Genomic DNA, 111726 nt, shown 5'->3' on the forward strand with positions numbered 1-111726 from the left:
CCAAGGCTTGGTCAGGACTTGGGTTCGACCTGCCGCTTCGCATCAATCAGTGCCTGTGCGGCCTGCATCACCTGAACCTGAGATGTTCCCGAGCCTGCATCCTCCAGCGCGGCCTGCACCTGCGCGCAAAACCACGTGTCATAAGAATTCGCTTCAGCGGCCATGGAAATGCTCCTCGAGAGCTTCATCCAGAAGCTTGCCATGGCCATGGGGCATGTCTGCAACGTGCACCGCGACTGGCAAACGGCCCCGCTTCATCTGGGACGCGCATCGCTCATCGAGACCAAGAAGTGGCCCTTCCTTTCCCGTTTCGTCCATTGCGTTCTCTCCAACCTTGTTAAGGCGTGAGGTTACATCACCTTGCGTGATACCGTAAACGGCGGTGCAGTTAGGGTCGCAGAAAATCATCCTAGGCCACTTACCGATCGGGCACCGCTTCAAGGGAAGTTTCGAACCGCTTGCCCGCCGCTGCAGCTTCTTTCAAGAGCGCGTCGAAATTGTCGGGTGGATTGCCATCTTCCAACATCCCTTTGAACGTCGCATAGGCATCCGTCTTGCTGCCGTAGGCGCGCAGGGTCTTGTCGTCGTTCACCCAGGCCACCACGATGACCTTCGCATCGCTGTTGAACCGGTAGAACAGCCGATACTGCTGGAAGAATTTCGCCCGGAACCAGTGCTTGCGGTGATCGCCGAGTGTGCCGCCTTGCCGGAAGGCGGCGGCACCCGGATCTGCAGGTATGGCCTCGGTGACCAGCTTGAAGATGGCGGCCAGCCGTTTCGTCGGGTTTTTCTTGTGCCAGGTCTTGGGATCGCGAGCCTTACGCGCCTCTACCTCCTCGACCAGCCCTTCGAGCTGGTCCAGAAAGAGTGGGTGCGCATAAATCGACCATCCATTCACGACAAGGGGCGCTTGGGCGGGCACGCTATCGCCGCTCATTCATCCTCGAGCGATAGCGGCGCATCGAGATCGACATCAACGTCTCCGACCAGTGCTGCAAGACGGTCATGCAAAGCCCCATCGAAAGCCCGAATGCGGTCCGGATGCGCCTTGATATCGGCCTCGACAAAATCGAGAAAGGCTCCGAGCACGGGATCTTCCTCGTCGCTGCGCACGGGCTCGATATAGACCCTGCCACTCGGCTCGGTGCAGTAACGAATCTGGTCGCCCTTGCCCAGCTTGAGCTGTTTGCGCACACCCGCCGGCACGGTCGTCTGATACCGATCCGTGAGTTTCGAGACATCTTGTGCGAGGGCTGTCATGGCAGTCTCCTGAAGAAAAGGGGCTTTGCTGCCCGCGATAGGTAATGCATTTGCATTGCCTTGTCAAGACAAGCCGCAGCATCTGCTGTCGCCGGGCAGGTCGATGAACCGTCCGGCGCAGGACCTAATTTCGCCCCGCCAGGAACTCCGCCAGCACCGGGCTAGCCGCACCTTTCGTGGAGCTGAGCAGCTCCGAGCCCGCAAGCGAGGCCTTCGACAGGCGTACGAGCCCACCAGTTTCCTCGATGCGGTAGCAGCGGCGCTTTTGCCGCCCACGCCTGTAGTGGGTCGCGGTGACAATCTGGCAGGTACTGCCATCGGTGAGCGTCACAGGGGTGGCGAGCTTGATCTTGTCGCCTTCCTCGTAGTCCGGGATCGCAGCCCAGTCCTGGCAGCGCTGGCGCCAGGCATGAGCATAGCTGTCTGGGTCTTTCAGCTCGGACAGCAGGGCCAATAGGCTCAGTGGCGCGCGGGATTCGACCGGTCCCGCGCTTTCCTCCATGTCCTTGTAGCCCCAGCAGCCGTCATCATATCGGGTAAGGAATACGGCGGCGAAAGTGATGGAGCCATCCGCATCGGTGACATAGGTCGTGTCTTCGACAGGGGTGCCGTCGATATTTGTGACCTTTGCCGCCGCGTACCAAGTCGAACCCACCTTGCAGGCTTTGACCAGTTCCGTCTTGCGCCTTTCGCCCTCGAAGGTGCACAGCCGAGCAATCTCCGCTTTCTCATCCGCGTAGGTCTGGACGCGGCCGTCGGTGTAGAAGAGCCAACCCATCACGCCGCCCTCCGGTCATCGATTTCCATCAGCGCATCGAGCGGCACGCGGTAGGGCTGCATGGCGTCAAAATCCTCGCAATTGCCACAGTTCTGCACGATCGCAAAGGTGTCGCAGGCATCCTTGAGGATGACCCTGAAGGTGCCACCGAGGCCCGAGGGCACTTCGTAGGTCCCGCCGATGAGATAGTCCGAGGCCCGGCGCACGAAGACGCGGATGCTGTGGCCATCGGTGGCGAGCCGGATGGCCCCTCGCCCCCGGTCGATGAGCACCTGCACGTCATCCAGGATGTCGGTGTAAAACTGGCCGGTCAGATCGCGAAACGCCATGCGGCGCTGCGCCATCCAGTCGGTGTCCCGAAACGGGTTCATGCCGTCGGCGAAGGCGAAGGAGGGATCGGCCTGCTCGGTGGTAACGATACGGGTGGTCGTGCCATCGATGCCGTTTGAGCGCAGATGCACACCATTGCCGACGATGAGGATCAGGGCCGGCCTGTCCACGGGCCCGTTCCAGTTGGGCAGGAAGGTCTTGCAGGCACGCGCATGTGCGATTTGCGCCGCAACAGCGGAGGCAGAGAACTTGAGAATAGCCATGGGGATGTCTTTCTGTTCGGTTTGGAAGGGTCGACCCGCGCGGGCGGCATGGTCCACGCGCGGGTCGCGTGAGGACTCAGGCCGCTTGCGCGATGTCGCCGTCAGGCTCCGGGGTTTCCGCCGCGGGCTCCGCCTCATCACAGGCGACACCGGCTGTCTGCATCATGGGCGGGCACCAGGCGGCCACGGCAGCGCGCTGCGCGTCCGTGAGCGTGGCGAAGGGCTCGGCGAAGAGCTTGTCACAAAAGGCGACGATCTCCTTCTTGCTCGACGAGGCCAGCGTCACCGCCTCCTGGGCGAGACCCAGATCCTCGCCGAGGATCTTCAGGAGCCAAGCCTTCTTGAAGCGGTTGAAGAGCGCCGCATTCGGCGTCCAGTGGGCGCGGATGTCGGGCATGATCTCGATCTCGAACGCATGCATCAGGCTGTCGCGCTGGCGGTCCCGCGCGAAGCAGGACTGCGTCGTGCTGGCGGTCGCATAGGCCACGAGCTTGGCCTTTTCGCCTGCCTCCAGCGCGCGAAACGCCGCGAACTGATCGGCGGGCGCGCGGGTGTCATCGAGCCAGGAGAGGTCCAGCGCCTCATGCGCCGCCGCCACCTGCTCGAGCGAGGTTGCGTCGATCTCGTCCATCTTGGCATGGCTGCGGTATTCCTTGCGGGCATCGATCTTGATCGCCTGCGTGACACTCATGCCGCTGGCCAGAACGTCGCTCACCAGCTTGAAGAGCGTCAGATCGAGCGTAGCTTCCGGATGCAGCGCCATCGCGGCCCCAAGCGCCATGGCTCGCTCGGTCTTGAGGTCCTCAGCCAGTGAGGCCGGATAGGTGATTTCGCCGGCGTCTGGGGCCTCCTCCCCGGTCGGGCTAGCCGAGGAGCCGCGCGCGCCCTCCTTTTTGACGGTGTCTTCCGGGCGGACGAGGCCAACATGGAGGGTCACCTGCCCGCCCGACCAGGACGCGATTACCCCAGACCGCGCGAGGTCCTCGGCGCTGTAGGCCTCCTGCAGGTCGCGGGCTTCCTCTTCCAAGGCGTCCACGCGCTCGTAAAGCGCGTTGTAGGCACCGTCCTCGAGCCCCTCATCCTCCATCTCGAGCTGCAGTTTCTCAAGCTCGGCGGTGATCTCATCGATGCGCTTTTGCGCAGCCTCATCAGGCTCGATCGGGCCGGGATAAACGCGGCCGTAGTCGGCCATGGTCGCGTAATCATAGCGGACCATGGCATCGGCCCAGGCAAAGCCCAGCTTTATGCGGGCCTCTTCGGCGGCGGCACCGAGCTTCTCGAGCAGGATGGTCTCGACCAGCGCGGCGTCTTCGAGCACGGAATGCTCTTCCAGAAGGTCAGCGGCGACAGCGCCGCCCCGCGCCTCGTAGTCCGCGCGCACGAAGGCCCCGATATCGTCACTGACCTGCACGCCGCGGGATTTGAGCGCCTGGCGGACCGTATAGGCCTGCAGGTAGCTATCTTCCTTGGTGAGCGCCTCGAAGACTTCGCGCTGCACCTCCTGGCTCGGATGCTCCGCAAAGGCCTTCATCGTGTCGAGCGTGATCGTCTTGGCCCGGGCCGCGGCGCGGATGTCGGGGTGGATCAGGCCATAGCGCAACCGGCCTTTCACGGCCGCCACCGTGGTGCCGAAGGTCTTTGCGATCGTCTCGGGCGTCTGGTCGTCGACCTCCATCATCCGCGCGAAAGCCTCGAACTCGTCGATGGCATTCATCGGCGCCTGGGTGATGTTCTCAGCGAGCGACAGGGCCGTGGTGACATCGCAATCCTCTGGCACAAGACGGCAGTCGATCTTGGCCTTCGCCGTGAAGCCTTTCGCGGCCCTGTCCGCGACCAGCTCCTTCAGCGCGGCATGCCGACGGCCACCGGCGAGGACAGCATATTTGCCGTCGAGCTTCTGGACCATGAGCGGCTGCAGGAGACCCAGAACGGCGATGCTTGCCTTCAGATGGGCGATGTTCTCAGGATCATAGGTTTCCGGCGAGTTGCTGCGCACATTGGCGGGATGTGAGACCAGATCGCCGATGGCGACGGAGACGGGTTTGAAGCTTGTGGTCATGGCGTTTCCTTTTCGGTGGGTTTGGAGCGGCCCGCGCATTCAGATGCGCGGCCAATCCCCGTCTTCAGGGATCACCACAACAAAAGGCCCACTCTCCCTTTGAGGGGTCAGCGGGCCTTCATCGCCTGGGCTGTCAGGAGGGGTGTCCCCTCCCCTACCAGTCGCGCGCCAGCATGATGGTCAGCACGCGCATGGTGGTGGCGGGATTGTCCGGGGCCTCGGCGCCATAGCGGAAGTCGGAATCCGCTTCGTACAAATCCAGTTTCCAGAACACGGTCTCGCCGCGGACCTCGACCGCCCCGAAATCATGCCATCCTTCGGGATCGTTCTCGGGCTCGAAGGTCTCGAACATGCCCGTGGCCTTCACCGCCTCGGCCATGAAGCCGTCACCGGCATTCATAATTGAGCGGGTGACATGCATGCGGCCCTGGATAGACTGGGCGGTTGGCACACCGAGGCACGCGAGCTTGCGAAACGCGTCGTTCTGCGCTGCGATCACACTCGGATCAGGGCGGTCTGTCTGGGGTTGTCCTGTCATGGACATGGGGTGCTCCTTTGAGAAGTTGAAACACCCTTCCAAAAGCCAGCTTTTTCTTTTTCCCCCTGGCGGCAGGACAGAAGCAGAAGGGGCCCTACCCGAACAATCGCTTGGGTCTGTAACTCGGGTTGGGGATGGTTTCGATCCAGCCGCCTTGGTGCTTGATGGTCTCAAGTGCCGCCGAGAGCGGATAAGCGCCCTCGGACGGGCTCCACCAATAGGCGCCGTGCTTGAAGGTGATGATCTTGCGGCGGCCGTCGTTGAAGCAGGCCACCCGCAGCGTCTTGGGTTCCTTACGTGACATGGGCGTCTCCGTTCTCCCTGTGGTCAGGCGGCCTTGGCTCGGCCCCCTGCCCTGCCCGCCTCCGATCTGGCGATCAGGTAATCACAGGCGCGCTGCGCATCCGCGGCGTGCTTGAAGATCGCACCCTTGTCCGACCGAAGAACGCGCAACCAGTTATGGAGGTAGGCAGCATTCATCTCGAGCGTATGCGCCGTAAAGCCGAGCGTCTGACCCAGGAACACCGAGGTCAATTCCGCGACGATCTCCTCGCGCGCGTAAGAGGTGTTGCCAAACTTCGAGAACCCGAAATCACGGTTCAGTCGATGCCGGGCCTTCGTGGCATGGGCCAGCTCATGCGCCCAGACCCCGTAGAAATTGCGCGGGTCCTGGAACCGCGTGATGGATGGCATGTAGACCTTGTCCACGGGGGGCAAATAGTACGCCTCCGTGCCCGTGAAGACGGTCGTGATGTAGATGGCATCGAAAAACGCCTGCATGTGCGGGATGGGCTCGGACGGCGGATGCTCGGGCGCGGGCTCCGGGTCTGGGAAGAAGCTGTCGGGCAGGCCATCGATCTGGCAGGCATTGAACACGCGGTAGGATTTCTGGAAGCGGAAGATGCGGGCTTCCTCGGAGCGATCATCGCCATCGCTGCGGTCGTCCTCGCCGCCCGCGTCTTTCCGGCTTTGGCCGTAATAGACGACGACAGAGGATTTCTCGCCCTTGCGGACCTTTGCGTCCAACGCATTGGCCTGAGGCAGAGTCATCCAGAAGGGAGAGCTGTGGCCCGCCATCACGGTCCGCATCGTCAGCAGGAAGTTGTTCACCCCCTGGTAGGGTTCGCCGCCCACGCGCAGGGGGCGTGAGCTGCCGCCTGCGGTCCAGGGCTTGCGCCACGGCAGGACGCCGCGCTCGATGATGCGGATGATTTCGTTTGTGATGACCTCGGAGGCATCGAATTTGGTCGTGCGGGATCGGGCCATGGCTGGCCTCCTTTCGAGTTTTGGTGAGAGGGAATGGTGATCAGATTGACTGAAGGGGCCTCGGATCGTTGGCGATCCTGGCACCGAGGGCTTCGACCATGTCGATGTAGGCGGTCAGCGAGACGGATCTGCCAGAACCGCAAGGATCAGGGTCGACCGATCCGTCCCGCGCCACCCGCGGCAGTCTCGCGAAGGCAATGACATCGGTGACGGGTCGGATATCGATGAAGGGCGTCCCTCGTGCGACCGCAAGAGTGGCCAAGGGAAAGCGCTCGATCGGCGCGAAGGTCGAAACGGTGGTCCAACCGAGATGGAGGAATGTCCCACCCTCGCCGCAGATCACGTGCGCGTTTGGCAATGACGCCGCCTGCTTCAGATAGCCGAGATCACGCAGGACGGTCTCACGCTCGAGCTGCAGTGCCTGGCCCGTCTGGCCGGTTCGGCGTAGTTCCTTGTGCCGCCACCACGAGGCGGCGGTCGCGCGTAACACGCACAAGACACCTGTTTGCATCGGAATGCCCTTCATCAATAACAGCAGACCGGAATCCGGCCCGGACCCATCTGAGGGACCCCAAAGGCCCTCATCCGTCAGTCACAAAACCCGAAGGACACTTTCTCTTTTTCCGGCCCCTTTGGGCACACAACAAAACCGAAAAGCCCGGCCCTTCTGCCGAAGCCATTGATTTCATGCAGCAATTCCAGATCGGCAGGCAAGATCGGCAACGCATATCGGCAAAACCTTGCTTGAAAGTACGAAATGTGTTTATTTTTCAATTACTTTGCAAACATGGAAGATCGGCAAAAATGCTGGAAACACCCGCCAGGATCGAACCCTGCTTCTTCGAGGAGCATATTCCCACAGAACTGGCAGACCTTTCGGTCGACATCCAGAGGGAAGCCACCGGGCTGGGACAAGGGTTGCATCCTGACAGCGCAGCCGAGCTTGCCGATCTCGTCCGCGTGATGAACTGCTACTACTCCAACCTGATCGAAGGACACAACACGCGCCCCCGCGACATCGAAAGGGCGCTGGCGGGCGCCGAGCTTGAGGAAGAAACCCGTCCCCTCGCCCTTGAGGCCCGAGCGCACGTCATCGTTCAACGGGCCATCGACGAGATGCATCGCAAGGGCACCCTGCCCCGCCCCACATCCGTCGAATTCCTGACTTGGGTCCATAAGAGCTTCTACGAAGAGATGCCGGATGAGTTTCGGGTCATCGAACATCCCGACGGCACACAAGAGCCCATCGTTCCGGGACGCATGCGCCAGGATGATGATCGGGAAGTTGCGGTCGGGCGCCACCTACCTCCTTCATCGTCGCGCGTCGCGGCATTCATGGACCATTTCGACAAACGATTTCAGATTGCGGCGCGGTCTTCGAGCGGACGGATCATCGCGATCGCCTCTGCACATCACCGGCTCAACTACATCCACCCTTTCCCGGATGGGAACGGTCGTGTCAGCAGACTGATGTCTCATGCCATGGCCCTCACAGCGGGGATTGGTGGCCAAGGGCTCTGGTCCGTATCACGTGGGCTGGCCCGCGGGCTAACCGATCGGGGCGAGTACAAACGGATGATGGATCTGGCCGACAGTCCACGCCGCGGAGACCGCGACGGACGGGGGAACCTGTCAGAAGCGGCACTGAAGACGTTTAGTGAATGGTTCCTAAAGGTGACGCTCGACCAGATCACCTTCTCAGCAAGATTGTTCGATCTCGGCGGACTGGACCAACGGTATCGTCGTCTTGTTGCAGATACCATCGATGACAAGCGAGCGCCGGAACTAATCTCGGCGGTTCTTCGGCATGGGGCACTGGAACGGGGCGATGCGCAGATTGTGCTCAAGACGTCCGAGCGTACGGCACGCAATACGCTGAGCAAACTCACCGCCGCCGGATACCTGACTTCCGCCTCGCCGAAGACGCCAGTTCGGTTGGCGTTTCCGTTGGATTATCGAGAGCGGCTCTTTCCGAACCTGTTTGGAGATGGCGACCTCCCACAATAACTCTAGGGATTTAGGGTGTAATGCCTGACCGCCGATTTCTTTCATGGGTGGCGAGATTTCCATCAAGGGTCGCTCGTGTGGCACCTGTCCACCGCGGTGGACATCTGCTGGTCTGAGGTAAACTGAACAACCACCACGCGCCGCTAGGAGCGTTTGGACAGTTGTGGCTGCCATAAGCGCCGCTTCCCGTTTGAAGTCCACCGCGGTGGACATTAGACAGTTCGCTCATTGGTTTCGGACAGTCGCTTGATCAAAGCTAGTGGATCAAATTGGTTTTGCCTTTGACCCAGGGTGATACTGTGAAAATACGCCCCGAAATCCCTGATGCGTTTTCCAAGCTGTAGCATGATGAAGATCGCGCATGACGCTTTCTGAACTCCTATAGCACTCTTGGCTTTCTCGAATGTTTCTGGATGAATGCCCATCATGGGTGCAAGTGTTCGAGCATGCTTTTCAATGTCCAACCAGTTTCTAAGTCTCACTGTGGAGAAGGATGTTGCCTGATCGCAGACTGAGGTCAGCAAGTGTGGCTTCAGTTCTTCATCGGCTACGTCGTTATCTAAATCTTTTTTTTCTTTTTTAGACTTAGATTGGTGCCGGACAGTTTGTCCGTCATTGGCGGGCAATTCCATAGTTTCTGGTGGGTCATCTGGGGTAGATAAACTCTGGCATTCTGCATCTGTACTGGCGAGCAGAGCGTGGTATTCGGGGAGGCTTAGCTTCCTGCGTAGAGCTCTCCGTGCGTAGTTGATGAATGCGTTGCTGGGATCGTACTCTTCCAAATGGGCGAGCTTTGTAAGGATCTGTTTGCGGACAAATATCCGATCACGCCGGTTATTCTCCATCTCTTGCGCGATGGCGATAAGCTCGCTTGCACGTTGGAGCAGGGGGGCGAGCGACAATCCATAACTGATGCACTCCCCGCCGGACGAGCGAACGCGGTAGCGCTTTCGGTTCGAGCTGTCATTGCGCTTGATGAATCCGAGTTCAACGAAACGGTTGATGTGCCTGCGGAGTGTCCGTTCGTCAATTCCACCAACGCGCCGGCAGATTGAATTGTTCGACGCAAAAACCGTTTCGCCATGGCCAGGCTTCAGGAAACTGAGCATGGCTTGAAGTGTCTGTATGTGGCCAGGACGTAGACCAAACACGCTGCGGGCATCTCTCAGAGCCCTGAAGATGGTCCAGACGTCGGTTTCGGATGGGGGAAATGAGCCGCGGGTTGCATCAGCACCTGCGGCATCGATCGACAGTTTTGTAAATGCCATGGTTTGTTCACGATGACCGTTCGGCCCACAGCTTCCCTGTCTCCTCCCAAGATTTTATCTGGGAAAAGGCAATAAAAATCGGTTCACCGAATCGGTGACTCTTGACCGGTTTGCTGGAGGTTGCTACATCATGAGTGCAAATCGAATGATGAGGGCTCTCCAGGGGAAACTTTGGGGGGCTCTTTTCTTTCTGGTCTTCGCTTTTCTCCTTTGCTCGGGTTCCTCTATGTGGCCTGGGTTAGGACCCAGAGCCGCTCTCATTCCGCCACTCATCGAAGAGTTGCAAAAGCGTAGCTTCCGCACGCTCCTCGAGCCACTGGCCGAATTCCGGGTTGTCCTTTTTGGCTATCTTGATGGCGACCGCTTTCTGATCGACTGTCAGCGTTCCGACAGTGTCGCCGCTCTCATTCTTGACGAGGGACGTCACGCCGCGACTGGTCGGTTTCTTGTCTGCACGAGCCTTGTGCGAGCAAGCAGAATAGACCGCCTGAAACCTCTCGGGGCTTGGAGTGTCGTCGGGCAGGGCGGCGATCACCTCTTTGGCCGAATTCACCAAGTCTACCTTTTCCGATAGGGCCACTAAATCACCCCACTGCCGTCTTCCGATGCCATGTGCCGGCCCGATAAGCTGAACAAGCCCATCAGGCAGTTGATCGATAACGACCCGGTGGTTGGACACGCCTTGCCGGGTTAATCCCAAAGCATCCTGAATGACGCCGGGTTTATATCCAATTTCCTGCATCTCTTTGATAAACAAAGATTTTTCTATGAAAGACGGATCAAGTCGAAGGTTGTTCTCTTGACCCTGTGCGATAAGCGAGGCGTCGTCGTCCAATGTGCGAACGATTGCCTTGACCGTTCCTCCGATCTTGCGGATCGCCGCCAGTCTACGGCGACCGTAGATGATGCGGTATCTGTCGGGTTGGCCCGATGGGCGGACCATGATCGGCACTTGTTGGCCATGCTTGCGAATGCTCTCGGCAAGCTCGTCGATACTCGTATCTTCCAGCACCAACCGATCGCGAAGGCCATCCATGTCAATCTGATCGGGTTCGATGTCCCGGATCGAATTGGCCGTGATTTCGCGCAAGGAGTCCCGCAATCCGCCAACAGAGCCGGGCAGCTTTGCAGCCTTTTGCAGGGTAGGGGAGGGAGCCGCGCTCTCTTTTTCGTCCTTCGGAGGTTGGTTGAAAATGTTTCTGGCCATCAGCGACGCCCCCATGCCATTTGGATCGTCTGCTCCAGTTCATCGGCAACGCCGTTCACGCTGGTCAGAGCACGATCAATCGTTTTCCTGATGAACTGGCCGGGATCAACTTCGTAGACGGTTTGCTGGGTCATTCCGGCGTCAGAGATTGCGGTAGACTTCAGCATGGGTTCAGTCATGACCTGGCCGGCGAGAATTGATCTCAGGTAGCCAGCCATTTGGGTCTGTGGCCCGTCTGATGGCTCATACCTTGTGATCAGGAATTTGACGAAATCCCATGTCACACGCCGTCCAATCGCTTCTTCCACGGCCTTTACCGTTTCTGACGCAAGTTTCAGGAATTGGCTCATGGAAGCGATGTCGAGCATGCCTGGCACGACGGTTACCAGGAGCCCCGTAGACGCCGCCAATGCCGTGAGAGTCAGAAAGCCGAGTTGAGGAGGGCAGTCGATCAATACGATGTCGTAATCTGCCTCTATCTCCTCGAGCGTTAAGGCGAGCCGCTCCGCAAAAATGGGCTGCATCCGACGGGCGAGCGCGTTTGCTGTCTCGGTTTCGTACTCCGAGAGCATCAAGCCCGCCGGAACCATGTCGAGTTTGTGAAAGTAGGTCTTTTGGATCACGTCAGAGAGCGGAACCTGATCCTCATATCTCAAAGCATCATAGATTGTTCCGCCCTCGGCGAACTCGAGCTCAGGCCGAAAGCCGAAAAATGTGGTCAAACTTGCTTGCGGATCGAGATCCAGGACCAAAACACGGTAGCCGCGCAAGGCATAACGCTGTGCAAGATGTATAGTCGCTGTTGTTTTCGACGAACCACCTTTGAAATTGACGACCGATAGCACCTGAAGTCGGTCGCCAACGCGTCGACCTGGCCGATACGATTCGGCGTTCTTTCCTGTGCGCTCCAAGATGTTACGCAATTCGTCCACTTCTTGGGCTGTGTAGAATCGGTGCCCGCGGTTATCAGTATGCACTTCCGGGAAGCTACCGTCCTTGTGCCGGTTGCGCAGGTTAGACGTGCTTACGCGCAGGAGACCGGCAACTTCGGTCGAGCTGAAACGGCGCAAGGCTTTACGCTCTTCGGGTTCGAAGGCGATCTTCATCTGCCGATCCAATGACTCGGCCAGATTGTCGGCAAACGTGCCGATGTCAGAAGAGCCTATGCCTTGCGCATATCCAACGTTTCGATCATCCATATCCTGCCGCCCGCTCTTGGCCCCTGTTAAGGCTCTTGATCATTTTGACGACGCACAACGTGTCTGACGCAATTTGCCGTCAGAATGGGAATGCCACGATCCAGCGAGTCCGGCAAGAAGAATCTAGATGTAGTGCAAAAGTTATCCACAGCACCTATAGGTGTTGCCGCGTAAAGAACTCAGCAAGTCATTGATATAGATATATTAAATGTAGATCTAACCGAATCGAGCCGCTACTCTGTTGAGTTGGCACAATAGCAGCTAACCCCAAACAACTAATGGCACTTTCTGCCTCCTGCGGAGTTTTCTCCCGGTGAAATTTTTTGGATTCGGGTCAGAAGCTACACCTGATCTTGGCTCGATTCGTACGGCATGAGGCCAAGTCGTTCCGCCCGCTCCAGCAGCATCTTCACCGACGAAGGCTGCCAGCTTGTCCGCCCGCGCGGCGTGCGTTCGCGCATCGCCTGCAGCCGATCACAAATTGCCTGAAGCGTGATGTCGGGATCTGCGCCTTTGATGCCAGCAACAATGGCGGGCAGGCGGTCGTCGGTTTCGCGGTGCCCGGCGCGGGTCAGCACCTCGGTAGGCAGGAAGCCGTCGCGGACATAGGCCTTCACAGCGCGTAGCAGGCGGCTTTGGGTCCAGCGACGCGCCTCGGGCAAGGGGCCGTTGATGATGCGCACCACGTCTTCCCAAGCCAAGTCGGGGCGCAGACGGCGCACATGGGGCACCCAGTCTTGTGCCGTTTCGTTCAGGCGCTCCATGTAGCCATCCTGTCGCGCCAGTCGAACTTTGCGAAGAGCAACAGGGTCTTTGGCCCGCAGTCCGGGGTTGCCGCCCACGCGGCCCTTTGTACGCGCGCTCGCAAGCCCGGCCTTGGTGCGCTCGCGGATCAGGGCGCGCTCGAACTCGGCCGCGGCCCCCAGAACCTGCAGCGTGAACTTACCTTGCGGCGATGCAGTGTCGATCGGGTCCTGGATCGAGCGAAAGAACGCACCCTTGGCCTCCAACTGCTCGATCACCTCGAGAAGGTGCGACAAAGACCGTGCAAGGCGGTCGATGCGCACGACCACCAGCGTATCGCCCTTGCCGATGCGCTCCAGCACGCGCGCCAGCACCGGCCGCGCGCGGTCGCCGCCCGAGGCGTGTTCCTCGAAGATTTCGACGCATCCCGCGGTTTGCAGGGCCTCAGACTGGGGCAGGGGGGTCTGATCGTCTGTGGAGACGCGGGCATAGCCTATGAGGGGCATAAAAACGGGCCGTTTGCAGTTTAGGATACCGCTACTAAACGACCGTTTGTAAGCGAATGCAAGTGCCGGCTCTGTGGGGCTGTTCAGTCCAAAGCCCTTGGTTCCCTTACGCTGAGCGCGATCAGCGAGCTCTCGCAGACCATTGCGCGCACGTGCTATATAAAGTGTGCAGGCGCACCCTGACAAAACCCTTGGGTAAAATGCAAAAATGCCATATTTTGCACATATGGAGCCTCAGGCATGTATAAAGTATAATATTTTTGATGATCCTCTTGAGGATGCGGAGGAGCTTGAAGAGACTTCTGAGGACGACCTGTGGTTCCTGCCCGGTCCGATGGAAGAGGAGCCGCATTATCTGCCGCCCGGACCTAGGGCCGAAGTGCGTGAGACCGCTGTTCTTGACGATTGGCGACGTGCCGAGGCGGGCCATGCTGCCCGCCTTGCCCGTGTGGCCGGCCGGATCGGGGCGCTAGACGACCGTCTGAAGCGTGGCCCGGAAGGCTGGCGGCACAGGCTTGCGTTGATCGAGGCGGCAGACCTCAGCTGGTTTGCAGGCGACCGAATTGGCCCGGATCGGCTGGCGCTCTGGATATCCATGCGCTTGTCCGGCGTGCAGGACGACACCGCAGCGCTTGCGCGTGTCGGATGGGCGGTGCGGCGTCTTACAGGCGGTCCCGGCCCAGACGTGGACCTGTCCGCCTTCCTCGATCGCCGTGACCCCGAGAACATGGTGGATGAAGCCGAGCCCTTCGCGGATCGCGCGGGCGGGTGGCTTGACCTGATGGCGCAAGCCGCCGACCTGCACCCGATCACGCGTGCCTGCATGGGGTTTCACCTCTGGAGCCTCGCGGGCCTCGGACAGCAGAGCAACCGAATGGAAGCGGCGGTCACGGCGTCGCGCATTGCCGCGCATGAGGGCGAGGGGGCAATATTCGCACCCCTGGCCATGGGTGGGGCGGGGGCGCTGCGCGCCGGCGGCCCCCCGGCTGAACGTTTGGCGCGCGGGCTCGAGAAAATGGAAACGGCCTGCCTGACCGCGATGCGGCACCTCGACGATATCGAGACATGGTCGGCGCTGGCGGAAGCCGAGATGACCCCACTCTCGGGCAAGACGCCGCCAGCCCTGCGCGGAGTGCTGACCGAATGGCCCCTGGTCTCTGCCCCTATGGCCGAGGCCCTGACCGGAGCCAGCCGCGCCGCTGTCCAGCGCAACCTCGCCTGGATGGAAGCGCGGGATCTGGTCCGCGAGCTAACAGGGCAAGGACGGTTCCGAATGTGGCGCGCCACAAACTGATTGTCGAAGCGATCTGTGCGCGCCGATGTTGCGTCTATCCGCAGCACGGCTGAAACGGTGAGGAGCACCGTTTTGCAGATGCTCGAGGTCAAAGAGTTCGGCTGATCGGCTGAGACAATTCGGCTATCGCCACGTCCCCAACTACCATGAAAGCATTGTCGACTGGGTCGTGACCGGTCTGCGGGTATAAACCGGACAGACCATACAACGCTCCAAGCGACGAACGAGCCGTTGTCGCAATGGCATGTCGAGTGATGTCTTCTTGAAAATCGCCTTCGGAAAGAGCAGGGGCAGGACATGAAGCTGCAAAATCTCGAACGCCATCAAGCCTGGATCTACCTCGCTGCCATCCTTTCCGGTCTGGTCTTGGGCTCGCTCGCCCCCGGTATCTCGGGGGTGTTCGAGGCGCTGCTTTCGCCGGTGTTGGGGCTTATGCTTTTCACTACCTTCGCTCAGATGCCGCTAGCGCACCTGCCGCGCGCGACGCGCGACCGGCGTTTCATCGGCACCATGTTGATCGGCAATTTCGTCCTGGTGCCGCTGCTGGTCTGGGGGCTGATCGCGTTCCTGCCTGACGATCCTGCGCTTCGGCTCGGGGTGCTTGTCGTGCTGCTGGTGCCCTGCACCGACTGGTTCATCACATTCACCCATCTCGGTCGCGGCGATGCGGTGCGTGCCGCGTCCGCGACACCGATCCTCCTCGCGGTTCAGTTCGCCAGTCTGCCGCTCTTCCTTTGGCTTTTTCTCGGCGAGGCATTCTTTGAGCTTCTCGCCGCCGACCGCATTGCCGCCGTCTTTGCGGCGCTTGTCCTGCTGCCGCTCACAGCGGCTTTCCTGCTGGAGCGTTGGGCAGAGGCGCGCCCGGAGCGGGCCGCGATCGTAAATCGCCTCGCCTGGCTGCCGGTTCCGCTTCTGGCTGTCGTGGTGTTCCTGATCGCGGCCTCGCAAGTCGACGCGGTACGGGATGCGCTGCCGGTTTTGGCGCAGGTGGCGGGCGCCTACGTCGCCTACCTCGTCGCCGCAGCACTTCTCGGTGCGGCGACCGGGCGGGCGGCCGGATTGTCCACTAGCGGGTGACGAACGGTCATCTTCTCGCTCTGAACCCGCAACTCCTTCGTCGTACTTCCGCTGGTGCTGGTGCTTGGACCGGAGTGGAACGTGGCGGCCGTGGTCATCGTCTTCCAGTCGCTCGTCGAGCTCTTCGGCATGGTCGCCTATCTGTGGATCGTGCCGCGCTATCTGGTCCCCGAACATGCGGCGACCACGCAGGACTCCGCGGGGAACGAATGATCGCAAACAACGGCGCTGGCACCATTGTCCGCTTGGCTGACATGCATGGGCGTCCTCAACTATGGCCCTTCAGGTCACCTCCGTCAGCGCGTCGATCACAGGGCATTCAGGGACATCGTCACCGGTGCATTGCGCCACGGTGGAAGACAGCACGCGTTCGATGCGTTTGAGATCGTCGATCTTGGCGCGGACCGAGGCGAGATGCGAATTTGCCAGACCCTGCACCTCGCCGCAGGTCTGGGCACCGCCATCGACCAAGGCGAGCAGATCGCGGACTTCGTCGAGCGTGAACCCAAGCTCGCGCGCGCGCATGATGAAGCACAAGCGCGCGACATGCCGATCATCGTAGACGCGATAGTTTTTGCTGGAGCGCGGCGGCTCGGGCATAACGCCGATGTTCTCGTAGTAGCGAATGGTCTCGAGATTGCAGCCGGTCAGCCTGGCCAGATCTCCGCGCCTGAGGACCTTCACCGATCTGTGACGATTTTTCACGTTTGACCCTCTTGAGCCTGTACCTGCTACAGACCCTAGATTGAGATCATCACTGAGGCAAGGATGATTCGAACCATGACTGAAACCACATCCGCCGACCGGCAGACGGCAATGGACGAAACAGGGGCTGCCGACAAAAAGGCATGGACGACAACCTGGCTCGGCGCGCTTGGCGCGCTGGCGATGACCTCATGCTGCATCCTGCCGCTGGTGCTGGTCAGCTTCGGCGTTACCGGCGTTTTCATTGCGCAGCTGGGCGTTCTCTACCAGTACAAATGGATCACCTTCGCGCTGAGTGCCGCCTGCATCGGCTATGGATTCTACAAGGCCTACCGTCCGATCCCGACTGAGGCCTGCGCGGATGGCACCTGCGCGCGCCCCATGAACCGGAAACTCATGCGATCCATTCTTTGGATTGCCACCGCCATCGTCACCGTCGCGATGATCTTTCCCTATCTCACCCCATACCTTCTGTCCTACTGAAAGGCCGAACCCATGAAGTCACTCCATCTTGCCCTTGCGGTCGTTGGCACTCTCGCAGCTTCCCCCGCCAGCGCCGCCGAACAGCGCATCAATATCGGGGTAGGCGAACTGACATGCCCGACCTGCTCCTACACGGTGGCGGCGGCCATGCGGGGCGTTCCCTCGGTCGAGATCATCGACTTCATGGAAGGAGAGGAATTCGGCACCGGCACCTACATCGTCGCCTTTGATGACGAGGCCGCCGATCAGGACATGATCGTCGAAGCAATCCGCGCCACCGGCTATTCGGCGGACATCGTCGAGTCCGGCGATTTCTGATCGCATTCACCGACCCGCACTCGGAGCTGGAGACAGCATGACAGACATGAACAATAACAATGAACCCACGACCCTTTTGCGGCGCGGCCTCATCGGCAGCGTATTTGCGGCGATCTGTTGCTTCACGCCGTTCCTGGTGCTGATCGTCGCCGGGGTCGGACTTTCTGCCGTTGTTGGTTGGCTCGACTACGCGCTTTTCCCGATGCTCTTCGCCTCGCTGAGTGCGGTTGCATATGCCCTGTGGCAGCAAGCCGGCAGACCAGGGCACAGTCCGAAAGCCCTTCTCATCGGCTTGGCGGTTGTTCTTTCGGCTCTGCTGTTCTGGCTGGAGTTCCGCTTTGCTCTGCGGATCTCGGTTGCCGCCGCTTTGGCGGTGGCGGGATATGCGCTCTGGCTCAGAAAATCAGGCAGTTCAGCAGTGAGCCGGATCAAGAGAAACTGGCACAAGGAAAGGAACAGGTATGACCAAGACCTATGACCTCATCGTGATCGGCGGCGGCACCGCTGGAAATGGCGTCGCCCGGATGGCCGCGGATGCAGGCTGGAGCGTCGCCAGCATCGACAGCGAACCCCATGGCGGCACCTGCGCCCTGCGCGGCTGCGACCCCAAGAAAATGCTGGTCGCGGTCACCGAGGGTGTCGAATGGGCCGAAAACATGGAAGGCAAGGGGCTGGAGGCGCAACCTTCGGTCAACTGGCCCGACATGATCGCCTTCAAGCGCAGCTTCACCGAAGCTATGCCACCGCGCATCGAAGCCGGGTTGGAAAAAGCGGGGATCGACGTCTTGCATGGGCTGGCACGGTTCACCGGCCCCAATACGATCGAGTTGAACGGCGAGACCCTGACCGCGAAGCATTTTCATATCGCCACCGGCGCGCGGCCGATGACGCTGAACATCCCGGGCGAAGAGCATCTGACCACCAGCACCGAATTCCTGGAACTGCCTGAGCGACCGAACCGCATCGCCTTTGTCGGCGGCGGCTTCATCGCCATGGAATTCGCCCATATTGTCAAGCGGGCGGGCGCGCGCGAAGTGACAGTGCTGGAGATGATGGACCGCCCCTTGGGTCCTTTCGATCCCGACTTGGTCGCAATGCTGGTTGAGGCAACCGAAGAGCTCGGCGTCGATCTCCGCACCAAGGCGAAGGTGGCGAAGATCGAAAAGCAGGGCGACGAATTCACCGTCACGGTGGAAACTCCCGACGGCACCGAAACGATCACTTGCGATCTGGTGGTGCATGGCACGGGCCGGGTGCCCAATATCGATCGCCTTAACCTTGAGGCCGCCGGCGTCGAATACTCACGCCGTGGCATCAAGGTGAGCGACGCGATGCGCACCACCAATCCGGCGATCTTCGCCGCGGGCGACTGCGCTGCCAGTGGGCCCAAGCTGACCCCGGTGTCCGCCTTCGAAGGGCGTGTGGCAGGCAAGAACCTGCTGGCTGGAGAAGACGAGCGTACCGTGGATTATCCGCCGATCCCGTCGGTAGTCTTCACCCTCCCGATGGTGGCCACCGTGGGCTTGTCGGAAGCGGTGGCCAGGGAACAGGGGCTGAAGTTCGACACCCATTTCGAAAAGACAGGGGACTGGTATTCGTCGCTGCGCGTCGGCGCGAAACATACCGGATTCAAGGTTCTTGTCGAAGAGGGCAGCGGACAGATCCTCGGCGCGCATCTGATCGGGCCGGGCTCCGAGGAGCAGATCAATCTTTTCGCCATGGCCATGGGTGCCGGGCAGACCGCCAACCAGATCAAGGCCATGATTTTCGCCTATCCGAGCTATGCCTCCGACATCGGTTCGATGGTGTGATTCAAAATTATTGATCGGGGCCGTGTCGCGATACCGATCGCAAGCTAAGGAAGAACCAATGGACCAAACTGTAACGAAAGACGATTGCTGCACTGCCAGTGAAACCCGCGATGACAACTACGATCTCATTGTCGTTGGTGCCGGCTCGGCCGGGTTTTCTGCCTCGATCACGGCAGCCGATGCCGGAAAGCGCGTGGCGCTTATCGGGCACGGCACCACCGGCGGCACCTGTGTGAATGTCGGCTGCGTGCCGTCCAAGGCGATGATCCGCGCCGCAGAGGCGGTGCATGGCGGCGCGTCGGCCGCCCGGTTCCCGGGCGTCGAGCCCTGTGATCATGCGGTGGATTGGGGTGCCGTAGTGCAAGGCACCACCGATCTGGTCGAGGAGATGCGGCACAAGAAATATATAGACCTGCTGCCCGCCTATAAAAGCGTTACCTATATCGAGGATGGCCCGGCGCGATTGGTCGAGGGTGGCGTCGCTGTTGGAGGACGGGTGATATCCGCCCCGCGCGTCCTGATCGCCACCGGCTCGCGCCCCCACCTGCCAGCGATCGAGGGGATCGACACAGTGGAGCCCCTCGATTCCACCGATCTATTGACTTTGCCTGACCGGCCCGAAAGCATCTTGGTGCTGGGCGGCGGCTATATCGGCTGCGAGCTGGCGCAAATGGCTTCAAGGCTGGGGGTGAAGGTCACGCTAGTGACCCGCTCGCGCCTCCTGCCGGGCGCCGAACCGGAGGTGGCCCAGGCGCTGACGCAAGCGCTGAAGGCCGAAGACATCGCGGTCGAGACCGGTCTTGCTTACGTCTCGGTCGCGAAAGCTGCGGGCGGCGTCAATCTGATTGTCGAACGGGGTGGTAAGACCGAGGATCTGACCGCCGAACGGCTGGTTGTGACCACCGGCCGGATCGCCAATTCCGAGAACCTTGGATTGGAAGAGCTTGGCATCGAGACCGACGCACGCGGCTCTATCAAGGTCGGTCAGGACATGGCGACCACGCGTGCCGGCGTCTGGGCCGCGGGCGATGTCACTGACCGTGACCAGTTCGTCTACATGGCGGCCTATGGTGCCAAGGTGGCGATCAACAATGCCCTTGGATTGGAGCAGATGCGCTATGACAACGCGGCGATGCCGTGGGTCGTGTTTACCGACCCGCAAGTGGCCGGCGTCGGCCTTTCGGAGGTTGAGGCCAAGGCGGCGGGGCACAAGGTCAAAACCAGTGTGATCACGCTCGACAACGTGCCCCGCGCCGTCGCTGCACGCGATACCCGCGGCGTGATTAAGCTGGTGGCCGACGCGAAGACCGACCGCCTGCTGGGCGGTCAGATCGCAGCACCGGAGGGGTCGGACACGATTCAGACACTGGCAATGGCGCTGATATTCGGCATGACCGCACGGGCGCTCGGAGAGACGATCTTTCCTTATTTGACCACGGTCGAAGGGCTGAAACTCGCCGCACAAACCTTCGACAAGGATGTAGCCAAACTCAGCTGCTGCGCGGGGTGAAAAGACGAGAAATTCCGGCGACACCGACTCATAAGCAGCGCTCATTGTGAACCAGCGCGTACAAAGCCACAAAGTGCTTGTGGCGGTCAGCATTCTCTCGGCATGGAGGCTGACGGCGGTAACGGATAATCACATATTAGAGCCAGCAGTGCACATCCCACGTTCTGTCATTAGGTTGGTTATTGTGGCGGGGTTCATAAACAGACCGATCTCATCAAGATGGAAAGTGATCGGGAGTTGCCGAGAACGTCGCTGGGTCAACAATTGGTCATTACATTAGCCCTGTCTATTTGATCGCCCGCAATACAAAGAAAGAATCGCCATGAATACAGTTGATACTGATTCTCGCACAACAGGTTCACTACCCGCATTCAACGCCCGAACTTTAGGGTTAATGTTCGTCGCAGGTTTCTTTGCGACCGTCGCGTTCGATCTGTTGGGTCAGATCATCAGCCCGGGCTTGGGCTTTTCGCGGTTGTCACCGCACGGGCTAGCGAGGAGCTTACTCGGCAGCCTTGGTCTGCCGAACGGTGATTTCGCAGGATATTTCGTACATTTTTATCTTGTTGGCCTGATTGGCTATCCCGTCGGTTGGTTGTTCGTCTTTAGACCAATTTGGCACCGTATCGCGGGGCAGACGAACTGGTTTTTGCCCTCGGCGATTTATGGGTTCGGCCTGTGGGTGTTGGCCATCGGGGGCACTACTTCTGTCGCAGATCTTCCCTTCTTTCTGAATTTCACCGGCATTGCCTGGGTAGCGCTGGTGGGTCATATGCTCGGGACCGGGATCATGAAAAAGCGTGGCACGCTACAATTTCCGGGCCAGAGACCAGTCACTATGGATGAGAAATCACCGTCATTTGCCGGTAGCTCTATTGCAGGAAATGCAATTCTTGTTGACGGTGATCGTTGGACCCACTCCTGATGTGAGCCAAGCGAAAGAACCATCAGCTTTCGTCCGGAAACCTTCAATAGGAAGCGAAAACCGTGCGTATAGTCGAACTCGGTTCCGGATCATCCGAGTTGCTGGGCTGTGTCCACGACAGGTAAACCCCTTCATTCGTTCGCGCCGTGCGCGGGAAGTTGACCGAACCTGCGCCGTTGTTTCGCGCAATCAGTTGCAGGTCCTTACACTGCTGACCGGTTGTGATCTGGCAAGCAAGGATCACCTCGCTCTCATTTGCCCATTCGACCCACGTCACGAACGCAGTCTGAGGGTCCAGCATGAGAATATCGACCCGACCGGCGGGAATCCCGAGGCTGACTTTCGCCGGATCGCCAAAATTTCTGCCACCATCGGAAGAGAACGCAACCTTGACTTCCGGCTTGTCATTTGCAGCCGTGAACCAGGCCACGGCGGCTGTTTGACCGGCGGTCGCGATGGCGGGGCCATTGACCGGGCAGCCGGAGATTTCCCAGCCGTCATTGTGGACGTTTGTTGGTTCTGACCACATGCCGCCTTGGTGTCTTACGACAGATATATTCCTGATTTCCGCATCTGTTCTGTCGCGGTATGCGACAAGGACGGTGCCATCGTCCAGCGATGCGGCGGACGTCTGGCAGCATGAACAGGTCTGCGCATCGACAAGAACATCATCGGTTCGCGTACCTTCGGGCGTGATCCGGGTTGCGCGCAACTGCATTGCATCCGGGTAGTTGCTGGCTGCGCTGGTGAAAAGCGGCTTGTCATATGCGCGTCCGTCAAGCCAGACAGACATCAAGGAACCGTCTTCGAGCGGCTGGAGCGTGACAAAACCGTGTTGGCTAACCGACCGATCATCATGTGGCGTTATCGGTGCGCTCCATGTCAGGCCCTCATCCGGCGAAAGAGAGATCTTGACGTCATAGGCATAGTCGTTTTTGGAATTTTCCCACAGCCAGTGAGCCGCAAAGGTACCGTCATCAAGCGCAACAACGGACGGAAAATCGGCCCAGTTCACGAAGAGTTCGTCGGACACGGTAACAGTGCGGGCCGCGCTCCGTTCTGCGTCTTCAAGGACCGACAATTTTACCGCAAACCCGGCAGGGTGTGGTTCGGTCCAACCCAGCAGGACCCGATCATCCTGCAGTGCGAACAGGGTGGGTTCCTGCGCATTGTTCCCGACCGGTGGGTCTAGGTCGGCGAACTCCAATGGCTCGGCAAGGACCATGCCCGCCGTCATGCCCATGAACAGATGGGCCACAATCACGCCAGAATGGATTTTTGATGGCATTGCGCACCTTTCCGATTATCAGACCAGCGTCATTCACAACCTGAGCATAGGCAAATTTTGGCGAGTGCCATGTAAACTTTTGTATGACGGGCCTGTGCTTGTTGTTAAGAGCGATATCCCGTTGTGGCACAGCTTCGCGTCAACGGTTGGCGCAACCACCGCTCCGACCTCAGCTGACTTGCATCCAGGTCGCCATGCCATCAGCCTGATGGCTCAGCATATGGCAGTGCAGCATCCACGCGCCGGGATTGTCGAGTACGCACACAATCGTCATCGTCTCGCCCGGCGCTACGAGGGTCGTGTCGCGAAGGTGGGTTCGCGCACCATTCTGATCGGTTTCCCAGAAATGGTGGCCATGCAGGTGGATACCGTGCGGAAAAGCAGTGTCGTTCACCATCCGCACCTGCACTGCTTCATCACGTCTTGCCGAAATCAGCGGTTTGTTCGGCAGACCGCTCACGTCGTTGAAGGCCCAGCCCCCGAACCCGCCGTGCGCGCCGTCCCCGGCACCGCCTTGCATGAAGAGATCTGCCGTTTGCGTGATCTCTCCGGGCGCGGGCACGAGGTTCGCGGGGAGGGGAGCTATCGGCGCAGACCGGATTTGTCGCTGACCGTTCAACATAATGCCCCCCAGTTCCTCGCCACCCGAAGGCACGGTTTCTCTTAGGATCACATCACCCGTCACATCTGCGATGATGTCGATGCGCTGCGCCGGTGCGAGTTTTAGATTGCCCAGCGAAACCAGCTCGGGCAGCGGCATCCCGTCATAGGCCACACAAAAGCCCGTCAGCCCGTCGATACGTATCTCGAAAATGCGATCCGGTGTCGGATTGATCAGACGCAACCGGATGTGATCCCCCAGCCGCGCCTGCTCAGACGACAGGAAGGTGGTCATCAAGTTCCCCAGCCTACCTGCTGTTATGAAATCAGCGCGGTCGAATTCCATGTCGAACTGGCCGGTGTCATCAAGCCGAATGTCGAAGAGGATGGCCGTGATGTCCTGATCCACGTCTGGCGGGGCAGGTTCTTCGACGATCAGGGGCCGAACAGTCCGCGGGCGACCTGTTCGTAGGAAAGGTAGTGGGAGTGATACCAGTAGGTTCCGGCATCGGGAACCGGAAACCGGAAACCGGTACTCGTAACCCTCATTCGGGATGATGACATCCTGTGTCAGCACGTTTACGCCGTCCATCGCGTTGGGCAACCGAATGCCATGCCAGTGTACGAGGGTCCCGTCCTCCAGCCCGTTTTCCACCCGCGCCCGCAGAATATCGTTCTGGCGCTGTCTGATTTCGGGGCCGGGACAGGTGCCATTGAATCCAAGCATTGCAATGTCCCGCGACCCGATCCGGGTGAAGGCCGGGCGTCAGGGTGACAGGCACCGAAGCCGCACTCAGGGGCAGGGGGAGCGTGGCTGCGCCAAGCGCAACCATCATCTGAAGACGCTTAAGCATGGGTTTCCGTGTATTCCGTTTCTGGGGCCTGCAACCCACATCCCCCACCGTTGCGGAAGGGCGTCCCGGCGAGATATATTGATACATTGCAGATCGGCGCCCAGGTTTGGCGGAATACCGGAGAGCACCTAACGTATCTGCAGGTCCTGAATGGCCGCAAGGATCTTTCCGTCGGTATCATCGCTGTCGGCTGTCACCGCAAGACCGACCAGAACCTTTGGCATGTCCCCGAACGCACGCACGAAATCGCGATCCAGGTTCACATTCTCGGTGAAGTTGCCGGTTTGCGCCGTTTGCAGAATTTTCGATTTGAGACCCGTCGAGTAGGGGCTGTTCAGCAATGCGCCTTTCGCATGATTGCCACCCCAGACATAAACCAGCGCCCGCGTATTGGGATCACGCAGCAATTTGCGCGCCGTTGTTCGGCCAAGCGTGCTTGCGGTCTGCGGATCGACGAATATGAAGTACAAAGCAAGATTGCGATCATCGCCGCCGCGCCGTGTGAGGTCGGTTCCCTTAACACCCTGCGTGACGGACCATTCCCACATTGCTGCCTTTGCGGTGCCAAGGGCTGCGCTGACCGGACGCCAGAGAACCGAAACCGTGCCATCGGAAATCACGTCCAGCCGCCGACCTTGCAGGCCGTACTCGTTCGAAAAGAGCCGCAAGAGGCCCTGTTCTTTCCAGCTTCCATCGAATGGAATTGTCTTTCCTTGCGCATAGAGGGGCGGGGCGTTTGCAGCTAATGCAACAAAAGCGATGAAAAGTGTCGCTGCGAGGGACCGTATAAACATCTGAACTCCTTTTGCGATGCCGCTGGTCCTGCTTTGATCCCGGTTATCACCATTATGTGCCGTCATGATCCGTTGAATTGTGCCGGGCGCGCGCAACTTCAATGAACATATCCGTGATCATAGATGTGGTTGCGCAATGGTCGTTGCAGGACGCGGGAGCGAATTCAGATCATGGAGCGCGACCTTGATCGGCTGATTTCCCGCGACGGACGGATCCAGTAGGCGGCGGAGCTTCCAACCGTTACAAACAAGTACAAAACTCATGGGATACAAGCGCCTGAACACATGGACGCGGGTGCCGATGTGCGTCATCTCTGGTTCAACGGAACCGACTCCCGCACGCAAGGATGGCACATTCACCACAGCGCTTTGGGCTGGGGACAACAGGGTTGAACGCGCCAACGTCCGTTGCGGGAAACAAAATGTGGCCTTGTGTGAAACAGGCAAAGGTAACAAAGAATGCTGACTTCGATTATCCAATTTCCTGACATCGGAACAGAGATTTTTGCCGTTGATATCGGATCGTTCCGCTTTGCCCTGCGTTGGTATGCGCTGGCCTATATTGTTGGCCTCCTTATCGGCTGGCGCATCTGTGTCGCATTGGTCCGCTCTTCGTCAGTCTGGGGGGCCGGGGCGCCGCCGCTGCAACCCAAGCAACTGGAAGACCTGCTGACATGGATCATTCTGGGCGTGATCGTGGGGGGCAGGCTGGGGTTCGTGCTTTTCTATCAACCTCAGTACTATTTTCAGAACCCCGTCGAAATCTTCATGGTCTGGCAGGGTGGTATGTCATTTCATGGCGGCTTTTTCGGCGTGGTCGTGGCCACCTTGCTTTTTTGCTATCGCAACGGCGCACCCGTTCTATCAACGGCGGATCTGCTCGCTGTTGCAACACCACCGGGTCTTTTCCTCGGTCGGCTGGCCAACTTCACCAATAACGAGCTTTGGGGCCGTCCGACCGATGTGCCCTGGGCGGTGGCATTCCCCGGCGAGGCGGCCCAGTCCTGTGCGGGCGTCGTGGGCCTGTGTGGCCGCCATCCGTCCCAGCTTTATGAGGCTCTTCTGGAGGGTATCCTGCTTGGCTCGGTCCTGATCTTTCTGGCCTGGAAACGCGGTTGGCTGCGCTTTCCCGGAAGCCTTACTGGCCTGTTCCTGGCGGGATACGGAAGCGCAAGGTTCCTTGTCGAGTTCTTCCGGCAGCCTGATATGCAGTTCGTCACGCAGGACAACCCGATTGGACATGCGGTTCATTGGGCGGGCTATGGGCTGACAATGGGCCAACTGCTGTCGTTGCCGATGATTATCCTTGGCGCGGCCCTGATCGTATGGTCCCGCAGGCGTGTGACGGTTAATTCTGCGGATCTGGTGTCGACATCAGATTCTTTGTGAATATCCGAGCGTAGTGTTGGCGAAGTGACCATTGCGGCCTGGGTCCGCATATGAGCCTTGGGCGCGTGCTCAATGATGCGGCTTGCGTCCTTTCGCAATCATCAGATGGTGCTCTTGATGATGTACACCGATTGTCATCAGACCAAAGAAACCAAGGCCCTGTATTTGTTCACCATCGCCACCCACGATCAGTGCGACACCATCCTCCATTTCTTCTGACGCAACACTCCAGCCTGTTTCACCGGCAAGGAACGGTGCATGGGCGGGAACCATTGTGTTGATGGCCGACAGGACACGCGGGCTGCCACGCACTTCGAACCGTGCCCCGTCGGGCCGCAGAATGCGGGTGACCTCTGCCTTTCGTGTCAAAAGGTCCATATCGACCAGATGGTCCCTCAGTTTGTCGATATTGACGGCGCCCCAATCGGTTTCGGGATCGGCCTGGAGCAGCACAACTATTTCGGCCAATGCGGCGAAGGCGGACTGGCCGGTTTCCTGGGGCGTCGGACGCGTGACCCATGGATGAATGCATTTGTTGCGGCGTAACGGGTGTCGCAAGCAAGACAGCGAAGAGAACGGGTATCAGTCGCATGGACCAGCCTTTCCTGAGTGTATTCGGATTCAGCCTAGTACCTGATCGGACCCTGAAATATGATTTGGATCATATGATGCCTGAACCCTATAATCTCATACCGCCCTCCGCCTTGCGTCCGCTGACGAGGGCCGCAGGGGATACGGTCTTTCGTCAGGGCGCGCGGACCTGCGGCCTTTATGTTGTTAAGTGCGGGCGCGTTCATCTTGAGCGTGTCGGCCCGGATGGCGAACGATTTATCATCTACCGTGCCGAGCCCGGGATGAGCCTTGCCGAAGCATCGGTGTTTTCGGATAGATACCACTGCGATGCGGTCGTGGCGGAGGCTGGGGCGTTTGTACAGATCGACAAAGCGGCGGTCTTGTCTGCCTTTGCAGATCCGGATTTTGCACGCGCCTATGCGCGGCAAGCGGCACAGCAGATACAAGCGCAACGTCAGGCGCTTGAGATCGTAGGCATCCGCCGCGCAGAAGAACGGGTCTATGCCGGTATGGTGGCGGGCCTGCTTGAAAGCTCCGTTGTCGATTTTGCCAGCGCGCTGCACCTTTCGCACGAGGCCACCTATCGGGCCTTGCGAAAGCTTGTGAATGATGGCCGGATCGCAAATCCGACCCGGGGAACGTATCATTTGCGCCCCTGAATGGATCAGCCGGACCATGCCCGGTTCGAGATAACAAAAGGTGCGGTAGCAAAGCTTGGCGGGTATTTCGCTTGCCCGATAACAATGAGAATTGCTGCCCGCGACGATGACCTGTTTTCAAAGATCGCCGTTATGCCCTGTCTTACTGCTCGCCGCTGAAAGGTCGATTGCCTCAGCGCCGCTTTCGTCGAAGCACCGTGTTTCGATCTGCAGGGTTGCGAAAAAGAACCCGAAGTCCTTACGCAGCATGTCGTAGGCGGTTTGCAGGACCTCTTCTTGATCTGTGACACGCAGATGCGCGGAGAAGACATGCTTGCCACTTGTCAGCGCCCAGGCATGAATATGGTGAACATCGGAAACCTCGTGCAGTTCTTCAAGGGTACGTTTGATTTCAGGCAGACTCACTTCGGGAGGCGTGCCTTCCATCAAAAGATGCGCCGCTTCTTTCAGCAATCCCCAGCTCGCCCATAGCAGGACAAACCCGAACGCCATGCCAAGCAGCGGGTCGATCAGCAGAAACCCGGTGAATTCGATTGCGAGGGCGGTCACGATGATCAACAGACTGCCAACAAAGGTCTGGATGATATGCCAGAACGCTCCCTTCGTGTTCAGATCTTCCTTGCTTTGCTTCCAGATCAGCGCAAGCGAAATGAACTCCGTAAAGAGCCCCCCGGCAGCCGCAATCAGCATCGGACCCGTTGGAAGATCAATTGGCGCAGACATGCGCATGGCAGCCATCGCGATGACAACAACCGCCATGGCCAGCAAGAAGCCGCCATTCACAAGGGCGCCGATGATTTCGGCGCGCGCCCAGCCAAAGCTCCGCTCTTCATCCGCCGGACGCAACGCCATACGCGCCGCGACAATGGCGACCAGCACACCGCCCACGGCCGAAAAGGTATGGAACGCGTCGGAGATGACCGCGATTGACCCTGTCCATAGGCCAATCGCCAGTTCAATCACAAAATAGATGCCGGTCAACTAGGCTGATATCGCCAGCCCCTTGCCGCCGGACGGCATATGCCCCTGATGTCCGCCTGCCATCATCTATCTCCTTAGTTTGCGACTAAAGCCGTACCCGTCGCAGCCGCAGTGCATTGCTAATGACGGAGACCGAAGACAGGCTCATCGCGGCGGCGGCGATCATCGGCGACAGAAGAAGGCCGAAAAACGGGTAGAGAATACCAGCCGCGATGGGCACACCTGCGGTATTGTAGGCGAAGGCAAAAAACAGGTTCTGCTTGATGTTTCGCACCGTTGCCTTTGCCAATCGGCGCGCACGCACGATGCCGACAAGATCACCACCCAGAAGGGTGATGCCTGCGCTTTCCACGGCAACGTCGGCACCGGTGCCCATCGCAATGCCCACATCAGCCGCCGCCAGGGCAGGGGCATCGTTCACGCCGTCTCCTGCCATGGCGATCCGGGCCCCTTCTTGTCTGAGGGAGTCCACCAATGCCTTCTTGTCTTCGGGCAAGACGCCTGCGTGGACTTCATCAATACCCAGCTTTGCGGCGACGGCTTCGGCGGTTTTCTGATTGTCACCGGTTGCCATTATGACCCTGAGACCGAGGCGATGAAGGTCATCGATGGCGTCTGCCGTGGACTCCTTGATGGGATCGGCAACAGCGACAATGCCGGCAAAAGTGCCATCTATCGCCACAAGCATTGCTGTCTTTCCAGATTCACGAAGGTCGTCCGCAGCAAATTCCGCAATCGAAGCGTCAACGTTGATCTCTGCCATCATGGCGGGATTCCCAAGTGCCACGACCTGGCCATCGACCATGCCTTTCACGCCCTTGCCAGTCACGGCTTCGAATTCCGTTGCGTTCGGAAGCGTCAGCCCCCGTGCCAGCGCACCCTCGACTATTGCTTCGGCCAGCGGATGTTCGGAGCCCCGTTCGAGGGCCGCAGCCATTGTCAGCAGGTCATTTTCAGCCTTGTCCCCCGTGGGCACCACGTCTGTCAGCTTGGGGCGCCCTTCGGTGAGTGTTCCGGTCTTGTCAACGATGACGGTATCGACACGCGCCATGCGTTCCAGTGCTTCGGCGTCTTTGATCAGAACGCCAGCCTGTGCCCCGCGGCCCGCCGCCGTTGTGATCGAAATGGGCGTCGCAAGGCCCAAGGCACAGGGGCAAGCAATGATAAGAACGGATACGGCTGCAGTAACAGCGAAGGCGAGCGCGGGATCGGGCCCTAAGAACAGCCAGACAACGAAGGATATGATCGCAATGACGACAACCGTCGGAACAAAGACGGACGATACCCGGTCCGCCAGACCCTGAATCGGCGCGCGCGACCGCTTTGCACCTGCCACCATGTCCACGATCTGGGACAGGACCGTGTCCGCACCGACCTGTGTGGCCCGGATCGCCAATGTGCCGTTCTTGTTGATCGTGCCGCCTGTGACCCGGTCGCCTTGTGTTTTCTCGACCGGCAACGGCTCTCCGGTGATCATACTTTCGTCGATAGATGAATGCCCTTCGAGGACCTCGGCATCGACGGGTATGCTGTCGCCGGGGCGTACCCGCAACCTGTCACCCTCAACAATGTGTTCGAGAGGTGCGTCATATTCCGTCCCGTCCGGCAGGATCCGCCGCGCCGTTTTTGGTGCGAGATCGAGCAATGCACGGATGGCATCACCCGTCCGTTCGCGGGCGCGCAACTCGAGCACCTGACCGACAAAGATCAGCGCAACGATCACAACCGCAGCTTCGTAATATGTCCCGACGCTTTGGCCGTTTCGATACGCTTCGGGGAAAATGCCGGGCAGGAATGTTGCGGCAAGCGAATAGATATAGGCAGCCCCGACGCCAAGCGCGATCAGGGTCCACATGTTCGGCGATATATTCCTGATCGATTCCCACCCCCTTTTGAAGAAGGGAAGAGCCGCCCAGAGAATGATCGGGGTTGCGAGGACGAATTCGATGTAGACAGCCGTCTGATGTCCGATCCATTCCCGCACAGGTAGGCCGACCAGTTCACCCATCGTCAGGATAACCAGCGGAACGGCGGCTGCCGCGCTGATCCACATGCGTGTTGTGAAATCGGACAACTCTTCTGACGGCTCGTCCGATGGAAGCATCGGTTCAAGCGCCATGCCGCAGATCGGACAGGACCCGGGCTCATCCTTCAGGATTTGCGGATGCATCGGGCAGGTCCATTGCGTACCGGCCTCGCCATGTGCTGGTGTCTTTTGGGCGTTTCCCGACGCATAGTAAAATGGGTCTTTGCCAAACTTGGTTTCGCAGTTTTCCGAGCAGAAATGAAAGACCTCTCCATCATACTCGGCACTGCGCGTGTCTTCGTCTATCTTGACGGTCATGCCGCACACCGGGTCGGTCGCTGTATCTGGGTCTGATGCGGTCGAGGTGCGCGTCATGTCGTGATGATGTTCTTGGTCCGTGGCCATCTTCTAATTCCCGTTTTCAAGACAATTGAACACATAACCCTTCCAGTTACTGGAGGGTCAAGACTCTTCCGACAACGCTGCGTATGAATTTTATGGGCCTTCGCGATGCGCGAAGCTCCTGTCAGCCCAGGGTCAGTATCATGTCTTCCGAAACGGACATCGTGGGAATATGCAGGTTCTCCGGTGCCGGACCCTTTCGAATGCGTCCTGCTGTATCATAATGGGAGCCATGACAGGGACAGAACCAACCACCAAAATCGCCGGCTCCGTCACCAAGTGGTACACATCCCAGATGCGTGCAAACGCCTATCATGACCAAGAAATTCTCATTTCCCGCCACTGCCCTGTTTGCATCGGTGGCCAGGTCATCTCCGGATATGTTGGGATTTCTGGCGACGGTATCAGGAAGGGAAAGCACATCTTCCGAACGGGCCTGCGCGATTTCCGCGTCGGTCCTGTGCCGGATGAACACCGGCTTGCCGAGAAAACTGACAGTCAATTGCGTTCCGGGTTCCACACCGGAGATATCGACGCGGATCTGGGACAGCGCGCGGACATCGGCGGATGGGTTCATCTGATTGAGCAATGGCCAGACCGCAGCCCCTACGGCAACCGCGCCCGTTCCGGCGGTGGCGTAGTACAGGAAATCCCGGCGGAGTTGTGGTGTTTGTGTATCCATAGCGATTCACGGTCGCAGCTTCCTGTGGGGGAAGGTCAATGGTAAAGTAGGCAATCACGGTTTTCATTTTTGCTGACATACTCAGACTTAGGAAGCGTTGGTTGACCGATTTGTTCGCCAGAGCGCTGCGACCAGCAACGGTGCGGCAGTCATCAATCCAAGACCGATGATGATCCACTCAGCAGTGCCGAAATCTCCCGACATGGCCTCTGCTCCGAAATGCGCGAGCAGGAAACTGGCTGGAAGAATGCCTGCCAGAGTTGCGATCAGGAACCGCCAAAGGCGCAGGCGGCTGAGACCGGCAGCGTAGCTCATTGCGTCAAACGAGATGAAGGGCAAGAGGCGAGACGCGAACACCGTCAACATCAACAGATTTTGAGAGCCCAATAACCCGAAACCGGCCTTATCCCCAAGCCAGCGCTCAACGTGGTCGCGCCCGATATAGCGGGCGATGATGAATGCCACGAGTGCACCCAGTTCCGACCCGATGGCGACATAGACAGCTCCGGCAACATGACCATACGCCGCGCCTGCCACCAGTGCGACCGGTGCACTTGGAATGGGGCTTGCCACGATCGAAACCATCATGAGCACGATGATGAGCAACGGTCCCAAAGCGCCGGCCCGCTCTATCCAGACCTCGATAGTCTCGCGGGCTATCGCCGGGCCATATCCCATTGCCCATATGGCTATCAAAAGTACGCCAAGCGCAACCACCAACCATAGCCCAACCCGATGCAGGCGCGGTTTGCTAAGCGGCATGGAGCACCAAAAGAAAGAGAGCTGCGAAGACAATTGGCCTTTGCTCGGGCAAGATGAAATGCATAGGCGCAGAGATGACGATCAACAGCCCGCCGGCGAGGGTCAGCCGCTTGATGTGCAATTCGGTTTTCATCTCAAACCTCTATCGAGGAATAGGATTCCCCTAAAGGTTCCTGTCAGCGGAGGGTAAAGGGATTTCTGCGCTAAGCAACACTGAATTGCCCCATCATGCCGCCGTCTTCGTGTTCCAGAATGTGGCAGTGATACATGTAGGGCGCAGCCGCTGAGGCAGGTTTTTCGAATTTCATCGCAAGCTCCACTTCACCATCCACCAGTACCGTATCCTTCCAACCCCTGTTCTCTGCACGCGGTGCCGTACCGTTTTCCGACAGGACCTGAAACCGGACGCCGTGAACATGGAACGGGTGCATCATCATGGCCCCACGCACAATCCAACGCTCGATGCTGTTGAGTTTGGTGGAAAAATTGAGCGTTCCCGAATCGTATGACGCGCCGTTGATCGAAAATCGGTTACCGGACCGCGAGAACATCATCCCCATGCCCATCGACATATCCAGTGACAGACGTCGGACTGGCGCGTCCTTGACCGCAAGATCAGGCAACTGCCCGTCCAGAGAGCCGGGCAGGGCGTCGATGCGAACCGGAAGGGTTGTGTCGACAGCGAAAGGCAGCACGGTGAATGGACTGCCGGAACCGCCGCCGCCCATCATTCCGCCCATGGCCGAATTAATGATATCGTCGGACTTCAAAACACTGTCCCGCCCGCTTGTGAAATCCACAAGCACTTCTGCGCGCTCTCCTGGTGCAAGGGTCAGGCGGTTCAGCGCAATCGGTCGATCCAGAAATCCGGCATCTGTCGCGATGAGATGAAGCGACCGGCTGTCAGACATGGACAGGCGGTAAACCCGCGCATTCGAGCCGTTGACGACACGGCACCGCACGATCCCCTTCGGAACCGCTGCCGACGCGCCGATTTGACCGTTCACAACCATTGTGTCGCCCTGAAACCCGTTCATGGACTGGTGCATGCCGGGATCGTATTTCAGGCGTCCGCGCCAGTTGAACTGACGGTCCTGCAATACAAGGGTCAGATCATCGACCCCGTAGGCGGATGGCAATCCACGGGCGTCATCCGCGTCATCCGTCACCTGCAGAACACCCGCCAGCCCCAGCATGACCTGCCGTGCCGTCGCGCCGTGAATGTGGCTGTGATACCAGGCCGTTGCCGGGGGCTGGTCAAGGTCCAGCACCGGCTTCCAGGTGTCTCCCGGTGCGATGGCCTGATGTGGTCCGCCATCGAACTCACCGGCAACAACCAACCCGTGCCAATGCGCCGACATCGGCTCGCCAAGCGTGTTGTGCACCTCTGCCCGTGTCTCGACCCCGGCCTGCACCCGGATCGTCGGGCCAAGGTATCCCTGGTTGTAGCCGAACGTTTCGCTGGCGGCACCGTCGTCAAAACGGGTCTCGCCCGTGCGGGCTTCCAGTTGAAAAAGCCGGGATGTCGTCGCATCGAGAAGGGGAGGATACGCGAGCCTCTTGTCCGATGCCGCGAATGCAGCCGATGGCAGGGCAAATGCAGCCCCAAAGCCTGCGGCATGGCCCAACAGTTCTCGACGGTTCAACAGTTTCACTTCAACTCAATTCCTCTGGCAGCGCCGCCAGAGCCATATCGACACTGACGACCGGATAACCGCCCGCGATCCAGCCCGGTCCGGCGGCAGAACCGAGCATGCCTTCGGATACGTCAAGAAAGCCGCTGTAGCCAGCCTGCCGAAGACTTCGCATGACGCGGCCAGACCGCCCGCCTGTCGCACAGATGAGCGCGACAGGCCGCCCTTCGGCCCGTTCCCGGGCGGCAAAAAGCCGCTCGGCGAAACGGTCCTCATGCAGGCTGATGGGCCAGGTACCGTCGGCAACGCCGGTGTCGGTCCATTCCGGTCGCGACCGAACGTCGATCATCCGGATCAGGTCCTGTTGCAGCGCATCTGCTGCCATGTCCGCCGACCAGACCTCGGCGGTCTGGGCGACAGCCGAGAAAGGTGCAACGGAACTGGCCAACATCGCAAGGCTTGCGCCGCGGCGCGTCAGAAAGAAGGCCATAATTTGCCCCCATCAAGCTGAGTGCCGCAGGCTTGACCCTTATTCGCTGTCATGATGACCTTCCATGTCCGTTCCGGTGGAAGTACCGTTCATTTTGCTCATCCGTGTACCGGCATCTTCCATCTCGTCCTGAGAGATCTGGCCGTTACCGTCCGCATCGAGATGCTGAAAGCGATCTACCATGCGCGCGCGCATTGCGTCCATATGCAAGGCTTCGAACTCGTCAAGTGTCAACGCTCCATCGGAATTCGCATCGAACTCCCGCATTTTTTCGGACATCTGCGCGGCCATTTCATGAGGCTGTCCACCGGACATCATTGTCGACATCATGTCCCGATCCATCATTCCCATCATGTTGCCCTGGCCACCCATCATAGCGGCATGCATCTTCATCATTTTTCGCATCATCGGCATCATGTCCCCGCCCATCATGCCCATCTGATTGTCGCCATCGCCCATCGCCATGCCGGACATATTCCCGCTGTCAGGCTTGCTGTCGGCAGCCCCGTCGGATTCCGCAAATGCTGTTTGCGCCATGCCAACCGCGATCACCACGCCAAGCGCAATAATTTCTTGTTTTTTCATTTCTCATTCCTTTCAGACTTACCCTAGATACATTGGCGTTATAGCGCTTTGATTAAAGGCCAAGCGCGGGCCGTTTTGTAATCATTTGTCACAGCATCCTGTTACAAACGGTGACAAAGCAACCACTCACAGTTCGCCGGACGATTTGCTAGACAGACGTCGATCCAGTGAATTCATTGAAGAGGCTGATGATCCTTTGACACCTGAAATCGGTCATTTCGCGCTGGCACTGGCCTTGGCCATGGCGCTTGTTCAAAGTGTGCTGCCCATCCTCGGTGCGGGGCGCGGAAACATCCTGTGGATGCAGTCTGCCAGATGGTCCTCGTTCGGTCAGGTTTTCTTTGTCGGCATCGCGTTTCTGGCGCTGATGCAAGCCTTCGTCACAAGCGACTTCACGGTCAAGAACGTGGTGGAGAATTCCAATTCACTCAAACCGATGCTGTTCAAGGTGGCAGGCACCTGGGGCAGTCACGAAGGATCCCTGTTGCTGTGGACCCTTATCCTGACGGTGTTTGGTGCGGCGGTCGCCCTCTTCGGATCGAACATTCCTCTGTCGCTGAAGGCAAGAACGCTGTCGGTGCAGGCCTGGATCAGTGTCGGTTTCCTGACTTTCATGCTGCTGACGTCCAATCCCTTCGACCGCGTTTTCCCTCCGGCAGACGACGGTCAGGACCTCAACCCATTATTGCAGGATGTCGGTCTCGCCATGCACCCGCCGCTTCTCTACTTCGGGTATGTCGGGTTCTCGATTGTCTTTTCGTTCGCGGTTGCCGCCCTGATCGAAGGGCGGGTGGACGCGGCCTGGGCACGGTGGGTACGTCCGTGGACGCTGGCTGCCTGGATGAGCCTGACCGCAGGCATCGCGCTGGGATCCTGGTGGGCCTATTATGAGCTTGGCTGGGGCGGCTGGTGGTTCTGGGATCCCGTTGAGAACGTCAGTTTCATGCCATGGCTGATGGGCACGGCACTGCTGCATTCCGCAATCGTGACGGAGAAACGGGATGCGTTCAAAAGCTGGACAATCCTTCTGGCGATCCTGACTTTTTCCCTATCGCTCTTGGGCACGTTCATTGTCCGATCGGGCCTGCTGACCTCTGTGCATGCATTCGCGGTCGACCCGGAAAGGGGACTTTATATCCTTGGATTGCTGGCCGTTTCGATCGGCGGTTCCCTTGCTCTGTTTGCCTGGCGCGCGCCGACAATGGAGCCCGGCGGCCTGTTTAAGCCGATCAGCCGGGAAGCGGGGCTATTGGTGAACAACCTGCTGCTGGCCACGGCCACCGGCATTGTGCTGTTCGGCACCTTGTACCCGCTCTTCTACGAAGCCGCGACGGGCGGTGAAAAACTGTCGGTGGGGCCGCCCTTCTTCAATGCGTCCTTTATTCCCGTGATGCTGCCGCTCGTCTTTGCGATGGGGCTGGGGCCTTACCTGTCCTGGAAACGTGCCGATCTGGCGGGCGTTCTGCAGCGGTTGCGTTTCGTGGTCGTTCTGGCCGTGCTCGCGACATTGGTGACCTGGTATCTCGCCGAGGGCGGTCCGGTGTTGGGGTATCTGTCGCTGATGCTTGCATTCTGGCTGTTTTTCTCAACCCTGCGGGAATGGGCGATGCGCATAAAGCTGTTTGAGGCACCGTTCCCGGAATCGGTGCGCCGTGCACGCAACCTGCCCAGATCCTCTCATGGGATGACACTGGCTCATGCGGGGCTCGCGATGGCGATGTTCGGATTTATCGGCTCGACGGTCTGGAAATCCGAGGAAATCATCTTTGTCCGGCCCGGTACAGAGGTCAGCATTGGTGGGTTCGATGTCACCTTTGAGGGGGCCGAACGTGTGCGTGGGCCAAATTACTTCGCGGATCGTGGCACGCTTCGTGTGGCCCGGGAGGGGAACTATGTCACCGATCTCTTCCCGGAGCGGCGTACCTATCCGGTCGCGCAAACCACCACCACAGAGAGCGCCATCAGATCGACAATGGCCGGTGATCTCTATGCGTCCATCGCAAATCCGGCCGCCGAGGACGAGAGCACGCAAGGGGCTTGGACCCTGCGCATCCTGTATGAACCTCTGGTCAACTTTATCTGGATCGGATCGGCGATGCTTGTGCTTGGTGGGGGTCTTTCGCTGTCTGACCGGCGGTTGCGCGTCGGGGCACCCCGTCGCAAGGCGACAGCGCCCGCAGCACTTCCTGCGGAGTAGGCATGGGACGTATACTGGCATTCATTCCGCTGGCAATCGCGGCCATTTTCGGGGGGTTTTTTCTGTGGGGCTTGAACCCGGACCGGGACCCGAACAACATTCCTTCGGTTCTGATCTCGCAGCCGGCACCCGAATTCGATCTGGCCGCTGTCGACGGGTTGGAGACGCCAGGGCTTTCCCGCGCCGATCTGGTCGGGAACCCGCGACCGGTCATCGTGAACGTGTTTGCCTCGTGGTGCGTGCCCTGCCGGGCCGAACACGGGGTTCTGACCCAGATGGTCGAAAAGGACGGGCTGACGTTGTTCGGGATCAATTACAAGGACAAGCCGGAGGATGCGACTAAATGGCTTGCTGAGCTTGGCAATCCCTACGAAAGGATCGGGTCTGATCTGAGCGGCAGAGTGGGGATTGAATGGGGCCTTTCGGGCGTACCTGAAACATTCATTGTCGGCTCTGACGGGACGGTGTTGTTCAGATATGTCGGCCCCGTCGTGGGCGAAACGGCGATTTCCACATTCAGGGAAGCATTGATCCAGGCTGGCGCGTTAGCAAGGGGCCAGAACGGATGAGGTATATCGCATTTGCTTTCCTCCTGCTGCTTCCGGTGACGGCCTTGGCGGTCGAGCCAGACGAGATGTTGCAGGATCCTGTACTGGAGCAACGCGCCCGTGAAATATCACGGGAACTGCGCTGCGTTGTCTGCCAGAATCAGGACATCGACAGCTCCAACGCCGGGGTTGCGCGGGACCTGCGCATACTGGTGCGCGAAAGGCTTGTTGCCGGTGACAGCGACAAGGAGGTCATCGCGTACATCCACGCCCGGTATGGCGATTATGTCCTGATGCGCCCGCCCCTGAATCGCGCCACTCTCGCGCTCTGGATGGCGCCCTTCGTGTTTGCGCTTGTTTCGCTGCTTGTCGGCTGGACCGTCATTTCGAGAAGCCGGCGCAGGGCTGCCGCAACGGGATTTTCCGATGACGAAAAAGCGGAAATTGCGCGTTTCATTGAAGAGAACGCTTCAAAGGACGGTTCATGATCTGGTTGGTTTTCGCCCTGTTATCCGTTGTAGGTCTGCTTTTCATGGGCCTGCCGCTGCGCCATCGGTCGTCGCGGACACCCGTCCCGGCTGACGCCACGGATGCGGTCCTCATGGATCAGTTGGATGAGGTTCGGCGGGATCTTGAGCGCGGTGTCATTTCCGACACCGAGGCCACGGCGGCGGAGCAGGAGATCAAGAGACGGATCCTCGTGCAGTCGCGCCGGTCCGTTCTGTCAGATGGGAAACCGGCGGCAGGGGGCCGCTTGATGGTCGTTCTGAGCGCAGTGTTCGTGCCGGTCTTCGCTTTTGGATATTACTCCGCAATGGGCTCGCCAGAGATCCCAGGTGTCGCCTTTGCCGAACGTGCCACTGAACGGCAGGAAGCGGCGGAAATCGCCGAATTGACAGATCGTCTGTACGTCCGGCTCAGTTCAGACCCCGAAGGCGGGCCTTCGGAAGGCTGGATGCTGCTGGGGCAAACCTATTCGAAAATGGGCCGGTATGCGGATGCAGCCGATGCATATAGAGTTGTCGCACAACGACCGGAGGCCGATTCCGCCGTCTTCTCCATGTTGGCCGAGGTTCTGATCTACGCAGAGCAAGGTGTGGTGACACCTGAAGCGGACACCGCGATTGATCGGGCGTACGAACTGGATCCTTCCAATCCCGGTGCTGCCTTTTTCAAGGCAGTCTCGCTCGAGCAGAAGGGCGATGAGGCTCGGGCTCACGAAACGCTGGTGGCCCGGCTGGACGATGCGGATAGGTTTTTCCCGTGGATGGAAAGCTTTGTTGGCGAAGCCAACCGGATTGGCGCGAAGATCGGCAAGGCTCCGATCTCGCTGGCCGACTATGCCCCGAAGACCAGTGCGTCCGGCCCGACACAGGAAGACATCGAAAACGCGCAGGACATGAGTGTGGAGGAACGACAGGATTTCATCCGCTCGATGGTCGAACGGCTGGCCACGCGGCTGGAAGATGAGCCTGACGATCTTGATGGATGGATGCGGCTTGGCAATGCCTATTCGGTTCTGGGTGATACCGCGCCGGCAATCGCGGCGTTTGAACACGCTGAAATCCTGTTGTCGGAGGTGCCGGGAGATGACCCGCGCCGTCAAGCCGTGCAAAGCGCGTTGGAACGGTTGCGCCCGTAGTGGCGTGGGCGACCGTCGCTGTGCAGGTGAATGTGAGGCAGGATCAAGGTTTGGCGCTTAATCGAAAGCCCATCCGGTCCGGCCGTCGTCACAGACTATTTCGTGGGTAGTACCTTCAGACTGACCGACCAAGCGACATCCTACGGGAAGCATGACGTCGTGTGCCGCATCCCGTGTCACGGAAGGGGGCTCAAGTGGGCAAAGCTTGCCCGAGGCCGACTGGGCACAACCGCCGAGGGCCAGAATACCTGCAATCGGAATTCCGATTGTCAGCCGCGTTCTAGCGGGCGCGTACCAGTTCTCGTTCGGGAGCTTGGCCATCTTCAAATTCCGCATCCACAGTCGCCTCGTTCGCCTGTTCAACTCTTGACCCGTGACACGACTTTCCCATCATCCTGTGCATGACGACATGCGCACCAAGACAAAGTGCGAGCGGCGCAAAAAGGCCGACGTTGCCCCACAGACCCGCGATCGTGCCGCCTGCAATAAAGAATGCGGCGACTGGAAACAACATAACGGCACAACAGGCCATCATACCATACTGCATCAGTTTCGATGAACCGGTGGATTTTTGACTTTGATTGTCAGACATGTAGCTCTCCAGAATATGCTCGTGTTCTTCTGCGACATTCCAGTGAGGCAAGGTCAAGGGTACATTCGGATACAATTTGATCAGATGACAGCCTGCGGGTCGTTGACCAAGTTGGCCCGTCAGGTTGCCAGATCCAACGCATAGGACAGGAATGTGACGAGGGGGATCGGGGTCAGGCTGAACAGCAAGGCCATGCTCATTGTCCTGAACATGGTAGGCTTCGATGCCTCGCCAGAAGGTTCTGTCAGAACCACCAGAAGCGCGATGAAGGTGCCGGGCGCCAGGGCATAGAGATATACGCCCGAGATGTTCCCAAACATGAACGACCGCTCGAGCGTTGGTCCGACCACGCTCAAAGCTGTTGCACGGCTGCCGTTGAACGAGCCGAACAGATCGGCCGACATCACATAGACGGCAATGTGAACCCCAATGAATGCGACACTCCGCAGCAGGCCATCTAAAACCAGGTAAACAATCGGCCGATGCTGGTACTGCTTCAGCGCGACCGATGCGGAAACGAACCCCAAGTAATTCACGAGGAAAACGACCACAAACCCATTGGTAAAGACCTGCCGGAGGAAGCGCGAGAGCGCGGTCCCATTCGTCAGCAGCAGCGTCGCAAAACCAGGCGTTGCGAGGATGTAGACAAGCAGGAACGGCAATATGCTTGCCAAGCTCAGAACGGATACGTTCCAACAAAATCTGCCGAATGGTAAGGTCGGCGAAAAACTTTGTCGGAACGTATCGCGGGCAAACACGTCAGCCGTGGGTTGCGAAGACTTGCGTCGACCCATCCATCAGTACAAGCAGCACATCATAGGGATCACCTTGGGGGCCCATGCCGGGCGAACCCATGGGCATTCCCGGTGCTGTCAGTCCGCGCGCGACAGGTTTTTCGCTCAGCAACCGCCCGATGTCAGCCGCAGGCACGTGACCCTCGACGAAATATCCGCCCACGGACGTAGTGTGACATCCTGCCAGTTCCGGCGCGATGCCGTGTTTCTGCTTCAGAACCTGAAGCGTGTCGTAATCCACGTCCTCGACCGATGCCTTGAAACCGGCAGCGATCATCTCATTTACCCAAGCGCCGCAGCAGCCGCAGGTCGGTGTCTTTGTCACCTGCAACGTGGGTGCGGCGGTTTGCGACAAAGCAGGCCCGGCCAAGGCCAGGCTGAGTGCCGTAAGGCCAAATTCACGTCGGTTCACTTAAAACTCCTCGATGTTCTTCCTTAAATAGTTGCTCGGTATCCCGAAGTCGACTGCCCGCGCTGTTACATTTGGCTACAAACACGGGATGGGCGTCCCTTGGTGAAAATGACTATGTTGGCGGCATGAGCGATCTGCCACGCATCCTTGTCGTCGATGACCATTCAGAGATTCGGAAATCCGTCACCAGTTATCTGGAACGCAACGGCATGCGTGCTTCAGCGGCGGAAAATGCAGTTGAGATGGACGCAAGGCTGGCGGAAGCGCATTTCGATCTGATTGTCCTCGATGTGATGATGCCGGGGGAAGACGGGCTGTCCGCGTGCAGGCGATTGCGCAAGGAAGGGCATATTCCGATCCTGATGCTGACCGCATTGGGTGACGACGAAGACCGCATCGCGGGTCTGGATGGCGGGGCAGACGATTATCTCGCCAAGCCGTTTAATCCCAAGGAACTGGTGGCGCGGATCAACGCGATATTGCGTCGGACGCAGCTGATCCCAAAACCGAATGGTTTTGCGGGGAAAACGTTGAAGTTTGCACACCTAAAGCTGGATTTCGATGGCCGCACACTGATTGACCAAGGCGGTTCGCGTACGCAACTTACATCCGGTGAACTCAAACTCCTGACCCTGTTCCTGCAAAGGCCAAGGACGGTCATTGGCCGCGACGAGCTGCTCAAATTGAGCACCGGCCGGGTCGCCGGTCCATTGGACCGAACCATCGACAATCAGGTGAGCCGGTTGCGCCGGAAGATGGAAGAGGACGTTTTGCGCCCGAAGATCATCGCGACTGTCCGGCATGGGGGGTATAGTCTTTCCTGCGATGTCGAGATTTGCGAATGAAGCTGCTTCCGCGGACGTTGCGTGCACAGATTGCCCTTCTGGTCCTCGGTGTCTTGATCCTCGCGCAAGCTCTGAGTATTTGGTTTTTCGTTGATGAACGCTCGTTAGCCATTCAGGCCGCCATCGGTGCCGAAGCCGCCGGAAGGGCCGCAAATGTCGCACAGTTGATTGAAGGCGCACCCCCGGAATTGCATGCCCAGATCGTCCGCGCGGCAACGTCTCCGCTCGTACGGTTCGACCTTACAGACGAGCCGTCGGTTGCACACGGACAACACGATGACGGTGGAGCGGTCGAAGCGCGGATACGGGCACTGCTTCAGGAAAGCTACAGCCGGGATATCCGGGTTGAGGTTCATGAAATCGAGGGAGGTCTGCCGCCCCTTCCGAACCTGTCACCGGAAATGGCGCAAATGCACGCCGAAATGATGCAGGGCAGCCTTGCGGCCATCGAGATGGAGCTGTCCATTGCGCTGTCCGGTGGGAATTGGCTCAACATCGAGACGCGGTTCGAACGGCCGCCTCTGCAAAGGTCGCTGGCGTCCAACATATCCTTTGCACTGACTGCGGGACTTCTGCTGGTTGCAAGTTTCTGGTTTCTCCTGTCCCGACTGACCGGACCACTCAACGATCTCGCGACTGCGTCCGAACGTCTGGGTCGCGGCGCCGCCAAGGGCGATCTGCCGGTCGTAGGGCCGAAGGAAGTTCGGGATCTGACCCGATCATTCAACATCATGCAGGATCGCCTGACGCGATTTGTCAGTGACCGGACCCAGATGCTTGCAGCGCTTGCGCATGATCTGCGCTCGCCTTTGACGGCGCTTAGGGTGCGGGCCGAAATGGTGGACGACGAAGACACGCGCACGTCCTTGGTGGCGTCAAGTGAAGAGATGCAACGGATGGTCGATGCGACCCTCGATTTCGCGAAGGGCGTCGGACAGCATGAAGAGGTCCAATCGGTTGATTTGCACGATCTGATCACTGGTATGGGCTTGGACAAGGTTCAGGTGACCAGCCAAGGTCCACTCATCGTATCCGTGAAACCAAGCGCGATGGGGCGCGCGTTGAGAAACCTGATTGAGAACGCGATCCGCTACGGGAGTGAGGCCAGGGTTTCGTGGCAACGCATGGGCAGTGAGGTAGTGGTCGCCATCGACGATCAGGGGCCCGGTATTCCCGACAATCAGCTGGAGGCTGTTTTCGGACCCTATGTCAGGCTCGAGACGTCGCGATCACAGGATACCGGCGGTCATGGCCTGGGGCTGTCGATTGCGCGCAGCATCATCCTTGAGCACGGTGGTTCTATCGAACTGAAAAACCGCACTGATGGGGGTCTGCGCGCTGAAATCACGCTGCCCGTCAAACAAAGCGCCGAGTCAGCCCCGAAAGAGGAAGGCTCGCCACATATGGCGCGGGTTGTTCGTCACCTCAAACCCGACTAGTTTAGTGAGGCAAGTATATGAAACGAAGATATTTCCTGACTTCTGTTGCAGCTCTTTCGGTGAGTGGAAAAACAGCATTCGCGCATAGTGACGCAGAGCACGACCGGCGCGTCGGGCCATCTGTGGTGCCCCCGGAGCAGTTGCCGCGCCAGGTTCCGTTCACCGAGGCAGACAAACCGGGAGAAATACATGTCGATCCGAACCAGTTCGCTTTATTTTGGACTTTGCCGAACAATCGGGCAATCAGGTATACCGTCGGAATTGGCCGGGAGGGGCTCTATGAATCCGGCGAGTTCTATGTCGCGCGCAAGCAAAAGTGGCCGCGGTGGACGCCCACACCCGCCATGATAGCCAGAGATCCTGACCGATATCTTCGTTTTGCGGGCGGTGTGCCCGGTGGGCTGAACAATCCACTCGGTGCCCGCGCCTTGTATCTTTACCAGCCAGGGCGTGGGGACACCTACCTGAGAATTCACGGCACAACGGATCCGAAGACGATTGGTCGACGTGTCTCAAACGGCTGTGCAAGGCTTACCAATAATCAGATCATCGAACTCTATGAGAAGGTCCCGCTCGACACGCGTGTTGTCCTGAAACCCATCGAGGTTTGAGGCAGCAGCGCGAAGACGTGTCCGTTGGCCGGGATACATATCGTTACATAATATCAGGCCCCGGACTGTTCATGAAATGCGACCAGGCGGGTAGTCTAGTGGATAGGCAGACAACAACATGAGGCCATATGATGACCCGCAAGCAAACACGTGTAACGCGTTGAGCATTCACGGCAGGTGCCGCATCGGCAGCTTTCGCGGCCCCGTCCATCCTGCGTGCGCAGGTGGATCAAACCAGTGTCCGAAGGAATATCTCATCGTTTCGTACACACGCTTGGCAAGACCACTTTGACGCTTTGGACAAGGGTATCATCATCGCAGACACCGTTACCCGCGTGATGCAACACTGGACGGCCGATGGCGAAATGCGCATTTATCCGACATCGGTTCCCTTGTCTGACGAGCTGACAAAGCGCGGCTACACGACAGTCACGTTCAAGGACCCCGAACCTGACTGGACCCCTACACCCTCCATGCGCGAACGTGACCCGTCTTTGCCAGCCTATATGCCGCCCGGGCCGGATAACCCGTTGGGCGTCCGTGCCCTGCACCTGAGTTGGACGTACTACAGGATTCACGGCACCCATGATACGCGCAAGATCGGAAGACGCTCTTCAAGCGGGTGTATCGGTCTCTACAACGAGCAAATCATCGAGGTGTTCGAAAGGACACCGGTCGGCACGCAGGTACGATTAATCTGATGTCGAAGTCCGGCATCCTGATTGCGGCGTTTTTTGTCGTCGGTGGCGCGGTTGTGATCTGGCAGCAATTGCAGCCATCGTCTTCGATGCCCGGCCACACAATGACAACGCCTGATCTTTCGCAGACGGAAGAGGGCGCGCCGATTGCAGACGTGGTTGTGCCTGCTGAATTCTCAGCAAATGCCCAATTGGGAAAGCGTGTTTTCGATGGCGCTTGCGCCGCTTGTCACGGTGCGAATGCTGCCGGACAGAATGGCGTGGCACCGCCGCTTGTCCACAAGATCTATGAACCGAGCCATCACGGTGACGCCGCTTTTTTGCTTGCCGCGAAACAAGGTGTCAGAGCGCACCATTGGAAGTTTGGCAATATGCCGCCAGTTGAAGGCGTCACGCCCGGCGATGTGAAGATGGTTGTTGCATATGTGCGGGAACTTCAGCGCGCCAACGGGATCAATTGACAGGAATGACCAACTTGAACATGAAGATATGGATTACTGCCATTGCGATCGGGACGACCGGCGTTGCTGCCTTGGCGCATTCCGGAGCAACCGGCGTGGTGCTGGAGCGGATGCAGGGCATGTCCGCGATGGCCAAAACACTCAAGACGCTATCACCCATGATGCGGGGTCAGGTACCTTATGACGCCGATGTCGTCCGCAGGGAAGCTGGCGCGATGATCGGCCATGCCGGTGAGCAAATGACGCGACTGTTTCCTGAAGGCTCGGGTGGCGGAGTGTCCAAGGCGTTGCCGTCGGTCTGGGAAAACAGCGAAGAGTTCGCGGCCCTTGCGCAAGAGTTGAGAACAGCCGCCGAAGGATTGAAGTTGAGCGCAGGCAATGGGTTGGCCGCAGCACAGGGCAACGGTAGCGAATCAATGATGGGCGGCGCCACTGACGGGATGATGGGTGGCGGGTCCGCGCCTGCAATGGGAGGGGGCATGATGGGATCGGACCTTCCCATGACGACCGAGATGTTTGCGGACATGCCGACCGACCGTGCGTTCGCGATGGTCGCCCAGACCTGTTCGGCCTGCCACCAGAAGTTCCGCAAAGAGGACAAGTGATCAGATGCGGTGGTGGCGTTGGATCATCGGTGCGGGGGTCGTCGGCGGCATCGGCGTTGTCGCGGCAACGATAGCCTGGCCGATCGGTGCGCCAGTCTCGGACCTGACCCTGCAAGGCGATGCCCAGCGGGGGTCGTATCTGGCGCGCGCCAGTGGATGCATTGCGTGCCACACCAACTTTGAAGCTGGCGGGGCGCCATTGGCAGGAGGAGCGCCGCTCCGGACCGATTTCGGGACATTCTATCCGCCAAATCTGACCACCGATGTCGAATTCGGGATTGGCGGCTGGACAGTAGAAGAGTTTGCAAAAGCGGTAAGGCAGGGAATTTCCCCGGACGGAGACCCCTATTATCCCACCTTCACCTACCCGTTTTATGCAAATTACACGGATCAGGACATTGCCGATCTGTGGGCCGCGTTCCAGACCGTGCCAGCCGTGAATGTGCCGACCCCGTCCCATGAGGTGCCTTTTCCGTTCGATCAGCGATGGGGGATGAAACTTTGGCGGGCGGCTTTTCTGACAAAGCCTGACACCGCACCAGAGGCGGACCGAAGCGATGCTTGGAACAGGGGCAAGCTGCTGGTCAACGGGGCGGCACATTGTGCTGCCTGCCACACAACGCGGAACTTTGCAGGCGCACGCATAGTATCGAAGAGGTTTTCCGGCAACGACGCCTTGCCGGGAGGTGGCAAAGCACCTTCGATCCGGACGCGCGATCTTGTGTCCGAAGGCTGGACAACAGACGATATGGCTTATGCATTGCGATCTGGCATAACGCCGTCTGGCGACGTATTTGGTGGATCAATGGCCGAAGTCGTGCGCTATGGCACGGGCTTTCTGAGCGACGCAGACCTGAATGCGATGGCCACCTACCTGCTGGACAACAAATCATAATCTTGGGAACCCACGAATGATCACGCTCAATCGCCGCCAATTTCTGGCAACATCTGCTGCGTTCAGTGGTCTGTCGGCCAGCACTGGATTTGCGGGCACGCCATTCGCGACCCTGACAGCCCAGCAAAGCGACGTGCAGCTGCTGCCCGGCAACTATGGCAAGACATCGCTTTGGTGCTTTGACGGCGGCTCACCCGGTCCGGAGATTCGCGTGGCGCAGGGGGGGCGTGTCCAGCGCAGATTGGTCAACCGGTTTTCTCAGGGAACGTCGACGCATTGGCACGGCATCCGCATCGACAATGCGATGGATGGCGTTTCCGGCCTGACACAGGATGTGGTCCAGCCGGAGGAAACATTCGACTATGACTTTACTGTCCCGGATGCCGGGACCTATTGGTACCATGCCCATAATAGGTCGTTTGAGCAGGTGGGCAGAGGGCTTTACGGTGCACTGATCGTGGAAGAGGCCGAGCCTCTCGACATTGATCGCGAGGAAGTCCTGATCCTGGATGATTGGCTTATTGACCCCGAAACCGCGCAGATCAAAGACGACTTCGGAGCGCCTCATGATCTCAGCCACGCAGGGCGCATCGGCAACCTGCTGACGACCAATGGAACCTTCAATCTGGGCCTGAGTGCACGCAAGAACGAAAGACTGCGCTTGCGGCTGATCAATGCTGCCAATGCGCGCAATTTCCAACTGGGGCTGGAAGGCCTTGACGGTTGGGCGGTTGCTTTGGACGGCATGCCCCTGGCTGCACCCATTAAGGTGACGGAGCCGATGATCCTCGCTCCGGCTCAACGGATCGACCTGATCGTCGATGTGGTCGCGGATGTTGGTGAAACGGCTCATATTCTTCAGTTCGGCCGGGAAGAGGCCTTCAGCCAGGTTACATTCGAGGTCGTTGAGTGGGGCTCGAAAAATCGTCGAGACGCGCCTTTGGCCTTGCCGCCGAACGACCACAGGATGGTCGACTTGAGTGAAGCCACGATGCTCAGCCTGAGTATGGAAGGCGGTGCCATGGGGCGGATGAGGTCCGCTTCCCTTGGGGGCGAACTCAAGCCGATCGGCGAGATCGTCGAGGCCGGGTATTTCTGGTCGTTCAACGGCAAAGTGGACGGGATCAACGGTGATCCCCTTGCGCGGCTGGACCGCGGCCAGAATGTACGATTGAAGATCGTGAACGACACGGCGTTTCCGCACGCGATGCACCTGCATGGCATTCACTTCCACGAGGTCGCCGAAAACGGCACCCTCGGACCGCTGCGTGACACGACCCTTCTTGAACGGGGTCAGACGCGCGAGATTGCCTTTGTGGCGGACAACCCGGGCCAATGGCTGCTACATTGCCACATGCTGTCGCATGCGGCTTCGGGCATGATGACCAAGATCGTCGTTGGATGACCCCGCGATCCGTCTATCTTGCGTTGGGCGTAGTTACCGTTGCGGTGGCTACCATATTCCTGTGGACCCGGTCCGGCGGAACCGACCATACGGCGGAAAACCTCATCAACTCCTCAGCCGATGTGGCCGCGGGCGAAGTCCTCTATGCCGAAAATTGCGCCGCGTGCCATGGCGCAAATCTGGAAGGTGAAGAAAACTGGCGCAGTCCGCGTGATGACGGAAGCCTGCCCGCACCGCCGCATGATGCAAGCGGCCACACTTGGCACCACGCGGACAGCATGCTGTTCGCCTACACCAAGCTGGGGGGCGCCGAGGTTCTCGCGGCGCAAGGCGTTGACTTCAACAGCGGCATGCCCGGTTTCGGCGACCAACTGAGCGACGGGGAAATCTGGGACATCCTCGCATACATCAAGTCAACATGGCCGGAGCGTGAACGCGCCACGCAAGCCGAGCGCACGGCCCAGGATATTGCCTCACAAGGAGACGGATAATGAAAAGATTCTTGGCTACCACCGCACTGTTAATGCTTCCGATCGCTGCGATTGCAGACGGCATGGACGAAGACCGGATCAAGGAACTGGTGCTGGAAGCCATCCGCGAGAATCCGGGCATCGTGTTCGAGGCCGCGCAGTTGTTCGAACAGCAACAGCAGGCGTTGCAGGCGCAAGCCGCAGCGCAGGTTTTCGATACGGAAAAAGCCACGCTTGAAAATGATCCCAATGCGCCCGTTCTGGGCAATCCGGATGGCGATGTCACGGTTGTCGAATTCTTCGACTACAACTGCCCCTATTGCCGCCGGGTTAAACCTGAAATGGAGGCCCTGCTCGCTGCTGATCCCAACGTCAGGGTCGTTTACCGGGAATGGCCCATTCTGGGGGACGGGTCGGTTTTTGCCGCCCGCGCGGCGCTGGCGTCCCGAAACCAGGGCAAATATGAAGAGTTTCATTGGGCCATGATGCAACTGAAGGAACGCGCAGAGGAAGCATCGATTCTCCGCACTGCGGAAGACATCGGCCTCGATGTTGCACAGTTGCGTCGCGACATGAACGGACCGGAAATCGAAGAACACATACAGACTTCCATGCGGCTTGCGCAATCTCTGGGGTTCAGTGGCACACCTTCATTTGTGATCGGCGACAGTCTTGCGCCGGGCCTGATCCAGGCGGACCAGATGATCGAGCTTGTCGATCAGGCACGGGCCGCCGAATAAGGACAATCCTACGCGGCTGAAGCGTCGTAGCCAGCGTCAGCGATGGCTTGCCGCACGGTCGCCTGTTCCAATGTGCTTTGGACAGTGACAAGGCGAAGGTCCAGATCGGCCGTGACAACGGCTGATGGATCCTTTGCCTTGATGCCGCTTTCTATAGCGGATGTGCAGTGTCCACAGCTCATTTTCGGGACGGAAAAAATCATGAAGGCCTCCATTTTTGGTACAACCTCAGACTTGGTCGTTCCATCGGGAGGAAGGTCAAGCAAATATCAAAAAAAATTAGATACTCTCTTGAGCTTCCAGCAACTGGAAGCCCTATATCAGGGTAAGTTCAACCGAGGAGGCCCTCATGACCGACCCCAATACGATACGTCTATCCGTTTCCGGCATGAACTGTGCGTCTTGTGTGGGCAGGGTTGAGAAGGCTTTGAACGAGGTTCCGGGCCTTTCGAACGTCAGTGTCAACCTTGTGAACGAAACGGCTCAATTTCAGATGGATAATCCGGCCACCACGGGCGTGGCGGTCACGGCCCTCTCGAACGCCGGATACCCGGCACGGACGGGGCGCGTAACATTGAACGTAGACGCCATGTCCTGCGCGTCCTGTGTCGGTCGGGTTGAAAAGGCGCTTGTACGGACACCCGGCGTATTGAATGCGGCGGTCAATCTGGCAACCGAAACGGCTGTGGTAGAGTATCTGCCAGATGCCATCACCCCGGAAAAGATTGCCCGGATCAGTACGGAGGCGGGGTACCCGGCCGAGATTGCGCAGAGCGATGCGCACGAGGACCGATCGGACCGCAAGGCAGAAGAAGCCGACGCGCTGGCGCGCCGTGTCATCCTTGCCGCGATCCTGACCGTGCCGGTGTTCGTTCTGGAAATGGGAAAACATACCATACCCGGCTTTGAGGGCCTGATTGAGAGCACAATCGGCATTCAAACGTCATGGCTGATCCAATTCGCGCTTGCCACGGTGGTTCTTTTCGGACCGGGTTGGGGGTTCTTTGCGAAGGGCATTCCGGCGTTGATCAAGCGTGCCCCGGATATGAACAGCCTTGTCGCACTGGGAACCGGGGCGGCGTGGACTTATTCCGTAGTCGCGACCTTCCTGCCTCAGGTGCTGCCTGACGGTGTGCGCGCCGTCTATTTCGAAGCAGCGGCGGTTATTGTCGTTCTGATCTTGTTGGGTCGCTGGCTTGAAGCGCGGGCCAAGGGCAAGACCGGTGCAGCCATTCAGGCCCTTCTTGGTCTGCAGGCAAAGACAGCCAGGGTCCTGCGTGACGGGCAGGCGACCGAGGTTGACATCAAGGAACTGCGGATCGGCGATCAGATCCTCGTGCGTCCCGGTGAAAGGCTGCCTGTCGATGGCGAGGTCACAGAAGGATCAAGCAACGTCGATGAAAGCATGATCACCGGTGAACCCCTCGCCGTGCCAAAGGCTGCTGGCGAACCGGTGACCGGCGGCACGGTGAACGGCACCGGGAGCCTGACCATAACGGCGACGCGAGTCGGGGCGGATACCACGCTGGCGCAGATTATCCGCATGGTCGAAGATGCTCAGGGGGCCAAGCTGCCGATCCAAGGCCTAGTGGATCGCGTGACCATGTGGTTCGTGCCTGCCGTTCTGGTTCTGGCGCTTGCGACTGTGGTTGTCTGGCTGCTGGTCGGTCCCGATCCGGCTCTGACCTTTGCGCTTGTGGCGGGTGTCTCCGTTCTGATCATTGCGTGCCCCTGCGCCATGGGGTTGGCCACGCCCACCTCGATCATGGTGGGGACAGGACGCGCGGCTGAGATGGGGGTGTTCTTCCGCAAGGGAGATGCGCTGCAACATCTGGATGAAGTTGGCGTTGTCGCATTGGACAAGACCGGGACGGTCACGCAAGGGCAACCCAGTTTGACAGACCTCATCACGGCCGACGGCTTTGACCGGGCAGAGACACTCGCCCTCATCGCATCTGTCGAGGCGCAGTCTGAGCACCCGGTGGCAGAGGCCATTGTGCAGTCCGCAAAGAGCGAAGGCCTGTCCTGGCCCGATGCGACGGAATTCCGGTCCGTGACCGGCTACGGTGTCGAGGCGCTTGTCCAGGGCCGCAAGGTTCATGTCGGTGCGGATCGCTTCATGGTGCAGCAGGGCATTGACACCAGCCCGCTGGAAGGCCGCGAAAGGGCCTTGGCCGAAAAGGGACGCACCGCGCTTTATGCTGCGGTGGACGGATCCCTGGCGGCCGTGATTGCCGTGGCAGACCCGGTCAAATCCTCCAGCGCCGAAGTGATCGCAGCTCTGCATGATCGAGGGATCAAGGTCGCGATGATCACCGGAGACAAGAAGGCCACGGCAGATGCCATCGCCCGCGAGGTCGGGATCGACCATGTCATTGCAGGGGTGTTGCCGGATGGAAAAGTCGCCGCCCTGGACGAATTGCGGCAAGGGAACAGCAAGATCGCCTTTGTCGGAGACGGCATCAACGACGCGCCAGCGCTGGCCCATGCCGATGTCGGCATCGCCATCGGAACCGGCACGGATGTCGCAATCGAAAGCGCCGACGTGGTGTTGATGTCGGGCGACCTGCGCGGCGTGGTGAATGCCATCGACGTGTCGCGCAAGACCATGCGCAACATACGGCAGAACCTTATCTGGGCCTTTGGCTATAACGTCGCGCTGATCCCTGTGGCGGCGGGCGCGCTTTACCCGGCCTTTGGATTGCTCCTGTCGCCGGTGTTTGCCGCCGGGGCCATGGCGCTGTCCTCCGTGTCGGTTCTGACCAACGCGCTGCGGCTGCGACGGATCAAGTCGACGATGTCGGAACAGGATCCGCCCCACGACGCGGAGACGAAATTCGCAACGCAGCCCGCAGAATAGGAGACAGGTGTGAACATCGGAGAAGTATCAGAACGCGCGGGTTTGCCAGCGAAGACAATCCGCTACTACGAAGACATCGGCCTTGTCCGGCCTTTGCGCAGCGACAACGGCTATCGCGCCTTTCGCGACAGCGACATCCACAAGCTCGCATTTCTCGGTCGCGCCAGGACGTTCGGGTTCTCGATCGAAGACTGCCGCACGCTGCTTGATCTCTATGAAGATGAGACGCGGGAAAGTGCACAGGTCAAGGCTGTCGCTCAAGAGCATCTGGCCGCCGTTGACGAAAAAATCGCCCAGCTCAAGTCGATGCGAGAGACCCTGGCTCACCTCGTTGACGCCTGCCAGGGCGATCACCGCCCCGATTGTCCAATCCTGAAAGATCTGGCCAAAGACCCGTAACGCACGATGCCTGGGCCAGACATTTATGGGGTTTCATGCCGTTTCGATATATCGTCTTGAAACCCTCCAGCGCTGGAATGTTGTTCCTCCACAAATAGAATCCATGATGGAGAGATCAGATGTCTGAAGATGCGATCGGGAAATCTCGTGGCGGGTCCGACACCCGTTCAAGTGAAGGTGCAGCACATTCGGGAGGCCATTCAGGTTCATCCTATGGCCGGTTTCTGGCGATGGTCGGCACATCGACTGCGATCATGTTCGGCCTGATGTACATCAACTCGTACTCCTTCGAACATGTCTACTGGAGCGAAACCCGATTTTACATGACGTTCATCATGGGCGCGACGATGGCGACCGTGATGCTCCTTTTCATGTTGAACATGTACAAGAACAAGGGCGTCAACGCCGCGATCATTCTCGGGTCTGTCGTGATGTTCGCCGGCGCGCTCTGGCTCGTGAGAAGCCAGGAGACCATTCAGGACGAAAGCTGGATGAGCGCGATGATTCCGCACCACTCCATTGCGATCATGACAAGCGAACGGGCCGAGCTGACAGATCCAAGGGTCGAGGCGCTGGCTTCGGAAATTGTGACGGCGCAAAACCGCGAAATTTCCGAAATGCGTTTCCTCATAGATGACATTGAGGCAAATGGCGAAGCCGGTCCTGAATGGCCACTTGGTGAAGCGGACGGTCCGGCTGAAATGGAGGGGCTTCAAGAAGCGATTGCAACCCCGGTGATTGCCGGAATCCGTCCTGCACCGCTCAAAGCCGAAGAAATAACACGCGCACTGGGGTCCGACGGACAATGCCGTTTCATTCGCGCCGTGAACGCCGATCCCATTCTGGTCACGGACGGGGCGGGGAACGGCGTCGCCAAGATATCCGGATCGCTGGTCAACTTCACGTCGCAAGACACAGTGACGTCCGGTGGCGTCCTGTCTGCCGATGGTGGCCAATTCACGCTGGCGCCGGGTGACGCGGACGGTGAAGACGCCACCCTGCTGTTTGAATTGACGGGAGAGACGCCTCTGACTGTCGGATTTACCGGGTATTGGACCTGCAACGGTTAAAGGATTTAAAGGAACGCGTCATGACGAGAGAGGCAAAATCCACCCCGAAGACGGCGGTTTTGTACCGAATGGTGATGGAGGAGCATGTTTGTCCCTATGGGCTGAAAATCGAAGGACCTGCTTGAGCGGGAGGGGTATTCGATTGAGGACCGGCCTCTGAACACCCGCGAGGAAACGGATGCTTTCATGGAAGAACACGGTGTCGAAACGACTCCGCAGACCTTTATCGGCAATGAAAGAATTGGTGGCTATGACGCGCTGAGGGAATTTTTCGGCCAGGACGTAAAGGATGACGACGAGACGACTTATCAACCCGTCATTGCGATATTCGCGGTCGCATTCCTTATGGCGCTTGGTCTCAGTTGGGCGTTTTACGGTTCGATCCTGACGCTGCGGGCATTCGAGTGGTTCATCGCGATCTCGATGAGCTTTCTTGCTGTTCAAAAACTGCAGGACGTCGAGACGTTTTCCACGATGTTTCTGAACTACGATCTGCTTGCCCAGAAATGGGTGCGCTATGGCTATGTCTATCCCTTCGGCGAAGCACTTGCCGGTATTCTCATGGTCGCCGGTGCCTTGGTCTGGATCAGCGCGCCTGTTGCACTGTTCATCGGTACGGTCGGAGCGGCTTCAGTTTTCAAGGCCGTCTACATCGATAAGCGCGAGATCAAGTGCGCCTGCGTGGGCGGCGGTTCAAACGTGCCGCTGGGTTTCGTGTCCCTGACCGAAAACCTGATGATGATATTCATGGGCGTCTGGATGTCGGCGCGTGCGATGGGCCTCTTTTAGGCCTAACCATCCGTTTTCAAAGCGGTCACAGGGTCGCCAAGTGCAGCCCTGCTCAGCGCGTCGAGAACGGCTTCGGACGTCAGAACCTCGGACAGGATGATCCCGTCTGGCGCGTTTGGCCCGTAGACGATGTTGAACGGGATGCCAAACCTGTTGTGGCTTTCCAGATACCGGGAAATGTCAGTGCTGGGCCTAGTCCAGTCTGCCCGCATCGCAACGACATTATCACCCCGCAGTTGGTCGACCACGGGCGCACGGTCCAGCACCAGCGTCTTGTTGGCCTTGCACGTCAGGCACCAGTCTGCGGTCACGTCGACAAAGACGGTTTTTCCCTGCGACACCAGTTTCGGTATCTCGGAGCGATCGAACGCGACCCAGTCCTGGCCCACCGCTCTCGTCTGCGGCGGGATTGTCAGCGCCGTCGGCACCAGAAGGCTGAGAACAGCAACCACCACCAGCGCTGTCGGGCGCGTCAATCTGCCCGGCAAACGTATTGTTGCGAGAAGAATGAAAAGGCTCGTCATAAGCAGCACGGTCATGGCCACCCGGCCACCCGCCACCCCTACCAGTACCCAGAGCAGCCAGATCGCGGTCCCGGCCAGAAGACCGGCAAGCACCCATTTGACGACAACCATCCAACGTCCCGGCCTGGGCAACAACCGGACCAGACCAGGCTTCCCCGCCAGAACCAGATAGGGCAGGGAGAGCCCAAGCCCCAGAGCCGTGAAAACGAGAATGACATCAATCGGGCGCCCGGACAGGGCAAAGGCAACCGCTGTCCCCAAAAACGGGGCCGAGCAGGGCGTGGCCAGCACCGCCGCGAAGGCGCCTGTTGCAAAATCTCCGCCATACCCGTCGCGACCGCTTGATCTGGCCAGCCGTGACTGCAACCCGGAGGGCAATGAAACTTCGAACACCCCGAACAGATTGGCAGAGAACACGGCAAGCACCAGAAACATGACGGTCAGGAAAACAGGGCTTTGGAATTGCAGGCCCCACCCAACGGTGACGCCGACGGATTGCAGAACCAGAATGATTGCGGCGAGGGCCCACATGAACACCAGAACGCCAAGCGCCGACATCAGGAACCCATTCCGGACCTCGTGCGCTGGCTTGTTTCCATGATTGAGAACCGATGTCAGCTTGATGGACAGGACAGGCAGAACACAGGGCATGACATTCAGGATCAGACCGCCAAGAAAGGCAAAGGCCGCAATCGCCAGGATTTGCGTCAGATCCGGCAGGTTCGCCATAACCTCGAATGGTGCACCCGGGATGCGGTCTGACCAAGCGGGCTGCGCTGTCACCGCGCGTGATCCATCGGTCAAAGTCAGTTGCAGGGGCGGCGGATCCTCCCCTTGCGCGAGAAGAGGCAGCTTGGCCCAAAGGGCTGTTCCCGCATCATCGGTTCGGATGTCCGGTTTGCCAAAGGTGAATTCCGGCCCCAGTTCCGGAAAGATATCCGGCTTCACAAAGGCATTCGCACTGCGCGCCGTCACATAAAGCGCATCATCCGCGATCACCGCCGTTTCGACAATGATGTCGCTCTCTTCGGGACCAAGCGGCACCCGCTGGGCATACTCCGAAATCAGGCCCGCCGCCTTCGCGTCAATCCCGGTGCCCGCCGGAATTGTCAGTGCGAGATCGAAATCATGCGGCACACAGACAGTCGAGCACGCCAGCAATGAAACACGCGCCTGCAATGTTGCGGACTGGCCCGCAGTTTCGAGAACTGCCTGAATGGGCAGGACGACACGGGTCTTGTAGCCAAAATTCTCGATGCCGAATGCCGTGAAGCGCTCAGGCGCGGGCCAGAGCATCTGTGCGCTCACCAGATTTTCCGATCCATCCCATGAAATTTCAGGCGGCAGACCCACCTCGCCGGGCGAACGCCAATAGGCTTTCCAGCCCTCGGCCAGCTCGACATCCAGGCCAAGGGAAAGGGTTCTGGAGGTTTCCGCGACCCCATTTTCAACGGAGATGAGCCGGGCCGTGATTGTTGAATTCTCGTAGGTATCGCTCGATGCAGCAAAGCCCATGGAGGCCCAAAGGCAAGCCATGAGAAGGAAGAATAGGCGCAACGTGGTTCGCATCATCTTTTGGCTCGCTTCCACCCTTGTCCCGAGATCGAAATCCGAAGCACCTCTATGGCTGCATCTCCCGGTTGGTCAACTTTACAAACGGATACAATGTCGTTTGTGAAGCCATCCCGCTGCGAGAATAACGCGACGAAGTCCGCGTTCGTAGCAGGAAGGCCAATAGAAGCTTTTTTCTTCATTGAACATTTCAATCGCAACCGCGGCCTCCAACCTTCCAGCGCTGGAAATTGAAACCAAATGCGGATGACTTAGTTGAACGCTTAGCAATTGAGAGAAGGAAGAAGAGGTGTTGTCACATTAACGGTCCTGAGGTTGCTGGTTCATTGATCTGGGCGTAGGCGGTGTCGATGCAGACACAAAAGATCAGCTACAAACGCCACCGGTTTCCGCCTCAGATCATCGCTCATATTGTCTGGCTTTACGTCCGGTTCAACTTGAGCCTGCGCGAGGTCGAAGAGCTGATGCTGGAACGTGGCGTCGACGTTTCGTATGAGACAATCCGGCGCTGGAGCGTCAAGTTCGGCCCCCTGATCGCCCACGTTCTACAGCGACGGCAGCCGCGCCCCGGCGATGTCTGGCATCTGGACGAAGTCGTTGTGAAGATCGCGGGTCGGTCATACTGGCTCTGGCGCGCGGTCGACCAACACGGCTTTGTTCTTGAGGAAATTCTCCAATCGAGACGAGACAAGCGCGCCGCAAAGCGGCTTTTGGTCAAGCTGATGAAACGTTGGGGCTTCGTGCCAAAAAGGATCATTACGGACAAGCTGCGCTCCTATGGTGCCGCAAAGCGCGAGGTCGCGCCTGGCCTTGATCATTGGTCACACAAGGGACTCAATAACCGCGCAGAAAACAGCCACTTGCCCTTCCGAAAACGAGAGCGGGTGATGCAAGGCTTCCGATCGCCGGGTGGATTACAACGCTTCGTATCTATGAAGTCTGCAACCCGCAATAGTTTCTCTGTCCCAGCCCGCCGCCGCTCTGCGCTCACCATCCGCTACCATCGGCTCGAAGCATTCGAGGCGTGGAAATCCGCGGCACAGGCCGCTTGATCAACGAACAGCTTGCCAACTTGCAAATTCGGCGAGTTAACGTGACAACACCCTGAATCGATATCGTCGCGGATCAGGTGATGTGATCGAGCGGCGACTAATGTTACTGTATGGCCCTTGCGCGCTAACTCCCGGGCGAAATAGTGATGCCGTCCGCCCATACCGGTGCCTGTGGTTGAACCGTAATGGTTGATTATCACTATTCGGGTCATATTGAGCACCTTGCTGTCTTTAAACTAGGAAAAGTTGCAGCGTTCGCAGCGCTGTGGAGTTCTACGGCTTGGTATGAGTTCCGTCCCAAACACTTGCATTTAGCGGATATTCCGAATGAACTGGCTTACAAGGGCGAAGCTTGGAAAGGCTGTAGCCTCAGAGCGCACAGCGAGAGTTTTTGCAATCCGCTGCATTAATAAATCTCAGAAAAACACAAGCATGTCTGATTGGCACACGATCTCGCTTTCTGACGCTGCACGCAGGTTATTTCAGGGATGTATTGCTGCAGCGAGTAAAGTCCTCCGAACCAGGTCCGCGATAGCCTCTATCAACGTCTGATCGCTATCTCCAGATGAGTTGTTGATCAATTCTTGGATGAGCCTGTCTTTCGCCGATCATCTCTGGAAACCGGGCATAGCAAGCGAAAGATGATCTACATCAAGCGCGTTCGCGAACCTTCGGGCAACTGCGTAGGCGCCCCTTCGCCCTTCCCGAACCAAAGCAAATCACATCAGCAACCACCCACCCTACCGACGGTCAGCACACCCTAACCCCATATGTAACCATATGTATTCTTGATCCTTTGCAGGCGTTCCGGCGATAAAACCTCCAGTTCCACGGAGGGCACGTGAATCATGGATCCGACAAATTCAGAACTCGAAACAGGCCCCGCGCTGACCCTCGCAAGTTGCAAGGCAGAACCGCGCGTAAACGCCCCCCGGCACGTGCCGTGTTCGAAGCGAACTGTGCCGAGCCGGGTGCGACTGACCTCCAAAACGCCGTCGAACCCTTGAGCACGCGCGCTGCGGCACCTTTCAGACAGACTAATACAAGGAAAACGAATGCAATTCTTCAATAGAAAGCAGCTGGCCCTCTGGGATACGGCGCTCAGTACCTCTGAAGAGCTGGCGAAGGGGTTGTCGCGGCGTCAGTTCGGCTTGGCTGCGGCTGCGGCTTTTGCGATGCCCAAAGCGTTGAGCGCGCATGGCTCCACGCAGGTGACCTCTCAGGGAACCTACAATATCACAGTCGACCCGGTGCGCATCAACACGGGCGATTTTCAGAAGATGGGCGTGGGCTACAACCGCAGCCAGATTCCGACGATCCTGCGCTTCAAGGAAGGTGAGGAGGTTACGATAAACGTGACCAACAACCTCAGCGAAAGCACCTCGATCCACTGGCATGGACTTATCGTGCCCTTCCGTCAGGACGGCGTTCCGGGGATCAGCTTCAACGGCATCGCCCCCGGTCAGACCTTTACCTATCGCTTCCCGATCCAGCAGGCCGGGACCTATTGGTTCCACAGCCATTCAGGCCTTCAGGAGCCGGATGGCGCCTACGGTGCGATCGTGATCGAGCCGCGCGGCAGGGAACGCATACCAGCGCACCGCGACTATGTCGTTCAGCTGGCCGACAAACATCCCCATCCGGGCAACCGCATCTTGCGGAACCTCAAGATGCAGTCCGACTACTACAACCGTTCGCAGCGCACTTTTCAGGACCTGATCCGGGACGCCCGCATGGACGGTCTCAAGGCGACGCTGAAAGAGCGCCGCATGTGGGGGCGCATGCGCATGCTGCCGAGCGACGTCGAAGACGTGCAGGGATTTACCTCGCTGATCAACGGTCGCAGCACGTCGCAAAACTGGACCGGTTTGTTCCGGCCCGGTGAGAAGGTCCGCCTTCGGATCATCAACTCCTCCGCGATGACCTACTTCGACATGCGGATACCGGGACTGAAAATGGTCGTCGTGCAGGCTGACGGCAACGATGTGGAGCCTGTCGCCGTGGATGAACTGCGGGTCGCGGTTGCCGAGACCTATGATGTCATCGTCCAGCCTACGCAGAACAAGGTCTATAGCATTATTGCGGAATCCATGGGCCGCAACGGGCTTGTTCGGGGCACCCTGTCACCCAGAGAGGGCTATGCCGGTGCCGTGCCCCGTCTCAGACCCAAGCCCTTGCTCACCATGGCCGACATGAGCGGCATGATGGGCGGTATGGGTATGGATATGGGCATGGGTATGGGCGACCACGTCATGCAGAACATGACCGGAATGAACCACACCGACATGACAGGCATGGACCATTCAAACATGCAATCCAGCCAGCAGCCCCCGATGCCTGCGATGACCCCGTCAGAGGAAAAGCCGAAGAAAAAGACTTCGATGGCTGGGATGGACCATACGCAGATGCAAAAGCCTGCGATGGACGGCATGGACCACACGCAGATGCAGCAGAAGAAAAAGGCACCGATGTCAGGCATGAACCATGCCCAGATGCAGAAGCCCGCAATGGACGGTATGAGCGGCATGGACAGTATGAGCGGAATGGCAATGTCTGATGGCGGCGATCCGTTCTATGTCCCGGGCAGCGGACTGACGCCTGTCGCGTACAACGGCGGCAAGTTCCTGTCCTACGCAGACCTGCGCGCCGCCAGCCCTCGTTACCGTCACCGCGCACCCTCACGCACCATCGTGTTGCGGCTGACCGGTAACATGGAGCGCTACATCTGGTCGATCAACGACGTGAAATACGACGATGCCGCCCCGATCACGCTCCGATACGGCGAGCGGGTGCGCATGCGGTTCATCAACGAAACGATGATGTCGCATCCGATGCACCTGCACGGGATGTGGTCGATCATCGATGCCGGTCACGGTCCGCGCAATCCCATCAAGCACACCGTGAACATCAATCCCGCCGCCACGACGGACATCGAAGTCGAGGCCGACGCCCCCGGTCAATGGGCGTTCCACTGTCACCTCAGCTACCACGCGCGGGCGGGAATGTTCCGCAAGGTCGTGGTCAAGGGACGCGCGGCTTGAGCCGGGAAATACAAAGGACGAACGTAATGAAATACAGTCAACTCGCCGGACTGGCCGGCCTCATCCTTCCTTGGGCCTCGCTCGTGCAGGCTCAGCCCGTCAAACAGACCGAACAGCTGATCTGGGGCGTGCAGGCGGAACAGTTGGAAATTCGCGCACTGGATGACGAAGAGGTCCTTGTCTGGGATTTCGACGCCCTCATCGGCACGGATGAGCTCAAGCTGGTGTGGCGCAGCGAAGCTGAATACGGTCTTTCGTCCGATGAGTTCGAAAGCCTCGAAAACCAGCTACGTCTCCGGTTTCCAATCTCGACCTTCTTTAACGGCGTGGTCGGAGCCTATGCCAGCACACCCGAGGGCGTTCCGGAACGCTACGCGGCTGTCGTGGGGGTAAAAGGGCTCGCGCCGCAGTGGTTCGAGATCGACGCCGATCTCTACCTCTCCGACTATTCGTTCTTCAGTTTCGAGGCGGAATACGAACTGCTCCTTACCAACCGTCTGATCCTGACCCCGAACATCGAGATCGATATGCCGCTGAAGGATGACATCGCCCGGGGGCGGGGTGCGGGTGGCGCAGTCATGGAGATCGGTGCGCGGCTGAGTTACGACCTCATCGACCGTGCGGTCTCACCCTATATCGGCGTCAACTACGAGACCTCGTTCGGCGACACGCGGGACATCACCCGCGCGGCCGGTGGGGATACAGATGAGTTCTCGGTCGTGATCGGTACACGCCTTCAATTCTGAGATTTGTTCCTGCGGGAGCAATCCGGAGGGCTGATGAGTCCTCCGGCCAATACCTGAACCCAAAAGCAACCAAGGACTAAACAGATGAAACATCTACTGCTGACAATCGCACTGGCTTCCTCCTTTGCGGCACCGGGGTTTGCCGGCGAAGCGGCTCACGGAAACAAGTCCGGCGACACCCATGGAGAAATGAAGATCGGCATGCCCGGCGATGCCGCTGCGGTGGACCGCACGGTCGAGATCGACATGGTCGAAACAGACGACGGCGAAATGCTGTTCAAGGGCGGCGATCTGGATTTCAAAGAAGGCGAGACCGTCCGTTTCGTCGTCCGCAACGAGGGCGAGTTGGACCATGAGTTCATTCTCGACTCGCAAAAGAAGAACGCCGCGCACAAGAACGAAATGGCGGATATGAGCGGTATGAATATGGGTCATAATGAGCCCAACCGCATCCGGCTCGCGCCCGGCGAAGATGCCGAAATCATCTGGACATTTGCAAATAACGGCACGTTCGAAGCTGCTTGCCTGATCCCCGGTCATTACGAATCCGGCATGTTCCGCGAAGTCTCCGTTACTCACTAAACGGTCAGTGCGGATCGCGAGCACCGCCTTGCGATAACGTTAATACCAGAACGGGCGTACACCGCGCCCGTTCTTTCCCCCGTTGGGCGCCCGTCTGCGACGATGGTGTACCGCGCCAGCGGCGGTAGTACCCAGATCCGACGTTTGCTGAACCCTTGGGCTCACGGCTTCAATCGATCGAATAAACCCGGTTCTAGAATTTCCCCTACTGCGGAGGCGTTGAGCACATGAAGACATCGTTCAAAACTTGCACCCTCGCGGCAGCGCTCATCTTGTCCGCCCTCTCCGCGCATGCGTCCGATGGCAAAAGCCAGCAACCCCATCTGAGGGCCTACGACCTTCCGGACCATGACCCGATCGGAGAACCCCCCGGCGATGCCACGCCCGACAGGACGGTCGACATCACGGTCAGGGAGACCGGAAGCGGTTACATGCTCTTTGATCCGGATGCGCTTCACATCGAGAACGGAGCGGTTGTCCGCTTTCGGGTCACGAACTCCGGCAAACTCGATCACACTTTCTTTCTCGGCTCCTTCGATGAAGTCACCGAAAACCGGCAATGGATGCAGGAGCATCCGGACATGACCCATGACGCCGCCAACTTCATATCGATACCCAGCGGTGAAACCGGGGAACTGATCTGGAAGTTTTCAGACGTGACCAATCTGGAATTTGCCTGTCTGGTCCCCGGCCACAGAGATGCCGGGATGTGGGGGGTCATCATCGTGCATGATCACCTCGCCTCACCCGCCGGATATTGAGCGCGCTCCAATGTCGCTGATGGACAGGTATCACGTCCTCGTACATGACGTCTCCGCCCTCTTCGGATACGATTACAATGATACGACGCCGGACTGGGTTCATCCGTTCATTCACCTCATTCTGGTCCTGGCGCCGGGATTGCTGATCGGCGTCGCCCTCTATCTCGTCCTGCGCGGTATCCTGCGGCTCTGGAGCCGCCCGGCAAAACCGGTCGCGCGCATGAACCACGTGAGGGGGCTTGATGCCGGGTTGTTCAGCTCGGTCCTGCGCTACACCAGACGGCAGCAGGCGCAGATGATCATGCTGAGCCTTCTCGCGCTTCCGATCCTGTATCTGACCTTGGAACTGCCCAAGCAGATCGTGAACAATGCGCTGGAATCCGCGACTTTCCCGGTCGAGGTTCTGGGCCAGAGTTTGGATCAGGTCATATTCCTGCTGCTGCTTTGCGGGCTGTATTTGCTGTCGATCAGCCTGAACGGACTCATCAAATACACGCTCAACGTCTTCAAGGGCTATATGGCGGAGCGGTTTCTCCGACGCTTCAGGCTGCTGATCTATCGGCGGTGGCGCTCGGATGCGGAGGCGTCCGAGCAAAGCGAGATCGTCCCAATACTCGCACAGGAAGTGGAACCCATCGGCGGCTTCGCGGCCGAAGTCCTGACCCTGCCGGTTTTGCAGGGTGGCACGCTTTTCACCATTCTGCTGTTCATGTTCATTCAGGACCCGATCCTGGGTGCCGCCGCGCTGACCGTGTTGCCCATTCAGCTTATTCTGCTCCCGAAGCTGCAGCGCCGGGTGAACACCCTGTCGCGTATCCGGATCAAAGAGGTCCGCGATCTTGGCAGGCAACTGAGCGAGCAGTTGCGCGAACGACAGGGCGCCTCGTCCGGCCTGTCGGCGGCGGGCGCTAGTTTCAAGGCGCTGGAGCAGGTACGCAGAAGGATCTTTCGTCTCAAGTTCTTCATCAAGGCGCTCAACAACTTTCTGACGGCGCTGACACCGTTTCTGTTCTACTCACTTGGCGGATATTTCGTCATCGAAGGCCGGATCACGCTTGGGGCACTGGTCGCGGTCCTCGCCGCGCACAAAGACTTTTCGGCCCCACTGAAGGAGCTTTTCCGATACTATCAGGCGCTTGAGGATACGCGGATCAGGTATCAGGAAATCACGACCTTCTTCGCCGGGACGCCGCCCCGCATGGAAGAACAGCAATCCGCCGGGGTGCACCGGCTGGCGATCCGCAGACCGCCGGAACATGCGCTGTCGCAGACTTGAGGGCTCCTATTGTCCCCCCTGCTCCCGCGACGCGTCAAACTGCCGTTACATTTGGCTACAAAGAGGGGGCGGACATTTACACCGGCGGTTTGATATACACCGGGTATGAGCGAACCTGCCCACATTCTGGTCGTCGACGACCATGACGAGATCCGCAATTCCGTTTCAAGCTATCTCGAACGGAACGGCATGCGAACCTCGGTCGCCGAAAGTGCCGCAGAGATGGACGCTCAGCGCGCAAGACATTCTTTCGATCTGATCGTGCTCGATGTGATGATGCCCGGCGAAGACGGGCTGACTGCGTGCAAAAGATTGCGTCAGGAGTGCGGCACACCGGTCCTGATGCTGACCGCCCTCGGAGAGGACGACGACCGCATCGAGGGTCTGGAAGGCGGCGCGGATGATTATCTCTCCAAACCCTTCAATCCGCGCGAGTTGTTGGCCCGGATCAGGGCCATCATGCGACGCAGCGAGAAGAGCCCTCCGCAGGACCCATTCGCGGGCAAGCGCATCCGGTTCGCCCATCTCGAACTGGACTATGACGGACGGACCCTGACCGCCCCGGACGGCACCCGCAATCAGGTAACCTCCGGTGAGCTGAAACTCCTGTCCATCCTGCTCGAACGCCCGCGTATCGTCATGAGCCGCGATGAGCTGCTGGAAATGACAGCGGGGCGCGTGGCCGGACCGCTTGACCGGACGATCGACAATCAGATCAGCCGCCTGCGCCGCAAGATCGAACCGGACGTATTGCGCCCCCGTGTCATCTCCACCGTGCGCAACGGCGGTTACAGCCTGACCTGCGATGTCGAGGTCAGTTCGTGAAAACGCGCCCGTGGAGACTGCGCACGCAGATCTCACTCTTGGTGCTGGGTGTTATCGTCGTGGCGCAGGCGGTGAGCCTCTGGTTCTTCGTTGACGAAAGAACACTCGCCGTGCAGGCGGCGATCGGCGCGGAAGCCGCCGGACGGGCCGCCAATGTAGCACAACTGATCGAAGGCGCGCCTCCGGAGCTGCACCCCCAGATCATTCGCGCCGCGACCTCTCCATTGATCCGTTTCAACCTGACCGAAGAGCCGGAGGTTGTGCATACGGATCATGACGCAGGCGGCGCGGTCGAGGCGCGGGTGAGGGCTCTTCTGGGCGATGACTACAGCCGCGACATCCGCATCGAAATCCATGTGTCGCGTAGCCCTTAATTGTGAGATGGGAAATCCAACGAAATCAACGGCTGAGCTTTGCCCTTAAATATGAGATTTTGCCTTTAATTCTGATATTTTTGCCCTTAAACCTGAGACAGGGTTCACAGACATTTGCGGCAAATATCGATGAATGATGATGGCGAAGACTGCGTTGCTGTTGGTGCTGAAGAGGCGCGCAGGGCCGCGGTGCTGCGCCCTCTTGTTCAGGCATATCTCAATGGGACTGGCAGCCTGGAACGTGGCATCAATGACGCCGTTTGGGAGCTTGGTGTCAGCAGGGCGACGGTCTGGCGTTGGATAAAACGGTTGGCGGAAGAGGGTGGGCGCACCAGCGCTCTGGCTCCGCGGAAACGGGGCCGCCCGACCGGGACGATGTTAATATCCAGCAAAGTCGAAGCGGTAATCGAGGAGCACCTTCGCCGCTATTTCTTGCGCCGGGAGCGTTCGAGCTTGTCGCGCGTCGTGACAGAAATCCGCAGCGCTTGCTGGCAGGAGGGCTTGCAACCGCCGACACGGCGAACGGTTCAGCGTCGTCTGGATGCGATGGATGCCCGCGAAGTTGCGAAGGCACGAGAGGGCGCAAAGGCGGCCCGCCAGAAATTTGCGCCGGTCACAGGTGAGAACAAGGCCAGTATGCCACTGGAGATCGTCCAAATTGATCATACACCGGCGGACATCATTCTTGTCGACGGCTTTGAACGCAAACCAATTGGGCGGCCTTGGGTCACGCTGGCGATCGACGTCGCAACGCGGATGGTGACCGGATATTACACCTCTCTCGAGGCACCTTCGCGTCTGTCAGTGGCGCTTTGCCTGACACAGGCGGTGGCCCTCAAGGAGGAACTTCTTGCGGAATTGGCGTGCGATGTTCCTTGGCCGGCACAGGGCAAACCGCACAGCATCCACGTCGATAACGGTCGCGATTTCCGGTCGCGCGCCTTTCGGTCGGCCTGTGCGGATTGGGGGATCGATCTGGTCTATCGACCGCCAGCAAGTCCTCACTTCGGTGGTCACATCGAACGGTTGATCGGCACCATGATGGGGGCCGTTCACCTGTTGCCGGGAACAACGCAATCCTCGATCGCGGCAAAGGGCGACTATGACGCCGAAAGCAAGGCCACGATGACGTTGAGCGAATTCGATCGCTGGTTTGCTCTGGAAATCTGCCGTTACAACAACAGCATTCATTCGAGTCTTGGCTGCACGCCCGTTGCCAAATGGGAGGCGCTCTCAGAGCAAATGACAGGCGACATCCCCTTCGAGATGGAAGCCTTTCAGGTGAGCTTCCTGCCGAGTGAACTGCGCAAGATCAGGCGTGACGGCATCCATCTGTTCCAGATAAGGTACTGGTCCGATGCCCTTGCAGGCCACATTGGGCGCGGGGATGGAAAGGTGGTCGTTCGCTACGATCCTCGCGATATCTCAATGATCTGGGTCGAACTGGACGATGGCCGGTATGTTGAGGCGCGGTACAGAAACCTGGAAATTCCGCCCGTCTCGCTCTGGGAATATCGCGAAGCGATGAGGAAGGCCCGTGCCCTTGGCAAGTCCGGGTCTAATGAGCTGGTGCTGGCTGAGCTGATCCGACAGCAACGCCAGATCGAAGCTGAAAGCCGGGGCCTGACGAAGGCCGAACGCAGAACCCGTGAAAGAAAAGGGACATTGAAGGGCACGAACTCGGCCGTCTCGACAACCGAAGGGCTGCGCCCGATCGATACGGGTGATACATCGCGCCCATTGTTCAAGGTGGAGAGATGGTGAATTGAGGGCAGGGACAACTGAAGAAGACGGCCGGATCGCCCTCATTCAATCGGATATCTGGATCGGCTTTCCTCGGGCGGAACAGGTGTTGGACCGCTTGCAGGGCATGATCGAAGCGCCACGACAAACCCGTATGCCTGGGCTTCTTGTGCATGGCGCCTCCGGGATCGGAAAGACGATGATTGCCCGAAACCTGTCGCGCAAGTACGCACCAGAATACGATCCGGCGTCGGGCATCACCCGCACACCGCTTCTGCTGTTGCAAGCGCCGCCCGCACCTGATGAACGGCGGTTTTACCTGCACATCCTGGCCGCCGTCGGCGCCCCGGCGACGGCTCTTAGCGCCCGCGCTCAAAATGTGGCTTCCCTCGAAGTCCGTGTCATCGCGCTCTTACGCGACCTTGGCCTGCGGATGATCATGATCGACGAGGTCCACAATCTCTTGGCCGGGACCCACCGCGAACAGCGCCGATTTCTCAATGTCCTGCGGTATCTCAGCAATGAACTCGAGGTGTCACTGGTCTGCCTTGGGGTCAGCGAGGCCGTCGATGCTATTCGCGGTGATATCCAGCTTGCCCGACGGCTGGACGAACATCATCTGCCAAACTGGCGCGACGATGCCGAGTTCTCGGACATGATCCAGACCCTTATTGCTGCCATGCCACTGGAAAAGAAGTCCAACCTGAAGGTCAAATCTCTCAAGCAGGTCTTGGCACTGACCGGTGGGGTGACCTCGCGCATCTTCGCTCTGGTCAAGGATCTTTCCATCGACGCCATTATCACAGGCGAGGAATGCATCACCGATGACGCAATCGCAAAATGGACGCCGGTTTGGTCGCGCCATGCGAACCCCCATCGGCGGCTCCAGAAGTCCCGGGTGTGAAGCCGCACCCGCTGCCCAAGACTGTCGCGCCGCTGCCAGACGAGTTGTTGTCAGGTTGGTTGTCTCGGCTGGCGGCGGCCAACTACTGTGATGATGCGGAACTACTGGCTCATCTCAGAATCGATACCGCGCATGGCACCGCCTTGGACTTCAACGTCGACGCGGCTGCGGCAGCGAAGATTGCCAACGCCGCACGGGTTAACCCAGATGTTGTTCGATCTTTGACCTTTCCGGCAATGACGCCACGAGAAGCCTCGCTGACGGCTCAGATGCCATTCCAGCATTGCATGCAATGCGCCAGAGAGGGTCTTTCGCTCAGGCATTGGAGGCGGGCCTGGGCATTTGACTGCCAAGTTTGCGGGACGAGACTTGTGCAGACCCTTGGCAAACTCCGTGAGGAACAAATATCTGGAAAACTGATATACCGAGCGCGCCGCGGGGCAGAGATGCTTGAGTGCGCCGCGCGCTCGCGCGGCCCCAAGCAACTTCGGCGCGCAATGCGCGCAGTCACCTTTGCCATGTCACTCAAAACCTTCCGCGGGGATCCGTCGTTCGCTGTCCAGAACCCCAGATCGGAAGTTAGGCTGTTCTACCTCGCCGCAATCGCCGCCGCTCGATCTCATCCCTTGGCTAAGGCAGCCATCGTCAGCAAAAGCATCGACGACTATGCAAGGGTTGCTCTCTTGCGCGCCTTCGAGAAGGAGCCTCGATTGCTTGCCGCGGTTGATCACATCGCGCAAAGGTGCGCGAGAAACAGGGGCCCCATGACAGCCGTATCTCACAATTAAGGGCAAAAATTGTCGCCAAACGCGTCGCGTCTCAGATTAAAGGGCAACGCGACACCTGTCGGAAAAACTCGAAGAAGGCACCGATTTACCGTTGATCCTGACATTCGCATCGGGTGCCCGAATGGAAGTCAACGTCCCGGTTCTCGGGCCGGGCGCAATGGGACCGCAGGAGGAACAGTCATGAAATACATCCTTCTGCTGATAGCCCTCGTCGCGGGCCTCCCGGCCTACGCAGATCATCCTGGCGACCGTCTTGACGAGGTGATGGCACAGAAAGAACCTGCTTTCACTGCCGTTGACCTCAACGAACTTCCTGCGTTGGATCTGCTCGGTCCTGACGGAAAACCGTTGGATTTGGAAAGCCTCTCCGATCAGGTCGTCGTTCTTAGTTTTGTATCGTCCAACTGCGGGTTGCCTTGTGCTGATCAGCAGGCACTTCTTGAAAAGGTGAGGGGCGGAGTGAATTCATCTCCCATGCTGGACATGGTGACCTTCCTTGTGGTGACCGACGCCAGTGATCCGGTTCCCGGACCGATTGCCAAGAACGTGGTCATTGCTCGCGCACAAGAGCCAATAGAGAATCTGATCGATCAGTATCGCGCGATTGCGCCTGACCATCCCGAGGCTCCGCTTGTGCATGTTATCGCGCGCGGCAACCGCCATGCCGGGGTCTTTGCGGATTCCGCTTTCCGGCACATCAACATGATCCTGTACGTCAACGGCCTGACAAACGCGCATTAATCGAAGAACGGACCCCCAGCATGACAGCAAACACAGAAACCTTTGAGACAAGCGATACCGGATGGCTGTCCGTCATCCGCCGATACATCGTCTATTCCGCCGTCGGGCACCTGATCTGGGAAAGTGCACATATTCCCCTCTACACGATCTGGGTCGAAGGAACCTGGAGTGAAATTGCGTTCGCGGTCGTGCACTGCACCGGCGGAGACCTGTTGATCGCCATGAGCACGCTCTTGCTTGCCTTGTTTCTTGTTGGAGGGCACGCATGGCCGTCGGAACGCGCAGGGCGCGTCCTGCTTTTGGCCGTGGCCATGGGCGTTTCCTACACGATCTTCAGCGAGTGGCTGAACATCGTGATCCGGGCGGCCTGGGCGTATCGCGATATCATGCCGGTGGTCCCCGTCATCGATGCCGGTCTCACGCCCCTGCTGCAATGGATCATCGTCCCGACCCTGGCATATTGGGCTGCCACAAGAGTGCCCTTGCGCAAGCTATTCAGGGGTGAACGTGGTTCATGGTAGATATCTCGCTTCTCGGCCTCACCGCCGCCCTCCTGGCCGGCACGATATCGTTTCTGTCCCCCTGCGTGCTGCCTCTTGTGCCAGGTTATGTCTCCTACGTGGCCGGGCGCACAGCCGCTGAAGGCGGGGCGGCTGCGGCCTCGCCGTCGCGCGCGGTCTGGCTGAGCCTGTGTTTTGTCCTCGGCTTCTCCACCATTTTCATGGGGCTTGGCGCATCCGCGACAGCATTGGGTCAGGCCCTTCTTCGGTGGCGGTATGAACTCAACCTCGCTGGGGGCGGCATCATCATTGTCTTCGGGCTTTTCATGATCGGGGCCGCGCGTGTTTCAGTGATGGAACGCGATTTCCGCTTCAATCTCAACATTCCCGGCGGCCAACCTGCCGCGTCCTACGTCCTTGGGCTTGCCTTCGGTTTCGGCTGGACGCCGTGCATCGGCCCGATCCTCGGCGCGATCCTGACAGCCAGTGCGGCGAGCGCCACGATGGGCGAAGGCGTCATGCTGCTTGCCGTCTATTCCGCGGGCCTCGGGATACCCTTTCTGATCGTTGCCGGTTTCACCGATCAGATCGCGGGACGGTTGCGGGCCATCGGCCGGGTTGGCCGTCGCCTTCATCAGATTGCGGGCGTCGTGATGATCCTCATGGGCGTGGCGATGATGACTGGACAGTTGAGCGCGCTGTCATACTGGATGCTCGATGCATTTCCGGTTCTTGGACAAATAGGGTAACAGCTCATGCAGTTCTACGACAAACACATTCTCCCGGGCCTCACGCATCTTACGATGGGTCAGGAACAGCTTCTCCCCTACCGACGGCGCACGGTCTCGGGTGCGAAGGGACGCGTGCTGGAGATCGGGATCGGCTCGGGCCTGAACCTCGCGCTCTACCCCGAGACGGTGGATGAGATCGTCGGCGTTGACCCTTCACCGGAACTCCTTCAACGCGCCGCGCAGGCTGCTCAGGGCTTGACGCCGACAACGGAGATGATCGAGGGCGTGGCCGAAGCATTGCCGCTGGAAGATCGCAGCGTTGACTGCGTGATTGCCACTTGGACGCTCTGCAGCGTGTCGGAACCGGAGAAGGTGCTGGCCGAGATCCGGCGCGTTCTCAAGCCTGACGGCGTCTTCCGCTTCGTCGAGCATGGAACAGCGCCGGAACCCAGCGTCCAGCGTTGGCAGCGCTGGCTCACGTCTGCCTGGAAGCGGTGTGCCGGGAATTGTCACCTTGATCGCCAGACAGACACTCTGGTCGAGCAGAACGGCTTCCGCATGGAGCGGCTCGACACCGGTTACGCGAAAGGGCCGAAACCTTTTGTTTTCATGTATGAGGGACAAGCTCGCCTCTACTGAGGAAGCTTGAGAAAATCAACATCGGCTTATAATAGCCCGGCGCAGTTCTGTTGGCGGATTAACCAATTTGGCCTCGAACTTTTGCAGCAGGTTCGGCGTTGATGAGTTGTTATGAGTAGTCAACAAGATAACCGGCAAGCCAATCTGACCCGCGGCATCCGCGTCGAGATCGCCAGCCTCGTCTACAACATCATCGAGGTCGTCGTATCCGTCACCGTGGGGCTCCTAACCGGAAGCGCGGCCCTCGTGAGTTGGGGTCTCGACAGCACAGTCGAGGCCACTTCGGCTGCGACGCTGATCTGGCGCTTGAAGGGTGAGAAGGATGGTGGCGACAAGCGCACGGTCCTGCATCGCAAGAAGGTCGCGCTCTATGTGGTCGCCTGCGCTTTCTGGATTGTCGTCGCGGCGATCCTCTACGAGGCGGTGTCCGCTTTCGTCTCGCAGGAGGCACCGGGCTTCAATTGGTGGGGGATCGCGATCCTGTTTGTCTCGTTGGTGGTCAATCCGCTGCTGGCTTGGGGCAAATATCGCTACGGCAAGCGGCTCGATTCACCTGCGCTGAAATACGATGCCAAGGACACCATGATCTGCGAATACCAGACCGTTGTAGTCTTGGCCGGGATTGGTCTGACGCAATGGATGGGCTGGTGGTGGGCCGATCCGGTCGCGGCGCTTCTGATCGTGCCCTACGTCGCGTGGGAGGCGTTCGAGGCCACCAAGGATGCGCGGTCGGTCGATCCGGACGAGGCCGAAGCTACCCCCGACGCCTGACGTTGCGCATGATGAACCGGTTCTCGGGCAGGGGTGGCAGCTCTCCCGTGCCCAGCTCCAAATCCTGATCCCGCACATCATATTCGATGTCGTTCACAAGATATCTGCAAAACGCCTTCATCTGGCTGATCGCAATCCACTCGCCCGGACAGCGGTGGTTTGTGTAGTGGTCGCCGCCGCCCTGTGGAATGAAGTCGTAGGGGTTTTCGGCGCGGCTCCGAAACCGCTCGGGGCGGAACTCAAGCGGCGCATCCCATGAACGCGGATCGGTGTTCGAGCCATAGAGGTCGAGCAGGACCCTGCGCCCTTCCGGAAAGCGATACCCTTGCCACTCGAAAGCGCTTTCCACCCGTGCCGCCACCGCAGGGAAGAACGGATAGAGGCGGCGGACCTCCTGCACGAAGGGTTCGAGCAGTCCTTCGTCGTTCCGCAGTTTTTCCTGCCATTCCGGATACCGGTGCAAGGCGTGCGCCGTCTGAACAATGAAAACGGACACCGCCACGGTCGGGCGCAAGACGTTCAACAACTCCACGGCGGCGACTTTCGGGGACAGCATCGCGCCGTCGAGATCACGCCACGTCGCGATGACATGAAGGGCGCTTTCCTGCGTCGGCTGAAGCTCGCCTTCACGCACCTGTTGAATCATCCGTGCTGACCATTTTTCCAGGCGGTGGCGCGCCAGACGTGCAGCCCAATGTTTCGGGCCGATGGCCCCGGCGTCCTCAAAAAGCGATGTAAGTTGCGCCGTTCGGGTCGCCACCTCCGCCTCGGGAAGCGGAACCCCACACCAGGCGCAAACGGCTCTCGTGAGCATTTCGCGCACTTCGTCGTAGAAAACGACTTCGTTTCTCGCCTCCCAGTCCGGCGCATAGTTGTCCAGCATGTGAAGCGACATTCCCTGAAGCGCGGCTATATGCTCTGTCCCCATCAGCGACATGAACATCTTCTTGCGGCGCTGGTGGGCAGCGCCGTCCAATCCCTGAACGCCGCCTTCGCCCAGCAGGGTCTTCTGTATGCGGCCTGGCATCGAGCCTTGGCGAACCAGTTTATCCTCGGAATAAAAAACTTTCGCAGCCGCCGACCCGGTCATGCAGATCGTCTTTCGAAGGAGGATGCGGGTTTCAAACAGATCTGTGTCGAGCGCGCGGCAGGTCTGAGAGATGAACCCATACGGATTTCGCAGCAGGGTGAGTGTGCTGTCAAAGCCCTCTGCGGATGGTATGCCGGACATTCGTTATCCTCCTGTTTGCTTTCCCTTGCTCAGGCCCTGTTCAGCCTTGCTGTTCGCGGTTCGGAAGCGGCTCCGAAACATCAGTGCCGCTTCGAAGGAAATCACTGCATCCGCGCCCAAAACATCTTTCACCGCTGGATTAGCCGCGGCGCATCCGCATCCCCAAGGGACATTTCAGGCAGCCAGGTGATGAGTTGAGGGAACGAAATCAGCGCCGCAATCAACGCGATTTCAATGGCGACGAGCGGCACCGCGCCGCGATAGATATCGGATAGGTTGGTACCCTTCGGTGCCGCCATCTTGGCAAAGAACAGGGCATAGCCGAAGGGAGGCGTCAGAAAAGACGTCTGCAAGGCCAGTGCTATCAGGCCAGCGATCCAAATTTGCGCAAAGTAGGCAGAGCCGACGTGATCTGCGAAGTCGAGTTCCGAAAAGATCGGCATCAACACGGGTATGAAAACCAGCAGCACCTCGATCCAGTCAAAAACAAACCCAAGGACGATGACCACACCAAGGAGCATCGCCAATAATTCCCATCGGGAGAGATCGAATGCGGATATCCAGTCGAAAATGACATCCGGTCCACCAACAAGGTGGAAACTCAGCGAGAAGACCGATGCGCCCAGTACAATGAAGAAGACCATCGACGTCATGGTACTTGTCTGCACCGTGACAGAGTTCAACGAAGAGAAAGACAAGCGCTTTCGCACCAGCGCGACCAACAGAGCGCCAAACACCCCTACGCCAGCCGCCTCTGTGAGTGTTGCAAAGCCCAGAATAATGCTGAGCGGAATGGATGCGATAACAGCGACTGAAGCGAGTACGAACAAAAGGTCTGACGCAAGATTGGTTTTCGGCGCGTCCAGGGGGACTTCGATGGTTTTTCGCAAGGTGACGGCAAAATAGATCGCGAAGGCCATGACCATCAGAAGAACAGGCACGATGAGGGCCACGTACATCAATCCAATACGCAAATAGAACACGTTCGAGATGAAGAACAGCATCACCGCTGGCGGGAACACGACACCTAATGCTCCAGAAGCTGCGACAGCGCCTCCTGCGGTTCGCGGTGCGTAGCCCGACGCCATCATCGGGGCATAGGCCACCAACGCCACAGTAATTACGGAAGCACCGATCACGCCGGCGGCGGGCGCAAGAACGAGGCCGATCAGCAAAGTCGCAATGGCATAGCGACCGGGAACGCCTGTCAGAAGACGCCCCAGCAAGCGAAACATGGTTTCGGCAATCCCGCTGGCATTCAGGATCAGGCCAAGAAAAATCAACATTGGAACGCTTGTGAATTGGACTGATTCATTGGTCAGTACACCACGGGCCCGCAGGTAGATCAGTCCCAGATGCTGAAAATCAGTGATGCCCACCCAGACTGCGGCCACAAACCCCAAGAAGCCTGTCCCTGCCAGAACCAGAGCCACCGGAAAACCACTGAAGACCCCGATAGCCATCACGACAAGCATGGCAACCGTAAGGACCTCATTCACCATTGTGCAATCCGCCCGATTGTTCAGGTGCCCCTTGCGCACGTTTCCCCGCCAGAAAGGCGATGTTGCGAAGGGCTACGATCATCCCGGCAAGAGCCAGCAAGATGGGGCCGATGACCCCCGCTATGCGCTGTGCCCACAACTGGGTTTCCGCATATTTCGTGGTGCGCATCAAACCGTCCCACCCGTAGTAGGTCAGGATGGCGGCGAGTGGCAGAAGGACAAAAAGGCCGCCAATCAGTTCGATCCACGCAATGCGGCGCGCGGACCAATGCCTGCGAAGAACATCAACGCGCACGTGATCGTCGCGCAGATAGGTATACCCAAAGGTCAAGAAAATCAGGATGAACAGTAGAGACGTGGACAGGTCCGGCAAATAGCCTGACACGCCAAGTTGTAGCTTGCGATCCAGCATCTGAAGCGCGCCATAAGCAGCAATCGAAACAACTGTCAGCCATGCAGTCACGACGCCGATGCCGCGAATGCCACGGTCAATCCAATCCAAAAATCTCAAGCTGAATTCCCTCCCGAAGCCCGTTGCCTGTTAGATGCTATCCCCCGCCGGTAGTCCCTTTGTGGTAGTCTTCGTCGTGATTTTCTGGATTGCCTTTCGCTGCCCGAAAGCTGTCCCACAACAGCAATGCGGCTCCACAGAAGATTGCTACGTCCGCGAGATTGAAGGACGGCCAGTGGTATGTTCCGAAATGAAAATCCAGAAAGTCAGGGACGGCCTGATAGCGAAGCCGGTCGAGGATATTGCCAAGCGCGCCTCCGATGATCAGACCGAGCGCCGCACCTGTCAGCCTGTCCGGAGCCTTCCACAGCCAGATCAGCAGCCATGCCACGATCACGGCAGCAAGTGCGATCAGACCCCACCAGGGCACGACCCCTCCGAGCATGCCAAAACTGACTCCATCGTTCAGAACCCGCACAAGATTGAGGAAGGGCAGAATCTCGACCCCGTTCTCAAGCGCGGGGGTGTTCAGGGCAAGAGCCTTGGTGCCCTGATCAAGACCAAACGCAGCGATGGTGCAAAGACCGCCAAGGATCCGGCTGTTCATGCCGCCGCCTTCAGATCGGCCCGCGCGTCACGGATAATCGCCCAGGAAGAATGCAGGAAAAGACCCGCGATCCCGAACGCGACGATAAGGTCGGGCCAGGCGCTGCCCAGCCAAACCACCAGCCCAGCGGCGATAACGACTGCGGCGTTGCCGATGGCGTCGTTGCGCGAGAACAGCCAGACAGCGCGCATGTTTGCGTCGCCCTTGCGGTACCGCAGCAACGGCAGCACGGAGATGACATTGATCACAAGAGCAATCAGACCCAAAAGCCCCATCAGAGTAGCGTCTGGCGTTGTCGGCTCGAATGCTCGCATGATGGTCGTGCCAAAGACGCCAAGGCCAAGCAGGCCGAGGAAGATGCCCTGGATCAGGGCAGAGCGTGCCCGCCAGAGAAGGCTCCATCCGATGGCAAGAAGCCCCAAGAAGGTGATCGCGCCATCGCCGATGAAATCCAGCGCGTCGGCCTTCACGGCCTGCGACCCGGCAATGAACCCGCCGATCATTTCAAGAACGCCGTAACCAACATTCAGGATTACAACGATCCAGAGCGCGCGGCGGTAGCCTGGGTCCTGATGAGCCGCACTTTGCTGAAGGTCCTCGTCGCTCTCGATGCGGTCGAACCCATATCCTATTGTCTCAACGGCTTTTTCGATCTCCGGCAGGCGCGCTTCAGGGGCTTTAAGAGTCATGATATGGGTCGCCGCCGAGACCTTCACCTCATCGGGCGCGACCCCTGCAGATTGCGCCGCCCGCTCGATCTGGGCGGCATCCTTGGCGCAATCCATGCCGGAGACGCGATAACGGAAGGATGGGATATCTGCGGCCGAACTGGCGCTATCGGTATTGGCCATGGGTGCGATACTCCTGCTAGGGTGAATCAAGAAACAACATATCAGTGAGGAATGATATGCCCCAAATTGTCGCCGACCGCAACACCGGGGTCACCGCCATCGAGCGAAGAGCGAAGCTGTTTCGCGGCTTTGCGGACCCAAGCCGTCTCGCTATTCTGGACGTCTTGTGTGAAGCGCCGTTGGCCGTTCACGAGATCGTGACGCGCACGGAATTATCGCAACCAAACGTCTCCAACCATCTCCGATGTCTTTTGGATTGTGGGCTTGTCTCCAGCGACCGCGATGGACGCTTCATTCGCTACCGGATCAGCAGTCCGCGCATTTCTGTTCTCTTGAATGATGTGGACGCTCTTCTCGATGTTGTCGCAGAGGGGGTTGAGGCTTGTGATAATTATCGTGAAGCGTGAGCGGGGTATCTCGACCCACGCAATTTTAGGGTCAGGATGCATTGATTTCCGTCGCACCGCGTGATTCACGGCTCGGAAAACGGAGCGGTGACATGAGCGATCTTTTCTGGCTGAGCGACGCGCAGATGGCGCGTCTGGAACCCTTCTTTCCGAAGTCGCACGGGAAGCCGCGTGTTGACGACAAGCGTGTGCTGAGTGGAATAATCTTCATCAACCGCAATGGCTTGCGCTGGCGTGACGCTCCTGCCGCCTATGGCCCGCACAAGACGCTCTACAGCCGCTGGAAGCGCTGGAGCGAGAAAGGCATCTTCGCGCGGATGATGGCGGGTCTGGCTGCCAAACGCAGCGAACAGAAGACCGTGATGATCGACGCGACATACCTGAAGGCACATCGAACAGCGACCAGCATGGCCGCCAAAAAGGGGGGCGCGGTCGCCTGATTGGTCGCACCAAGGGCGGCATGAATACCAAACTGCACGCCATCTGCGATAGCCAAGGACGCCCGCTCGACCTGTTCGTCACTGCCGGTCAGGTGAGCGACTACATCGGCGCGCGGGCGTTGTTCAGCAGCCTTCCAAATGCCGAATGGCTGCTCGGGGATCGCGGCTATGATGCCGACTGGTTCCGAGAAGCGTTGCAAAACAAAAGGGATACGTGCCTGCATCCCCGGCCGAAAGCAGCGCAAGAAAACCGTCAAATACGACAAGCGTCGATACAAACGCCGAAACCGGATCGAGATCATGTTCGGCAGGCTGAAGGATTGGCGGCGCGTGGCAACCCGCTACGACCGTTGCCCAAAGGTGTTTCTCTCTTCCATCGCACTGGCCGCGCTCGTCATCTACTGGTTATAAATCCTGACCCTAATCCTTCGGCGTTCTGCGAGCGGTTTCTACCTGGACCTTTTTCGAAATTTTTCGAACGGATTAAGTGCGCAGAGTGGTTGGGTTTGATGCGCACGTCCGTGGATTAAGGACGGTCTACCTGCGTTGTGCTACCGCGTATCCAATCGCAAAACCAGTTCCTACCAAGATCAGCACGATCTAGAGCATTCCGTTGCCCATGCCCCAAATCATCGAATCCATTCCATCCATCATGCATCCATCGCTCATCACTTTTTACGGCCCTTCTTCATTGCCAGGATCTCATTTTTGCGACCATTTCGTCTTTTCGTTATTCGATTCCATCCGGGTCAGTGTCACAGTAAATCCGATAAAGCGCATCGATCATATCGTGCAGACGTGGATCGGCGATGCGATAGTAGATGGTCTGACTTTCGCGCCGAGTGGCGACCATACCAGCTTCTCGCAATCGGGCGAGATGCTGGCTCAGTGCCGATTGGCCTAGCGCAAGTTGGCGCTGTAGCGACCCCACTGATTGCTCTCCTTCCAGCAAATGACAGAGCACCATCAGCCTGTTGGCATTAGACAGCAATGCCAGTTGACCCGCGACGTCCGCCGCGCGCGCTTGGAGAACCGGCAATGAAGGCCGAGATTTCTTTATATCAGCATTGACTAATTTAGACATGGGTTACATATACACTCGATAGAGGGCTCAAACAATACAGTTATACGAAAGGGCCATATATGGGACCGGTCACCTCAACGGAGTTCACACCATGGCTATCGCTTCTTGGAGGCGGATTGATCGGATTTAGCGCCGTCATGGTGATGGGGTTGTTTGGCAAAATCGCAGGCATCACAGGCATCTCAAAAAGTTTGACATCCACGGTTCCGGGGGCAGGAGGACCCGATGATCGAGGATGGCGTCTGTCGTTTCTTCTGGGTCTGATCGCGGCACCGCTGATTGTGATGCTGGCGACCGGGGCCTTCCCGCAGCAGACCGTTCCAACAAGCGTTTGGGGTATGGCGCTGGCCGGACTTCTGGTTGGCTTCGGAACCAACCTCGGGGCCGGTTGTACGTCCGGGCATGGGGTTTGTGGTCTTGCGCGCTTATCGCCGAGATCGGCTGTCGCGGTCGTCGCCTTTCTCATTGCCGCCGTTCTGACAACGACGTTCGTGCGTCACGTCATTTAAGGAGATTGAACATGCGCAATTTTATGTCCTTATCCGCCGGCATGGTTTTCGGCATCGGCCTCATTGTCTCGGGCATGGCCGATCCCGCCAAGGTTCTGAACTTTCTCGATATCCTTGGTCCTTGGGATCCGAGCCTCGCCTTCGTCATGGGCGGTGCGTCTGTCACTGCTTTCATTGGCTATCACCTGATCTGGCGGCGTGAGCGGCCGGTGATGGGATCCGAGTTCGATTTACCCGACAACGCTGCGATAGACGCGCCACTGCTGACAGGCGCGGCCATCTTCGGTATCGGCTGGGGCCTCGGTGGCTTTTGCCCCGGACCCGCATGGACATCGCTGCTGCTCGGGTCGTCGGGCATCCTCGTCTTCCTTCCCGCTATGCTAGTAGGGATCGTCCTCGCCGGTTTCGTCAAAACATTCCCTTCAATCGCAAGTAAAGGAGCGTAAACATGTCTAAGCTGAACGAGCCCGTCGTCCGCCATTCTGCGTCCACAGGACAGGACAGTCCCGATGTCTGGGGCATTTACGAGCCCGACACCGGGTCGATCCAATACATATGCGCCGATCCCACGACCAAGAAGGCAGCACTGATCGATGTCGTGCTGAACTTCGATCCAGCCAGCTTTGCAACCGCCATCCGCAGTATGGAGAAGGTGCTGAATCTTGTGGACGAACACGGCCTGACCGTCGAGTGGGTCCTGGATACCCATCCTCATGCCGATCACCTCATGGCATCATCGTCCCTCAGGGAACGGACCGGCGCCACAAATGGCATCGGCGAGAAAGTCCGCGAGATTGCCGAGCTCTGGCGCGATTACTACAACGCGCCCGAAGCGTTCGACGTGGACCGCGACTTCGACCGGTTGTTCGCGGACGGCGATAGCTTCAGGATCGGTGATCTTGATGTTCGGGTCATGCTGTCCCCGGGACACACGCTGGGTTCCATCACGTATGTCTGCAACGATGCCGCCTTCGTGCATGACACGCTAATGCAGCCCGATAGCGGGACGTCGCGCGCCGACTTCCCTGGCGGGTCCACCGAGGACCTGTGGAGTTCCATTCAGTCGATCCTGTCCCTGCCCGAGAAGACACGGTTGTTCATCGGGCATGACTACGGATCGGAGGAACGCGATGAACCCGAGTGGGAAGCCAGTGTCGCCACGCACAAGGCAGAGAATGTGCACGTGAAGGATGGCACAGACAAAGCCGATTACATCAAGATCCGCGAAGATCGCGATGCCACGCTGGGCTTGCCGGACCGGATGTTGGCCGCGCTGCAAATCAACCTGCGCGCGGGGCAATTGCCCGAGGCCGAAAGCAACGGCGCACACTACCTGAAAATGCCCTTGAACAAGTTCTGAAGGAGATAACTCATGAGAAAATCCATGAAAGACCTCGTCGCCGAGGCCAGATCACGGGTCGCTGTGGTCAGTCCAGCAGACGCTCGCAGTGGGATGAAACAGGGAGACGTGATACTCGACGTGCGCGAACCAGTGGAACTGGACAGCGACGGCACGGTTGACGGCGCGGTTCATGTCCCCCGTGGGCTTGTCGAAGCCCAGGCAGACGCGGACACCGGCAAGGCAAACGAGGCGTTGGCTGCAAAGCGCGGTGGCGACGGACGTGTTCACGTATTGTGTGCATCCGGCGCACGTGCGGCTCTGGCCGCTGATAGCCTGCGGCAGATGGGATATGACACAACGATCATCGAAGGCGGCGTCGCGGGCTGGAAAGAGGCAAATCTGCCGCTCCGCGTCTGACCTCCATGTGGAACATGTCGCGATTTTTTCCCGTTTTCCAGTGGATGGGTGGCTACGACCGGCAGATGTTGCGCGGCGATCTTCTAGCTGCGGTGATCGTAACGATCATGTTGATCCCTCAATCGCTGGCCTATGCTCTGTTGGCTGGACTGCCACCCGAGACGGGACTTTACGCGTCCATCTTTCCAATCGTTCTCTACGCGATTTTCGGAACTTCGCACAGTCTCGCAGTCGGTCCCGTCGCCGTCATCTCGCTAATGACCGCGGCGGCGATCGGCGAACTCGGAGATCAAGGAATTGACTATGTAACAGCCGCGCTGACTTTGGCCTTCCTTTCAGGGATTTTCTTGCTTCTGTTGGGGGTGTTGCGGCTGGGGTTCCTCGCCAATTTCCTATCACACCCGGTTATTTCGGGGTTCATCACGGCAAGTGGCATCTTGATCGCTGCCAGCCAATTGAAGCACATATTCGGGATCGATGCGTCCGGCGACACATTGCCGGAACTCGCCCATGGCTTGTGGGTCTCGCTCGGTCAGGTCAACTGGATCACGACTGCGCTTGGTGCTTCGACCGTTGTGTTTCTCTTTTGGGCCCGGAGTGGGCTCAAACAGCTTTTGCGGCATTTTGGCTTCGGCCCGACAGCCGCGGATATGGGTGCGAAAGCAGGCCCAGTCGTTGCGGTCTTTCTGACTACCTTCGCCGTCTGGGCGTTCGATCTTTCGGAGCGGGGTGTCGATATCGTTGGAGCGGTCCCGCAAAAACTGCCGCCGCTTACGGCGCCATCATTCGACCCATCGGTCCTGACCACAATGATTGGTCCTGCTATCCTGCTATCGATTATCGGATTTGTCGAATCTATCTCTGTTGCACAGACACTTGCGGCCAAGCGACGCCAGCGGATCAATCCTGACCAAGAACTCATCGGTCTGGGAGCTGCCAATATCGGCGCATCCTTCAGCGGAGGCTTTCCCGTGACGGGCGGCTTTTCACGCTCGGTCGTGAACTTCGACGCAGGCGCACAAACCCCGGCCGCAGGGGTCTTCACGGCGGCCGGACTGGCGTTTGCTGCAGTTGCACTGACGCCGCTGGTCTACTTTCTGCCCAATACCACACTTGCCGCCACAATCATCGTTGCCGTGCTCAGCCTTATCGACATTTCGATCATCCAGCGCGCATGGCGCTACTCTCGCACCGATCTTGCTGCTGTCGTGGCAACGATCCTTTTGACGCTCGGCTTCGGAGTCGAGATCGGCGTTTCGGCGGGGGTTCTGATCTCTGTCCTGATTCATTTGTACAGTTCGTCCCGACCGCACATGGCCATCGTTGGCCAGATACCAAGCACCGAGCATTACCGCAATATCGACCGCCATAAGGTGATCATCTACGACGAAATCCTGTCGGTCCGGATCGACGAAAGCCTCTACTTCGCAAATGCTCGGAACCTCGAAGACCGCATTTACGCAATGGTCGCCGGTCGCGATGCACCCCGACATGTCATCCTCATGTGTTCGGCCGTCAATGATGTCGACATGAGCGCCCTAGAGAGCCTTGAGGCCATAAACTCCAGACTGGCTGACCGTGACATCAAGTTCCACCTGAGTGAAGTGAAAGGGCCGGTTATGGATCGTCTTAAGAAGACGACTTTCGTAGAAGACCTCACCGGCCAGATTTTCCTGACCCATGACCGGGCCGTGCGAACGCTCAGAGCTTCGAACCCGGTCCCCGGCAACCCCAGCAATGACGGAGTATCCCTATGAAACGTCGGAATTTTCTAAAGATAGCCGCCGCCACTCTCGCGACTCCTGCACTCAATATCAGCCGGGCGTGGGCCGCTGAGCCCGGCGCGCCCTTGCCGATCCCGGAGGTCATGGAGATCGGCCCTGACGCAGGCAACACACTCGACGCGATACGCGGAACACACGAATTCATCGCAGGCGCGCCGTCGGAGACCTGGGGTTATTCGCAGGATTACCTTGGGCCACTGCTTCGGTTTCGGCGCGGGCGCACCGCAAACATAAGCGTCGCGAACCGCCTCGATGAACCGATCACGGCGCATTGGCATGGCATGCACGTACCGGGCTACCTCGATGGCGGCCCGCAGCTCGCCTTCGGACCGGGGGAGACCTGGGCACCGGAGCTGCCGATCGATCACCCAGCGGCAACGCTGTTTTACCACAGTCATGTGCATGGGCGCACTGGCCCCCAAGTCTACCGTGGGCTGGCAGGGATGATCATCATCGACGACCCCGAGATCGACGACCCGTTGCCGCGCAACTATGGTGTGAATGATTTTCCACTGATCGTGCAGGATCGCGGCTTCGACCGGTCAGGCCGCATGACCTACAATCTCGGTATGATGGATCGGATGCACGGATTTCGTGGGGACGAGATCCTCGTCAATGGCGTGATCCGTCCCAAGCTGACGGTTCCGGCAGGTTTGGTGCGCTTGCGCATCCTGAACGCGTCAAATTCGCGAGTTTACGATTTCCGCTTCAACGATGGCAGGCAGTTCTACCAAGTCGCAAGTGATGGGGGACTCCTGAACGTACCGCTAGCTACAACCAGCCTGCAACTCGACGGAGCCGAGCGAGCCGAGATCGTGGTGAATTTCTCGGACCGGTCACCGGTTTCTCTCGTATCGCACGACATCGGGATGGGTGGCATGATGAACGGGGGGATGATGGGGGACAGAGGCGGCTCCATGATGATGGATGACAGAGGCATGATGGGAGATCGCGGTATGATGGGGATGGCTGGAAACAGCGGCACGACCCTCGACATCATGTCCTTTGATGTGGGCGAGACTGCGCCTGTTGGTCCCGCCAGCCTGCCCACCACGCTACCAGCGGACGCGCCTGAACTCGGCGATCCCGTTCGAAGACGCGATTTCACCCTTAACATGCACACTGGAGGCATGATGCGCGGCATGATGGGTCGCGACGGCCAGATGATGGGAATCAATGGTGAGCCTTACATCATGGACCGCATTGATGAGACCGTCCGCACAGGTGAAACAGAGCTCTGGCGCATCAATGCAGACATGATGATGCGGCACACGTTCCACGTTCACGGTACCTCCTTTCGGGTCGTGAGCCAGAACGGACGTTCGGTCGACCCGGCGCGGATCGGCTGGAAAGACGTTGTTCGTGTGCAGGGTCCGACCGAAATTCTGCTGAGATTCGACAAGCTGGCGTCGCAAGAGACACCATTCATGTATCACTGTCACATCCTCGAACACGAGGATGCGGGCATGATGGGGCAGTTTACAGTTACATGAAAAACCCCACCTGTGTGACGCCCTTCTGCATGAGCGCTATCTACTGCTAAAGTTTTCTCTACGTATTCTATCGGGTGCTTGGGCCGGATTGCTGAAATGCACTCCGGGTCTCGATCGCAGCAACAAGTAAGCAGACGGAAAGATCGGGCCGACTACTGCCCCAGCAGTTCAACAAGTCGCCCTGCAATCAGAATACCGGCATTCGCTGGAAAAGCGTTCTTAGAAAAAAACGTTGTCTGCGCGGAAGATCAAATTCGGGCTATCAACGCCTCGGAGCCAAATCATACAGATAACGTTTACGATCGCTGCGACTAATGCCATGAAAATTATGACGGGTCTAAGCGGTTCAGATCCTTCGAGGTACCGACGCCCCCATTAATGACGATCCCAATTGAAGAGAAGATCAAGACCGGGCCCGGCACCATGGCAGCAGCCCGATTCCACCCCACAGATCGTGACAGCGCTTAGACTGATAGCAACAACGAACGGGCCCGAAGTATTACCTAGATCGTGTGGCATCAATATTTCTCTTGAACCTCTAGTAGCTTTAGGAGTTAAGCCACCGACAAAGAACGGCACCATGGAGCAAGTTGCCAGTAACGCCTCACTCCTTCCCGGGCGAACAACACTGCGTTCGGGGTAAGGTTCGGTTTGCCGTCCAATGCGTGAACGGAGCAATCTATATGCTGACAAGACGACACTTCATCCAGACGACCACCGCGCTGTTTTCGGCATCGATATCCAGCCCGCTCCTTGCAGACACGTGGCCTACCGATGCGCAGAAGGCAGGTTGGGACGCACAGGTTACACCTCCCGGCTACGACCCGGCCACGTCCAACCCTTGGGGCCTTCACCCTCGCTTCCTCCCAAAGCGGGTCCTCGCGAAGGATGGACTTGTACCCGGTGATATCCACGTCGATGCTGTTGCGCGCTATCTCTACCACATCGAAGAAGGCGGCACGGCGATGCGCTATGGCGTGGCGATCGCGCGCGGCAAACTTTACGAACCGGGCACCTATACGATCAAGCGCAAGGTCAGGTGGCCGCATTGGCAGCCGACGCAGAACATGATCGACCGCGATCCAGAGCTCTACGCCGATATCGCCGACGGTATGGAACCCGGACCTGAAAACGCGCTCGGATCGCGAGCCCTCTATCTCTTCGTCGGCGACCGAGACACCTATCTAAGGATTCACGGGACGCCGTATCCGAGAAGCATCGGCGGCCGTGCGAGTTCCGGTTGCGTCCGAATGGTCATGGCACACATCAATGATCTCTATCCCAACGTCGAAATTGGCTCGACGGCATTCCTGTACTCGGCGGAAGACAGCGTCACCCCGAGAAGTTGACTGGCGCATCATGTGTTACGCGTGGGTCTGACGCATCTATGGGCTGATCAGGACTGGCGCGAAGTGCAGATGGGGTTGCCACCAGCCGAGCGTAGCGGAACCAAGGTGTTTTCCACCGGACCGCTGTGTTCATACCAATAACAGCCATCCTCGGGACGAAGCCGCGCCGTGGTGAGATCCTGACCAGGCGCAGCAAGGGCAATGACGGCCTCGGGAACACTTCCCGCTTCGTTGCGAGCGGCGCCGTCGTCCAGCGTTGGCACCGCGCAGCCAGCAAGCACCAATGTCGCTGTGATAATCGGTGCGTTTCGTTTCTGCATGTCTACCTCACTAATTCTGATCGCTTCGTACCGGCAAGCGTTGCTCCAACCGCGTCGTTTCAAGGGGGCGGCTAGCTTCAAGCCTCCGCAGGGCGCCTTTCTTGCTGGACGAATATCCACTTTTTGCCCTTGAAGCTCTAGTTACTGTAGGGGCTATGTCAATGTGGAATCAATGAATCCTGAGGTCAATCCATGTCTTCCGACGGCAACGGCAACGATCACGGCCATCCGAGTGATCAAGAGCATTCTGACCCAAGAGGCAAATCCTGTTGCGACGCCAGCAAGGACGTCGCGTTCACGGCGCCAGCGCCGTCCGGCGGAAGGAGCTTTCAGGTCTCCGGGCTCGATTGCGCCGAAGAGGTGGCGATCCTGAACCGGGTTGTCGGGCCGAAAGTGGGCGGAACCGAACACCTGGCATTCGACGTGATCAACGGGCGAATGACCATCCTCGATAGCGCCGAGAGGATACCAGACGACGAAGTCACGCAGTTGGTCGCAACGACCGGCATGAGCGCGAAGCCATGGGATGCCGACAACGCAGCGGAGGACCAGGCGGCGCATCTGGCGCGTCAGAAGCGCTTCACCGCGTTGAGCGGCGGCTTCTGGGCGGCGGGTTTCCTTTTCCACATCGTCGAGACGGGCATGGGCGGCGCGCTCGGGCTCTTTGCGGGGCATGGCGAGGCGCCGATGCCAATGGCGGAAGCGGGGCTCTTCGCCGTCGCGATTCTTTGCGGTGTCTGGCTTGTCGCGCCCAAGGCCTGGTCTTCGGCGCGGAGGCTTAGCCCCGACATGAACCTGCTCATGGTGGTGGCCGTCGCGGGCGCCATCGGCCTCGGCGAGTTTTTTGAGGCCGCGACGGTCGCCTTCTTCTTCTCGCTTTCGCTTTATCTGGAGAGCTGGAGCGTGGGGCGGGCGCGTAATGCGGTTTCCGCGCTCCTCGATCTGGCGCCGCCAACGGCGCGGGTTCTTTACGACGACGGATCGGAATCCGACGTTCCGGCCGCGGCCGTGGCAGTCAATGCAAGGTTTATCGTGCGCGGCGGCGACCGGATCCCCCTCGACGGTGAGGTCGTGGACGGGGCAGGGGCCGTCGATCAGGCCCCAATTACTGGGGAAAGCGCGCTAGTGCCCAAGGAACCCGGCGACGAGGTCTATGCCGGCACGATCAACGGCGAGGGCACACTGACGGTGCGGGCGACGAAGGCCGCCTCGGACACGGTGCTCGCGAAAATCATTCGCATGGTGGGCGATGCCCATGCCCGCCGCGCGCCGGTCGAACAGTGGGTGGCCAAGTTCGCGCGCATCTACACACCCATCGTGATGGCTTTGGCGATCGCCATCGCGCTGGTGCCGCCACTGCTGCTCGGCGGCGCCTGGGACTACTGGTTCTACAATGCTCTGGTCCTTCTGGTCATCGCCTGTCCTTGCGCGCTGGTCATTTCTACGCCGGTCTCCATCGTGGCGGCGCTGACCGCGTCGGCACGGGCGGGGGTGCTCATCAAGGGCGGCGCCTATGTCGAGGCGCCGGGGCGGACCACGGCACTGGCGATGGACAAGACCGGGACGATCACCATGGGCGAGCCTGAGGTGGCGGCGGTTCACCCGCTGATCGGCGTTTCCGCCCGCGATCTCATGGCGCTGGCAGCAAGCCTGGAGGCGCGGTCTTCACACCCGCTGGCACGCGCCATCCTCTCGCGTGCCGAAGCCGATGGTGTTTCCGTGTCTGCCGCAGAGGACACCCGCACCGTGCCCGGGCGCGGCCTGGAAGGACGCGCCGACGGGCGCGTTATCTGGCTCGGCTCGGATCGGTTCGCCGAAGAGAAGGGGTTCGGCAATGCCATTCCGGCGGATCTGCGGGATCGGATCGAAGGGGCAGGGAGCACCCTCGTTGCCGTGGGAGACGAGACCGGCGTGACCGGCGTACTGGAGCTTCGCGATCGCATCCGCCCAGATGCAAAGGGGATTGTTGCGCGCCTGCATGCGCAGGGTGTGAAGACCATCGTGATGTTGACGGGCGACAACGAACGCACCGCGCGCGCGGTGGCAGCCGAAGTCGGCATCGACGAGGTGCGCGCCGAACTTTTGCCAGAAGACAAGGTGACGGCCATTGAGGAACTCGTCGAAAGCCACGACATGGTGGCGATGATCGGCGACGGTGTGAATGACGCACCGGCCATGGCGCGGGCGCATTATGCCATCGCCATGGGCGCTGTCGGATCGGATGCCGCGATCGAGACGGCCGACATCGCGCTGATGACCGACGACATCGGCAAGGTACCCTGGCTTATCGGCCATTCGCGCCGTGCCATGACGATCATCCACCAGAATATCGGCATATCGCTGGCGACCAAGGCGCTGTTCGTCGGGCTGACCGCGTTCGGCATGGCCTCAATGTGGGGCGCCATTGCTGCGGATGTAGGCGTGTCTCTGCTGGTGGTCGCCAACGCACTTCGGCTCCTGAACGGCCATCAGGTTGAGGCCGGGCCTTCAGGCGGAGAACCGGTGGGCGAGCAGATGGCGAAGGGAGCACTGGCGCACGGTCATTGATCCGGCGGTTTCGGTAGAGTAACGTCTGACATCAACTAGACCTCGCAAAAGGGGCGTCGAGCAGTGATGAATACCAGAATTCCACGGCGGGTCTTGCTGTTGGGCGGATTGGCCGCCCTCCTGTCAGGCTGTGCCAGCAAGTTCCGGTCCTACAACGGACCCGAAGTGACCCGGCTGCGTATGTACAAGGCGCAGCGGCTGCTGGTTCTTGACGGCGCGGATGATGTCTTGCGGACCTATCCCATCGGATTGGGCTTCGCGCCCGAAGGCCACAAGCAGTTCGAAGGGGACGGCCGCACGCCGGAGGGCTCCTACGCGATTGACCGGCGCAACCCGGACAGCCTCTTCCACCTCTCCATCGGCATCTCATATCCCAATGAGGCCGACATCGCGTTCGCGGAGGCGCAAGGCCGATCTCCGGGAAAGGACATCTTCATTCATGGCGGCCCAAGACGCGGGATTGACCCTGTGAATGTACGCGACTGGACCGCGGGCTGTATCTCTGTCACCGACCGGCAGATCGAGGAAATCTACGCCATGGTCAGGGACGGAACCCCCATAGACATCTATGCCTGATCGTCAGGTGAAGCGACGGCGCAGCGCAACGTTGATAGCTTCGATGGCGATGACCATGACGACGACGGCAATCGTGACGCTGGCCGCCTTGTCATACTGGAAAGAGCGCACGTAGGTCTGGATGTAAAAGCCGATCCCGCCCGCGCCGACAATGCCGAGGATCAGCGACTCGCGCAGGTTCAACTCGAACCGGAAAATCGTGTCGCGGGCGACGACCGGCGCCATTTGCGGCCAGATCGCGTATCTGAGCCGCACGAGCGCTCCGGCGCCCGCGCTTTCCAGCGCGGCGATCGGCGCGCGGGACACGCCGTCGATCGCCTCGGCATAGAACTTGGCGAGCATCCCCGTTGCATGAAAGGCGACCGCGATGATGCCGGGCAGCGGCCCGAGCCCGACAGCGCCCACCATGAGCATGGCCACGAGGATCAGCGGAATCGCCCGGATGAAGGCAAGCAGCGTTCGGATCGACCGGAACACCGCAGGGGATACCATCGTCTCAGACGCGAGAATGCCGAGGGGAACGGACAGGATCACAGCACCGAGGGTGCCGAGGATCGCGATCCTCAGCGTTTCCGCGCTGCCCTTCTTGATCTCGGCCATCACCGTCGGGTCAGGCGGAAACATGCGACCGAGGAAATCGGCAATGCGCGGGCCGGCCGACATGAGACGCGACAACTCGACATCGGTCGTGGCGAAGGACCACAGGATCGCGGCTGCGATCAGACCGCTCGTCGCAAAGCCGCCAAACCCGCGGAACGCCATCAGGACACCGCCCTGAGGCCGATACCGGGGATTGGCTCTACCTCCCGATAGAGCTCCGCCGTCGCATCATCGTTCAACTCGGAGGTCGGCACATCGAAGGCGATCCGCCCGGCCCGCATGCCGATGATGCGCTGCGCGAAACGCCGCGCCAGGTCGGGCTGGTGCGACGAAAACAGCGCCGTCGCGCCGCGCGCTTGCGCCGCCCCGGCCAGCAGCGCCAGGATCTCACCTGCACGCGCGGGGTCGAGGTTGCTTACCGGTTCATCGGCCAGAATAAGCCGTGGTTCCTGCGCCAGACACCGCGCGATGGCGACGCGCTGCCGCTGCCCGCCGCTGAGGCTGTCGACCCTGCGTTCGGCAAGATCGGAAATGCCGCAATCGGCAAGTACCGTGCGCGCAATCTCCAGATCGTGCTTGGTCGATGACCCCATCAGGGCGCGCAGGGGAGACATGCGCCCCAGGCGGCCATTGAGGACGTTACGCAGAACCGTGGAGCGTTCGACCAATGCAAACTCCTGAAACACGAAACCGGTATCCGAACGGCGCGCGCTCGGCGGCGGGAGGTCGGGATCGAGCGGCGCACCCAGAACCGATACCCGCCCGCTCCAGCCTTGGAGCCTGCCGTCGAGCAGTGCCAGCAGGGTCGTCTTGCCCGCCCCGGACGGGCCGAGCAAAGCGACGCTCTCGCCCGCCGAAACCCGAAACGAGACCCGCTCCAGCGCCGGGAGGTCCGCGCCCGTATGGGCAAACCTCAGGTCGTCTACTTCGACAGCTGTGCTCATCGCAACAGCCCGTATTGCCGTGCCATATCGCGTACGCCGTCATAGGCGGCGCCGTCGGCCCTGACGTACCCATCCGGTCCATAAAAATAGCGCAGCTTGTTGCGGTGCTCCGGCTCGTTGAGCCGCAGCATTGCGTCGACAAAACGGTCCCGCAGAGCGGCATCGAGCCCCGGGCGAGCGATCACCAAATGGCTCGGGATCGGCGCGCTTTCCGCGATCCAGGTTACCTCTGCCTGTTGCTGCGGCGTCAGAAGCAGGTCGGCATACTGGCTGGCGCCTGCGGCATCGACCAGGCCTTCGGCCATCGCCTGCATCGCCTGCTGGTAGCCGCCCGCGAAGAAGACGCGGCCGAAGAATGCTTCCGCCTGTCCGGGGTCTTCGATCAGCCCGGCTTCTACGAATTCGGCGAGCGGGTAGAGATAGCCCGATTCCGAAATCGGATCGGCAAAAGCGATGTCGCGCCCGCGCAGGTCTGCGAGCGCGCCGATGCCGCTGTCGCGCCGCACGAAGATGCGGCCCGTATAACTCGGCGCGTCGCGGTAGACCTCGGACAGGAGCGGCACGGCACCGATCTCGGCCTCGGCCAGAACGAAGGGCAGGGCGCCCATGAAGGAGATATCCGCGTCGCCGTTGCGCAGCGCCTCGACCGCCGCTGCATGGTCGATGGTGACGAACCCCTCGACGGGGACGCCGATCTCCTCTGCCAGCCATCCGGTGATGGCCTCGATGTCCCCCAGAAGCTTGTCGGGGTTCTCTTGCGGGATGAAGGCAAGCCGCAGGGTTACGTCTTGCGCGGCGAGAGGTGTCGCCAGCGACACCGCGCCCGCGCCGACCAAGGTCAGTATCGTTCTACGGGTCAGATGGACCGGCATCAGAATGCCCTCTCTTCGATTGCGTCGGCTTCGGACTTGAACGCGGTCCAGCTTGCTTCAGCGGCCTCCCAGTCTTCCACGCGGACGGCGGCGCCGACCGCGGCCAGCCGCTCGGCCAGCGCATAGACCTCGGGCCGGGCGGGGAGGTTCGACATGGTGCTGGCGTCGGCCGAAAGGTCCGCAGCCACGGTGTCGGTCAGCAGCAGGATATGCTCTGCGTCCCGCCGCGGCAGTAGCGTATCGATTGTCGAGGCGAAGGTCGTCAGTTCGGCGAATGCCAGCCGGAAAGCGGTGTTCTCGGTGTCGAAGGCTTCATAGGGCTCGTCTGCCGCGCCAACGGTCTCGAGATAGGCGGTTAGGTCGGCGCGGTCTTCCTCGGTAAGCCCAAGCGATTTCGTCTCGTCGAACCAGTCCACGACGGCGGCCAACGTCGGCAATGACCCGTCGTGGAAATAGGGGGCGGTATAGGCCGTGCCGAGCAGCGTGGGCGTGTCCAGCGCACCGGCGCGGGCCCCCTCGTAGCCCGGCGCGACTGAGCCGATGTCGTGGGCCTGCCGGTCGAGGAAGTTCGCGTCTGGCACGTGGCAACTGGCGCAGGACCGATCGCCGAGCCGGGCGAAGGGCGTATTGAAGATCTCCTCGCCGCGCCGGGCGGCCTCTTGGGTCGTATCGGTCAGACGGCCATCAGTCGTCAGCATGGAATTCGGCAGGAAGTCGAATTCGAGCATGTAGGCGACGAGAGCGTCCAGCATGAAGGGCGTCGGTTCCTTCCCGCCGAACTCGTTGACGACCACGTTGCGGGTAAAATCGCGCAAGGAGGCGAAGCGGCCATCGCGGCCGTAGGGACCGGTAAAACGCAAGCCGCGCAGGCTGGGAATGTCGAGCGGGTCGTCGCGCCTGTCATTGAAGATCGGGTTGAAAAAGGCGCCGTCCACGTCGATCGCGCCCGGTTGGTGGCTGGCGCCGGGGATGAAGAGCCGCTGGTTGACGTCCGAGCGGTTGTGACAGGTCGAGCAGGCGATCCCGAGATCCTGCGCCGGGCTTCCAAAGAGTTGCGCGCTGTCGAACAGCATGTCGCCGTAGGCAACAAGCGGCAGATCGGTCTCGTCGATGCCCTGTTCCTCGAAGTTGAGCACGAGCAGCGGCAGCGGGTCCTGATCGAAGATGTCGGACCCAGGCGGCAGGCTTGGCGGTACCTCGATGGCCTTTCCGCTGAGCACAGCTGTTTCCGGCAGGGCGCTCAGCGTCCGGCGCGGAGCGAAACTGTCCAGGAGGTAGTTCTCCGCAAGATAGCCGGAGATGACTGCACGGGCGGCTTCCATCGTGTCGCGATCCGCAGATGTGGCGCCAGCGCCGAGAACACCAGCGGAACCTGTGCTGCTGTTGAGTTCCAGCCAGGCGAGGCCGATGCGTCTTGCAGCTTCGGGATCGGCCGCCGCGATACCATCCTCAAACGCACGGTAGAGTTCGCGTACCGTCTGCACCGCCAGCTGTGCTGTCGCCGATTCTTCGGCCGCGAGAGCACGGTCCAAATTCTCCTCAATCCTGAGCGCTACAAGCCGCGTCGCCTCGGCGAAGACCGCCTGCAGGTCTTCGCGCATTATAGCGTCCAGGAGACCGTCGGGCTCGATATCGCTTTTGCGGTCCAGCCACGCCAGCGCCCCGACAGAGAATTCCGAACCCCGGTAGGGTTCCGTCCAGGCGGTCTCGATGTCGTCCCAGGGCAGAGGCTCGAGATTTCCAAGAAAGAGCGTCAGACGGTAGGCCGCTGCCTCGGGAAGCCAAGGCGCCTCCTTGGCCGGCGTCGCGGCGACAGGTCCGGACAGGAGGAACGCACTTGCGAGTGTGGCGAGCAGCACTCTCATAATATTTCGCATCACCACGGCCTCCAAAGTACAAAGTTAGACACGGCTAACTTATCTACCCGAAGCAAACAAGTTGTCAATCCCGCTGTTTCGCTGCAAAGTCCCGAGTATGACAAAGCTACAATCACAAGGGCGTGAGCCATTCGAAGCGGTCGACCGGGCTCCCGAGGCGCAGGCCGATGGCTTTGCGACCGTGCGTCAGGCACATGAAAGCGAGATGGCGGAGGATTACGTCGAACTGATCGCGGAACTGATCGAGACGCGCGGGGAGGCCAGACCGGTCGAGATCGCCGAGCGGCTTGGCGTGAAGCCGCCGACCGTGACCAAGAACATCTCGCGGCTCAAGGCTGCTGGTCTGGTCCGGCGGGAGCCATACCGCGCGATATTCCTCACCGATGCCGGGCAGGACCTCGCGGAGATCTGTCGACGCCGCCACAGGGTCGTCGTCGCCTTTCTTCTGAGCCTGGGAATCGACAAAGAGACCGCGGAACGCGATGCGGAAGGGATCGAGCATCACGTCAGCGGGACGACATTGGAGGCGTTCGAGCGACGGCTCAATCAGAAATGAGCTCGCCTAGATGCACATTCGCGCGATTCTCTATCGGGACCTCGAGCTATCGGGTCTTCAAGCCGCTGACACGTTTGCGCAATTTCGAAGCTCGCTAGCCGAGAACCCGCGACAGCACGATGGTTGCAAACAGGGCGACAAGTCCGAAGGCGATCGCAGACGCTACCGCATATTGGAGGATATCCAGGTGATTCCCCCTCCTCCGTCGTGCCAGATAGCCACCCCAGATCGCGCCTCCGATAGCGCTCACGATCACAAGCATCAGGATACCTCCGTTCCAAAATGCCGCGCATCGGGATCTCGTCCGAGCAAACTGGCCAGCCAGCCGAAGACCCAGCACCCAAAAACAAGAACCAACAAGGTCCAGTCGCCGAACCGCGCATAGGGCGTTGGAGTACGCGCGCCCGGCAGGCCGGCATCAATGGTGCCTGTTTCCCCGGTATCAAGACGCGCGACGACATTTCCATTGGCGTCGATGATCGCGGATATCCCAGTGTTGGCCGCCCGGACCACGGGAAGCCCCTCCTCGACCGCGCGCATCCGCGCGGAGGCGAGGTGCTGCTCGGGTCCGATGCTGGTTCCGAACCAGGCATCATTTGTGGCGTTGAATATCCAGTCGGGACGGAAAAGGTCATCGACCACGTGGCCCGGAAAGATGATCTCGTAACAGATCGCCACCGCGACCAGAGGCGCGCCAGGGATCGCCAGCGTGCGCGGCCCTGGTCCCGGCGTGAAATCGCCCAACCCTTCCGTCAGTCGTTCGATGGGCAGCCAGCCTCTCAGCGGCACATATTCGCCAAACGGAACGAGATGATGTTTTGCATATCCCGTCAGAATCTCACTGGTGCCATCGTATGCCTGAACCGTGTTGAAATATCTGGTTCCCCCATCGCCCTCCACTCGGTCAGGCGCACCTGTCAGTAGGATCCTGCCGTCTGGCAAAGCTGCAGATATCCGCGCGCGTGCCGCAGCATCTTCATCCAGAAAGCCGGGGAAGGCCGTTTCCGGCCAAAGCAGCACATCGAAACGTCCGGGTTGCGCGGACAAGCCCAGGTATTTTTCTAAGGCTCGCTGGCGGCTGCCCGGTACCCACTTCTCGACTTGTGGCACATTGCCTTGGACGATGCGCAAAGCAACGTCTGTCGGCGGCACGTCCTGCCCTGACCGAAGCGCACCGCCAACCCAGAGACCCGTCACAGCAACGGCGAAGAGCACGAGAACAGGCACGCGTCTGTTTGGTGCCGCCACAATCAACACACCGGGCAACAGCCCGATAAAGACCGTGAGAAAGCTCAACCCATAGCTTCCGACCCAGGCGGCGGGTTGGCGCAGGGCGGCACGTTCGACAAGGGCATAAGCGGCAAGGTTCCAGGGAAACCCCGTCAGGATATGACCCCGCAGCCATTCCGTGACCACCCAGCAGGTTGCAAACAGAAGGCCCGCCGCAATGCCGCCGAAAGCTCGTCGTTGCATGATGGCGGCAAAAAGCATTGCCGCCATGCCCGGGAAGATGGCCAGTCCGGCGGACAGTCCCGCGACTGCCGGGATCGCAAGGGCACCGAAACGTTCGGAATCGACGTAAAAGCTCTCGGCGATCCAGGAAACTCCAAACCCGAACTGTCCCATTCCGAAGACCCAGCCGATGAAGAAGGCAGGCGCTGCCGAAACCTGCCGGAGCATGAGAAAGAGTGCTGAGAAGGCGACCGGAAAAACGATGAGCCATGAGAACGGTGGAAGGGCTAAAACCGTTAATCCGCCCGCCATAAAGCTGATCCCTGATCGCAGGGGAATGTAACGGCCACGACCCGTCAGTGGTTGCAAGCCCGTCATCATGTGCCAGTCTGAAACTTGACGCTCAACCAAGGGGCTATGAGCAGTAGGCACACGCCGCCGACCACGAAAACATCCGCCATGTTGAAGGCGGGCCAATGCGTGGATCCGACGTAGAAATCGAGGAAGTCCGTCACACCCCGAAACCGGATGCGGTCGAGGACGTTGCCGAGCGCACCGCCGATGATCGCACCATAAGCGATAGCCTCAACCCGGTTGTCAGTGCGCACCAGCATAGCCGCCAACCAGACGCAGATGCCAAGCGCCAATACGACAAGGCTCCGCCACGGCGCACCGCCGAGAAGCCCGAAGGTCACCCCGTCATTGCGCAGGTAGATGAGATTGAAGCCGGGAAAGACCGATACGCCGGAACTAAGAACAGTCGCATTGGAAACAACGATTGCCTTCGTTGCCTGATCGACAAGAAAGGCGATCAGAGCAGCAAGCAGACCGGCGAAGAGGCAAGTTCTCATCCGCTTATCCCAGCCAGACGTCGAGGAACAACATGATCACAAGGCCAACCGCGAGGCCGAGCGTCGCCCTGTTCTGATGGCCGGACCGGTGGGTTTCCGGAATGATCTCGTGGCTGATGACGTAGAGCATCGCACCTGCTGCGAAGGCGAGACCCCAAGGCAGCAGCGGTTGCGAGATGCTGATGATACCCGCGCCGAGAAGTCCACCGACAGGCTCGACGAGACCGGTCAGGGCGGCGATGCCCCAGGCGCGAAACCTGGAATAGCCCTCGCCGAGCAACGAAACCGCCACCGCCAGACCTTCGGGGGCATTCTGTAACCCAATACCGATCGCAAGTGGCAACCCGCCCGACAAACCGTCAGCCCCGAACCCGACGCCGACGGCAAGCCCTTCGGGGAAATTGTGGATCGTGATCGCGATGATGAAAAGCCAGACGCGCCGCAGCGATGCGGCGTCGGGACCTTCCCGCCCCGTCTTGAAATGTTCATGCGGCAGCCGTTCGTTCATCAGAGCGACCGCGCCCATGCCAAGCAGGATCGCAACACACACGATGGCCGCCGGGAGAGCACCGTTGTCGAACTGTCCTTCAGCTGCGTCGAGAGCCGGGATGATCAGCGAGAAGAACGAGGCCGCGAGCATGACACCCGCCGCGAAGCCAAGCAGCAGATCGCGCGTGGCCCGGGACGGGATGCGCCCAAAAAGAACGGGGACCGCTCCGACCGCGGTCAGCGATCCGGCGGCCAGGCTTCCAAGAAAGCCAAGCGCTATGGGGGAGAGGGGTTCCAATTGTTGAGGTCTTGCCGGGAGCTCAGTCAGGAGCCGAGTAGCTGGTGTAGACCTCTGTCGATCCGTCTTTGTGGATCAGGAAGACATCGTAAGCCTCCCGGTCGTCCTCCGGTCCCATGCCGGGCGACCCGTAGGGCATTCCCGGCACCGCCAGGCCTACCGCGTCTGGCCGGTCCTCCAGCAGGCGTTGGATGTCAGCCGCCGGTACGTGGCCTTCGATCACGTAGCCGTCGACCAAAGCCGTATGGCAGGAGACCATGCGCTGAGGCACCCCATTGTCGAGCTTGAAGCGCACAAGAGATCCTCCGAACATATCCTCGCCTGTCGGCGCGAAGCCATTCTCCTCCAGGTGCTTCATCCAGGACAGGCAACAGCCGCAGCCGTTGGTCTTCCGGACATCGATCGGGATCGCCTCTGCGACGGCCTGCGCCGCGGGAAGCAAGGCAAATGCGATGGCAAGGACGGGAGTAAATCGCTTCATGGATCAAAGCCTTTCGGTTGTCGTTTGTGCAAATTCGCTGGCGAGCCTCTCAGCCAGAAGTGAACGCGCCTCACTCAGTCGCTCAAGCGCGGCCGTGTCGTCCGCTCCACGCTCGGCCGCCTCTGCCAGTCGGTCGTCAGAGAGAGGGTCGGTTGGGCGACCGTCCACCAGCACTTCGTAATGTAGGTTGGGGCCTGTCGCGGTACCCGTCGCACCGACGCGGCCGATCAAATCTCCGGCCATCACGCGTTGCCCTTGTGTGAGGCCGTCCGGTACAGCGCTGAGATGGGCGTAGCGCGTCAGGGTGTCGGAGCCATGCGCGATTTCAACCACCCGGCCATACCCACCGCGGCGGCCGATGAAGCTAACGCGGCCAGGCGCCGTCGCTCGTACCGGCGTGCCGCGCGCCGCCGCGAAGTCGACCCCTGTGTGCATCCGTACATTGCCGTAGACCGGGTGGGTACGGCGCCCGAACACAGAACTCAGCCGTGCACCTTCAACCGGTTGCGCGAACACGCGCAGGACTTCCCCGTCGACATAGATCGTCGCTTGGCCGCTGCCGTCGTTCGGCCAGACGATTTCATAGACCGAGCCATCGATATCCAGTGCGGCAAAGGCAAGCTCGGGCTGACCAATCCTCTTGTTCCCGTCTCGGGCCTCGCGCCAAAGGAGGCGCATCGTCTCGCCACCCGCAAGATCACGACGGAAATCCACGGTGCCGCCCAGCATCTGCGCCAGGTCCACCGCAAAACGGGCGGGGATGTCTGCCGTGTCCAGGGCGGCGAAAATCGAGCTCTCGATCACCGTCTCGCCGGCGAAAGTCACCAATTCGGGGTCCGGGTCCAACACGCGGGCGGCAAGCTGTTCGCCGAAGACCGCCTCTATCCGGACACCGTCTTCGACGGCGAGTTCTACACGACGCGGCTTGCCGTCGGTTTCTGACACCACCGTAATTACATTACCCGGACGCAGATGGCGCAGATCATATTCCGCACCAATCGCCAAGGCGATTTCGGCGCGATCCGAAGCGTCCAGCCCCGCATCGGAAAGGACCGCATCAAGCGTCTCGCCAGACGCAATCTCGCGCGACCATGTGACCAGCGGGGGCTCGATAGATGGCAAGGAGGTATCAGCCAAGGAGACGGGCAGGAGGGGCAAGGGTCTGAACTCGAACGCGACATCTGCCTGGGCCAGTGTAGGGCGGACCGAATTGGTTTCGGCAATCCGAGGCGGCGCGAGCGGATCGGGAGTCCAGAGGGTCGCTTCAGCAATCGCAGAGGGCACCGGTTCTTTGGACGGAACGCCAGAGATGGCGATGGCGGTCACCGAAAATGCGCCTGCGACCGCCACGGCCGCCAAGACAGTTCTAATCTTCATTTTGCCCCCTCTACGTCTTCTGTCAGTGCGCGCCGGATCTTTGGCACCGCGAATTCTCTTGGCTCGTGATAGTCGATCATCGTGACGAACTCACCCTTGGCATCGAACAGGAATACGCTTGCCGTATGGTTCATCGTGTAGTCGCCCCCCTCGGTCGGGACGCGCTCATACGAGGCACGAAACCCTTCGACCACTCGGGCAATCTGGTCTTCCTGCCCCGTCCAGCCACGAATGATCGGATGAAAATAGCCGACATATTCGGCCATGGCCTCGACCGTGTCCCGCTCCGGGTCGACCGTGATGAAGACCACGTTCATCTCTGATGCTTCGTCGCCCAGTTCCTCAAGCCAGCCGGAAATATGCGATAGGGTCGTCGGGCAGACGTCCGGGCAGTAGGTGAACCCGAAAAACACCATTGTCGGACGACCGATCAGGTTGCCTGGCCCTACCTCAATTCCCTCGTGGTCGGTCAGTCGAAACTCCATCGCCGACAGGGGCAGGGGCCGCTGCCCTTTTGGTTCAGGCGCACCGGGCCCGTCCACCCGCCACCAGCCCACGAAGAGCGTCAGGCCAAGAACGCCGGCACCGGCTGCGCCGCATAGAAGGAGCTGCCGACGTTGCATCAGCCCTCCGGTCCACGCGCGGCGATGCCGAGGATCGGGACCTCGACCGTCACCTTGCCGCCATCCGAGAAGGTCAGTGTCAGGAGGAAGGTCCCGCCTTCGGTCATCGGCTCTTGCAGCTTCATGAGCATGGCGTGCAGCCCGCCCGGCTCCAATGCCACGCTTTGGCCCGGTTCAATCGTGATTTCGCCTGCAGGAGACATTGAACTGACGCCATCGGAGTTGGTTTTCGACTCATGGATCTCGGGCATCATTGCCAGCGGTGTCGCAAGGCCGGTGAGCGTCAGGGCGTCTTCACCCGTGTTGCGCACGGTCATATAGGCGGCACCTGGCCTGTTGACGCCGATCGAGGCGCGGGACCACGCGTTTTCGACCACGACATCCTCCGAACCGGCCAGTGCAGGGGCCGACAGCCCTACAACCGTCAAAAGCACGGCCAATGCATTGGTATATCTCAACTTCTTCACCACTCGTTTCTCCTGCTTCCGCAAATCAGCTTTGGCTTGCCGCAACTTCCACTGCCACCAGGCTCCGCAATTCGGCCTCACCGAACGGATCGAGAGGCTTGCCGTTCACGAAGAACGTGGGCGTTTGGCGGACCCCAACGGTCTCGACATCGGCGCGGTCCTGGTTGAGCACCGCCACAACACCGGGGGCCAGCATCTGTGTCCGGGCAGCTTCGACATCCAGACCTCCGCTTGCGGCAATCTCAAGGATCAATCCGGGTGCCGGGGTCCCGTGAGACGCCCATCTGGGCTGCTCTCGCAAGACTGCCTCGAGCACGGGTTCAAACACGTCCTGCATGCGCGCCGCCTCGAGCACACGGATCGCTTCTACCGACGCCTCGCCGTGAAACGGCGTATAGCGGATTACAACACGCACCGCGTCTCCGTGCTCCGCCATGATATCCTCGACGACCGGATAGAAAGCGCGGCATGCCTCGCAGGCCGGGTCGAAGAACTCAACGATGGTTACGGGCGCATCCACAGGTCCAAGGATCGGGGAATAGGGCCGGATCAGCGCATCGGCCAATTCAGGGTCGATGGGATCGGCCGCGGCAATCGGGTCGGGGCGGGTGGCATATCAGGCCGCGCCGCCGAAACCGGCGACACCGAGCGCGAGAACGGACAGGATGAGGCCGCGTCGCTTCATTCTTGTGTTTCCTTCAGTGAGACGGCCGACAGCAGCCCGATCACCACGAAGGCGACAAGCGCCATCAGCGGAATCGGTACGCCGAGGACCAACTGGTTGTCATCGATGCAAGAGGGACCGGTCGCCGTGCAGGGCTGGATACGCTCGGGGACCAGCCCAACATAGAGGCCCATATGCCAAAACGCGACGGCGGCACCGCCCAAGGCCAGCGCGATCCCGTAGCGACCCACACGCCGGTCCTGCCACCAGAGCCCAAGCCCGAGGATGATGGCCAAGGGAAACATGAAGGCACGCTGAAACCAGCAAAGCACGCAAGGTGTCTGCCCCAGAACCTCGCCGATGAAAAGCACTGCAAGCGACGCGGTGAGCGCGATGATCCAGGCCAGCCCGAGGGCCGTCTCTCCGGAAAGTCGGGTCATGACGATCAGATCCTCTCTCTCAGATCGGCGAGGATCTCTTCGGCGGGCGTGCCGTAGGGCCAGGAGTCCGCGAAGCCTGCTTGCGTGTCGAAAAGGAAAAGATGCGACGTGTGACCCATCGTGTAACCGCCCGGCGCAGTCGAATGCTCGATCCGCTCAAAGAATATCGGAAAGGTTTCGGATGTCGCGGCCATCTGCTCCGGTGTACCGGTAAGCCCGATGATCCCTGCGTCGAACAGCGGCACATACTCGGCAAGTGCCGTCGGCGTATCCCGCTTGGGATCGATCGTTATGAAAATCGGCTGAACCATTGCCGCCTCATCGCCCAGGCCCTCCATCACGGCCGCGACTTCGGACAGTGTGGTCGGACAGACGTCAGGGCAATTGGTGAAGCCGAAGAAGACCAACATCCAGCGTCCTTCGAAATCTTCCGCTGTTTGAACCATGCCACGATGATCGGTCAGTTCGAAGTCAGCAAAAAACGGCGGTTCGTTCTCGGCTCGGGCAAGGTCGGCACGGTAGTCCAACCACAGCAACAGCCAGATGAAAACGAACGCCGCCACGCCCGCAAGCACCCACAATACCTTTTGAAGACCTGAAAGCCTCACGCCGCTCCGCCCGAATTGGATTCTCTAATTTGTGTGCGTTTACATCCTCTAGCTACTGTAGGTTCAAGCGTGATTCCTGCCCTGCGGCAGCACGTCACGCACCTGTGAAGTTAATGCTCTCTATTCAGCGCTTCAAAACCTGCCGTCACTCAATGTTTCGCTGCTTCGTCTGACCCTACGGGTGGCCATCGAGGGAAGGCAACGGCAAGTTCCGCTAAATCCGACGCCTGCGGAAAACGGACCTGCAGATATAAAGCTGCTACGCAGATGCACTGCAAGCATGAGTCATTTATTAAGGTATCAGTCTAAAATAACGCTTGAACCTACAGCAACTGCAGGAACTACAAACAACGCGAATCAACTGTCGGATTCTGCTCACGGCATGCACGCACAAAGAACTTCATCCCACTCGGTTTTCCGCCCACCCCCATCCCGTTTGCGATTCACAGAAGCGAACACAGGCGGAAAGTGGAGAATGTCGCGATATGATCTCACTAGAATGAACGATGAACGATGATCATGCTGAATTCCCCCAATGCAGAAACCTTGTCCGGCTCGGATGCAGAAGCGCTACTCAGGAGAACGCAAAATGACACCTGAGATCGGACAATTCGCACTTATCCTGGCGCTTGCCGTCGCGATTGTTCAAAGCATCCTGCCAATTGTCGGGGCAAGCACGGGGCGCGTGCTTTGGATGGAAAGTGCCAAGACGACAGCCGCGCTGCAGCTGGTGTTGGTTGCCATGGCATTCGGCGCACTCATGCGATCATTTGTTGTCAGTGACTTCACGGTTCGAAACGTGGTGGAGAATTCCCACTCGCTGAAGCCGATGATCTTCAAGTTTGCGGGCACCTGGGGCAGTCACGAAGGGTCCCTACTTCTCTGGACCCTTATTCTCGTACTTTTCGGAGCTGGGGTCGCGCTGCTGGGCAGAAACATTCCGGTTGGTCTCAAAGCGCGAACTCTATCCGTTCAAGCCTGGATCAGCGTCGGTTTCCTGAGCTTCATGCTCTTTACATCCAATCCGTTCGAGCGGGTGTTTCCGCCGCCTCTGGATGGCACAGACCTTAATCCTCTGCTGCAGGACATCGGGTTGGCGATGCATCCCCCGCTCTTGTATTTTGGGTATGTCGGCTTCTCGATCGTCTTCTCCTTTGCGGTCGCGGCTCTGATAGAGGGTCGGGTGGATCCCGCATGGGCGCGTTGGGTGCGGCCTTGGACTCTGACGGCCTGGATCAGCCTCACTGCGGGGATCGCACTCGGCTCTTGGTGGGCCTATTACGAACTTGGCTGGGGCGGCTGGTGGTTTTGGGACCCGGTTGAAAACGCATCCTTCATGCCATGGCTGCTGGGTACAGCACTCCTGCACTCCGCTATCGTCACGGAAAAGCGGGACACGTTCAAAAGCTGGACCATTCTTTTGGCCATCCTGACCTTTTCGCTGTCACTTCTGGGGACATTTATCGTCCGGTCCGGCATTTTGACATCCGTTCACGCGTTCGCGGTCGACCCGGCGCGCGGCGTGTACATTCTCGGCCTTCTTGGCGTGACCATTGTCGGCTCACTGACACTTTACGCATGGCGCGCGCCTCAGCTTGGATCGGGTGGCGTCTTTCGGCCAATCAGCCGCGAGGCCGGGCTTTTGCTCAACAACCTTCTGCTCGCGACCGCAACGGCGACCGTCCTTTTTGGAACACTCTATCCATTGTTTGTGGAAGCGGTGACTGAAGAAAAGATCTCTGTAGGACCACCGTATTTCAACGCGACGTTTATCCCTTTCATGCTGCCGCTCGTCATTATAATGGGAGTTGGCCCATTCCTGTCTTGGAAACGGGCCGATCTTCCCGGTATCTGGCAGCGGCTGCGCTGGGTTTTTGGTATCGCGATTGGTATTGCGGGGATCGTTTGGTACCTTCAGACAGACGGGCCCCTGCTTGCCGTGGTCTCGATAGGGATTGCAGCCTGGGTTTTTTTTGCGACGTTGCGCGAATGGACGCTGCGCATCAAGCTCTTTAATTTACCGCTTTCACAGTCTCTGCGTCGCGCACGAAACCTGCCGCGCGCTGCGCACGGTATGACGCTCGCGCATCTCGGCGTTGCAATGCTTGTGCTTGGATTCGTAGGTTCAACTGCTTGGAAAGAAGAACGTGTTCTTTTCGCAGAACCGCGGACGACCGTAGAAATCGCCGGTTTTGAGGTAGTATTTGACGGCGTCGAACGGTTGCGTGGTCCAAACTACATCGCACAACAAGGCCAGCTTCGCGTCTTGAAAGATGGACGGGAGATTGCGCTTCTTCGTCCGGAGCGCAGAAGCTATCCGGTCGCGGGGACTTCAACAACCGAATCTGCAATCAGATCAACGCTCACCGGAGATCTCTACGTCACCATCAGTGAGCCCGCGGCCGATACGGCGTCGGGCCAGTGGAATTTGCGCGTTCTCTACGAGCCACTGGTCAACTGGATATGGATCGGAGCGATGATGCTGGTGCTTGGCGGGTCCCTTTCGCTATCGGACCGCAGATTGCGGGTGGGTGCGCCGTCGCCAAAAAGCCGGTCGTCAGCGCTTCGACCGGCGGAATGATATGATGAAGAAAATCCTTCTCGCGATGCCAGCGCTGGTCGCAGTGATCTTGGGTGGATTTTTGTTCTGGGGGCTAAACCCGGCCCGAGATCCTAACGCAATCCCTTCCGCTTTGGTCTCCGAACCAGTTCCGGACTTTGAACTTCCACCGGTAGAGGGCACGCAGACACCCGGACTGTCGACCGCAGCTCTTCGTAGCATTGGCGAGCCGGTTTTGGTCAATGTATTCGCTTCATGGTGCGTGCCCTGTCGTGCTGAGCATGCGGTGCTAACCAGGCTTGTTGAACAAGACGGTATTCGGCTGATGGGGATTAACTACATGGACAAACCAGCAGATGCCGCAAACTGGCTGGAGGAGCTTGGCAACCCCTATGAAAGGATCGGATCAGACAGCGAGGGCCGGGTCGGTATCGAATGGGGTATTTCGGGGGTGCCTGAGACGTTTGTGATCGATGCAAACGATATCGTAGTATATCGCTACGTTGGTCCCATTGTGACGCCAGAGGCACAGGATGAAATTCGTGCTGCGTTGGCCGCAGCAGGTGGTCAATCATGAAGAGTTGGCTCTATTCACTGGTGCTGGTGCTTGCCGCAACAACCGCGGCATGGGCTGTGGAGCCAGATGAGTTGCTGGATGATCCAGTGCTTGAGTCGCGCGCCCGGGAGCTCTCAAAGCAGCTACGCTGCGTTGTCTGCCAGAATCAGGATATCGATAGCTCAAATGCGGGTGTTGCCCGAACGATGCGCACCTTGCTGCGCGAACGTCTGATTGCAGGTGAAACAAATGACGAGATCATTGCGTTTTTCGTAGATCGATATGGTGACTTCGTCCTGTTCAGGCCGCGCCTGAAACCCGCCACGTATCTGTTGTGGTTCGGACCAGCGGTTCTTTTTGCCGCTGGGATTGGCGTTGTCTTTGTCACAATCAGGCGCCGAAGCAGGGCCGTTCTTGATGGCACTGCTGATCCACTGAGCCCCGATGAAGAGCGTGAGTTCAAAGCCATTTTTCATGAAAATGAAGGACGGAGAGACCCATGATTTGGTTGGTATTATGCGCTATGGCATCCATCACTGTCCTTCTGTTCTTGTCCGGTCTCTATCGAACGGGTGAAGTCCTGAACAGAAAGGATGGAGCGTTGGTTATCCTCAAGGATCAGCTTTCCGAAATTGATACTGATCAAGAGCGGAATCTGATATCCGTTACCGAGGCCGAAGCGGCCAGGGTTGAAATCAAACGCCGCATTCTGGCTGCCGGTCGGCTTGCGACACGTGAGTCGTCGCGCGCAAGTGGGCGAAGCACCATCTTCGCGTCCGCCATTGCCACGCCCTTGGTAGCCTTCGCTCTGTATTCTCAAATCGGCTCGCCACAGATCGAAAGCCAGCCTCTGGCGTCTCGCGCATCTGAAACCCAGCAAGCCGCAAACCTCTCAGAGTTGACCCAGAGACTAAAAACCCGGCTTGAAGCAGACGAGTCTGGTGGACCAAGTGATGGTTGGGTTCTGCTCGGTCAGACCTATATGCGTATGGCTCGTTACGATGATGCCGCCGATGCATTCGAACGCGTCACTTTCCGCGACAATGCAGATATCTCAACCCTGTTGCTATATGCCGAGGCCTTGATCGCAGCCGAGAACGGGATCGTGACGCCGCAAGCGGAAAGCGTGATCGAACGTGCATCGGAGATGGACCCTGATGATCCAGGCCCAATTTTCTATAGGGCCCGGATCCTCGAACAGGACGGGATTCCAGATGAAGCGAGGGCGCTTTTGATCGAGCGTCTCGAGAGAGCGGATCGCGCCTATCCGTGGATGGAGCTTTTCCTGTCTGTCGCCAACCGATTGGGGGAACAGATCGGAGAGAACCCTGTCGCCCTAGCAGATTTCTTTCCGGACTCTCGGGACGCGCGTGGCCCCCGTGCGGCCGATGTCGAGGCCGCACAGGATATGTCAGTCGAGGAGCGCAGCGCTTTTGTCCGCTCCATGGTTGACCGCCTGGCGGCGCGATTGGCAGACGACCCAGACGATCTTGAAGGATGGCTACGGCTTGCAGAAGCGTACAGTGTATTGGGTGACTTTGATGCTGCCCAGAACGCCGCCGACAAAGCGCGCAGCTTGGCCGAAAGCCTTCCGGAAACGGACCCTACGCGTGCCGCCGCCACGGCCCGATTGGACCGGATCAAAAAATAGATTGGGGCCACGAGGTCTCAGATACATAACAGCTTTCTTTTCGCCTGAAACTGAACCATTGCAGGTTCCACCTCTCTGGAGCAATGCAGGCGCTTTTTCATCGTTTTCCGACGCCGCTGAGATTGGCAGCCGACAGCGCTTCGAGAACGGCATCCGCGGATAGCAATTCAGATAAAATGATGCCTTCAGGCGCATCTGGACCGTAGACGATGTTGAACGGAATTGCGTATCTGCCGTGCGCCTCGAGATAGGATTGGATTTTCGCGTCCGGTCGCGTCCAATCCGCGCGCATCGCAATCACTCCTTCTTCGCCAAGTGCTCCTAAAACTGGTTCACGATCCAGGACCAGGGTTTTGTTTGCTTTACAAGTGATGCACCAATCCGCAGTAACGTCCACGAATACAGTTTTGCCCTGCGACACTTCACGCGCGATCCGGGACCGGTCGAACTCGACCCAGTAAGAAGTGATCGAGTCTGTTACATCATCGGAGCTTTTTGGCAGCAGTGCAGGGGCCGCCAATGTCATGCCCAAAACCGCAGTCATTCCCCACAGCAAACCGTTACGAGGCTGAACCTGATAGGCTCTCGCCGCCAGTACGATGAGCCCAAGACCCAGCAGTACCAGGCCTGTGAGGGTTGGCGACGTCACACCAATCAAGACCCAGCATAGCCATGCAACGGTTCCGGCAAGCAGCAATCCGAGAACGATCTTCACGCTTATCATCCAGGGTCCCGGTTTGGGCAGTCGGGACAGGAAACCAGGCCAAGCGGCAACCAGAATATATGGCAGTGCAAGCCCAATCCCCATTGCTGTGAAAACCGCAAGTATATCGCCTGTCGTGCCAGAAAGGGCGAAGGCAATGGCTGTCCCCAGCAACGGGGCGGAACACGGCGTTGCAAGTATCGCAGCCAGAGCGCCGGTGGAGAAGTCTTCGGCATACCCCTGCCCAAAGCGGCCAGATAGCCTAACCATCCAGCTGCTGGGCAAAGAAATTTCAAAAACTCCAAACAAATTTGCCGCGAAGAGTCCCACAACGAGTATGAGTGCGATCAGGAAATATGCATTCTGAAACTGCACACCCCACCCAACGGCATATCCGAGCGTCTGCAGCGCTATGACCGCCAAGGCCAGCACCCACATGAAAGCAACGGTTCCCCCAGCCGTAGCGAGAAACCCCGCGCGCAATTGTGAAACGGAGCGATTCTTCATTCGGAGCGCCGATCCGAATTTGATCGATAGAACTGGCAAGACGCATGGCATTACGTTCAGTACCAACCCTCCTAGGAAGGACAGCAAGAGAATCGGGAAAAACTGACCCCTATCTTGGCTGGTCTCGGATGCGTAAGGTGGCGCAGGTACAACGTCGGTAGTGTTCACATCATCGAATGTAACCGCGACATCCTCGTCTACGACCGTAATTCGAAGGGAGGTTTGTTCCTCGCTTAACGCGAGAATCGGGATACTTGCCCAGAGACCGGTGCGATCACTTGTAAGGCGGATGTCGGGTGCGCCGAATGCAGAGCCTGCACCAAACTCTGGAAAAAGATCGGGATTGTTCCAGCCAGAAGGCCGCGTCATTTGAACAACCAATGCCTGATCCTGCTTCAGCGATGCGCCCGAGACCGCTATTGCACTTTCTGGCCCTGCAACAGGTACGCGAGCGGCCCATGTCGCGATATCGGTCGCGGCTTTCGCATCGACGCCCGTTCCCAATGGCACAGGGAGTGTCAATTCAAACCTTTCCGGAATGCACACATTGGAGCAGATCAGCAGATCGACGAGTCCCTTCAGCTCGGCCGCTCGATCAGAGTTCGCAAGCCGCAACTGCAATGGAAATATTACTTGTTTGGCATAGCCGAAATTTTCAATTCCGAAGGCGCGGAAACGCGTGGGTGCGGGCCAAAGCATGTCGACGGATTCAAGGTTTGTGGACCCCTTCCAATCGATCTCCGGCGGCAGGCCAACCTCGCCGGGCGACCGCCAGTACGCTTTCCATCCTTCCTCCAGTTCAATCTTTAAACCCGCCGAAAGGAACTGCGATCCCGGGGCGATTCCTGCTTCCGCGACGATCAAGCGCGCCGTCAGTACTTCGGAACGATACGCATTGGATTCCAAGGCGCGAACAGGGCTTGCCACTAAAACAAGAAAGAGTGCGAGACTGACAAGCAATCCCTGATACCCTGCCAAGGTTATACGCATATTCTGACCTCTTTTTTCTTCGCGCTCAGTCTCGGGAAGTTGCTGCAACGTGCTGTTCTCGAACGCGTTGCGATGCCGTCACCCCTCAAACAGTAGGCCCAGACAAGACTCCGAATAGCTAGGCGACAGCGATGCTCGTTTGGGCTTCCTGCAAAACAGTCTTTTTTCTGCGTCGAACACAAATTTGACCCGCTCTCCATGGTGTCGCGCTTATAGGCTAACGCTGTTTAAAGGTAAGTCCTCAACTAACTTTTCACGGTACCTCCGATAGTTCACCCGTCGAGTCTCGACGCCGGGCGGCAAAATAGTTAGATCACTGGAACAGCCAGATGAAAACGAACGCCGCCGCGCCCGCCAACATCCACAATACCTTCTGAAGACCTGAAAGCCTCACGCCGCTCCGCCCGAACTTGATTCTATATTTTGTGTGCGTTTACATCCTCTAGCTACTGTAGGTTCAAGCGTGATTGTCATCGGTCGGCCAACAATCACCGATCTGTGAAACTCAGGTGAAGCTTGTGATTCGCACCGCATAAAGCTACACCCACTGTAGGTAATGTGGGGAGCGGAAATGCTGACGATTGGGACGCTGGCGAAGAAGACCGGAACAAAGGTGCAGACCATCCGGTATTACGAGCAGATCGGACTTATGCCTGAGCCCGGCAGGACCGGGGGGGGCCAACGACGCTATGGCGACGCCGAACTCGACCGCTTGTCATTCGTCCGGCACGCACGGCAACTGGGATTCTCGTTGGACGCGATCCGTGAGCTCCTCGATCTCAGCGATCATCCGGGAAAGTCCTGCGCGGAGGCGGATGCAATAGCCCGTCGGCAACTCAAACAGGTCGAGCAACGATTGGCGCGGCTCGAGGCGCTGCGGACGGAATTGAAGCGGATGGTGCATGAGTGCAGCGGCGGGCAGACTTCAGACTGCCGTGTGCTCGAGGTGCTGCGTGACCATTCCGAATGCCTGACCGAGCATGAACAAATCGGTGCCTGAGCTATTTTGAGGACCTTTGATCGGAACGCAGAAAGCCCGGTGTTAGTTACTTATTGGCAATTTAATAATTTGGATACCCGGCATGGCGGAGCAGAGAAACGCAACGGAAAGACGCACACTCTGGATCGTGCTGGGTCTCAACATCGGGCTGGCAATCGCTTTCTTCGCCTCGGGCGCATTCGGCGATTCAAGCGCGCTTATCGCCAATGGCCTCGACAATCTGTCGGACAGTTTCGTCTACGCGATCAGCCTCTTCGCGCTGTCCCGCTCGGCCAAGTGGAAGCGCGGAGCGGCGAACGTTTCGGGCGGCCTGCTGATCCTCTTCGCCCTTGGCATCCTGTATGACGCCTGGCGCCGCTACGTCGGCGGATCGGATCCTCTTGGCACGATCATGATTGTCATGGCGCTGGTAGCGGCGGCCATCAACGCACTTTGCGTCTGGCTGCTGGCACGGCTTCGCGATCCAGACGTGAACATCCGAGCGGCGAATACCTTCAGCTGGAACGACTTCGCGGCCAATCTCGGAATCGTCGTCGCAGGCGGGCTCGTGGCTTGGCTCGGAACGAACTGGCCGGACCTTGTCGTGGGCGTGATTGTCGCCGGCATCGCGGCCTGGGGTGGCGTCGGTATCCTGAAAGACGCGCATGGTGAACACCACAAGGCGGTGCACGATGACAATCAGGCAAGTGAGGACATCGCCTGAAATCGGGGCTTGAAGCTATAGTGACTGTAGCAACTACATATTCTCGTGAACGATTCGAGGAGCTATCCCGTGAACCCCGCCGACCCTCATTCGGCCAAAACCCGGCTGCTGGATTTTGACGCGACCTCAATTGCAAAACTGATCGAGGAGCGCGGCTGGGCAGACCTTCCCAGCGAGGACCGAACTGGGGCCATCTATGATTTCGTCAGGAACGAGATTACCTTCGGCTACAACCGCGCCGACGACATTCCGGCGTCCGAGGTCCTCGCAGATGGCCACAGGCAGTGCAACACCAAGGGCACGCTCCTCATGGCCCTGCTGCGTGGCGTGGGAGTTCGCTGCCGACTGCACGGATTCACAATCCACAAGGCGCTTCAGAGAGGCGTCGTTCCGGAACTCGTCTATCCCCTCGCGCCGTCCGAAATCCTCCACTCCTGGGTAGAGGTGGACTTGGGGGACGGATGGGTCAATCTCGAAGGCTTCATCCTGGACGCGTCCTTCTTGCAAGCGTTGCAGCACGAATTCCGCGACACGGATAGTCTGTGCGGCTACGGGGTTGGAACGGAAAGTCTGAGCGCCCCGCCTGTCGCCTGGACCGGGAATGACACGTACATCCAGAAAACCGGTATTGCTCGCGATTTCGGAACCTTTGACGCGCCCGACGATTTCTACTCAAAGCACCGCCAGAACTTCGGATTTGTGCGCGACTTGCTCTATCGCCACGTCATCCGTCACTGGATGAATGCCAGGGTTCGCCGCATCCGCCGCCGAATCTTGCCGCCGGTCCCCGGATTCAATCGGCCGAACCACCGCCATGAGGAGACGAACCGTGCCGCATGATCACGGCCACGCCCACATCGATCCTCAATCCGGTGATCGTCGCGTCTCCATCGCCATCTGGGCCAACGGCCTCCTGACGGTCGCGCAGATCGTCGGCGGGATCCTTTCCGGCAGCCTCGCGCTGATCGCGGATGCCCTGCACAATTTCTCGGACATGGCGTCGCTGGTGATCGCCTTCTTCGCGCGTAAGATCGCTCGCCGCCCGGCGGACAAGCGCATGACCTTCGGCTATGGGCGGGTAGAAATCGTCGCAGCGCTCATCAACTACACGACACTGATCCTGATCGGCTTCTACCTGATCTACGAGGGTGGCATGCGCATGATCGACCCACCAGATGTACAGGGCTGGACGGTGGTGATCCTGGGCGGTGTGGCACTGGTCGTGGACACGTTGACGG

Annotated in this window: 119 protein-coding genes and 3 pseudogenes (1 of these 122 only partly in view); 68 read left to right on the plus strand and 54 right to left on the minus strand. The window is 59.2% G+C overall.

All coding sequences use genetic code 11. From position 1 onward, the window contains the following. Positions 1–11: 11 nt before the first annotated feature. On the minus strand, positions 12–164 hold the full coding sequence (locus tag PAA8504_RS16715; protein WP_108895352.1) for a StaA: 153 nt from the start codon (positions 162–164) through the stop codon (positions 12–14). Between PAA8504_RS16715 and PAA8504_RS22140 the strand changes: the two genes are divergently transcribed. Then, positions 163–348, plus strand: coding sequence for a hypothetical protein (locus PAA8504_RS22140; RefSeq protein WP_181375849.1), 186 nt, complete (start codon positions 163–165; stop codon positions 346–348). The two genes, PAA8504_RS16715 and PAA8504_RS22140, sit on opposite strands and share 2 nt — an antisense overlap. Positions 349–418: 70 nt before the next feature. Here PAA8504_RS22140 and PAA8504_RS16720 read toward each other — a convergent pair whose 3' ends face one another. From PAA8504_RS16720 to PAA8504_RS16760, 9 genes are all read right to left on the minus strand, one after another. After that, positions 419–937 carry a type II toxin-antitoxin system YhaV family toxin gene (locus PAA8504_RS16720; protein WP_108895353.1) on the minus strand — a complete coding sequence of 173 codons (519 nt, stop codon included), beginning with the start codon at positions 935–937 and terminating at the stop codon, positions 419–421. Then, entirely contained in the window at positions 934–1260 is a 327-nt protein-coding gene (locus PAA8504_RS16725; protein ID WP_005668772.1) for a type II toxin-antitoxin system PrlF family antitoxin, read from the minus strand. Before PAA8504_RS16725 ends, PAA8504_RS16720 begins: the two co-directional genes overlap by 4 nt. 124 nt (positions 1261–1384) lie before the next feature. Beyond that, on the minus strand, positions 1385–2038 hold the full coding sequence (locus tag PAA8504_RS16730) for a DUF6927 domain-containing protein (protein WP_024099305.1): 654 nt from the start codon (positions 2036–2038) through the stop codon (positions 1385–1387). After that, positions 2038–2631: a hypothetical protein gene (locus tag PAA8504_RS16735; RefSeq protein WP_025042408.1), complete on the minus strand. Its 594-nt coding sequence runs from the start codon at positions 2629–2631 to the stop codon at positions 2038–2040. The genes PAA8504_RS16730 and PAA8504_RS16735 overlap by 1 nt, the downstream gene beginning before the upstream one ends. Positions 2632–2707: 76 nt before the next feature. After that, the gene (locus PAA8504_RS16740; RefSeq protein WP_108895354.1) at positions 2708–4690 is read right to left on the minus strand and encodes a ParB/RepB/Spo0J family partition protein; all 1983 of its coding nucleotides are present in this window, start codon (positions 4688–4690) and stop codon (positions 2708–2710) included. A gap of 154 nt (positions 4691–4844) precedes the next feature. Beyond that, positions 4845–5234 (minus strand): DUF3768 domain-containing protein, encoded by a 390-nt coding sequence (locus PAA8504_RS16745; protein ID WP_043754131.1) that lies wholly within the window; start codon positions 5232–5234, stop codon positions 4845–4847. Between the two features lie 88 nt (positions 5235–5322). Then, complete coding sequence (locus PAA8504_RS16750; RefSeq protein ID WP_108895355.1) at positions 5323–5532, minus strand: DUF6330 family protein; 210 nt, start codon at positions 5530–5532, stop codon at positions 5323–5325. A gap of 23 nt (positions 5533–5555) precedes the next feature. After that, positions 5556–6494 carry an ArdC family protein gene (locus tag PAA8504_RS16755; protein WP_108895356.1) on the minus strand — a complete coding sequence of 313 codons (939 nt, stop codon included), beginning with the start codon at positions 6492–6494 and terminating at the stop codon, positions 5556–5558. A gap of 40 nt (positions 6495–6534) precedes the next feature. Then, positions 6535–7020, minus strand: a complete 486-nt coding sequence (locus PAA8504_RS16760; RefSeq protein WP_107817799.1) for a hypothetical protein — start codon at positions 7018–7020, stop codon at positions 6535–6537. 278 nt (positions 7021–7298) lie between these two features. Here PAA8504_RS16760 and PAA8504_RS16765 point away from each other — a divergent pair, with 278 nt between their 5' ends. Continuing rightward, positions 7299–8501, plus strand: coding sequence for a Fic family protein (locus PAA8504_RS16765; protein ID WP_108895357.1), 1203 nt, complete (start codon positions 7299–7301; stop codon positions 8499–8501). A 212-nt stretch (positions 8502–8713) separates the two neighbouring features. On the opposite strand, the gene repC is transcribed toward PAA8504_RS16765, so the two are convergent. The 4 genes from repC to PAA8504_RS16785 form a co-directional block, all read right to left on the minus strand. After that, positions 8714–9769 carry a plasmid replication protein RepC gene (gene repC, locus PAA8504_RS16770; protein ID WP_108895358.1) on the minus strand — a complete coding sequence of 352 codons (1056 nt, stop codon included), beginning with the start codon at positions 9767–9769 and terminating at the stop codon, positions 8714–8716. A gap of 238 nt (positions 9770–10007) precedes the next feature. Next, positions 10008–10976: a plasmid partitioning protein RepB gene (gene repB / locus PAA8504_RS16775; RefSeq protein WP_245897673.1), complete on the minus strand. Its 969-nt coding sequence runs from the start codon at positions 10974–10976 to the stop codon at positions 10008–10010. Then, on the minus strand, positions 10976–12175 hold the full coding sequence (gene repA / locus PAA8504_RS16780; RefSeq protein WP_108895360.1) for a plasmid partitioning protein RepA: 1200 nt from the start codon (positions 12173–12175) through the stop codon (positions 10976–10978). The genes repB and repA overlap by 1 nt, the downstream gene beginning before the upstream one ends. Positions 12176–12516: 341 nt before the next feature. Beyond that, a complete protein-coding gene (locus PAA8504_RS16785; protein WP_108895361.1) occupies positions 12517–13425 on the minus strand; it encodes a recombinase family protein in 909 nt (302 codons plus the stop codon). 226 nt (positions 13426–13651) lie between these two features. On the opposite strand from PAA8504_RS16785, the gene PAA8504_RS16790 reads away from it, so the two are divergent. The 3 genes from PAA8504_RS16790 (at position 13652) to PAA8504_RS22555 (ending at position 16009) form a co-directional block, all read left to right on the plus strand. Then, positions 13652–14719 carry a hypothetical protein gene (locus PAA8504_RS16790; protein ID WP_065324511.1) on the plus strand — a complete coding sequence of 356 codons (1068 nt, stop codon included), beginning with the start codon at positions 13652–13654 and terminating at the stop codon, positions 14717–14719. Positions 14720–15016: 297 nt separating this feature from the next. Then, the gene (locus PAA8504_RS16795; RefSeq protein ID WP_245897674.1) at positions 15017–15796 is read left to right on the plus strand and encodes an arsenic resistance protein; all 780 of its coding nucleotides are present in this window, start codon (positions 15017–15019) and stop codon (positions 15794–15796) included. A gap of 54 nt (positions 15797–15850) precedes the next feature. Further along, positions 15851–16009, plus strand: coding sequence for a hypothetical protein (locus PAA8504_RS22555; RefSeq protein WP_231886353.1), 159 nt, complete (start codon positions 15851–15853; stop codon positions 16007–16009). A 69-nt stretch (positions 16010–16078) separates the two neighbouring features. Here PAA8504_RS22555 and PAA8504_RS16800 read toward each other — a convergent pair whose 3' ends face one another. Further along, positions 16079–16480, minus strand: coding sequence for a MerR family transcriptional regulator (locus PAA8504_RS16800; protein WP_037953553.1), 402 nt, complete (start codon positions 16478–16480; stop codon positions 16079–16081). 96 nt (positions 16481–16576) lie between these two features. On the opposite strand from PAA8504_RS16800, the gene PAA8504_RS16805 reads away from it, so the two are divergent. From PAA8504_RS16805 to PAA8504_RS16830, 6 genes are all read left to right on the plus strand, one after another. Continuing rightward, positions 16577–16984: a mercuric transporter MerT family protein gene (locus PAA8504_RS16805; protein ID WP_009824452.1), complete on the plus strand. Its 408-nt coding sequence runs from the start codon at positions 16577–16579 to the stop codon at positions 16982–16984. Between the two features lie 12 nt (positions 16985–16996). After that, positions 16997–17302: a heavy-metal-associated domain-containing protein gene (locus tag PAA8504_RS16810; RefSeq protein WP_048535538.1), complete on the plus strand. Its 306-nt coding sequence runs from the start codon at positions 16997–16999 to the stop codon at positions 17300–17302. 37 nt (positions 17303–17339) lie between these two features. Then, a complete protein-coding gene (gene merF, locus PAA8504_RS16815; RefSeq protein WP_081285561.1) occupies positions 17340–17780 on the plus strand; it encodes a mercury resistance system transport protein MerF in 441 nt (146 codons plus the stop codon). Then, positions 17764–19113: a dihydrolipoyl dehydrogenase family protein gene (locus PAA8504_RS16820; protein ID WP_050672455.1), complete on the plus strand. Its 1350-nt coding sequence runs from the start codon at positions 17764–17766 to the stop codon at positions 19111–19113. The genes merF and PAA8504_RS16820 overlap by 17 nt, the downstream gene beginning before the upstream one ends. A 58-nt stretch (positions 19114–19171) precedes the next feature. Further along, on the plus strand, positions 19172–20623 hold the full coding sequence (gene merA, locus PAA8504_RS16825; RefSeq protein WP_050672454.1) for a mercury(II) reductase: 1452 nt from the start codon (positions 19172–19174) through the stop codon (positions 20621–20623). A 322-nt stretch (positions 20624–20945) separates the two neighbouring features. After that, positions 20946–21548: a hypothetical protein gene (locus PAA8504_RS16830; RefSeq protein ID WP_227512168.1), complete on the plus strand. Its 603-nt coding sequence runs from the start codon at positions 20946–20948 to the stop codon at positions 21546–21548. 43 nt (positions 21549–21591) lie between these two features. Here the strand turns inward: PAA8504_RS16830 and PAA8504_RS16835 are convergent, their stop codons facing one another. The 3 genes from PAA8504_RS16835 to PAA8504_RS16845 all read right to left on the minus strand — a co-directional run bounded on the left by PAA8504_RS16835 (position 21592) and on the right by PAA8504_RS16845 (position 25186). Further along, positions 21592–22836 carry a sialidase family protein gene (locus PAA8504_RS16835; RefSeq protein ID WP_108895362.1) on the minus strand — a complete coding sequence of 415 codons (1245 nt, stop codon included), beginning with the start codon at positions 22834–22836 and terminating at the stop codon, positions 21592–21594. A 169-nt stretch (positions 22837–23005) separates the two neighbouring features. Beyond that, the gene (locus PAA8504_RS22730) at positions 23006–24163 is read right to left on the minus strand and encodes a multicopper oxidase family protein (protein WP_348429606.1); all 1158 of its coding nucleotides are present in this window, start codon (positions 24161–24163) and stop codon (positions 23006–23008) included. Between the two features lie 255 nt (positions 24164–24418). After that, entirely contained in the window at positions 24419–25186 is a 768-nt protein-coding gene (locus PAA8504_RS16845; protein ID WP_231886351.1) for a DUF3047 domain-containing protein, read from the minus strand. A gap of 357 nt (positions 25187–25543) precedes the next feature. Between PAA8504_RS16845 and lgt the strand changes: the two genes are divergently transcribed. After that, on the plus strand, positions 25544–26473 hold the full coding sequence (lgt, locus tag PAA8504_RS16850) for a prolipoprotein diacylglyceryl transferase (RefSeq protein ID WP_050672452.1): 930 nt from the start codon (positions 25544–25546) through the stop codon (positions 26471–26473). A 69-nt stretch (positions 26474–26542) separates the two neighbouring features. Here lgt and PAA8504_RS16855 read toward each other — a convergent pair whose 3' ends face one another. Further along, complete coding sequence (locus PAA8504_RS16855; RefSeq protein ID WP_009824461.1) at positions 26543–26926, minus strand: hypothetical protein; 384 nt, start codon at positions 26924–26926, stop codon at positions 26543–26545. Positions 26927–27063: 137 nt separating this feature from the next. Between PAA8504_RS16855 and PAA8504_RS16860 the strand changes: the two genes are divergently transcribed. Next, positions 27064–27705: a Crp/Fnr family transcriptional regulator gene (locus tag PAA8504_RS16860; RefSeq protein ID WP_108895363.1), complete on the plus strand. Its 642-nt coding sequence runs from the start codon at positions 27064–27066 to the stop codon at positions 27703–27705. 117 nt (positions 27706–27822) lie between these two features. Here PAA8504_RS16860 and PAA8504_RS16865 read toward each other — a convergent pair whose 3' ends face one another. From PAA8504_RS16865 to PAA8504_RS16895, 8 genes are all read right to left on the minus strand, one after another. Continuing rightward, entirely contained in the window at positions 27823–28686 is an 864-nt protein-coding gene (locus tag PAA8504_RS16865) for a cation diffusion facilitator family transporter (protein ID WP_227512169.1), read from the minus strand. A gap of 85 nt (positions 28687–28771) precedes the next feature. Further along, a complete protein-coding gene (locus tag PAA8504_RS16870) occupies positions 28772–31117 on the minus strand; it encodes a heavy metal translocating P-type ATPase (RefSeq protein ID WP_108895364.1) in 2346 nt (781 codons plus the stop codon). 121 nt (positions 31118–31238) lie between these two features. After that, positions 31239–31796: a ubiquinol-cytochrome c reductase iron-sulfur subunit gene (gene petA, locus PAA8504_RS16875; protein ID WP_009824465.1), complete on the minus strand. Its 558-nt coding sequence runs from the start codon at positions 31794–31796 to the stop codon at positions 31239–31241. A gap of 87 nt (positions 31797–31883) precedes the next feature. After that, positions 31884–32558 (minus strand): TVP38/TMEM64 family protein, encoded by a 675-nt coding sequence (locus PAA8504_RS16880; RefSeq protein WP_043847219.1) that lies wholly within the window; start codon positions 32556–32558, stop codon positions 31884–31886. Continuing rightward, entirely contained in the window at positions 32548–32691 is a 144-nt protein-coding gene (locus PAA8504_RS22145) for a hypothetical protein (protein WP_009824469.1), read from the minus strand. The genes PAA8504_RS16880 and PAA8504_RS22145 overlap by 11 nt, the downstream gene beginning before the upstream one ends. 70 nt (positions 32692–32761) lie before the next feature. Then, positions 32762–34213 carry a multicopper oxidase family protein gene (locus tag PAA8504_RS16885; RefSeq protein WP_043847217.1) on the minus strand — a complete coding sequence of 484 codons (1452 nt, stop codon included), beginning with the start codon at positions 34211–34213 and terminating at the stop codon, positions 32762–32764. Between the two features lies 1 nt (position 34214). Next, entirely contained in the window at positions 34215–34682 is a 468-nt protein-coding gene (locus tag PAA8504_RS16890) for a rhodanese-like domain-containing protein (protein WP_043847215.1), read from the minus strand. 39 nt (positions 34683–34721) lie between these two features. Further along, the gene (locus PAA8504_RS16895; protein WP_043847211.1) at positions 34722–35267 is read right to left on the minus strand and encodes an EF-hand domain-containing protein; all 546 of its coding nucleotides are present in this window, start codon (positions 35265–35267) and stop codon (positions 34722–34724) included. Positions 35268–35463: 196 nt separating this feature from the next. Here PAA8504_RS16895 and PAA8504_RS16900 point away from each other — a divergent pair, with 196 nt between their 5' ends. From PAA8504_RS16900 to ccmI (PAA8504_RS16915), 4 genes are read left to right on the plus strand one after another with little or no spacing between them, the layout of a single operon-like run. Beyond that, complete coding sequence (locus PAA8504_RS16900; RefSeq protein ID WP_043847210.1) at positions 35464–37464, plus strand: heme lyase CcmF/NrfE family subunit; 2001 nt, start codon at positions 35464–35466, stop codon at positions 37462–37464. A 2-nt stretch (positions 37465–37466) separates the two neighbouring features. Beyond that, positions 37467–38033: a DsbE family thiol:disulfide interchange protein gene (locus tag PAA8504_RS16905; RefSeq protein ID WP_009824474.1), complete on the plus strand. Its 567-nt coding sequence runs from the start codon at positions 37467–37469 to the stop codon at positions 38031–38033. Beyond that, the gene (locus PAA8504_RS16910; protein WP_009824475.1) at positions 38030–38500 is read left to right on the plus strand and encodes a cytochrome c-type biogenesis protein; all 471 of its coding nucleotides are present in this window, start codon (positions 38030–38032) and stop codon (positions 38498–38500) included. Before PAA8504_RS16905 ends, PAA8504_RS16910 begins: the two co-directional genes overlap by 4 nt. Positions 38501–38544: 44 nt before the next feature. Continuing rightward, the gene (gene ccmI, locus PAA8504_RS16915) at positions 38545–39654 is read left to right on the plus strand and encodes a c-type cytochrome biogenesis protein CcmI (protein WP_245897675.1); all 1110 of its coding nucleotides are present in this window, start codon (positions 38545–38547) and stop codon (positions 39652–39654) included. Between the two features lie 280 nt (positions 39655–39934). Here the strand turns inward: ccmI (PAA8504_RS16915) and PAA8504_RS16920 are convergent, their stop codons facing one another. The 3 genes from PAA8504_RS16920 to PAA8504_RS16930 form a co-directional block, all read right to left on the minus strand. Further along, a complete protein-coding gene (locus tag PAA8504_RS16920; protein WP_037953520.1) occupies positions 39935–40246 on the minus strand; it encodes a DUF2933 domain-containing protein in 312 nt (103 codons plus the stop codon). 119 nt (positions 40247–40365) lie between these two features. Beyond that, the gene (locus PAA8504_RS16925) at positions 40366–40908 is read right to left on the minus strand and encodes a hypothetical protein (protein WP_050672448.1); all 543 of its coding nucleotides are present in this window, start codon (positions 40906–40908) and stop codon (positions 40366–40368) included. A gap of 97 nt (positions 40909–41005) precedes the next feature. Further along, complete coding sequence (locus PAA8504_RS16930; RefSeq protein ID WP_043847208.1) at positions 41006–41452, minus strand: DUF411 domain-containing protein; 447 nt, start codon at positions 41450–41452, stop codon at positions 41006–41008. Positions 41453–41577: 125 nt separating this feature from the next. Here PAA8504_RS16930 and PAA8504_RS16935 point away from each other — a divergent pair, with 125 nt between their 5' ends. The 10 genes from PAA8504_RS16935 to PAA8504_RS16980 all read left to right on the plus strand — a co-directional run bounded on the left by PAA8504_RS16935 (position 41578) and on the right by PAA8504_RS16980 (position 49621). After that, positions 41578–42297, plus strand: coding sequence for a response regulator (locus PAA8504_RS16935; RefSeq protein WP_050672447.1), 720 nt, complete (start codon positions 41578–41580; stop codon positions 42295–42297). Next, entirely contained in the window at positions 42294–43736 is a 1443-nt protein-coding gene (locus PAA8504_RS16940) for an ATP-binding protein (protein ID WP_108895365.1), read from the plus strand. The genes PAA8504_RS16935 and PAA8504_RS16940 overlap by 4 nt, the downstream gene beginning before the upstream one ends. Positions 43737–43753: 17 nt before the next feature. Further along, on the plus strand, positions 43754–44347 hold the full coding sequence (locus PAA8504_RS16945; protein ID WP_005619183.1) for a L,D-transpeptidase: 594 nt from the start codon (positions 43754–43756) through the stop codon (positions 44345–44347). Positions 44348–44559: 212 nt separating this feature from the next. Continuing rightward, positions 44560–45048, plus strand: a complete 489-nt coding sequence (locus PAA8504_RS16950; protein ID WP_108895366.1) for a L,D-transpeptidase — start codon at positions 44560–44562, stop codon at positions 45046–45048. Further along, positions 45048–45506, plus strand: coding sequence for a c-type cytochrome (locus PAA8504_RS16955; protein ID WP_005619178.1), 459 nt, complete (start codon positions 45048–45050; stop codon positions 45504–45506). Before PAA8504_RS16950 ends, PAA8504_RS16955 begins: the two co-directional genes overlap by 1 nt. 5 nt (positions 45507–45511) lie before the next feature. After that, the gene (locus PAA8504_RS16960) at positions 45512–46111 is read left to right on the plus strand and encodes a c-type cytochrome (RefSeq protein WP_009824484.1); all 600 of its coding nucleotides are present in this window, start codon (positions 45512–45514) and stop codon (positions 46109–46111) included. 4 nt (positions 46112–46115) lie between these two features. Next, positions 46116–47006, plus strand: coding sequence for a c-type cytochrome (locus PAA8504_RS16965; protein WP_009824485.1), 891 nt, complete (start codon positions 46116–46118; stop codon positions 47004–47006). Positions 47007–47022: 16 nt separating this feature from the next. Beyond that, on the plus strand, positions 47023–48411 hold the full coding sequence (locus PAA8504_RS16970) for a multicopper oxidase family protein (protein ID WP_050686572.1): 1389 nt from the start codon (positions 47023–47025) through the stop codon (positions 48409–48411). After that, positions 48408–48902, plus strand: a complete 495-nt coding sequence (locus PAA8504_RS16975) for a c-type cytochrome (RefSeq protein WP_005619169.1) — start codon at positions 48408–48410, stop codon at positions 48900–48902. The genes PAA8504_RS16970 and PAA8504_RS16975 overlap by 4 nt, the downstream gene beginning before the upstream one ends. Continuing rightward, a complete protein-coding gene (locus PAA8504_RS16980) occupies positions 48902–49621 on the plus strand; it encodes a DsbA family protein (RefSeq protein ID WP_050686574.1) in 720 nt (239 codons plus the stop codon). Before PAA8504_RS16975 ends, PAA8504_RS16980 begins: the two co-directional genes overlap by 1 nt. Before the next feature lie 8 nt (positions 49622–49629). Here PAA8504_RS16980 and PAA8504_RS16985 read toward each other — a convergent pair whose 3' ends face one another. After that, positions 49630–49824 (minus strand): heavy-metal-associated domain-containing protein, encoded by a 195-nt coding sequence (locus tag PAA8504_RS16985; RefSeq protein ID WP_043847225.1) that lies wholly within the window; start codon positions 49822–49824, stop codon positions 49630–49632. A 146-nt stretch (positions 49825–49970) separates the two neighbouring features. Between PAA8504_RS16985 and PAA8504_RS16990 the strand changes: the two genes are divergently transcribed. From PAA8504_RS16990 to PAA8504_RS17005, 4 genes and pseudogenes are all read left to right on the plus strand, one after another. Next, positions 49971–52481, plus strand: a complete 2511-nt coding sequence (locus PAA8504_RS16990; protein ID WP_108895367.1) for a heavy metal translocating P-type ATPase — start codon at positions 49971–49973, stop codon at positions 52479–52481. Between the two features lie 9 nt (positions 52482–52490). Beyond that, complete coding sequence (gene cueR, locus PAA8504_RS16995; RefSeq protein WP_005619161.1) at positions 52491–52880, plus strand: Cu(I)-responsive transcriptional regulator; 390 nt, start codon at positions 52491–52493, stop codon at positions 52878–52880. 119 nt (positions 52881–52999) lie between these two features. Further along, entirely contained in the window at positions 53000–53950 is a 951-nt protein-coding gene (locus tag PAA8504_RS17000) for a DUF305 domain-containing protein (RefSeq protein ID WP_050686576.1), read from the plus strand. Between the two features lie 68 nt (positions 53951–54018). Beyond that, positions 54019–54739, plus strand: a pseudogene (locus PAA8504_RS17005) (MauE/DoxX family redox-associated membrane protein). A 2-nt stretch (positions 54740–54741) separates the two neighbouring features. Here the strand turns inward: PAA8504_RS17005 and PAA8504_RS17010 are convergent. Next, complete coding sequence (locus tag PAA8504_RS17010; protein ID WP_108895368.1) at positions 54742–56832, minus strand: protein-disulfide reductase DsbD family protein; 2091 nt, start codon at positions 56830–56832, stop codon at positions 54742–54744. Positions 56833–57185: 353 nt separating this feature from the next. Here PAA8504_RS17010 and PAA8504_RS17020 point away from each other — a divergent pair, with 353 nt between their 5' ends. The 16 genes and pseudogenes from PAA8504_RS17020 (at position 57186) to PAA8504_RS17095 (ending at position 72309) form a co-directional block, all read left to right on the plus strand. Further along, positions 57186–57887, plus strand: a complete 702-nt coding sequence (locus tag PAA8504_RS17020; protein WP_065331824.1) for an IS6 family transposase — start codon at positions 57186–57188, stop codon at positions 57885–57887. A 1055-nt stretch (positions 57888–58942) separates the two neighbouring features. Beyond that, positions 58943–60928, plus strand: a complete 1986-nt coding sequence (locus PAA8504_RS17025) for a multicopper oxidase domain-containing protein (RefSeq protein WP_009827245.1) — start codon at positions 58943–58945, stop codon at positions 60926–60928. 26 nt (positions 60929–60954) lie between these two features. Beyond that, positions 60955–61674, plus strand: a complete 720-nt coding sequence (locus tag PAA8504_RS17030; protein WP_065335300.1) for a copper resistance protein B — start codon at positions 60955–60957, stop codon at positions 61672–61674. Between the two features lie 84 nt (positions 61675–61758). Then, positions 61759–62256 carry a cupredoxin domain-containing protein gene (locus tag PAA8504_RS17035; RefSeq protein WP_009827247.1) on the plus strand — a complete coding sequence of 166 codons (498 nt, stop codon included), beginning with the start codon at positions 61759–61761 and terminating at the stop codon, positions 62254–62256. 227 nt (positions 62257–62483) lie between these two features. After that, complete coding sequence (locus tag PAA8504_RS17040) at positions 62484–63017, plus strand: cupredoxin domain-containing protein (protein ID WP_009827248.1); 534 nt, start codon at positions 62484–62486, stop codon at positions 63015–63017. A gap of 10 nt (positions 63018–63027) precedes the next feature. Continuing rightward, entirely contained in the window at positions 63028–64293 is a 1266-nt protein-coding gene (locus PAA8504_RS17045; protein ID WP_108895369.1) for an ABC transporter transmembrane domain-containing protein, read from the plus strand. 105 nt (positions 64294–64398) lie between these two features. Continuing rightward, the gene (locus tag PAA8504_RS17050; protein ID WP_088664274.1) at positions 64399–65118 is read left to right on the plus strand and encodes a response regulator; all 720 of its coding nucleotides are present in this window, start codon (positions 64399–64401) and stop codon (positions 65116–65118) included. Then, positions 65115–65474, plus strand: a pseudogene (locus PAA8504_RS17055) (ATP-binding protein); the annotation flags it as partial. The gene PAA8504_RS17050 and the pseudogene PAA8504_RS17055, both read left to right, overlap by 4 nt. Before the next feature lie 147 nt (positions 65475–65621). Next, positions 65622–67256, plus strand: coding sequence for a TnsB C-terminal domain-containing protein (locus tag PAA8504_RS17060; protein WP_028288640.1), 1635 nt, complete (start codon positions 65622–65624; stop codon positions 67254–67256). Then, positions 67216–68139, plus strand: coding sequence for a TniB family NTP-binding protein (locus PAA8504_RS17065; protein ID WP_245897677.1), 924 nt, complete (start codon positions 67216–67218; stop codon positions 68137–68139). Before PAA8504_RS17060 ends, PAA8504_RS17065 begins: the two co-directional genes overlap by 41 nt. Beyond that, the gene (locus PAA8504_RS17070) at positions 68136–68927 is read left to right on the plus strand and encodes a TniQ family protein (protein ID WP_065335308.1); all 792 of its coding nucleotides are present in this window, start codon (positions 68136–68138) and stop codon (positions 68925–68927) included. The genes PAA8504_RS17065 and PAA8504_RS17070 overlap by 4 nt, the downstream gene beginning before the upstream one ends. 180 nt (positions 68928–69107) lie before the next feature. Further along, on the plus strand, positions 69108–69668 hold the full coding sequence (locus PAA8504_RS17075) for a TlpA family protein disulfide reductase (RefSeq protein WP_108895370.1): 561 nt from the start codon (positions 69108–69110) through the stop codon (positions 69666–69668). 20 nt (positions 69669–69688) lie between these two features. Further along, positions 69689–70189 carry a hypothetical protein gene (locus PAA8504_RS17080; RefSeq protein WP_108895371.1) on the plus strand — a complete coding sequence of 167 codons (501 nt, stop codon included), beginning with the start codon at positions 69689–69691 and terminating at the stop codon, positions 70187–70189. Next, complete coding sequence (locus PAA8504_RS17085; RefSeq protein ID WP_108895372.1) at positions 70183–70917, plus strand: cytochrome c biogenesis CcdA family protein; 735 nt, start codon at positions 70183–70185, stop codon at positions 70915–70917. Before PAA8504_RS17080 ends, PAA8504_RS17085 begins: the two co-directional genes overlap by 7 nt. A gap of 6 nt (positions 70918–70923) precedes the next feature. Beyond that, positions 70924–71538, plus strand: a complete 615-nt coding sequence (locus PAA8504_RS17090; protein WP_108895373.1) for a class I SAM-dependent methyltransferase — start codon at positions 70924–70926, stop codon at positions 71536–71538. Between the two features lie 111 nt (positions 71539–71649). Beyond that, the gene (locus PAA8504_RS17095) at positions 71650–72309 is read left to right on the plus strand and encodes a cation diffusion facilitator family transporter (protein WP_181375850.1); all 660 of its coding nucleotides are present in this window, start codon (positions 71650–71652) and stop codon (positions 72307–72309) included. Here the strand turns inward: PAA8504_RS17095 and PAA8504_RS17100 are convergent. From PAA8504_RS17100 to PAA8504_RS17120, 5 genes are all read right to left on the minus strand, one after another. Beyond that, positions 72293–73540, minus strand: coding sequence for a cytochrome P450 (locus tag PAA8504_RS17100; protein WP_108895374.1), 1248 nt, complete (start codon positions 73538–73540; stop codon positions 72293–72295). The two genes, PAA8504_RS17095 and PAA8504_RS17100, sit on opposite strands and share 17 nt — an antisense overlap. A gap of 128 nt (positions 73541–73668) precedes the next feature. Beyond that, on the minus strand, positions 73669–75042 hold the full coding sequence (locus tag PAA8504_RS17105) for a TRAP transporter large permease (protein ID WP_108895375.1): 1374 nt from the start codon (positions 75040–75042) through the stop codon (positions 73669–73671). Further along, positions 75032–75553, minus strand: coding sequence for a TRAP transporter small permease subunit (locus tag PAA8504_RS17110; protein WP_245897678.1), 522 nt, complete (start codon positions 75551–75553; stop codon positions 75032–75034). The genes PAA8504_RS17105 and PAA8504_RS17110 overlap by 11 nt, the downstream gene beginning before the upstream one ends. Before the next feature lie 37 nt (positions 75554–75590). Continuing rightward, positions 75591–76100, minus strand: coding sequence for a signal peptidase II (lspA, locus tag PAA8504_RS17115; RefSeq protein WP_108895377.1), 510 nt, complete (start codon positions 76098–76100; stop codon positions 75591–75593). Then, on the minus strand, positions 76097–76951 hold the full coding sequence (locus PAA8504_RS17120; protein ID WP_108895378.1) for a cation efflux transmembrane domain-containing protein: 855 nt from the start codon (positions 76949–76951) through the stop codon (positions 76097–76099). The genes lspA (PAA8504_RS17115) and PAA8504_RS17120 overlap by 4 nt, the downstream gene beginning before the upstream one ends. 56 nt (positions 76952–77007) lie before the next feature. Here PAA8504_RS17120 and PAA8504_RS17125 point away from each other — a divergent pair, with 56 nt between their 5' ends. The 3 genes from PAA8504_RS17125 to PAA8504_RS22970 all read left to right on the plus strand — a co-directional run bounded on the left by PAA8504_RS17125 (position 77008) and on the right by PAA8504_RS22970 (position 78328). Next, entirely contained in the window at positions 77008–77358 is a 351-nt protein-coding gene (locus tag PAA8504_RS17125; RefSeq protein WP_108895379.1) for an ArsR/SmtB family transcription factor, read from the plus strand. A 92-nt stretch (positions 77359–77450) separates the two neighbouring features. Beyond that, positions 77451–77798: an IS5 family transposase gene (locus tag PAA8504_RS22805; protein WP_370739702.1), complete on the plus strand. Its 348-nt coding sequence runs from the start codon at positions 77451–77453 to the stop codon at positions 77796–77798. 20 nt (positions 77799–77818) lie between these two features. Beyond that, complete coding sequence (locus PAA8504_RS22970; protein ID WP_442417780.1) at positions 77819–78328, plus strand: transposase; 510 nt, start codon at positions 77819–77821, stop codon at positions 78326–78328. Positions 78329–78528: 200 nt separating this feature from the next. Here the strand turns inward: PAA8504_RS22970 and PAA8504_RS17135 are convergent, their stop codons facing one another. Next, positions 78529–78882, minus strand: a complete 354-nt coding sequence (locus PAA8504_RS17135) for an ArsR/SmtB family transcription factor (protein WP_108895380.1) — start codon at positions 78880–78882, stop codon at positions 78529–78531. Between the two features lie 59 nt (positions 78883–78941). Here PAA8504_RS17135 and PAA8504_RS17140 point away from each other — a divergent pair, with 59 nt between their 5' ends. The 7 genes from PAA8504_RS17140 to PAA8504_RS17170 all read left to right on the plus strand — a co-directional run bounded on the left by PAA8504_RS17140 (position 78942) and on the right by PAA8504_RS17170 (position 85776). Further along, the gene (locus PAA8504_RS17140) at positions 78942–79391 is read left to right on the plus strand and encodes a YeeE/YedE family protein (protein WP_108895381.1); all 450 of its coding nucleotides are present in this window, start codon (positions 78942–78944) and stop codon (positions 79389–79391) included. Between the two features lie 11 nt (positions 79392–79402). Beyond that, positions 79403–79837: a YeeE/YedE family protein gene (locus PAA8504_RS17145; protein WP_108895382.1), complete on the plus strand. Its 435-nt coding sequence runs from the start codon at positions 79403–79405 to the stop codon at positions 79835–79837. 2 nt (positions 79838–79839) lie between these two features. Further along, on the plus strand, positions 79840–80751 hold the full coding sequence (locus tag PAA8504_RS17150; RefSeq protein WP_108895383.1) for an MBL fold metallo-hydrolase: 912 nt from the start codon (positions 79840–79842) through the stop codon (positions 80749–80751). A gap of 12 nt (positions 80752–80763) precedes the next feature. Then, positions 80764–81150: a rhodanese-like domain-containing protein gene (locus tag PAA8504_RS17155; protein WP_219928941.1), complete on the plus strand. Its 387-nt coding sequence runs from the start codon at positions 80764–80766 to the stop codon at positions 81148–81150. A 5-nt stretch (positions 81151–81155) separates the two neighbouring features. Continuing rightward, positions 81156–82907, plus strand: a complete 1752-nt coding sequence (locus tag PAA8504_RS17160) for a SulP family inorganic anion transporter (RefSeq protein WP_108895384.1) — start codon at positions 81156–81158, stop codon at positions 82905–82907. Beyond that, positions 82904–84427 carry a multicopper oxidase family protein gene (locus PAA8504_RS17165; RefSeq protein ID WP_146190521.1) on the plus strand — a complete coding sequence of 508 codons (1524 nt, stop codon included), beginning with the start codon at positions 82904–82906 and terminating at the stop codon, positions 84425–84427. The genes PAA8504_RS17160 and PAA8504_RS17165 overlap by 4 nt, the downstream gene beginning before the upstream one ends. A gap of 683 nt (positions 84428–85110) precedes the next feature. Then, a complete protein-coding gene (locus tag PAA8504_RS17170) occupies positions 85111–85776 on the plus strand; it encodes a L,D-transpeptidase (RefSeq protein WP_108895385.1) in 666 nt (221 codons plus the stop codon). A 47-nt stretch (positions 85777–85823) separates the two neighbouring features. On the opposite strand, the gene PAA8504_RS17175 is transcribed toward PAA8504_RS17170, so the two are convergent. Beyond that, a complete protein-coding gene (locus tag PAA8504_RS17175) occupies positions 85824–86096 on the minus strand; it encodes a hypothetical protein (RefSeq protein ID WP_108895386.1) in 273 nt (90 codons plus the stop codon). A 192-nt stretch (positions 86097–86288) separates the two neighbouring features. On the opposite strand from PAA8504_RS17175, the gene PAA8504_RS17185 reads away from it, so the two are divergent. Together PAA8504_RS17185 and PAA8504_RS17190 are read left to right on the plus strand one after the other, a co-directional pair. Then, a complete protein-coding gene (locus PAA8504_RS17185; RefSeq protein ID WP_245897679.1) occupies positions 86289–88643 on the plus strand; it encodes a heavy metal translocating P-type ATPase in 2355 nt (784 codons plus the stop codon). A gap of 66 nt (positions 88644–88709) precedes the next feature. Further along, positions 88710–89219: a L,D-transpeptidase family protein gene (locus PAA8504_RS17190; RefSeq protein ID WP_108895388.1), complete on the plus strand. Its 510-nt coding sequence runs from the start codon at positions 88710–88712 to the stop codon at positions 89217–89219. A gap of 3 nt (positions 89220–89222) precedes the next feature. Here PAA8504_RS17190 and phnE read toward each other — a convergent pair whose 3' ends face one another. From phnE to PAA8504_RS17210, 4 genes are read right to left on the minus strand one after another with little or no spacing between them, the layout of a single operon-like run. Further along, positions 89223–89981, minus strand: coding sequence for a phosphonate ABC transporter, permease protein PhnE (gene phnE / locus PAA8504_RS17195; RefSeq protein WP_108895389.1), 759 nt, complete (start codon positions 89979–89981; stop codon positions 89223–89225). After that, positions 89981–90763 (minus strand): phosphonate ABC transporter ATP-binding protein, encoded by a 783-nt coding sequence (locus PAA8504_RS17200; protein ID WP_108895390.1) that lies wholly within the window; start codon positions 90761–90763, stop codon positions 89981–89983. The genes phnE and PAA8504_RS17200 overlap by 1 nt, the downstream gene beginning before the upstream one ends. Further along, positions 90760–91635, minus strand: coding sequence for a phosphate/phosphite/phosphonate ABC transporter substrate-binding protein (locus PAA8504_RS17205; protein ID WP_009824424.1), 876 nt, complete (start codon positions 91633–91635; stop codon positions 90760–90762). The genes PAA8504_RS17200 and PAA8504_RS17205 overlap by 4 nt, the downstream gene beginning before the upstream one ends. Beyond that, positions 91635–93512 carry a cytochrome c peroxidase gene (locus PAA8504_RS17210; protein WP_108895391.1) on the minus strand — a complete coding sequence of 626 codons (1878 nt, stop codon included), beginning with the start codon at positions 93510–93512 and terminating at the stop codon, positions 91635–91637. Before PAA8504_RS17210 ends, PAA8504_RS17205 begins: the two co-directional genes overlap by 1 nt. Before the next feature lie 97 nt (positions 93513–93609). On the opposite strand from PAA8504_RS17210, the gene mntR reads away from it, so the two are divergent. Continuing rightward, on the plus strand, positions 93610–94068 hold the full coding sequence (mntR, locus tag PAA8504_RS17215; RefSeq protein WP_050532592.1) for a manganese-binding transcriptional regulator MntR: 459 nt from the start codon (positions 93610–93612) through the stop codon (positions 94066–94068). 261 nt (positions 94069–94329) lie between these two features. Here mntR and lnt read toward each other — a convergent pair whose 3' ends face one another. The 10 genes and pseudogenes from lnt to PAA8504_RS17270 all read right to left on the minus strand — a co-directional run bounded on the left by lnt (position 94330) and on the right by PAA8504_RS17270 (position 101818). Further along, positions 94330–95901 carry an apolipoprotein N-acyltransferase gene (gene lnt / locus PAA8504_RS17225; RefSeq protein ID WP_108895392.1) on the minus strand — a complete coding sequence of 524 codons (1572 nt, stop codon included), beginning with the start codon at positions 95899–95901 and terminating at the stop codon, positions 94330–94332. Continuing rightward, positions 95898–96371, minus strand: a complete 474-nt coding sequence (gene lspA / locus PAA8504_RS17230) for a signal peptidase II (RefSeq protein ID WP_108895393.1) — start codon at positions 96369–96371, stop codon at positions 95898–95900. Before lspA (PAA8504_RS17230) ends, lnt begins: the two co-directional genes overlap by 4 nt. A 4-nt stretch (positions 96372–96375) precedes the next feature. Next, complete coding sequence (locus tag PAA8504_RS17235) at positions 96376–97158, minus strand: ZIP family metal transporter (protein ID WP_108895394.1); 783 nt, start codon at positions 97156–97158, stop codon at positions 96376–96378. Between the two features lie 22 nt (positions 97159–97180). Further along, positions 97181–97639 (minus strand): DUF411 domain-containing protein, encoded by a 459-nt coding sequence (locus PAA8504_RS17240; RefSeq protein WP_108895395.1) that lies wholly within the window; start codon positions 97637–97639, stop codon positions 97181–97183. A 3-nt stretch (positions 97640–97642) separates the two neighbouring features. Next, positions 97643–99016 carry a M23 family metallopeptidase gene (locus PAA8504_RS17245; protein ID WP_108895396.1) on the minus strand — a complete coding sequence of 458 codons (1374 nt, stop codon included), beginning with the start codon at positions 99014–99016 and terminating at the stop codon, positions 97643–97645. Further along, positions 99013–99639 carry an SCO family protein gene (locus PAA8504_RS17250; protein WP_108895397.1) on the minus strand — a complete coding sequence of 209 codons (627 nt, stop codon included), beginning with the start codon at positions 99637–99639 and terminating at the stop codon, positions 99013–99015. The genes PAA8504_RS17245 and PAA8504_RS17250 overlap by 4 nt, the downstream gene beginning before the upstream one ends. Further along, complete coding sequence (locus PAA8504_RS17255) at positions 99639–100109, minus strand: copper chaperone PCu(A)C (protein ID WP_370739703.1); 471 nt, start codon at positions 100107–100109, stop codon at positions 99639–99641. Before PAA8504_RS17255 ends, PAA8504_RS17250 begins: the two co-directional genes overlap by 1 nt. 22 nt (positions 100110–100131) lie before the next feature. Next, positions 100132–100791, minus strand: a pseudogene (locus tag PAA8504_RS17260) (DsbA family protein). Next, positions 100788–101210, minus strand: a complete 423-nt coding sequence (locus tag PAA8504_RS17265) for a disulfide bond formation protein B (protein WP_108895398.1) — start codon at positions 101208–101210, stop codon at positions 100788–100790. Before PAA8504_RS17265 ends, PAA8504_RS17260 begins: the two are co-directional and overlap by 4 nt. Positions 101211–101215: 5 nt before the next feature. After that, positions 101216–101818 carry an SCO family protein gene (locus PAA8504_RS17270; RefSeq protein WP_108895399.1) on the minus strand — a complete coding sequence of 201 codons (603 nt, stop codon included), beginning with the start codon at positions 101816–101818 and terminating at the stop codon, positions 101216–101218. Positions 101819–102407: 589 nt separating this feature from the next. Between PAA8504_RS17270 and PAA8504_RS17275 the strand changes: the two genes are divergently transcribed. Genes PAA8504_RS17275 through ccmI (PAA8504_RS17290) form a run of 4 tightly spaced genes read left to right on the plus strand, consistent with a single transcriptional unit; the run spans position 102408 to position 106585 of the window. After that, positions 102408–104399, plus strand: a complete 1992-nt coding sequence (locus tag PAA8504_RS17275; protein ID WP_108895400.1) for a heme lyase CcmF/NrfE family subunit — start codon at positions 102408–102410, stop codon at positions 104397–104399. A gap of 1 nt (position 104400) precedes the next feature. Then, positions 104401–104955: a DsbE family thiol:disulfide interchange protein gene (locus tag PAA8504_RS17280; RefSeq protein ID WP_442417781.1), complete on the plus strand. Its 555-nt coding sequence runs from the start codon at positions 104401–104403 to the stop codon at positions 104953–104955. Then, positions 104952–105437 carry a cytochrome c-type biogenesis protein gene (locus tag PAA8504_RS17285; protein ID WP_108895401.1) on the plus strand — a complete coding sequence of 162 codons (486 nt, stop codon included), beginning with the start codon at positions 104952–104954 and terminating at the stop codon, positions 105435–105437. The genes PAA8504_RS17280 and PAA8504_RS17285 overlap by 4 nt, the downstream gene beginning before the upstream one ends. Then, entirely contained in the window at positions 105434–106585 is a 1152-nt protein-coding gene (gene ccmI, locus PAA8504_RS17290) for a c-type cytochrome biogenesis protein CcmI (protein WP_108895402.1), read from the plus strand. The genes PAA8504_RS17285 and ccmI (PAA8504_RS17290) overlap by 4 nt, the downstream gene beginning before the upstream one ends. Positions 106586–106682: 97 nt before the next feature. Here the strand turns inward: ccmI (PAA8504_RS17290) and PAA8504_RS17295 are convergent, their stop codons facing one another. Continuing rightward, complete coding sequence (locus PAA8504_RS17295) at positions 106683–108833, minus strand: protein-disulfide reductase DsbD family protein (protein ID WP_245897680.1); 2151 nt, start codon at positions 108831–108833, stop codon at positions 106683–106685. Positions 108834–109356: 523 nt separating this feature from the next. Here PAA8504_RS17295 and PAA8504_RS17305 point away from each other — a divergent pair. From PAA8504_RS17305 to PAA8504_RS17320, 4 genes are all read left to right on the plus strand, one after another. Beyond that, positions 109357–109785: a MerR family transcriptional regulator gene (locus tag PAA8504_RS17305; RefSeq protein ID WP_108895404.1), complete on the plus strand. Its 429-nt coding sequence runs from the start codon at positions 109357–109359 to the stop codon at positions 109783–109785. Between the two features lie 82 nt (positions 109786–109867). Beyond that, positions 109868–110488 (plus strand): cation efflux transmembrane domain-containing protein, encoded by a 621-nt coding sequence (locus PAA8504_RS17310; protein ID WP_074837395.1) that lies wholly within the window; start codon positions 109868–109870, stop codon positions 110486–110488. 69 nt (positions 110489–110557) lie between these two features. Further along, positions 110558–111328: a transglutaminase-like domain-containing protein gene (locus PAA8504_RS17315; RefSeq protein ID WP_108895405.1), complete on the plus strand. Its 771-nt coding sequence runs from the start codon at positions 110558–110560 to the stop codon at positions 111326–111328. After that, a protein-coding gene (locus tag PAA8504_RS17320) for a cation diffusion facilitator family transporter (protein WP_108895406.1) crosses the window boundary here: on the plus strand, positions 111318–111726 show its start. Its footprint extends 557 nt past the window's final position; 409 of the gene's 966 nt are visible here — the first part of the coding sequence; it begins with the start codon at positions 111318–111320; its stop codon lies off the right edge, out of view. Before PAA8504_RS17315 ends, PAA8504_RS17320 begins: the two co-directional genes overlap by 11 nt.

Source organism: Palleronia abyssalis (assembly GCF_900302445.1).
In the GTDB taxonomy this organism is placed as follows: Bacteria; Pseudomonadota; Alphaproteobacteria; order Rhodobacterales; family Rhodobacteraceae; genus Palleronia; species Palleronia abyssalis.

Excerpts from the sequence above, each read along its gene's own strand:
- PAA8504_RS16735 (WP_025042408.1), bottom strand. The coding sequence starts at position 2,631 with ATGGCTATTCTCAAGTTCTCTGCCTCCGCTGTTGCGGCGCAAATCGCA.
- PAA8504_RS17135 (WP_108895380.1), bottom strand. The coding sequence starts at position 78,882 with ATGTCTAAATTAGTCAATGCTGATATAAAGAAATCTCGGCCTTCATTG.
- PAA8504_RS17030 (WP_065335300.1), top strand. The coding sequence starts at position 60,955 with ATGAAATACAGTCAACTCGCCGGACTGGCCGGCCTCATCCTTCCTTGG.
- PAA8504_RS17205 (WP_009824424.1), bottom strand. The coding sequence starts at position 91,635 with ATGCCGGTCCATCTGACCCGTAGAACGATACTGACCTTGGTCGGCGCG.
- PAA8504_RS22730 (WP_348429606.1), bottom strand. The coding sequence starts at position 24,163 with ATGCTTGGATTCAATGGCACCTGTCCCGGCCCCGAAATCAGACAGCGC.
- PAA8504_RS16985 (WP_043847225.1), bottom strand. The coding sequence starts at position 49,824 with ATGATTTTTTCCGTCCCGAAAATGAGCTGTGGACACTGCACATCCGCT.
- PAA8504_RS16955 (WP_005619178.1), top strand. The coding sequence starts at position 45,048 with ATGTCGAAGTCCGGCATCCTGATTGCGGCGTTTTTTGTCGTCGGTGGC.
- PAA8504_RS16730 (WP_024099305.1), bottom strand. The coding sequence starts at position 2,038 with ATGGGTTGGCTCTTCTACACCGACGGCCGCGTCCAGACCTACGCGGAT.
- PAA8504_RS16740 (WP_108895354.1), bottom strand. The coding sequence starts at position 4,690 with ATGACCACAAGCTTCAAACCCGTCTCCGTCGCCATCGGCGATCTGGTC.
- PAA8504_RS16830 (WP_227512168.1), top strand. The coding sequence starts at position 20,946 with ATGAATACAGTTGATACTGATTCTCGCACAACAGGTTCACTACCCGCA.
- PAA8504_RS17025 (WP_009827245.1), top strand. The coding sequence starts at position 58,943 with ATGCAATTCTTCAATAGAAAGCAGCTGGCCCTCTGGGATACGGCGCTC.
- petA (WP_009824465.1), bottom strand. The coding sequence starts at position 31,796 with ATGGATACACAAACACCACAACTCCGCCGGGATTTCCTGTACTACGCC.
- PAA8504_RS16960 (WP_009824484.1), top strand. The coding sequence starts at position 45,512 with ATGACCAACTTGAACATGAAGATATGGATTACTGCCATTGCGATCGGG.
- PAA8504_RS17045 (WP_108895369.1), top strand. The coding sequence starts at position 63,028 with ATGTCGCTGATGGACAGGTATCACGTCCTCGTACATGACGTCTCCGCC.
- ccmI (WP_245897675.1), top strand. The coding sequence starts at position 38,545 with ATGGGCCTGCCGCTGCGCCATCGGTCGTCGCGGACACCCGTCCCGGCT.
- PAA8504_RS17100 (WP_108895374.1), bottom strand. The coding sequence starts at position 73,540 with ATGTCCGGCATACCATCCGCAGAGGGCTTTGACAGCACACTCACCCTG.
- PAA8504_RS16720 (WP_108895353.1), bottom strand. The coding sequence starts at position 937 with ATGAGCGGCGATAGCGTGCCCGCCCAAGCGCCCCTTGTCGTGAATGGA.
- PAA8504_RS22970 (WP_442417780.1), top strand. The coding sequence starts at position 77,819 with ATGAATACCAAACTGCACGCCATCTGCGATAGCCAAGGACGCCCGCTC.
- PAA8504_RS17165 (WP_146190521.1), top strand. The coding sequence starts at position 82,904 with ATGAAACGTCGGAATTTTCTAAAGATAGCCGCCGCCACTCTCGCGACT.
- PAA8504_RS16935 (WP_050672447.1), top strand. The coding sequence starts at position 41,578 with ATGAGCGATCTGCCACGCATCCTTGTCGTCGATGACCATTCAGAGATT.
- PAA8504_RS16745 (WP_043754131.1), bottom strand. The coding sequence starts at position 5,234 with ATGTCCATGACAGGACAACCCCAGACAGACCGCCCTGATCCGAGTGTG.
- PAA8504_RS17075 (WP_108895370.1), top strand. The coding sequence starts at position 69,108 with ATGAAATACATCCTTCTGCTGATAGCCCTCGTCGCGGGCCTCCCGGCC.
- PAA8504_RS17010 (WP_108895368.1), bottom strand. The coding sequence starts at position 56,832 with ATGCGAACCACGTTGCGCCTATTCTTCCTTCTCATGGCTTGCCTTTGG.
- PAA8504_RS16795 (WP_245897674.1), top strand. The coding sequence starts at position 15,017 with ATGAAGCTGCAAAATCTCGAACGCCATCAAGCCTGGATCTACCTCGCT.
- PAA8504_RS17085 (WP_108895372.1), top strand. The coding sequence starts at position 70,183 with ATGGTAGATATCTCGCTTCTCGGCCTCACCGCCGCCCTCCTGGCCGGC.
- PAA8504_RS16980 (WP_050686574.1), top strand. The coding sequence starts at position 48,902 with ATGAAAAGATTCTTGGCTACCACCGCACTGTTAATGCTTCCGATCGCT.
- mntR (WP_050532592.1), top strand. The coding sequence starts at position 93,610 with ATGACAAAGCTACAATCACAAGGGCGTGAGCCATTCGAAGCGGTCGAC.
- PAA8504_RS17040 (WP_009827248.1), top strand. The coding sequence starts at position 62,484 with ATGAAGACATCGTTCAAAACTTGCACCCTCGCGGCAGCGCTCATCTTG.
- lspA (WP_108895377.1), bottom strand. The coding sequence starts at position 76,100 with ATGAACAGCCGGATCCTTGGCGGTCTTTGCACCATCGCTGCGTTTGGT.
- PAA8504_RS17285 (WP_108895401.1), top strand. The coding sequence starts at position 104,952 with ATGAAGAGTTGGCTCTATTCACTGGTGCTGGTGCTTGCCGCAACAACC.
- PAA8504_RS17185 (WP_245897679.1), top strand. The coding sequence starts at position 86,289 with ATGTCTTCCGACGGCAACGGCAACGATCACGGCCATCCGAGTGATCAA.
- PAA8504_RS16975 (WP_005619169.1), top strand. The coding sequence starts at position 48,408 with ATGACCCCGCGATCCGTCTATCTTGCGTTGGGCGTAGTTACCGTTGCG.
- PAA8504_RS17170 (WP_108895385.1), top strand. The coding sequence starts at position 85,111 with ATGCTGACAAGACGACACTTCATCCAGACGACCACCGCGCTGTTTTCG.
- PAA8504_RS16895 (WP_043847211.1), bottom strand. The coding sequence starts at position 35,267 with ATGAAAAAACAAGAAATTATTGCGCTTGGCGTGGTGATCGCGGTTGGC.
- PAA8504_RS16820 (WP_050672455.1), top strand. The coding sequence starts at position 17,764 with ATGACCAAGACCTATGACCTCATCGTGATCGGCGGCGGCACCGCTGGA.
- PAA8504_RS16810 (WP_048535538.1), top strand. The coding sequence starts at position 16,997 with ATGAAGTCACTCCATCTTGCCCTTGCGGTCGTTGGCACTCTCGCAGCT.
- PAA8504_RS16905 (WP_009824474.1), top strand. The coding sequence starts at position 37,467 with ATGGGACGTATACTGGCATTCATTCCGCTGGCAATCGCGGCCATTTTC.
- PAA8504_RS17095 (WP_181375850.1), top strand. The coding sequence starts at position 71,650 with ATGAGTAGTCAACAAGATAACCGGCAAGCCAATCTGACCCGCGGCATC.
- PAA8504_RS16970 (WP_050686572.1), top strand. The coding sequence starts at position 47,023 with ATGATCACGCTCAATCGCCGCCAATTTCTGGCAACATCTGCTGCGTTC.
- PAA8504_RS16725 (WP_005668772.1), bottom strand. The coding sequence starts at position 1,260 with ATGACAGCCCTCGCACAAGATGTCTCGAAACTCACGGATCGGTATCAG.
- PAA8504_RS17140 (WP_108895381.1), top strand. The coding sequence starts at position 78,942 with ATGGGACCGGTCACCTCAACGGAGTTCACACCATGGCTATCGCTTCTT.
- phnE (WP_108895389.1), bottom strand. The coding sequence starts at position 89,981 with ATGGCGTTCCGCGGGTTTGGCGGCTTTGCGACGAGCGGTCTGATCGCA.
- PAA8504_RS16920 (WP_037953520.1), bottom strand. The coding sequence starts at position 40,246 with ATGTCTGACAATCAAAGTCAAAAATCCACCGGTTCATCGAAACTGATG.
- PAA8504_RS17105 (WP_108895375.1), bottom strand. The coding sequence starts at position 75,042 with ATGGTGAATGAGGTCCTTACGGTTGCCATGCTTGTCGTGATGGCTATC.
- PAA8504_RS17190 (WP_108895388.1), top strand. The coding sequence starts at position 88,710 with ATGAATACCAGAATTCCACGGCGGGTCTTGCTGTTGGGCGGATTGGCC.
- PAA8504_RS17090 (WP_108895373.1), top strand. The coding sequence starts at position 70,924 with ATGCAGTTCTACGACAAACACATTCTCCCGGGCCTCACGCATCTTACG.
- PAA8504_RS17150 (WP_108895383.1), top strand. The coding sequence starts at position 79,840 with ATGTCTAAGCTGAACGAGCCCGTCGTCCGCCATTCTGCGTCCACAGGA.
- ccmI (WP_108895402.1), top strand. The coding sequence starts at position 105,434 with ATGATTTGGTTGGTATTATGCGCTATGGCATCCATCACTGTCCTTCTG.
- PAA8504_RS16805 (WP_009824452.1), top strand. The coding sequence starts at position 16,577 with ATGACTGAAACCACATCCGCCGACCGGCAGACGGCAATGGACGAAACA.
- PAA8504_RS16990 (WP_108895367.1), top strand. The coding sequence starts at position 49,971 with ATGACCGACCCCAATACGATACGTCTATCCGTTTCCGGCATGAACTGT.
- lspA (WP_108895393.1), bottom strand. The coding sequence starts at position 96,371 with ATGAGAACTTGCCTCTTCGCCGGTCTGCTTGCTGCTCTGATCGCCTTT.
- repC (WP_108895358.1), bottom strand. The coding sequence starts at position 9,769 with ATGGCATTTACAAAACTGTCGATCGATGCCGCAGGTGCTGATGCAACC.
- PAA8504_RS17020 (WP_065331824.1), top strand. The coding sequence starts at position 57,186 with ATGCAGACACAAAAGATCAGCTACAAACGCCACCGGTTTCCGCCTCAG.
- PAA8504_RS17280 (WP_442417781.1), top strand. The coding sequence starts at position 104,401 with ATGATGAAGAAAATCCTTCTCGCGATGCCAGCGCTGGTCGCAGTGATC.
- PAA8504_RS16940 (WP_108895365.1), top strand. The coding sequence starts at position 42,294 with ATGAAGCTGCTTCCGCGGACGTTGCGTGCACAGATTGCCCTTCTGGTC.
- lnt (WP_108895392.1), bottom strand. The coding sequence starts at position 95,901 with ATGATGACGGGCTTGCAACCACTGACGGGTCGTGGCCGTTACATTCCC.
- PAA8504_RS16890 (WP_043847215.1), bottom strand. The coding sequence starts at position 34,682 with ATGGCCTTCTTTCTGACGCGCCGCGGCGCAAGCCTTGCGATGTTGGCC.
- PAA8504_RS16965 (WP_009824485.1), top strand. The coding sequence starts at position 46,116 with ATGCGGTGGTGGCGTTGGATCATCGGTGCGGGGGTCGTCGGCGGCATC.
- PAA8504_RS16790 (WP_065324511.1), top strand. The coding sequence starts at position 13,652 with ATGGAGCCTCAGGCATGTATAAAGTATAATATTTTTGATGATCCTCTT.
- lgt (WP_050672452.1), top strand. The coding sequence starts at position 25,544 with ATGCTGACTTCGATTATCCAATTTCCTGACATCGGAACAGAGATTTTT.
- PAA8504_RS17000 (WP_050686576.1), top strand. The coding sequence starts at position 53,000 with ATGTCTGAAGATGCGATCGGGAAATCTCGTGGCGGGTCCGACACCCGT.
- PAA8504_RS17125 (WP_108895379.1), top strand. The coding sequence starts at position 77,008 with ATGCCCCAAATTGTCGCCGACCGCAACACCGGGGTCACCGCCATCGAG.
- PAA8504_RS17035 (WP_009827247.1), top strand. The coding sequence starts at position 61,759 with ATGAAACATCTACTGCTGACAATCGCACTGGCTTCCTCCTTTGCGGCA.
- merA (WP_050672454.1), top strand. The coding sequence starts at position 19,172 with ATGGACCAAACTGTAACGAAAGACGATTGCTGCACTGCCAGTGAAACC.
- repA (WP_108895360.1), bottom strand. The coding sequence starts at position 12,175 with ATGGATGATCGAAACGTTGGATATGCGCAAGGCATAGGCTCTTCTGAC.
- PAA8504_RS22140 (WP_181375849.1), top strand. The coding sequence starts at position 163 with ATGGAAATGCTCCTCGAGAGCTTCATCCAGAAGCTTGCCATGGCCATG.
- PAA8504_RS22805 (WP_370739702.1), top strand. The coding sequence starts at position 77,451 with ATGAGCGATCTTTTCTGGCTGAGCGACGCGCAGATGGCGCGTCTGGAA.
- PAA8504_RS17210 (WP_108895391.1), bottom strand. The coding sequence starts at position 93,512 with ATGCGAAATATTATGAGAGTGCTGCTCGCCACACTCGCAAGTGCGTTC.
- PAA8504_RS17060 (WP_028288640.1), top strand. The coding sequence starts at position 65,622 with ATGAATGATGATGGCGAAGACTGCGTTGCTGTTGGTGCTGAAGAGGCG.
- PAA8504_RS16755 (WP_108895356.1), bottom strand. The coding sequence starts at position 6,494 with ATGGCCCGATCCCGCACGACCAAATTCGATGCCTCCGAGGTCATCACA.
- PAA8504_RS17310 (WP_074837395.1), top strand. The coding sequence starts at position 109,868 with ATGGCGGAGCAGAGAAACGCAACGGAAAGACGCACACTCTGGATCGTG.
- PAA8504_RS16860 (WP_108895363.1), top strand. The coding sequence starts at position 27,064 with ATGGACCAGCCTTTCCTGAGTGTATTCGGATTCAGCCTAGTACCTGAT.
- PAA8504_RS16785 (WP_108895361.1), bottom strand. The coding sequence starts at position 13,425 with ATGCCCCTCATAGGCTATGCCCGCGTCTCCACAGACGATCAGACCCCC.
- PAA8504_RS17080 (WP_108895371.1), top strand. The coding sequence starts at position 69,689 with ATGACAGCAAACACAGAAACCTTTGAGACAAGCGATACCGGATGGCTG.
- PAA8504_RS22145 (WP_009824469.1), bottom strand. The coding sequence starts at position 32,691 with ATGAAAACCGAATTGCACATCAAGCGGCTGACCCTCGCCGGCGGGCTG.
- PAA8504_RS17265 (WP_108895398.1), bottom strand. The coding sequence starts at position 101,210 with ATGACCCGACTTTCCGGAGAGACGGCCCTCGGGCTGGCCTGGATCATC.
- PAA8504_RS16910 (WP_009824475.1), top strand. The coding sequence starts at position 38,030 with ATGAGGTATATCGCATTTGCTTTCCTCCTGCTGCTTCCGGTGACGGCC.
- PAA8504_RS17155 (WP_219928941.1), top strand. The coding sequence starts at position 80,764 with ATGAGAAAATCCATGAAAGACCTCGTCGCCGAGGCCAGATCACGGGTC.
- PAA8504_RS17305 (WP_108895404.1), top strand. The coding sequence starts at position 109,357 with ATGCTGACGATTGGGACGCTGGCGAAGAAGACCGGAACAAAGGTGCAG.
- PAA8504_RS17160 (WP_108895384.1), top strand. The coding sequence starts at position 81,156 with ATGTGGAACATGTCGCGATTTTTTCCCGTTTTCCAGTGGATGGGTGGC.
- PAA8504_RS17175 (WP_108895386.1), bottom strand. The coding sequence starts at position 86,096 with ATGCAGAAACGAAACGCACCGATTATCACAGCGACATTGGTGCTTGCT.
- repB (WP_245897673.1), bottom strand. The coding sequence starts at position 10,976 with ATGGCCAGAAACATTTTCAACCAACCTCCGAAGGACGAAAAAGAGAGC.
- PAA8504_RS17245 (WP_108895396.1), bottom strand. The coding sequence starts at position 99,016 with ATGAAGATTAGAACTGTCTTGGCGGCCGTGGCGGTCGCAGGCGCATTT.
- PAA8504_RS16760 (WP_107817799.1), bottom strand. The coding sequence starts at position 7,020 with ATGAAGGGCATTCCGATGCAAACAGGTGTCTTGTGCGTGTTACGCGCG.
- PAA8504_RS16870 (WP_108895364.1), bottom strand. The coding sequence starts at position 31,117 with ATGGCCACGGACCAAGAACATCATCACGACATGACGCGCACCTCGACC.
- PAA8504_RS17275 (WP_108895400.1), top strand. The coding sequence starts at position 102,408 with ATGACACCTGAGATCGGACAATTCGCACTTATCCTGGCGCTTGCCGTC.
- PAA8504_RS17200 (WP_108895390.1), bottom strand. The coding sequence starts at position 90,763 with ATGAGCACAGCTGTCGAAGTAGACGACCTGAGGTTTGCCCATACGGGC.
- PAA8504_RS17050 (WP_088664274.1), top strand. The coding sequence starts at position 64,399 with ATGAGCGAACCTGCCCACATTCTGGTCGTCGACGACCATGACGAGATC.
- PAA8504_RS16945 (WP_005619183.1), top strand. The coding sequence starts at position 43,754 with ATGAAACGAAGATATTTCCTGACTTCTGTTGCAGCTCTTTCGGTGAGT.
- PAA8504_RS16835 (WP_108895362.1), bottom strand. The coding sequence starts at position 22,836 with ATGCCATCAAAAATCCATTCTGGCGTGATTGTGGCCCATCTGTTCATG.
- PAA8504_RS17145 (WP_108895382.1), top strand. The coding sequence starts at position 79,403 with ATGCGCAATTTTATGTCCTTATCCGCCGGCATGGTTTTCGGCATCGGC.
- PAA8504_RS16765 (WP_108895357.1), top strand. The coding sequence starts at position 7,299 with ATGCTGGAAACACCCGCCAGGATCGAACCCTGCTTCTTCGAGGAGCAT.
- PAA8504_RS17240 (WP_108895395.1), bottom strand. The coding sequence starts at position 97,639 with ATGAAGCGATTTACTCCCGTCCTTGCCATCGCATTTGCCTTGCTTCCC.
- PAA8504_RS16880 (WP_043847219.1), bottom strand. The coding sequence starts at position 32,558 with ATGCCGCTTAGCAAACCGCGCCTGCATCGGGTTGGGCTATGGTTGGTG.
- PAA8504_RS17250 (WP_108895397.1), bottom strand. The coding sequence starts at position 99,639 with ATGCAACGTCGGCAGCTCCTTCTATGCGGCGCAGCCGGTGCCGGCGTT.
- PAA8504_RS16750 (WP_108895355.1), bottom strand. The coding sequence starts at position 5,532 with ATGTCACGTAAGGAACCCAAGACGCTGCGGGTGGCCTGCTTCAACGAC.
- PAA8504_RS17120 (WP_108895378.1), bottom strand. The coding sequence starts at position 76,951 with ATGGCCAATACCGATAGCGCCAGTTCGGCCGCAGATATCCCATCCTTC.
- merF (WP_081285561.1), top strand. The coding sequence starts at position 17,340 with ATGACAGACATGAACAATAACAATGAACCCACGACCCTTTTGCGGCGC.
- PAA8504_RS16715 (WP_108895352.1), bottom strand. The coding sequence starts at position 164 with ATGGCCGCTGAAGCGAATTCTTATGACACGTGGTTTTGCGCGCAGGTG.